We start from the raw sequence: 103859 nt of genomic DNA, 5'->3' as shown, positions 1-103859 counted from the left end.
CTCGAGCGCCACGACCCACAGCCACGTCTCCCGCATGGCTCTCCCGACCGCAAAGCACCTTTCGACATGTGCACTTGTCGTCGCCGCACCAACTCGCAGAGGGTGGGAAGACCGTGACGGTTCGGCGGTCGAGGCGTGGTGAGGAAGACCGGTCGCCAGAGCTGATGCCCGCGACGAGGCGGGCATCAGCGGGGAGCCGGAGGTAGCTCTCAACGGGACCATCGGCCGTGCGCAGGCCTGCCCGCGTTTCGCGGAGATCTGCGGTGGCCTGACTCGCGTTGCTGATGACGTAACGGGCGTGGTCCGACGGCGGAGGGTTCTCGCGGCCTATACGGTTCGGGCATGAGCCAGCCGATTCCCTTCGTCGACGCCAAGTTCAAGCTCGCCGTTGTCCAGGAGCTGATGTACGACCAAGGGCTCTTGCCGCGGTTTGACCTGCGCGAGTACGCGGCCGAGCAGGGCTTCACCTACGACGACAACAGTTTCGAGGCGGTACCGGAGGCACTTGCCTACTTCGCGGCGCTCGAGGTCCCGGTCGAGCTCGCGGAGAAGATCACCGAGATCTACATGGACGGCGGCAACGAGATCTATCTCGAGATCGCGCCGGGCTGGGACGGCGAGGACGGGCTGTTCGACGTGCACGAGTTCGCCGACGTGCGGCACTTTCCCAACCTGAAGTCGATGACTCTCCTCTACACGGGCGATGAGGAGGCGCTGGAGACGCTGCGCGCCCGCGGGATCAAAGCGGACTGGCTCTGACCTGCCGCTGCCGAGCCATTTCGCCGGGACGCACCCGCACAGGACGGGCCGCCCCGCTCGAACTCACATCGGCGAAGGTGGCACCCCGCGGGTCTTCGGGGTGGCTGAGGTTCGGCGAGGGGCGACTTGTGCTCCGAGTTCGGCGCGACGTCCTCGGTTGATCGAGTTGAGGACGAGCAACGTCAGCATCAGCAGCCCGAAACCGATGCTGATGCCGCTCAGGGCCACGATGATCGGCGGCCAGTCGCGGTCCGGTGGTGCGGTGACGGTCGTGACTAGGTCCCTGGTCGGTGGACTGGAGAAACCCGTGGACTCGGCGGGCAGCACGGCGGTCAGGGCGGCCACCGGGTTCACCATGCCGAAGCCGATCCGGTGGTCCCTGCCGGTGGTGTTGCCGGGGTGCAGCGCGGTGGCCTTGAGCCGGTCCATCACCTGGCGCGCCTTGAGGTCTGGGAACCGCTCACGCACCAGCGCGGTGATGCCCGCGACGTACGGGGCGGCGAAACTGGTTCCCTGGATCTTTCCGACGCCGTCGGCCTTCACGTTCACGTTGGTCAGGCCGGTGCCTTTGGGGTCGACGGAGATGATCTCCTCGCCGGGTGCGGCGATGCTGACCCACGGGCCCCAGACGCTGAAGCCCGACACCTCGCCGGAGCGCGCCATCGACGCCACCGACAGCACGTCGTCGGCGAACCACGCGGGCGACGAGACCGAGTTGACGGTCGCCGGGTCCAGGTTGTTGTTCTGCAGTGGACAGCCGGCTTTGCTGTCCAGGTTGCCGGCCGCCGTCACGATCACGGTGTTCTTGACGTCGACCGCGTACCGGATCGCGGCCTGCAGTGCCCGGTCGTCCGCGCTGAAGTCCTTGGGGGTGCCGCAGTTCGTCAGGGAGATGTTGACGACCCCGGCGCCCTGGTCCGCGGCGCGCACGACGGCCTGTGCCAGGGTCGAGACCTTGCCGGCGGACGTCCGCTTGACTCTGGTGGCGTCACCCTGGAACTCGAAGCGGTCGCTGGTCTGGCGGATCGCAAGGATCGTCGCCTCCGGTGCGGCGCCTACGAAGTCGCCCTCGGTCCTGGCCGCGGCGGCGACGCCGGCGACCTCGGTGCCGTGGCCGTCGCAGTCGTCCGCGCCGTTCCTGTTCCCGCTGACGTACTCACCGCTGGGCACGACCCGGTCGCCGAAGCGAGGGTTGCGCGGGTCGACGCCCGTGTCGATGATCGCGATCTTGACGCCCTTGCCCGTCGCGAACCGGTGTGCCTGCTGGAGGTTCAGGTGGACCTGGCCCCACGGCATGTACTCGATCAGTTCGTTCTTGGTGCCGGACTCGACGCAGCCCTTGCCGGTGGGTGTGTACGGCACGTCCGGGCCGCCCGTGTCCCGCGGCGGCTGGGTGCCGGGCGGTAGGGCCGGCGGCACCGAGTTCGGCTGGACCGCGGAGGACGGTGGTGGTGCGGAAGCCGCTGGAACCGATCCCGTCAGCAGCAACGACGCGGTGATCGCCGTCGTCACGGCACGGCGGAACCCCGCGGTAACGATCTTCACCTGTGACCCCCCGGTCCTCACCCACCGACCCCCCGATCGGCGATGACCCAAGTGCACCACGGAAAGGCCTGGAGGCGCAAAAATCGGGGCGCCCCAAGCTGAAACCCGCTTCAGGTAGTCAGTTCTGAGGCTCGCACGTCAGTGCGGATGTGTTACGCAGCAAGGGATGCGCAGTGCGTTGATACGTGAACTCGTTGTCTCACATACGGAGTACTGCCGTGGACAACTGTTCGAGTTCAGGCTCGGTGCTCGGTGGGTTCGAGAAAGGACCAAGGGACCTGACTTGGTTCAAGTTAGTGCGCACCGCGGTCGTGGATGCGGGTGAGGGCATCGCGGAGGTCGTCAGGTAGCGGGTCGACGGCGGTGAGGGTGTGCTCGCTGGCCTGGATGTTCGTCATGCGCCGAGCCGATGTGCTCGATGTCCTGCGACCCGCGACGCGAGGAGTGCACGATCTGCACCGCCCCGACGCCGTCTTCACCGTGCACACATACGCCACGAGAGACAGCCTGGAACCGGCCGCTCAGTGCGCAGATTTTCGCCGTTCACACGACGAACCGCAGCTCAACAGCCAGCAACCCATCCAAGATCAGCGATCTTGAGCCAAAGTCGAGTAAGGTGACGGAATGGTCATGCGGGTGGCGATTCCCGTGCTGCCGTGCCGAGATGTGCAGGCAGCGCGGTCGTACTTCACGGACGTGCTCGGATTCGACACCATATTCACCTGGGAGACCCCACCCAGCTACGCGGCCGTGATCCGCGACACCGCCGAGTTCCACCTGTATGCCGAAAGCAGCGTCGGCCCGGCCAGGGTGACGATTATTGTCGACGACGTCGATTCCTGCCACGACGAGCTGCGCGCCCGCGGCGCCGACATCGTCGAGCCACTGGCTGACCGGCCCTACGGGATGCGCGACTTCAACGTACGGACACCTGATGGGCACTTGTTGATCTTTAGCCAGCCGCTTACCGAGTCCGGGTGACCATCAGCGGACCAGCCGGAAAGAATGACCGGACCTCGTCGACGAACAACGCCGGCTGCTCGAACGCCGCGAAGTGGCCGCCCTTGCCGGGCTCGTTCCAGTACCGGATGTTCGGGAACCGGCGCTCCGCCCACCGCCGAGACGGGCGCTGCAGCTCCTTGGGGAAGACCGGACGGCCGGTGGGTACGTCACCGGCGCGCCGGTCGACCCGGCGATCCATTCGTTGACCTGCCGGAGGCCCTGGGCGCCGAACCGCCGGTAGCCGAGCCGGGCCATCAGCTCGCACCACGCGTCGGATATCCGCTCGATCCGCCAACCCCGGCGCGGCCGGCTTGTCGCTGAAGCCGTAACCGGGAAGCGATGGGCAGCCCCTGGAACCGGCCGCCCAGTGCGCAGATTTTCGCTGTTCACACGACGAAACCGCAGCTCAACAGCCAGCACCCTACCCAAGATCAGCAATCTTGAGCCACGTCAGGTCACATGCGGAGTACCGCCGTGGACGACTGACCGAGCTCAAGCTGGGTGCTCGGTGGGTTCGAGAAGGACCAGGGGTATCTCGCGGTCGTCGGCGGCACGGGCGCGCATGTCCGCGAAGAACGGGTAGAGCTCGTCGGCGTGGGCGAGCCAGCTCTCCCGTTCCGCGCCCTCCGCCACCCTGGCTGTCATGAGGGTGCGGTCCGGGCCGTCCTGCAGTTGGACGGTCGGGTTCGCGATCAGGTTGTGGAACCAGCTCGGGTTGCGCGCCTGCCCGCCGGCGGAGGCGCCGATGGCGTAGACGCCGTCGCGTTCGATGCGCATCAGGGCTACTTTTCGGAGCTTGCCGGAGCGTGCGCCTCGCATGGTCACGATGACCACCGGGCCGCCCATCATCGTCGCGCCTTCGCGGCCGTCGGTGCGTTCGTAGAGTTCGACCTGGTCGCGGGTCGTCCGGTCGGGGCTGGGAACGTACTCGCCGTCCAGCAGATCCCTTGTGGTGACAGGAGGTTCCGGCTGTTCGGGGGTCAGCCGCGGGTAGTTCTGGGCGAGGAACTCCCGGTAGCTCGTGGGCCGGCGGCCGATCAGCCGGTGGAGATCGTCGGTGTTCGCACCGAACGAGCCGCCGGCGATCTCCGTGACCCAGGAGGTCATGAACTCCGCGGCCTCGCGGGGGAGGCCTTGCGCGAGGTGGTCGTTGGTCTTTTCTTCGGCCGTGATGGGCAGGTAGGGAACTTCGGAGCCGTGGATCTCGGTCAGCGCGTCCGCGATGTCGCGGAACGAGGCCGCTTCGCCGCCGCTGAGGGTGTAGGCGGTGTTCTCGTGGCCGTCCTGGGTGAGCACGGCGACGTTCGCGGCGGCGAGGTCGTGCCGGGTCGCGGGTGCCACCGTGCCGTCGCCCTCGGGGACGCGGACGCCGTTCTCGTAGGCGTCGGTGCCGATGTGGGCGCCGAGATGCTCCGCGAACAACGGCTGGCGGAGGATCGTGTAGGTCAGGCCGGACGCCTTCAGGGTGTTCTCGGTGAAGATGTCGCTGTCGGTGACGCCGATCTGACGGGCATCGGAGTCGTCGCGGCGTTGTACGGCTGTGTAGATCACGTGCCGGACGCCGGCCTGCTTCGCTGCCGCGATCACGTTGGCGTGCTGGGTTTCGCGGTCGGTGAAGGCGTGCGTGGACACGAGCAGGAGCCGGTCCACGTCGGCGAACGCCTCGACGAGGGAGTGGTGGTCGAAGTAGTCGCCCTGGCGGATGTCCACGCCCCGGTCGGCCAGATCGGTGGCGCGGGACGGGTCACGGGCGAGTCCGGCCAGGCGGTTCGCCGGTACCCGGTCGAGCAGGCCTTGCAGAGTCAGGCGTCCCAGGTGGCCGGTTGCGCCTGTGACGAGAAGCTTTCCCATGAACAGCGGTCCTCTTCGTTGGTTTCGGTGCGGATCAGCCGAGGGAGATCACGGTCTTGCCGGTCGTCCGGCCGCTTTCGGCGAGGACGTGGGCGGTCTTCATCGTTTCGGCTGTCAGGCCGTGGAGCGTTGTCGTCACGATCGGGCGCAGGCGGCCCGCGGCGGCGTCCCGTGCGGTGCGGGCGAGGATCTGTCCCTGACTGGCGGCGTCGCCGCCGGCGGTGATCTTGCTGAACACCAATTCCGTGTGCAGGGAAAGAGATTTGCCCGCGAGCGGGGCGGGGTCGAGGGGGTGGGCGAGATCGACGGCGGAGAGATGGCCGAACGGCCGGAGCACCTCCGTGATGGCGTTCAGGCGGTCGCGAGTCCCCGCGGTGGACAGCACCATGTCGACGGTTCCGACACCGGCGGCGCGCAGCCGGCCGGGAAGGTCGCCGTGGTGGTCGACGACCAGGTCGGCGCCCATCGTCGTGACCCAGCGCGCTGTCTCGGGCCGGGACGCCGTGCCGATCACGAACGCGGACGTCGTCTTCAGCAGTTGGGTGGCCATCGACCCGACCGCGCCCGCCGCACCGATGACGAGCACGCGGCGCACTCCCGCCAGCAGGGTGTCCTGGTCGCGGAACAGCGCCTCCCACGCGGTGAGGGTGCCGACGGGCAGGGAGGCGGCGTCGGTGAAGGTGAGCTCGTCCGGGATCTTCGCCACGACGCGGTGGTCCACCGCGACCTGTTCCGCCCAGCAGCCGTCGCGGGTGATGTCACCGGTGCCCATGACCCGGTCACCGACGGCGAACCCGCTGGTGGCGGAGCCGATGGCCGTGACCACCCCGGCGAACTCCCAGCCGAGGACGACCCGTCCGCCGGGCGCGGCGCCGCGCATCCTGCGGATGAGCGTCTCGCCAGGGTTGATGCCGATCGCGGCGACCTGGACCAGCAGATCTCTGTCGCGCGGCTGCGGGTCGGCCACGTCGGTCCGCTCGATGGCGAACGCGTCGAGCGGGTGCGCCTTCTGGTAGGTGAGAGCCTTCACGATCAGTCCAGCTTCACGGCGTGCAGTGCGGAGAGCACGCTGCCCACCTGCATGAGCCGGCCGCCGTCACGCAGTGATCCGGCGTCGACCGGGGCGAACCCGATGTCGTCGAAGACCGCGTGGAAGTCGGCCTTGGCCCGGTCGTCGTCGCCGGCGTAGAACAGCAGCTGCCTGCCTTCCGCGTGCCGGGGATCGGCGGCGACGTACTGGGCGTAGAGGGTGTTGAAGGCCTTGACCACCCGAGCGCCCGGCGCCCGTGCCGCGACGAACTCGCTCGACGTCTCCACGCCGAGGTCCTCCACCGCGGGCGGCGCGAACCCGGAGTTGGTGGTGTCGACCAGAACCCGTCCGTCCCAGGAGGACAGACCGGCCAGGGCGTCGCCGACCCGCGGCCACGGCACGGTGAGGAACACCATGTCGGCGGTGGCCGCCTCCTCGGCCGTGGCGGCGCGGGCGAGCGGCCCGAGCCGGGTCACGACGTCGAGAATCGTGTCCGGGCCGCGGCTGTTGCTGAGCGTCACCTCGTGGCCAGCGGTGACGAGGTGGTGAGCGACGGCCTGCGCGATCGTCCCCGCGCCGATGGTTCCGAACCTCACGGCGGACTCCCTTCGCTTATTGATGACGTCCGACATCAATAACAATGATGATGCTCGACATCGTTGGGCTGTCAAGCGGGAGTCGCGCGTGGACAGGCGTTTTGATGATGCGTAACATCGCAAGTGGATGGCGTCGGCCCTGGTCGCACCAGGTGTCACGCGTCTCAGGGAGGTGGTCCACGTGCCCCGCATCACACAGGAGCAGAAGCGGCTCAACCGCGAGAAGATCGTCGGCGCGGCCGGCGAGGGCTTCCGGCTGCGCGGCATCGACGGCATCGGCATCGAGGAGTTGATGAAGTCCGCGGGCATGACGCACGGCGGCTTCTACAACCACTTCGCGTCGAAGGACGACCTCGCGCTCGCCGTTCTGCACGAGGGATTCACCGACTCGCTGGCCGCGCTGGAGGCCATCCGCGCGGCGCACCCGCGTTCGGCTCGCGCCGCCCTGCACGACATGGTCGACGGCTACGTCAACGCCCAGCACCGCGACCACCCGGAGATGGGCTGCGCCTCGGCCGCGCTCGTCTCCGACGTCGGCCGTCACGGCGCCGAGGCGCAGGCCGAGTACAAGCGCGGCCTCGACGGCTACTTCGGTGCCATCACCGAGATGCTGCTCGAACGGGCCCGTCAGTCGGGCGTCGACCTCACGCCCGCCGAAGCCCGGGAACGCGCCGTGACGCTCTTCAGTCAGATGGTCGGCGCGCTGATGGTGTCCCGCGCGGTCGCCGACGCGGACCCGGCCCTGTCCGACGAGGTCCTCGCGGTCAACCGCAAGCGCCTCAAGAAGTCATAGGGGCCTGCGTCGCCGAGGTCGGGGCGATCGCGGGGACGCTGAGGACTCAGGCGAGTATCTCCAGCAGGATGCGGTGCAGCTCGGTGCGATCGTGAGGGCTGATCTTCTTCAGCCTGCGGTCGAACTCCGTTGCCAGCGCGGTGAGTGCGCTGGTGCGAGCGGCCTCGCCGGCCGCGGTCAGGGCCAGGCGGTGGCGGCGCAGGTCGGCATCATCGATCTCGCGTCGCACGAACCCCTTCGCCACGAGATTGCGCACGTAGACCGTCATGGTCGCCTTGGGGATCACCAGCTTCGCGGCGAGCTCGGCCGGGTACGGCGACGCCGGCACCTCGGCGAGCACGAAGAACTCCTTTGGATCGACCCCCAGTGCGCTCAGCTCGGCGCTGCAGGCGTCCAGCACGACGGTCAGCAGGCGGTGGTTCAGCGTCCAGAGCTGGGCGGCGTCGACCGGCATGCGGGACCTCCCCTCAAGTGGTACCGTTCGGTACTAGTTCATAGTTGTACTAGATCGCTATTGTACTTGTTTCGTCCTGAACAACCACAGGGGAAGGTGCGCATCGGTGATCCGGCACATCACGATTCCGCGGGGACCTGTCGAGCTCTCCGCCGACCTTCATCTGCCCGTCGGGTTCGAGGACGCGGGACCGTTGCCCGCGGTGGTGCTCTCCACGCCCGGGAGCAGCGTGAAGGAGCAGATCGGCGCGAACTACGCCTCGCGCCTCGCCGCCAAGGGTCTCGCGGCGCTCGTGTTCGACCCTGCTCATCAGGGGCAGAGCGGTGGTGAACCGCGAGATCTCGAAGATCCGTACCGACGCGGCGAGGACATCTCGTACGCGATCGACGCGCTGAACACGACCGCTGGGATCGATCCTCACCGCATCGGAGTTCTCGGCATCTGCGCGGGAGGCGGGTACGCCGTGCACACCGCCCGGACGGATCACCGCATCAAGGCGGTCGGCACCGTGGTCCCCGGCAACATGGGTAACTCGTTCAGGAGTTTCCAGCCGGACGGCCCGGTGGCCGCGCTCGACGCCATGGCCATCGCGCGCGTGCAGGAGAACCGTGCCGGAGTGATGACGCGTCAGAACTGGCTGCCGGACACCTTGGAGGACGCGGCCGCCGCTGGTTTGACGGATGTCGACACCACCGACGCGATCACCTTCTACCGCACCGAGAGGGGCAGGAACGAGCACTCCACCAACCGGCGCCTCTCCCGCGGCGACTCGCTCCTGCTGGGCTACGACGCGTTCCACCTGGTCGACGAGCTCATGACCCAGCCGCTGCAGGTCGTCCTGGCGGGGCGCATCGGCAACACCGGCAGCTACGAAGCCGGCATGCAGCTCTGGAAACTGGCGCCGAACCCGGTTGATCTGCTGGTCGTCGAAGGTGCGGGTCACTACGAGATGTACGACGTGCCCGAGTACGTGGATGCCGCCGTGGACAGGCTGGCCTCCTTCTACGCCGAGTACCTGTGACCCTCTTGTGGCGTCACCAGGTCACGGCCGTGGTGCTCCGGTGCCGGCCAGTGCCGGGTCCGCCGGCAGCGTCCAGCCGCCGCCCCGGTCCTCCTTCGCGAAGCGGGCGGCCAGCTCGGGGAGGCGCAGGGCGCACGCGAGCGCGCCGGCCGTCTGGAACGCGCTGATCGCGAGCCGCGACACCGGCATGGCCACCCGCAGCAGGCGTGGGTTGACCTCGGCCTGGATCTCGTCCACGAAGGGCCGCAGCGTCCTGTCGTAGCTCGCCAGCGCGGCCGGCAGGTCGCCGGGGTGGCGGTGGATCTCGCCCGCCAGCACGTGCGCGCCGACCAGGCCGCCGGAGACGCCCATGCCGCTGTAGGGCGAGGCGCAGTGCGCGGCGTCGCCCAGCAGCGCCACGCGGCCCGACGACCAGGTGTCCGAACGGATCTGGACGATCTCCTGCGAGTAGAAGAACGGGCTGTCCGCCATTCCGGCGACGAAGCGCTCGGTCTGCCAGCCCGCGTCGCGGAACCGATCGGCCCAGAACGCCTGTTGCTGCTCCACGGGTGCGCGGTGGATCGCGGAGGCCTCCGCGGACTCCTCCCGCAGCACGAAGTACACCTGCGTCTCGGTCGGGTTGTGGCTGCGGCGCATGATCTGGCGGCCGCCCGGCACCATGCAGGTGTCCCGGATGTCGCCGTCGGACGCGATGCGCGGGACGAACCAGTACGCCATGTGGATGCCGAGGCTGTGCAACGGGTCGGTGCCCGCGGGCAGCAGCGCCTGACGGAGGCGCGACCCCTGGCCGTCCGCGCCGATCAGCAGGTCGTACTCACCGGTCGAGCCGTCGGAGAAGCGCGCGTGGACGGAGTGCTCGTCCTGGTCGAACCCGTCCACGCTCCTGCCGAAGACGTACTCGGTGTCGTCCTTCGTGGCGTCGTGGAGGATGCGCACCAGGTCGCCGCGCATGACCTCGTACTCCGACGTCAGGGTCTGCCTGCCCCGGCCGGACGTGTTGGCCATGATCGTCGCCCGCCGCCGGCCGCGGGTGTCGACGAAGGCGACGCCGGGCTCGTCCACCAGCGCGTCGCGGACGACGTCGAGCAGCCCCATCCGGCGGACGGCCTCGATGCCCTGACCGCGCAGATCGACCTGGGCGCCGGTGGCCCGCAGCGCCGGGAAGCGCTCGACGACGGTCACCTGGTGCCCGCCGCGGGTGAGCCAGAAGGCCGCCGCCGGCCCGGCGATGCCACCTCCGGCGACGAGGATCCGCAGGGGACGTGCTCCCGAAGACATGGCGGCTCCAAAATCTATCAGTGAATGGTTCCTTTCCGAGAGTCCTCTATCAGCGATAGGTTGTCAACGTGACCAAGATGAACCGCGAGACCGTCGTCGCCGAGGCGCTGAACCTGCTCGACGAGGTCGGGCTCGACGCCGTCAGCACGCGGCGGCTGGCGAAGCGGCTGGGCGTCGAGCAGCCGTCGCTCTACTGGCACTTCCGCACCAAGAACGACCTCCTGGCGGCGATGGCGGCGGCCGCGATGGAGCCCCACGCGGCGCAGGCGCTGCCGGAGCCGGGCGAGGACTGGCACGAGTGGTTCCTGGAGAACACCCGCAGCTTCCGGCGCACGCTGCTGGCGCGCAGGGACGGCGCCCGGCTGCACGCGGGCACCACCCCCGCCGGTGACCTCGACCGGATCCGCCGCAAGATGGAGTTCCTGGTCGCCGCCGGGGTGCCCGCGCACGACGCGGGGTTCGCGATGCTGGCCGCCGGCCGGTTCACGGTCGGCAGCGTCCTGGAGGAGCAGGCCGACCCCGGCGTCGCCGGGGAGATGCCGGCCGACGTCCCGGAGTTCAGTCACGAGCAGGCGTTCGAGGCGGGTCTCGCCCTCATCCTGGGCGGCCTGGAGCAGCGCGTCGTGGCGGCGGCCGCGAGCACGAACACGACGGCCTCGTAGACCATCGCGGCACCCATTGCCCCCGCGGCGTAGACCATTCCCGCCAGAGCTACGCCGAACGTGCCGCCCAGCTGTTGCGCCGTCGGCAACAAGCCCGACACCGAACTCGTCGCGTGCGCCGGCACCTGACGCAGGACCAGGGAGAACGCGGACGCGGTGAAGAGGCCGAAGGCGAAGCCACCCGCGGCGAGCACGGACCACAGGGCCGGTGCCGGGGCTGCGAGTGCGGGAACGACCAGCAGCGCGATCACGGCGAGGCTCCCGGACGCGGCAGCCAGGGCTCCTGCCCCGAATCGGCGTGCCGCTGCTTCGGCGAGCCCGCTTCCCACCAGGCCTCCGATCGCGTACGGCGCGACGGTCGCCGCCGTGACGAGCGGATCGAGGTGCAGTGCGCCTTGCAGGTGCAGGGACAGCAGCAGGCTGAACGACGGTATTCCCGCGTTGAACAGCAGCACCGCTCCGATTCCCCACCGCGTCGTGGCCGCGGACAGCGCGTCTGGATGCACCAACGGGTCGCGCACCCGTTTCTGCGAGAGGGCGAAGGCAGCGAGCAGCCCCGAAGCGACTGCCAGGCTGCACCACGTCCACGCCGCCCAGCCCGCCTCCTGGCCGAGGGTCAGCGGCAGCACCAGCAAGGCCAGGCCCGCCAACGACAACGCGGACCCGACCGGATCCACCCGGCTTGCTCCTGCTCCACGTTCGTCCGGAAGGAACCGGAACAGCGCCAGCGCGACGATTCCGACCGGTACGGGCAGACCCAGCGCCATGCGCCAGCCGAGCCCGAACGGGTCGAAGTGCAGCAGGACGCCACAGCACAACGGTCCGGCGAGCGACGCGATGGCCATCGTGGCGCCGTAGCGGCCGAGCACCCGCGCTCGGTGGCCGGGAGCTACCGCGGTCTGGATCAGCGACAGGATCTGCGGCGCCACCACCCCGCTGCCGATGCCCTGGACCAGTCTGGCGAGCACGAGCGCCTCGACGCCAGGTGCGAGGGTCGCGGCCAGCGAGCCGAGGGTGAACACGCCGGTGCCGAGGACGAACAGGCGCCGGTAGCCGTATCGGTCGCCGAGCCGGGCGGCGGTGATCAGCGTGCAGGCGTAGGTCAGCGTGTACCCGGCGAGCGCGAGCTGAGCCGCGCCCGGCCCGGCGGCGAGGTCGTGGCGGATCCGCGGGACCGCCAGCTGCATGACGGTGACGCTCATCAGCTGAACGAACGTGCCCGACAGCAGCACGGCCAGTGCAGCCGGTCTCATCGCTGCTTCGCGATCCGGGCGAGCAGCTCGGCGAGCTCGTCGGGCCGGGTCAGGAACGGCGAGTGCCCGCCGGGCAGGGAGTGCACCGTGAACGGGTTGTCCGGGGTCGTGCGGTCGGCTTCGGCGATCATCAGGTCCTGAGTGGACGGAGGGAGCGCGAGGTCGCCGGTCAGCCGGACGTAGCTGCGGGCGACCCGTCCCCACCGGCCGGGGGTGACCGTGAACTCGCCGGTCAGCGACGCCAGAGGCTCGTCGGGGTGCAGGGTGAGCCGCCAGCCGTGGAGGTCGGCGGGCCAGTCGTCGAGGAACGCCCGCCGGATCATCTCGATCTCGGCGGGGTCGGAGGAGAGCGGGTTGATCCGGAACGCGCCGATGGCCTCGGGGTCGCCGGTGCGGGGCACCTGCACGGCGCCGGCGTTGCACGGGTCGGTGACGTAGTCGCCGAAGCGGGGCCGGCCGGCGGGCACGAAAGCGGACAGGTAGACGAGGTGGTCGACCAGTTCCGGACGCTGTTCCACCGCGGCCGATGCGGGACCACCACCCGCGCTGTGCGCGACGAGCAGCACTCGGTCGAACCGGCGGCGGATCTGGGCGAGGTCGGCGACCAGGGCGTCGACGAGCGCGTCGGTGGTGAGCCCGGCGAGCGCCGACGGTTCCGCGGCCAGACCTGGTTGCCCGAGTTCCAGATAGCCGGAGGGCAGCGGTGCCGACGCACCGTGGCCGGGAAGGTCGAGAGCGACGCCGGACAGCCCTCGCGCCGCGAGCGCGCGCAGGGTCGCGGTCCAGTGCAGGGACGAATGCCAAGCGCCGTGCACGAACACGATGACGGTGGGCTCGTTCATGACTACCTCTCGGAGCGACTGCGGGACAGGTCCCAGCTCATCCGCTCACGAGGCCGTCATCCAGTTTCATATCTGAACAGGGGTGCCGCGATATCTTCTACGTATGATGCGCGGAGTGGAAGCCCGTCACCTCCGGTACGCCATCGCCTTGGCCGAACATCAGCACTTCGGCCGTGCGGCCGCGTCCCTGGGCATCGCACAACCGCCTCTGTCCGCGCAGATCGCCGCGGTCGAGCGCGAGGTCGGGCAGCGCCTGTTCGACCGCACGCCACGAGGGGTTTTCCCGACCGCGGCCGGCACGGCCTTCCTGGAGCGGGCCCGGCGGGCACTGGACGAGATCACCGCGGCCTCGGTCGACGCCGGCCGGGCCGGACGCGGCGAAACCGGGCTGCTGCGGATGGGCTTCATCGGCTCGGCCCTGCTCGACCCGCTGCCCGGCGTGCTGGGTCGTTTCCGCAAGAGCCGACCGGAGGTACGGCTCGACCTGCGCGAGATGAGCAGTCCGGAGGCAGCGGCCGCACTCGTCGCCGGGGAGCTGGACGTCGCCGTCGGCCGCGGCAACCCGCGCGGCGCTGGAGCGGAACGTCTCGTCACGGTGCCGATCGGGGTCGATCACCTCGTCGCCGTCGTGGCCGCCTGCCACCCCTTCGCAGGGCGGGACGAAGTCACCTTCGAGCAACTGGCCGCCGAACAGCTGATCATCTCCGCTCCTGACCAGGAGCCGGCGGTGGCCGCTCATCTGCGCGGCATGTTCGCCTCCGACGCCGGGGCGCTGGCATCGGCCACGACGTCACGGGATGTGCACACGATCGTCGGCCTCGCCTCGTGCGACGTCGGAGTCGGCCTCGGACCGGCACGCATGCGGCTGATCACCCGCAAGGACGTCTGGTTCTGCGACGTCACGCCGCGTTTTCGCCTACCGGATCTGCAACTGTCGTTCCGGGCGGACGACACCTCCCCGGTGCTGGCCGCGTTTCTCGACGTCGTCCGCGCGAACTGTCAGGACGTCGGCTCTCGCCTGGACGAGATCCTCGCGCGGCACGCCGGCTGGTGAGGGGGAAGGCGGCAGCCTGCTGGAACGGAACTTCAGCGTGGTGTGCCGGTCTGGGCGAGGTTCCACGGCCCGCGGGGGAGTTGGGCGGGCAGTGGCCGGCCGCGGTCGGTGCGCATGATGGTGTAGAGCGAGCGGATCTCGGCCAGTCGTTGTGCCGCGGTCACCGCCGGTCCGGCCGGGGTCCAGGGAGAACGGGCCTGGCCGAGGACGAGTTCGGCGAGGCTGTGGGCGATGCCCGCGTGTCCGTGCGTGCCGGGGTGGACGCGGTCGATGGACCACATCCGCGGCGCGTGGGTGCGTTCGTCGTGCCACAGGTCGTGCATGAACGCGTCGTGCTCGGCCGCGATCGTGCGCACGTGGTCGTTGACGAGCTGGAACCGTGAGCGGGTCGCCTGGTGCAGGCGTGCGGGTCCGGGCCAGCGGCGGGTGATGTCCGGCAGGGTCGCCATGACGATCCGCGCGCCGGCGCCGGACAGGGCCGCCACCGTCTGCCGCAGCACGCGGCCCACCGCGGCGCCGTCGAAGCCGTGACGGTCGAACGCGTCGTTGGCGCCGACCATGACGCTCGCCAGGTCGGGTTTGAGCCGCAGTGCCTGCTCGAGCTGGTGCTCCAGGACGTGCTGGGCGTGCCATCCGCGGACGGCGAGGTTGTCGTAGCGCAGCCCGGGCCACGCGTGGTCGAGCTCGCCGGCCAGGACGTCGGCCCAGCCGCGCAGCGTGCCGTCGAGCCGGGGGTCGCCGACCCCCTCGGTGAGGCTGTCGCCGAGCGCCACGAACCGCCGCACGGGCTGAGTACCGTTAACCATACTCAGCAAGGTAGCGGAACTCTCCGGAGCGCTGCACGACAGCGGCGCTCGCGGACGCCAGGTGCCGGTGCATGTGACACAGTGCGCGCATGCAGCAGCACCGCGCGCACGACCCGACCGAGGCCGCGGACCCGCCGTGGAACCGCGACGCGTGGCTGCTGGAACCGGACTCCGTGCAACGGGCGCTCGACACGCTCGTGCCGCGCAGCGCGGGGCAGGTCGTGCGTGAGGCGTTCTACGGCATCCGGCGCTTCGACGACTTCCGCCGCCACACGGGCCTGACCCCGGGAGTGCTGTCCGCACGCCTGCGCGACCTGACCGACCAGGGCATCCTGACCAAGGTCGCCTACCACGACACCGGCTCCCGCGGCCGCCACGAGTACCGCCTCACCGACAAGGGACGGGACCTGGCCGCCGCGATCATCAGCCTGCTGAACTGGGCCGATCGCTGGCTTCCCGCTCCCGGCGGACCCACCGTCGTGCTCACCCACCACGGCTGCGGCGCGTCGATCCGAACCGAGATCCGCTGCGCGCACGACCACGCCGTGGACAGCCTCGGCGACATCCAGGCGGCCCCCGGGCCCGGTGCCTGCGCGCGGTGATCCTCGCGGGCGCATCGGCTTGCCGGATCGCGGGGACTGCGCCTAGGGTCGGCCGCGACGTGCGAAAGTCACTGCCCGGTAGGTAGTCCGGGTGACGCGTGAGCGTTCGTGCAAGTACCTGTGACCAGGTCACCAGTGCGTCCTTTGTCGACCATCGATCAAAGGACGTGTCCGACTTGAAGGTTCTCATCATCGGCGCCGGTCTCGGCGGCCTCACCCTCGCCCACGCGCTCCGCGGGCGCGGCATCGACGTCGCCGTCTTCGAACGCGACGCGAGTCCGTGGGACCGGCCCCAGGGCTATCGCCTGCACCTCGACTCCGACGGGCTCGACGCCCTCCGCGCAGTGCTGACGGCCGAGCTCCGCGCCGTGTTCGAGGCGACGGCACAACGCACCGAACCGTTCACCACGATCCTCGGCACCGACCTCTCCGTCGTCAAACGCCTGCCGGAGAGCGGCGAACACCGGAACGTCGACAGGGCGACGCTGCGGCAGATCCTGCTCGCGGGAATGGACGACGTGGTGCGGTTCGGCTGGGGCCTCACGTGCTACGAGAGCGATGAAACCGGTGTGACCGCCCATTTCGCCGACGGGTCGACGGCGCGAGGTGATGTGCTGGTCGGAGCGGACGGCATTCGCTCGGTCGTGCGCGATCAGCACGCACCGCAGTGCGACACCGTGGATGCCGGGATCACCGCGATCTACGGACGCGTGGCGGTCCCGGTCGCGGAGCCGTTGACGCCCGCCGAGACGCTCACGGACATCTTCACCATCGCCTCGGACGAGCGGAAGGTCTTCCTGGGGCTCGGCTCCGTGCGGTTCCCGGTGGCACCCGGCGAGGCCGCTCGTCGGCACGCGCCCGGAATCTCCCTGCGTGATCAGGAGGACTACGTCGTGTGTGTTGTCGGCGGCCGTCACGAACACTTCGACGGCGTGCGCGACCTCGGCGCGCACGCACTCCGCGGGGCGGCGACCGATGTCCTCCGCGCTTGGCCCGGCCGTGCCGCCGAACTCGTCAGCCGCGCGGACCCCGGCTCTTTCTTCTCGGTGCGGATGTGCACCAGTGTGCCGGCCGGGCTGGACGCCCCGGCGAACGTCACTCTGCTCGGCGACGCGATCCACGCCATGACACCGACACTCGGTCGCGGGGCGAACATCGCGATGCGCGACGCCGCCCTGCTCGGCCGCGCCCTTCAGTCCGTTGTGGACGGACGGATCGACCTTTCCCTGGCGCTGGCGGACTACGAGCGGGAGGAGCTGGCCGGCTACGGGTTCTCCGTCGTCAGGGAAGCCGCGCGGATCGGAGAACAGCGGATGGGCCAGAAGCCTCTGCGAGGCTGAACCTGTCGGTCAGGGCCTGCCGGAAGGGTTCGTGTCAGAGCTTTGTCAGCGCCGTGCCCGAGCCTTGTCCACGGGCACGGCGTTCGCGCTGTCCCTGAACCAGGACGAGCTTTTGACCGAAACGGAAAAGACCGCATGAACACGAAGTGGAAGACCCAGAGCGCCGCCACGGCGCTGGCGACCTTCGCCGTCCTCGGCTGCCTGACGTCGAGCGCGACGCAGGCTTCGGCCGCGCCGCTGCCCGTCGTCAACATGGAGGCCGCCGTCCTCGCCGCGCAGATCGATCCCCGGCGCGCGGACGACACGCTGACACCGGGTGCCAAGGAGTCCGTGCTGGCCGTCGAGCGGGCGCTCCAGGCGCGCGACCTGCTGGACGCCCGCTGGGTCGACGGCTACTTCGGCACCACGACCGTCACGGCGTACGCGGCCTACCAGCGTTCGCTCGGCTACACCGGGCTGGCCGCGAACGGGTTGCCCGGCGCGAGTTCGCTGGCCGCGCTGGGGCAGAACCGGTTCACCGTCTCCCACGTGCTCAAACCGGGCCCGAAGGTGCAGCGGGACGGGTACGTCGTCGACACCCGCACCCAGGCGATGCTCGCCGAGGCCGAACGTCTGCTGGGGCGTCGCCTCGTGCTGTCGCAGGGGTCGTACAACCCCGGCGGCGACCCGACCTCAGCCGGTACTCACGACGGCGGCGGCGTCGTGGACATCAAGGTCGACGGCATGTCCGCCGACGTCCGCACCGCTGCCGCCCGTGCGTTGCGCCAGGTCGGTTTCGCCGCCTGGGTTCGCAGCCCGTCCCAGGGCGACTGGCCGTGGCACATCCACGCCGTGGCGATCAACGACACCGACCAGGCCACCCAGGCCCAGAACCAGGTCGGTGACTACTACCTCGGCCTCAACGGTCTCGCCAATCACCGTCCCGACGACGGGCCCCGCGTCCCGATCCGGACGTGGGAGGAGTACCAGCGCGCACGCTGACCAGGATCCCGGGCCCGGTGCCGGTCAGGCGACCGGCCAGTGGCGCAGTGCGGCGTCGGCGAGTTCCTGGAGCTCGTCGCCGCTGACACCACCGGCCGCCTGCACGGCGATGCCGGCCTGCAGGGTGTGGACGTAGCGAGCGAGCAGGCCGGGGTCCGCGTCCGGGGGGAGATCGCCTTCGTCGACGGCGCGCTGGAACCGTTCGCGGATGCGGGTGTGGCCGTTGTTGCGCCAGTCCGCGAGGAGCTCGCGGATCTCCCGGCCCGCGTCGCCGGTGGCCAGGGCCGCCTGCACGCCGAGGCACCCGTGCGGCTGGTCCGGGCAGGTCGTCGTCCGGACGGAACCGGTCAGCAGCGCGGTGGCGACGTCGAGCGCGGTGGGCGCAGCCAGGGCCGCCACGACGTACGCGCTGGGGCCCTCGTCGTAGCGCTGGAGGGCTTGGCGGAACAGCTGTTCCTTGTTGCCGAAGGTCGCGTACATGCTGGCCGTGGAGATCCCCATCGCCTCGGTCAGGTTGGCCAGGCTCGCGCCCTCGTAGCCGCGTTCCCAGAAGACCAGCAGGGCACGGCCGAGCGCCTCGTCCGCGTCGAACGCCCGCGGCCGTCCCGTCGCCCGGCGTCGTGTCTTGTCCACGCGGCCAGGCTACCTCTTTTTGGATCGATCGATGCAGAACGTGCTACGGTCGAGTTCTGCATCGATCGCTCCAAAACTGGGCCGAGTCGCGCACGAGAAGAGGAACCTGATGTCCCACACCGAGTTGCGCGGCTTCTACCTGCGCTACCTCGACGAGCTCAACGCTCACCGGTTCGAGCGGATGGACGAGTTCATCGCCGAGCGCACGACGTTGAACGGCGAGCCGGCGACTCGCGACGACCTGCTCGCGGTGCAGAAGGCGGACGTGGACGCGGTGCCGGACCTGCACTGGGAGCTCCAGGAGCTGCTCTTCGACGGCGACCGGCTGGCCGCACGCCTGGTCAACACGGGCACTCCGGCCAAGGAGTGGCTCGGCGTCGCGCCTTCAGGGTCGTCGTTCGAGATCACCGAGTACGCCGTCTACGAGGTCCAGGACGGACTGTTCGTGCACATGACGGCCCTGCGCGACGCCGTCGAGCTGCGCCGCCAGCTCACCCTCTGACTCGCCACACCCTCAGGGAGAACCATGACCATCACGCTTGTCACCGGGGCCAACAAGGGCATCGGGTTCGAGACCGCAAGGCAGCTCCTCGCGTTGGGCCACACCGTCTACATCGGTGCGCGGGACGCCGAACGAGGCGAGAAGGCCGCGGCCGACCTCGGCGCGCGCTTCGTGCAGCTCGACGTCACCGACGACGCCTCGGTCAGCAGGGCACTGGAGGCGATCGCGGCGGAGGAGGGGCGGCTCGACGTCCTGGTGAACAACGCCGGCGTCCTGGCCAACGAGGCACTCGACGGCCCGGCGGCCTTGCGGGCGTTCGACGTCAACGCGGTCGGGATCGTCCGCGTGACCGAGGCCGCGCTTCCGCTGCTGCGCGAGTCGGCCAACCCCGTCGTGGTCACCGTGTCGAGCAGCATGGGGTCGTTCGGCGTCGTCACCGATCCCGAGCGACCGGAGTACGCGATGCCTCTCGCGCTCTACGCGGCGTCCAAGTCGGCGGCGACCATGCTCACCGTTCAGTACGCCAAGGCTCATCCGGGCATCAGGTTCAACGCGCTCGAACCCGGCACGACGGCCACGGACATGACCGCGGCGTTCGGGATCGGGCGGCCGGTGTCGGACAGCGCCGAGGTCGTCGTGCGCCTCGCGACCATCGGTGCTGACGGCCCGACGGGGACGTTGCAGGACGAGAACGGCGTTCTGCCTTGGTGATGGGGGTGGGATCACGCCGGGTGTTCACGCCACGGGGACCCACTCCGTCTTGACCGTGACCGAGTCGAGCGCGTCCGGCAGCGGCGTCACGCCCAGGCCCGGGCCGGTCGGCACGGTCAGGTGGCCGTCCGCCAGCACGAACGGCTCGGTGACGTCGAGTTGGTAGTAGCGGTCGGACGCCGAGGTGTCGCCGGGCAGGGTGCAGCCGGGCAACGCCGCCAGCGCCACGTTCGCCGCCCGGCCGATGCCCGTCTCGAGCATGCCGCCGCACCACACCGGGATGTTGTGGGCCGCGCAGACGTCGTGGATGCGGCGCGCCTCCAGGTAGCCGCCCACCCGGCCCGGCTTGATGTTGACGATCTGGCACGCGCCGAGCTTGATCGCGTCGGCCGCCGAGGACGCCGAGGTGATCGACTCGTCCAGGCAGATCGGGGTGCGCACCACCTTCGCGAGTTCGGCGTGGGCCAGCAATTCCTCCTCGTCCAGCGGTTGTTCGATGAGGAGCAGGTCGAACGGGTCGAGGCGGGCGAGGTGGCGGGCGTCGCCGAGGGTGTAGGCGGTGTTGGCGTCCACCTGCAGCAGGATGTCGCCGAACCGCTCGCGGACGGCGCGGACCGGCTCCACGTCCCAGCCCGGTTCGATCTTCAGCTTGATCCGCTGGTAGCCCTCGGCGAGGTAGCCGTCGACGGCGTCGAGCAGTTCGGGGATCGAGTTCATGATGCCGACGGACACTCCGCACGGGACTCGGTCGCGGACCGCGCCCAGCTCACGGCCGAACGACACGCCGCGTGCGCGCAGTTCGGCGTCCAGGACGGCCATCTCCAGCGCTGCCTTGGCCATCCGGTGGCCGCGGAACCTGTGCAGCCTGGGGGCCACCGCGATGCCGTCGATCGGGCCGGTGAGTGCCGGGACCAGGAAGCGGCGCAGCACGTCGGCGCTGCCTTCCAGGTACTCCGACGAGTACACCGGGTCGGCCATCGTGACGCACTCGCCCCAGCCCTCGCCCTCGTCCGTGACGGCGCGCAGCAGTAGTAGCTGGCGCACGGTCTGCGTGCCGAACGAGGTGCGGAACGGCGACCTCAGCGGCATCTCGACCCAGCGGATCTCCACCCCGGACAGCTTCACTGCGTGCTCCTCTCCAGTACGTACCAGCCGGCCTTGTCGAACCCGGTGACGCGGGCGCCCTCGGCCAGCAGGCCGCCCAGCACCTCCCGCACGGCGTGCCGCCACTCGCGCGCCGCGGCCGGGTTCGTGGTCCGCAGCGTTTCGATGTCGGGCGGCACGGCGACCAGAACCGTTGTGCCGGAAGCACTTCCTCGCACCGGCAGGCCGTCGCTGATGTCCAGGGCCACCGCACCGCGAGCGGTGACGGCTCGTGGCACCACCGGGTCGGTGATGCGCCAGCTGACCAGCAGGCGGTCGGACTCGACGCCCGCGTTGATGCCGTCGTGCATGTCGCCGTAGAAGTCCGGCAGGTACTCGGTCGCGTCGGCGGCCAGCTTGGCCAGGTTGAAGTGGGCGTTGCGGCGGACCAGCGGGTCGAACGTCCAGGTGATCTCGGTCAGGCCGCGGTCCAGCGCCCACTGGCGTTGGTCGAGTTTCAGGGCCAGGCCCACGGCGCGGCCGCGCGTTTCCGCGGCCACACCGGCGATGTGGCTGTGCAACGAGCGTGCGGCGGGCGGCGAGCAGAAGCCCGCGCACGCGCCGACCAGCACGTCGCCGTCGAACGCGCCCGCCACGTAGTTGCCCGCCTTGGTCATCGCGCGCAGCAGCTCGGCGGTGACCGGGGGAGTGTCGCCCTGCCAGATCGACTCGAAGAGTCGTTGGGTGGCGAGGAGATCCGCGTGTGCGGTGAGCTGCCGGACCACCACGCCCTGCGCCACCAAGGTCATGTCAGCTCCTTCACGAGTGCGGCCAGCAGGTCGGTGCGCGGGCCGATCTCCGACACCAGCACGTGTTCGTTCTCGGCGTGGGCGCCGCCGCCGACCGCGCCCAGGCCGTCGAGCGTCGCGATGCCCAGCCCCGCGGTGAAGTTGCCGTCCGACGCGCCGCCGACCGCCGCCTGGGTGATGCCGGGCAGGAGCCGTTCCGCCCGTGCGAACAAGTCGGTGGACGCGGACGGCTCCATCGGCGGCCGGTTCGGGCCGCCCGTCACCTCGACCTCGGAGCCGTCGAGGACCGGCCGCAACGCCCTCATGTCGTCGTCGACCCGCTGCTGCTCGGCGAGGGTCCGCACGCGCACGTCGATCATGAACCTGCCCTGCGCCGGAACGGTGTTGGTGGTCGTACCGGACGACAGCACGGTGGGCACGACGGTGGTGCCCAGCGCCGGGTCGGCCAGCCGGGCGACGGCGAGGATCTGGTGCGCGGCTTCGACGGTGGCGTTGACGCCGCGTTCGGGTTCCAGGCCGGCGTGCGCGGCGCGGCCGTGCAGCGTGACCTCGTACATCGACGTGCCCTTGCGCTCGGTCTTCAGGGCGCCGTCCGCCGAGCCCTCGGTGACCAGGACGGCCTGGTGCACAACGGCTTCCGTCTCGATCAGCTCGCGCGACGACGGTGAGCCGATCTCCTCGTCGCCGGTGACGAGGATCGTCGTGCCGTCGGGACACCCGGCCGCCGCGACGGCGTGGAAGATCATCGCGAGGCCCGTCTTCATGTCGAAGCAGCCGGGGCCGCGCAGCACGCCGTCCACGACGCCGAACGGGATGCGCGCCAGCGTGCCGATCGGCCACACCGTGTCGTGGTGGCCGAGCAGCAACACCTTGCGCGGCCCCGAACCCAGCCTCCAGCGCAGGTGCGTGCGGCCGTCGAGCACGATCCGTTCGGGCTCGGCACCCAGCAGCGCGGCGCCGACCGCAGCCGTGACCTCCGCGCTGCGGGCTACGGCGGCCAGGTCGTGGGACGGCGACTCGCAGGACACGAGCCGCTCGATGTCGGTCAGCAGGTCCATGTCAGGACACCTTCGGTGTGGAGCGGAAACCCGAGTAGAGGTACGGCTCGCCGCCGGGCAGCGAGTAGAAGACGACGGCGTTCCAGGCCTTGTCCTGCGGCCACCGGTAGAGGAAGACGGTGTCGGAGAACGGGACCAGGTCGACGATCTCCGGCTTCGGGACGACGTCGGCGAACGTGCCGGTGGGCGTCGTGTCCAGCTGGAGCCCGTTGTCTCCCAGCGTGATGTCGAAGCGCAGCGAGGCCCGTTCGTACCGGCCGACGTGCTTCGCCAGGTCGACCGAGGGCGGTTCGGCCGCGGGCTTGCGCGCCTGGGGAACGGCGATGCCGGCCAGGTCGGCGAAGATCTCCCGGAACAGCTCGACGTACAGCTCGCGCGAAGTGTCCACATTGGTCAGCAGGGTGACCGCGAGGTCGTGCTCGGGTGCGATGAGCAGGTACGCGGACTGGCCGACCGTGTTGCCGTCGTGGCCGATCAGCCGGTCGCCGTCCCAGCCGAACCGGATCCAGCCGAGCCCCCACGAGTCCGCGAGCCCACCGCTGTCGGGCAACGTCACCTGCTCCGACGTCATCACTGCCGCCGACTTCTCCGACAGGACCCGCGTGCCGTCGTGGGCCAGGCCGCCGTCGAGGTGCATCCGCGCGAACGTGAGCACGTCACCGGTGGAGGCGAAGATCGTGCCGGCCGGGCCCATGGCCCTGGGCAACGGCATCCAGACCTTCGCCACCTCCTGTTTGCCCTCGTGCGTCACGTGGCTGTTGGCGGCGCGGTGCAGCACCGCCTCCTCGGGCAACGTGCCGGTGTGCGTCACACCGAGAGGAGTGAAGAGCCGCTCCCGGATCGCCTCGTCCCAGGTCTTGCCGGTGAGCTTCTCGATCACCCGGCCCGCCAGCGCGAAACCCGCGTTGCAGTAGGAGAACGTGACGCCCAGCGGGTGGTTCTGGGCCGCGTCGCCGAGCACGTCGGCGTAGCGCTCCAGGCAGTCGTCGCCGCGGCCGGTGTCGGTGAAGTTGTCGCCGTCGATGCCGCTGGTGTGCGTGAGCAGGTGCCGCATGGTCACGGGTTCGGCGAGCCTGAGCTCGGGCAGCACGTCCTTGACCGGCGCGTCGAGGTCCAGCAGACCCTCGTCGACGAGCTGCATCACCACCGTGGCCGCGTACACCTTGGTCATCGACCCGATCTGGAACACCGCGTCGTTCGTGACCTCGACCCCGATCGTGCGGTTCAGCACGCCGTGGCAGGCCTGGGCGATCTCGCCGCCGCGGTCGATGCCGAGCACCGCGCCAGGCACGTCGTGCTTCTTCGCGAGAGCGGAAAGCCTGCGCTGCCAGTGCTTCGCGTCGAGCGGCTTGCGCTTCTCGACGTGCTCGCGCACCCAGTCGACCACGCGCCGGTTGAAGTCCTCGCGGTGCGATGGCTTGCCGCTCAGGACGAACAGGTGCGACTCGCCCGGGTAGAGCGCGAGCTTCGTGGGAACGCCGTTGCGGCGCAAGGCGGTGAACCACTGCTCGGCCTGGCCGACGGGACAGCGGGCGTCGTCCACGCCGTGGTAGATCAGCGTGGGCGTGCGCACGTCGTCCACGCGCGTGAGCGGCGACTGGTCCGCGAACCGTTCCGTGCCGCCGAATTCGACCTCGGTCAGGTAATGACCGCCGTCGGACGTCCCGGCCATGCTGGTCAGGTCGCTGACGACTCCTCCGGCCACGGCCGCGGCGAATCTGGTGTCCCGGCTGGTCAGGTAGCACGTCATGTAGCCGCCGTAGCTGTAGCCGGTGACGGCGAGCTTCGCCGGGTCGGCCAGCCCCTCGGCGACGAGCTGGTCGATCGGTTCGAGGAAGTCCTTCGCGTCGGACTTGCCCCACTCGCCGACCGTCGCCCGGTAGAACGCCTCGCCGTAGCCGTCGCTGGCCCGCGGGTTGACCATCAGCACCGCCCAGCCCTCGCGCACGAGCGCCTGCTGGTAGTGGCGGACCGAGTCGGCCGCGCCGTTCCACGCGTTGTGCGGGCCGCCGTGGATGTCGAGCAGCAACGGCAGCGGGCCGCTGCGGGCGGGGTCGCGGACGATCCAGCTGTGCACGATGGTGCCGTCCGAGATCGTGAACTCGCGTTCCTCGCGGACGAAGAGCTCCGGGCTGTTGTGTCCGGTGTGGACGGTGACCTCGCCGGTGCTCAGGTCGATCGTGGCGACCTCGCCGTACGAGGTGGGCGTGCTCAGCACGGTCGCGGCCGTGTTCCCGGCGACCGACAACCCCGACACGACCCGGTCCCCGCCGCCCAGGACCAGGCGCAGGCCGTCGTCGTCCACGGCGTAGAGCTGGGAGCAGCCGCGGTCGCGGGCGCAGAAGTACGTGGTGCCGCCGACCTGTGCCGGCCGTCCGCCGGGGTAGGCGGGTGCGCCGGGCAGGACGTTGCGGTCCAGCGGCGCCGAGAGGTTCGTGACCTCTCCGTCGAGCGTCAGGCGCAGCAGGTGGAGGTGACCGGCCTCGACGGTCTCGCGTCCGACGACGAGCAGGCCGCCGCCGGTCCACGTCACGGACTCGGCGTACCCCTCGGCCAGCCCGACGAGCCGCGGCTCCGTGCCGTCGGCGTCGACCACGTGGACGGGCCACCGGTAGGAGAGGTCCGCGTTCTCGTCTGCGGGTGCCGTGAACGCGATCTTCGTGCCGTCCGGGGACCAGGTGGGCGTCGCCGCGTTCCAGTCGCCGGAGGTCAGCTGACGGACCTCGCGCGTCTCCACGTCGAGGACGTGCAGGTGGGAGCGCACCCCGCGCAGGTAGCCCGCCCCGTCGGCCTTGAGGTCGAGCCGGGACGTGACGATCGGCGCCCCGGCGTCCGCGAGGTCGACCGGCGCCGCGAAGACGATCTTCGTGCCGTCCGGGCTCCACAGCGGAGCGCCCGCGCCGAGCGGCAGGTCGGTGAGCCGCTCGGGTTCGCCGTCGAGCAGCCACACCTGGGCCGGGCCGTCCTGGGCGCGCAGGAACGCGAGCCTGCCGTCCGCCGACCACGCCGGCGAGGTGTCGGCGGTGCCCCTGGTCAGCTGCTTCGGCTTGCCGTCCTTCAGCCGCCAAAGAGCGCGTTCGTCGCGGTCGTCCTCGCGGTTCGTGGTGCGCAGGACGTAGACGACCTCGGTGCCGTCGGGTGAGATGGCGGGCTGTTCCGGCAGTGCGTGGCCGTACAGGTCCTCGATCTTCGTCATGGTGTCCGTGATCCCCCTACTCCACCAGTCCGGTCCTTCTCACCCTGCCAGGAACGCTAGGTCCGGTGTCGGCCTCTTGGTTCGTCGTGGCCGACGAACCAGGCCTCCAAGATCTGTCCGCGCCGACGAGGTGGAGCAGGCTCTACCTCGGTCCCGGCAGCCTGCGTGATCGTGTCCCGGGTGCCCGCGAAATTAGGTTCTTGGCCAGAAGTCGTTGCGAGCCAAGGAGAACGTGATGAGGGCAGACGCGCTGTCGCTGCAGGCGGTGCGGAAGGTGTACGGCTCGGGCGGCGGAGCCGTCACCGCGCTGGACGGGATCACCGTGAGCGTCCGGAAGGGCACGTTCACCGCCGTGATGGGACCGTCCGGTTCGGGCAAGAGCACCTTCCTGCACTGCGCGTCGGGCATGGACCGGCCGACGTCGGGCCGCGTGCTGCTCGGCGACACCGACCTCGGCGGCCTGAAGGAGACGGCGCTGACGCAGGTGCGCCGCGACCGGATCGGGTTCGTGTTCCAGGCCTACAACCTGCTGCCGTCGCTGACCGTCGAGCAGAACATCACGCTGCCGCTACGGCTGGCGGGACGGTCGGCGGACCGCGGCTGGCTGGGCGAGATCGTCCGCAGGGTCGGCCTCGACGGACGGCTCGACCGGCTGCCCGCCGAGTTGTCGGGCGGTCAGCAGCAACGCGTGGCGATCGCCCGCGCGCTGGTCGCGCGACCCGAGGTGGTGCTGGCCGACGAACCGACCGGCGCGCTCGACTCCCGGACCGCGCAGCAGGTGCTGGGGCTGCTGCGGTCCATCGTGGACGAGATGGGGCAGACCGTGCTGATGGTGACGCACGACCCGGTGGCCGCGTCGGCCGCGCACAGCGTGTTGTTCCTGGCCGACGGACGGCTGGCCGGCGAGCTCGTGGCGCCGACGCCGGAGAAGGTCGCCGAGCGCATGACGCACCTCGGGGAGTGGTGAGCCGTGCTGACTCTCGCCTGGCAGACCGTCAAGGCCCGGACCAGCGGGTTCATCGGTGCCTTCGTCGCCGTGCTGTGCGGGACCGCGCTCGTCGCGGCCTGCGGGATCCTGCTGGAGTCGGGGCTGCGCGGGGGAGTGCCGACCCAGCGCTACGCGGCCGCCGACGTGGTCGTCACCGGCGACCGGACCGTGCGGCCGCCCGGTGGTGACGTCCTCGCGTTCGAGCACGCCGCCGAGCAGCCGTCCATTCCGGCCTCGCTGGTCGCGAAGATCGCCGCCGTGCCGGGCGCGAAGGCGGTGGCGGAACGGACGTTCCCCGCCGTCGTCGTGGGGCCGTCGGGACAACCGGTCGCCTCGAAGCCCGTGTTCGGGCACGGCTGGAACTCCGCCGTGCTGGCGCCGTTCACGCTGAAGGAAGGGACCGCGCCCCAGGGCGGCTCGGTGGTGCTGGACTCGGCGCTCGCGGCCGAGGCCGGGGTGCGGGTGGGCGACGAGGTCCGGGTGATGACCCGGTCGGAGCCCGTGACCTATCGCGTGGCCGGTGTCGCCGAGTCCGCCGGGGTGGCGCGGCAGGCGTCGGTGTTCTTCAGCGCCGAGAAGGCGGTCGAACTCGCCGGCGGCCCTGACCGGGTGAGCGCCATCGGCGTGATCGGGGCGGATGCCGGCCGGATCTCCGAGGTGCTGGCCGGGGACCACGTCACGGTGTCGGCCGGGCCTGACCGCAGTGCGGCCGAGTTCGACGACGTCAGCCGGACCAAGTCGATCCTCGCGATCCTGGCCGGGTCGTTCGGCGGGTACGCGATCCTGGTGGCGATCTTCGTCGTCGCGAGCACGCTGGCCCTGACCGTCGAGCAACGCCGCCGGGAGTTCGCGCTGCTGCGGGCGGTCGGTGCCACGCCACGGCAGGTGCGCAAGTTGATCGGCGTCGAGACCACGGTCGTGTCCGTGGTGGCTGGTGTGCTGGGCAGCCTGCTGGGGATCGGCGTCGGGTACGGGCTGCGGGACGCGTTCGCGCGGATCGGTGTGGTGCCGGCCGACTTCGAGTTGTCGATCAGCCCGATTCCGCTGGTCGCGGCGTTGCTGATCGGGGTGGGCGCGGCGCGGCTCGCGGCCTGGAGCGCGTCCCGGCGGCCGTCGTCGATCAACCCCGTCGAGGCGTTGGGGGAGGCCGCCGTGCAGCGCAAGGACGTCGGCCGCGTGCGGCTCGCGATCGGGTGGGTGCTGGTCGTGCTGGGGCTCGGGGCGAGCGGTGTGCCGTTGTTCCTCGGCGGCCAGATCGGCGCGGCGATGGCGGTCATGGCGGCGTTGGTGCTGATCATCGGGCTGACGCTGACCGGGCCTCGGGTGGTCGGGGCGGCGGTGCGGTGGATCGTGCCGGTGCTCGGCCGGTTCGGGGTGAGCGGGTTCCTGGCGTCGGCGAACGTGTCGCGCAACTCGCGCAGGCTCGCGGCCGCGGTGACGCCGTTGATGCTCGCCGTCGGCTTCCTGGTGGTGAACTTCTACAGCCAGACGACGCTGACAGCGGCCGTCGCGCAGCAGACCGAGCAGTCGATCACCGCGGCGCGGGTGATCACCGGTGTGACGGGGGTGCCGGCCGAGGTCGCGCAGCAGGTCGGCGGCACCTCGCTGGTGCGGACGCAGGTGATCACCTCGTCGCGGACCGGGGACAGCGTCGAGGTGCAGAGCCGTCCCGCCACCGGGCTCGGCGCGGCGACCGGGGTGGACCTCGGGGTCGTGTCCGGCAGCCTCGACGACCTGAAGGCGGGCACGGTGGCGTTGAGCGCCGGGCACGCGTCGTGGGAGGACAAGTCGGTCGGGGACGACGTCGAGTTCTGGTTCGCGGACGGCCAGCAGGCTCGGTTGAAGGTCGTCGCGACGTTCGACCACGACCTGGCGTTCGGCGACTACGTGCTGTCTGCCGCTGACGCCCGTGCGCACACCACGTCCGGATTGGACAGCGCGGTGCTGGTGGGCTCGGCGGACGTCGACGCGGTCGTGAGCCGGTATCCGGGGTTGCAGGTGACCGAACGGGTGGCGGCGCGGGAACGCGGCGAGGAGCGGACCCAGTTCCTGCTGAACCTGGTCGCGGTCGGCGTGATCCTCGGGTACGTGGCGATCTCGGTGTCGAACACGCTGGTGATGTCCACGGCCGCGCGGCGCCGGGAGTTCGCTCTGCTGCGGCTCGTCGGCACCGGACGGCGGCAGATCGTGCGGATGATGCGGACCGAGGCGTTGCTCACCGCCGGGCTCGCGCTGGTGCTCGGATCGCTGGTGGCGGCCGTGCCGCTGGTGCTGCTGTCGCTGGGGCTCACCGGGAGCCCGGTGCCGTCCGGTGCGGCGGGCGTGTGGCTCGGCGCGCTCGGCGGAGCGGTGCTGCTGGGGGTCGTGTCGGTGGCGGTGTCGACGCGGTTGTCGTTGCGCGGCAAGCCGATCGACACCATCGGCACGCGGGAGTGACGAAGAAGGCCACCCGGACCGGGTGGCCTTCTCGGCTTTACAGGACCTGCTGGATCGGACTCGGCTGAGCGCCGAGGTGGATCGGCAGCGAGTGCAGTCCGTACACGATCGAGAGCTTGCGGAACTGGAGCGCGGCCGGGTCGGCCGCGAGCTGCATCTCCGGGAACCGCTTCACCAGCGCCGGGTAGGCGATCCGCAGCTCCATCTTGGCGAGCTCGGCGCCGATGCAGCGGTGCGCGCCGTAGCCGAACGCGAGGTGCTGGCTCGCGGGACGGTCGGCGAGCACGACGTCCGGGGTGGGGTAGACACTCGGGTCGCGGTTCGCCTGGGACAGCGAGCAGGCCACGATGTCGCCCGCCTTGATCTTCGTGCCGGCGACCTCGATGTCGTGCCGGGCGACCCGCAGGAACGCCACCGACACGACGCTGAGGTGCCGCAGCAGCTCGTCCACCAGCCCGTTGACGGCCTTGTCGTCGCCGAGCGCCTTCTCCCGCAGACTCGGGTCGCGCAGCATCGCGAGCGTGCCGAGCGAGATCATGCTGGCCGTCGTCTCGAACCCGCCGGTGAGCAGCCCGTCCGCGAGACCAGCCAGCTCGTCGTCGTCCAGCTCGTCGCCGTGCTTGCGGACCAGCTCGCCGAGCAGCCCGTCGGTGGGCGCCAGCCGTTGCGACCGCACCAGCTCGCGGAAGTACACGATCGACTCGGACACCGCCGACAACGACGTGGTCGCCGCACCACCGAGGTCGAACCGCGAGACGCTGCGCCGCTGGAACTCCTCGCGTTCACTCGCGGGCACGCCCAGCAGCTCGCAGATCGTGAGCGCGGGCACCGTCATCGCGAAGTGCTCGACGAGGTCGACGGGACCGTCCTGCATGGACATCAGGTCGAGCTGGTCCTTGACGATCTCCTCGATCCGCGGCACGAGCCGCGACAGCCGCCGCATGGTGAACTCCGGCGTCAGCACCTTGCGCAGCCGCGTGTGCTCGGGCGGATCGCTGAACCCCAGCCCGCCGGGCGCCTCGTCGGAGAACAGCCCGAGCTCGCGCAGGTGCCCGAAGTCGTTGCTGAACGCCTCCGAGTCCACCAGCACCTGCTTGGACGCCTCGTAACCGGTGACCAGCCACACCGTGACGGGCAGCGGCAACCGCGTCACCGGCCCGTGCGCCTGCATCCGCGCCAGCTCGGGCACGGGGTCGACCCCGTTGCGCCGCAGCGGGGCGAGCACGCGCGAAGGCACGAACCAGGACGACTCGAGGTCGAACCCGGTCTTGCTGAGGTGCGCGAGGAACCGTTTCCCCATCCACTCGGTCACGCGCGACCGGACGTCGGTCGCTGACTGAAGCACTTCCCACATGACGCGGCTGTCCCTTCGGCGGAAAGGGGGTTACGAGCTGATGATGTCCATCGGAACGGACAATAACGACGTGGCCGCGTTCACGTCGTCATACCTGGGCCTAACGCGCCGTCATACTTTGGTCCAGATGTCGATCAAAACCGGGACAGGCGCCTGGTCGGCTGTTCGGGAACTCTCAGTTTGGCGGGATCGACCGGGTGACCTCCGCCGCGGATTTCGACCGCTGGTACGCCGACCGGACCAGTTCTCCCGCCATCGATGACCTGGATCTGGCCGGGCAGCTGCCCGAGGCGGGGTTCGTGGCCGTGACCGACCGGCCTGAGTGGAGGGTGACGGAGCGGCGCAGGTGGGAGAAGGCGCGGCGGGTGCCGGCGGTGTTCGAGCGGAGGCGGCGGGTGCTGGCCACCGCCTCCGCACCGCACTAGTGGCAGTGGCCCTCGCGGCCCAGCGTCGTCACCGGGCCCGCGCCCGGCCGGGTCCACTGCGGCACCGGGCGGCCGTCCTCGCCCCAGCTCGACTCGCCGTCCGCGTTGGTCCGCCAGAACCAGCCCGCGTGCCGCCGCTCCGGCCACCCCTCGGGCGTGTCCTCCCACTGCTCGCCGCGGCCGCGCACCGTCATGTCCAGCAACCCGAACGTCCCGGACACGACCTCGAAGCCGCGGCCCGTCGTGGAGTAGGTGAGGAACGTGCGGTCGCCGTCGCGGACGTAGCTCGTGAAGTAGCCCATGTCGCCGCCGGCCGGGCCGTCGACGCCGCGCACCGAGTACCACGGCTGGGTGTAGCCCATGAACTCCCGGAACGGCGCCACCTCGTCCCACGCGCCCGTGGTCACGATGGCGAAGGAGACGCCGCGGGCGTTGAGGTAGCTGGCGTCGCGGAAGTGCCACGGCACGAAGGTGCAGCCCTCGCACTGGCCCTGGTGCGGGGCGCCGTCCCACCACATGTGCTTGTAGACGAGGAGTTCGTCGCGGCCGTCGAACAGCGTGCGGAACGGCACAGGGCCATCGGCGCCCACGACGGTCACGTCGCCGTCGAACTCGACCATCGGCAGGCGGCGGCGTTCGGCGGCGATGGCGTCGCCCTCGCGGGTGTGGGCCTTCTCGCGGACCAGGAGCTCGTCGCGGGCCTTCTGCCAGGTGGCCAGGTCGGTGACGGGCGGTAGTCCGGTCATGATCGGTCCTCCAAGAGGTCGTGCGGACGTGCTTGCACAACCACGTCGAAGCTGTCGCCGCGGTTTCGACATGCCCGTGCTGACCACCGGAAGTGATCTGCGCCCCTAACGGGTGACGGCATCCCCCTAACGGGTGACCCTCGGTCCCTAGGGAGTTCGGCCACCCGAAATCTAGGGATCGCACCCGATGCCGGGGGGATGTTGATCTCAATACGGTTCCTGCCTACATCCCCCGCCCGGTCCCCAAGGGAGCTCCACTTCCATGATGCAGCAGGACATCCAGCAGGCCACCCCGCAGCAGCCCGCCCCGCAGGCCGCGCCTGAGGTCACCGCCCCGGTGGCCGTGCCGCAGGAGGCCCAGCCGGCCACGCTGCACGAGTTCGCCCTGAACCTGCTGAACGACCCGAGCGCCCTGTCGGCGTTCGACCTCGACCCCGAGGGCGTGCTCAGCGCCTGCGGCCTCAGCGACATCACCCCCGGTGACGTCCAGGAGATCCTCCCGCTCGTGCTCGACGCCGTCTCGGTCGCGGACGTCAACGGCCTCTCCTCGTTCGGTGCCGTCACCGGCCTCGCGAACGTCGGCGCCGCCACCGGCCTCGTCGGCGACGTGGCCGGCCACTGCGACGTGTCGGACACCCTCGACGGCGTCACCGGCCTCGGCAACGTGACCAACGTCGTCAACCTGGGCAACGTCACCGACCTGGGCGGCGTGACCGACCTCGGCAACGTCACCGACCTCGGCGGCGTGGCCGACCTGGGCAACGTCACGGGCCTCGTCGGCTCCGGCGACCTGCTCGGCACCGCGACCGGCCTCACCGGCGTGGCGGACGTCCACGGCGTCCTCGGCACCGTCACCGGCGCGACCGAGATCGTCTCCGTCGACGGCGTGCCCGGCGTCCTCGGCGCGGCCACCACCGACGTCACGCACGTCACCGAGATCGTCCACGACGTCGTCCCGGACGTCGCGCCCGTCAACGGCGTGCACGACACCGTCCACAGCGTCGTCGACGGCACCGTCGGCAACGTGCTCGGCGGCAACGTCCTGGGCGGCGACCTGCTCGGCAACGCCGGTGACCTCGACGTGCTCGACGGCGTCGGCGGCCTCACCGAAGGCCTCGGCCTGGGTCTCTGACCCCGGCTCGCACGAAGCAGCCCCCGGACCGCGGCAGGTCCGGGGGCTGCTGTCGTGTCCGCTCAGGAACCGAGCAGCTCGTCGAGACGGTCGGCGCCGGAGCTCCACGGCCGTGCGGACAGCACCGGAACGCCGTGCAGCCCGGCCTGCTCCACGAGCCATCGTCCGTGGTGGACGCTCACCGCGGCGCGGTGAGCCTGCGGACCCGGCTCGGGCTCCCGCGCCAGGTAGTTGGCCAGCACCTGAGCCTCGTCCGGTTCGTGGACGACGACACCGCGCACCTCGCCGGTCCCGGCCCACCGCGCGCAGAACGACGGCAGCACGTAGTCGCCTTCGATGACCACGCGGTCGCCCTCGTCCAGGTGGTTCCGGACGACGGCGTCGAGCGCGGGCACCAGTGCCTCGGCGAGCGCGATCTGCCGTTCGACGACGAACTCGGGTGACTGCCCGGAGTGGTACGGGTGTGTGAGCCAGTGGTGCAGGTCGGGGTGCTGCTCCGGCGTGGTCATGCTCTGCAACGCCACCACCAGGTCGTCCACCTCGACGAGCACGGCGCCGTGCCGGTGCGCCAGCGGATGGCTTAGGCGGCTCTTGCCCACCCCGGAAGGACCGCCGACGAGGGCGATCCGCCAGTTCTTCCCCGTGTCCACGAGGTGATCTTGTCAGCCGCGCCGGAGGATCCCGAGGTCCGTGGCGGTGGCGACGGCGGCCGTGCGCGAGTCGACTCCGAGCTTCGGGTAGCACCGGGCCAGGTGCGACTTCACCGTACCCTCGGTGAGGTGCAGCCGCGCCGCGATCGCCCGGTTCGACAGACCGTCGGCGACCAGGGCCAACACCTCGATCTCTCGCCTGGTCAGCGCCGCGTCGGGCATGCGCATCCGGGTCATCAGCCGGTCGGCGACGGTCGGTGCGAGGGCGGTGCGGCCGGCCGCGGCGGTGCGCACGGCGGCCGCCAGGTCCTCGGGCGGCGCGTCCTTGAGCAGGTACCCGGTGGCGCCCGCCTCGATCGCGGGCAACGTGTCCGCGTCCGTGTCGTAGGTGGTGACGATCAGCACGCGGGGTGCGCCAGGTCGTGCGGTGATCGCCGCCGTGGCCTCGGCCCCGGTCATGCCGGCACCGAACCGCAGGTCCATCAGCACGACGTCGACGTCACCCTGACCGGCCCGCACCACGGCGTCCTCGGCGGTGGCGGCCTCGGCGACCACGACGAGTCCGGGTTCGGTCTCCAGCACGGCCCGCAGGCCCGCCCGCACCACCGGGTGGTCGTCGGCCAGGAGCAGCCGGATCGGATCGCCGGTCACAGGCGGTCCAGGGGCAGCCGGGCGGTCAGGGTGGTGCCCTCGCCGGGGGCTGACCGGACGGTGAGAGTGCCGCCCAACGCACGGGCGCGGGTGCGCATGGCCCCTAGACCGAATCCGCCCTTGCCAGCAGCAGGGACCGTGAGCGCTTCGGGGTCGAAGCCGCAGCCGTCGTCGGAGATCTCGAGCGTGACCTCGGCGCCGGCCTGGTCGAGCGTGACGTCGGCGGTGGTGGCGCAGGAGTGGCGGACCGTGTTGGCGAGCGCCGCCTGGGCGATGCGCAACAGAGCGACCTCGTGGGCGATCGGCAGCGGAAGCGCGTCGCCGACGAGGTGGAACCGAGTGATGACCTGAGTGGCCGAGCAGAGTCGTTCCAGCGCGCCCGCCAGCGTCGTGCCGTCCAGCGCGGGTGGCGCGTGCGCGGCGACGAACCGGCGGGCCTCGGCGAGGTTGTCCACGGCGGCCTGACGAGCCTGCTCCACGTACCTGGCCGCCTTGCCGTCGGTGTCGGGGAGGGAACGCCCGGCGGCGCGCAGCAACAACTGGATGCTGGACAGCCCCTGCGCGAGGGTGTCGTGGATCTCGCGGGCCAGCCGTTCGCGTTCGGCCAGCACCCCGGCGTCGTGCTGGGCGGCGGCGAGGTCGGCGCGGGTCGCGGTGAGCTCCTCGATCAGCCGCCTGCGCTGCTCGTTCTCCCGGTACAGCGCCTGATAACCCCACACCACGGCGACGGCGACGGCCGCACCGAGCGCCGGACCGATCGCGGCGGCCGGGCTGAACGTCCCCTGGTGCGCGGCGAACGCGGCGATCGCGGTCAGCGCCGTGATCGACACGGCGACCAGGCCCGCCTTGCGCGGCAGCAGGTGGAGCTGGAGGAAGTACAGCGGGAACGCGACCCACACGCCGTCAGGCGTCAGGATCACCAGCACGAGCCACGCGACGGTGACGGCACCGAGCCACCGCGCGGCGACCACCCGGGACGAGCGAACCCGGGGTGACAGAGGCCCGAGCACGTACACCGCCGCGCAGAGCACGGCGACCACGATGACAGCCCCCGCCTGAGGCTGCCCGGCCGTCACGGCCCGGGTCGCCGCCAGCGCGAGCAGCGCGATGAGTAGCAGGTGCAGACATCGTGTCAGCACCTGGTTGATCGGGGCGACGGGAGCGGCGTTCACAGTGCGTCCAGGCTACGACGCACAGCCGGTGACCACCTCTGTCGAAAGGTACAACCGGCGCGCCGCCTTCCGGCCGGGCAAGTGCCATCCCCGGCCAGATCCGCGACCAGGTCGCCGCCGGAGATCGTGGAGCACGTCCCCGCTCCACCACCGGAAAGGACCAGGCCGTTGTTCGTCGCCTGGAGAGACCTGAAGTTCGCCAAGGGCCGCTTCGCCCTGATGGGCTCGGTCATCGTGCTGATCACCCTGCTGGTAGGCCTGCTGTCCGGGCTGACCGCCGGGCTCGGCCGGCAGAACGTCTCCGCCATCACCGGCCTGCCCGCAGACCACATCGCCTTCGCCCAGGGCGTGTCGTACGCCGACTCGGCCGTCACCGAGGAGCAATGGCGGCGGTGGGCCGCCACCCCAGGCGTCACCGGCGCCGAACCGCTGGGCATCACCACGACGAAGGCGACGGCAGGCGACCGGAGCGCGGGCGTCTCGGTGTTCGGCGTCCGGCCCGGTTCTTCGTTGGCCCCGCACGAACTCGCCGAGAACGCCGTCGTGCTGTCCACAGTGGCCACTGACGACCTCGGCGTCCGTCCCGGTGACAGCATCGTCGTGGCCGGGCGCCGGTTGTCCGTGGCCGCGGTGTCCGGCGACGCTTCCTTCAGCCACACCCCAGTCGTCTGGACGACGCTCGACGACTGGCGCCCCACCGGTTCCGACGCGTTTGCGACCGTGCTCGCCCTTCGCGCGTCCAACGCCGACACCGGCGCCACCGACCAGGCCACCGGCACCAGGACCGTCACGGTGGACGAGTCGTTGTCCGCGATCGGCTCCTACTCCTCCGAGAACGGCTCCCTGCAACTGATGCGCGGCTTGCTGTTCGTCATCTCCGCCCTGGTCATCGGCGCGTTTTTCACCGTCTGGACCGTGCAGCGCAGTGCCGACATCGCGGTCCTCAAAGCGTTGGGCACCACCACGGCCGGGCTTCTGCGAGACGCGTTGGGTCAGGCCGTCGTCCTGCTCACCGGCGGCACGCTGATCGGCACCGGACTCGCCGCAGCACTCGGCGCCGCGCTCTCCGGCACGGCGATCCCGTTCGACCTCACGCCCGCGACCGTGCTCGTCCCGGCCGCCGTGACGATCGTGCTCGGCCTCCTGGGCGCCGCACTCGCCGTCCGCCGCATCACGTCCGTCGACCCGCTGACCGCCCTGGGAAGTGCCCGATGAGCCTCACCCTGACCGACGTCACCCTCACCTACCCCGACGGCGACTCCCGCCTCACCGCACTCGACCAGGTCACCCTCGACGTGCCCAGGGGAAGCCTGACCGCCGTGGTCGGCCCCTCCGGCTCCGGCAAGTCCAGCCTGCTCGCCGTCGCCGCCACCCTGATCACGCCCGACACCGGCACCGTCACCATTGACGGCACCGAGACGTCGTCCCTGACCCGCGGCGAGCTCACCGACCTGCGCCGCCACAAGATCGGCATCGTGTTCCAGCAGCCCAACCTGCTGCCCGCCCTCACCGCCGCCGAACAACTCCAGGTGATGAGCCACGCCCCGGCCAAGGCCCATGCTCGCGCGCTCGACCTGCTCGACGCGGTCGGCCTGGCGGCGCAGGCGCACCGTCGCCCGCACCAGCTGTCCGGCGGGCAACGCCAGCGCGTCAACATCGCCCGCGCCCTGATGAACGACCCCGTGGTGCTGCTGGTCGACGAACCCACCAGCGCGTTGGACCACGAACGCGGAGCCGCCGTCCTCGACCTGATCACCCGCCTCACCCACCAGCAGGCCACCGCCACGGTCCTGGTCACGCACGACCGCACGCACCTCACGGCGGTCGACCGGGTCACCGAGGTCCACGACGGCCGACTGATCGACTCGCCTACGCGCGCCGTCTCGACAGCGTGCGCCTGATCGCCGAGTGATCAGGCGCGATGTCGCGCGGGCGCGGTGGCAGCGGGGCATCGCGCAGGACTTCCGACCACTGGCCACCCGTCCGCGGCAGGACCGGACGCACGTCACGGGCGAGCAGGCGCCACAGTTCGGCGGACACCGCCACGGCACCACCGGGCCACGCCTCGCCGGTCTGCGGATGCCGTGGCACGAGCAGCAGATCCGCCTCTTCCGCCACACCCGGCCCCGCCAGCGCGAGTGACCGAGACCTGCCGGTGGACGGCTGCCACTCGTCGAAGGTCCGCCGGAACACGGTGGCGAGCGGTCCGTCCGGAACTGTCACGCGTGCGCCGTTCGCCGCGACCAGCACCCGTGCGGCGGCCACGCCTGCGGCGATCGACACGCGGCGGTGCCACCACAGGTCGCCGTCAATCGACGACGCGCCGTCCCAGGCGAAGTCCTCCCACGGCCGTACGGGATCCGGCGAGCCCACGGGACGCACGGCGCCTGGTGCGAAGTGGACCACCTGCCAGCGCGAGCAGTCGTCCACGCGCACCGCGACCGGCCGCCCGCAGGCGCACGCCAGGTTCGGGCCAGCCGATCCGTCGACACCACAGCAGTTGCCCTCGTAGTTGTCCCCGAACCAGGACAACCCGCGCACGTCGCCGGGAGCGACGAGGAAGTCGCCCTGCGCCGCGTAGGTGCCGTCGGCCAGCAGCGGCGGCGTGAAGTCGGTGCTGTTGGCCCAGTCGAAACCCTCGTGGTCGGGGCGGTCCACCTGGGACAGCGGCACCGTCAGCGCGGCGCCGCACCCCACGCACTCGAACACGACCATCGGTCCATCATGCGGAGCCCGTCCAGCGATTTAGGCCGATCTCCCTGCCACGCCACCGCCTGCGCAACCACCGGTCATGGCTAGCGACCACGATCGCGCCCGGACCTCGTTGTCCCAGCGCGTCCTCCAGCTCGTCGCACAGCGTCGGCGAGAGGTGGTTCGTCGGTTCGTCGAGCAGCAGCAGGTGCGGTGGGTCGGCCACCAGCAACGCGAGCGCGAGCCGGCGTTGCTGGCCCACCGACAACGCGCCGACGGGCTTGCCGAGGTCCCACCTGTGCAGCAGTCCCAACGACTCCAGCGGCACGGCAGCCACCCGTTCGGCACCGAGCGCGCGGCCGTAGGTGGCGCGGGCGGTGAGGCGCGGGTTGGCGAACGACGTGTCCTGGTCCAGCGAACCCACGCGCACAGCGGGGTTCCGTCGCACGCCTTCCGCCGGCAGGCGCCCGGACAGCACGTGCAGCAGCGTCGACTTGCCCGCGCCGTTCGCGCCCGTGACGAGCAGGCGGTCGCCGTCGCGAACGTCCAGGGCGTCGAGCGCCAGTCGTCCTGGAAGCCGGATGTCGTGCAGTGACACCAGTTCCTCGGCCTCGACGGCCAGCAGGTCCGGGGCGAAGCGCAGTGGGCGTGGGGGAGCGGGGACGGCGGCGCGTTCCAGTTCCTCCAGCCGGCGGGTGGCGTTGCGCATGCGCCGGGAGATCTGGCTCTGCACGCGGTTCGCGCGGACGCCGTAGCCCATCTTGTCGCCGTCGCGCATCGGCCGGTCCGGCGCGACCCGGCCCGCGATCAGGTCGAGCGACGCGCGGACCTCGGCGATCTCCTCCTGTTCCTCGGCGAAGCGGCGTTCCCAGCGGTCGCGGTCGGCCCGTTTCTGGTGCAGGTACGCGGAGTACGTGCCGCCGAAGCGGACCGGGCCGTCCGGTGTGGGGTCCAGGTCGAGCAGGTCGGTGCAGACCGCGTCCAGGAACGCCCGGTCGTGGCTCGCGAGCACGACCGTGCCCGGCAGCACGCGGAGTTGGTCCTCCAGGAACGACGCCGCGTCGTCGTCGAGGTGGTTCGTCGGCTCGTCCAGCAGCAGGGCGGTGGGGCGGCGGATCACCAGTGCCGCCAGGTCCAAGCGGCGTCGCTGCCCGCCCGACAACGAGCCGAGCACGCGGTCGCGGCCGACGTCACCCAAGCCCAGTCCACTGAGGACGATGTCGGCGCGCCGGTCGGCGTCCCAGGCCTCGTGCAGTTGGGCGAGCTCGAGTCGTTCCGCGTACTCGGCGAGCGCGGACGGGTCGTCCAGCAGCGCGCCCAGCCGGTCGAGCTCGGCCAGGTCCGTGCGGGCCTGGGCGAGGGCGTCGTCCAGGACCTCGGCCACGGTGGCGGAGTCCGGGAACGGCATCTCCTGGTGCAGGAAGCCCAGGTCGGCGGGCCGCCGCACGGTGCCGCCCTCCGGCTGGTCCACGCCCGCCAGCAGCCGCAGCAACGTCGACTTGCCCGCGCCGTTCTCGCCGATCAGGCCGATGCGGCGGCCGGGTGCCGCGGTCAGCGACACGCCGTCCAGCACCCGCCTGCCGGCGAAGCCGCGCACGAGTTCGGTGGCCACCAGGGCTGCCTCAGCCACGTGCGGCCTCCAGCAGCTTGCCGTCGGAGAGGCGCAGCCAGCGGTCGATCTTCACCTCGTTCAGGAACCGTTCGTCGTGGCTCACGACCACGAACGCGCCCCGGTAGGCGTTCAGCGCGCTCTCCAGCTGGCCCGCGCTGACCAGGTCGAGGTTGTTCGTGGGCTCGTCCAGCAGCAGGAGTTGCGGTGCCGGCTCGGCGAACAGGACGCACGCGAGGGTGGCGCGGAGTCGTTCGCCGCCGGACAGGACGCCGACCGGCAGGTGCGCGCGGGTGCCGCGGAACAGGAAGCGCGCCAACAGGTTCATGCGCTCGGCCGGGGGCATGGCCGGGGCGGCCGCCGCCAGGTTCTCCGCCACCGTGAGGCCGTCGTCGAGCAGGTCGAGCCGTTGGGACAGGTACGCGACCCGGCCGTCGGCTCGTTTCACCTCACCGCTGTCCGGGGTCAGCGAACCGTGCAGCACGCGCAGCAGCGTCGACTTGCCGGCGCCGTTCGGGGCGGCCAGCGCGATGCGTTCGGGGCCGCGGATCGCGAAGTCCAGGCCGTTGAACAACTCCCGCACTCTGATGTCCCTGCCGTCGAACAGGGTCCTCCCGGCGGGGACGACCGTCTGCGGCAGCTCCAGGCTGATCTTCTGCTCGTCCTTCACGGCCCGTTCGGCCTGGTCGAGCTTCGAGCGGGCGGCGCCGAGGCGGGCGGCGTGCGTGCCGTCGGCCTTGGCCGCCGACACCTCCGCGTTGCGCTTCATGTTGCCCGCGAAGATCCTCGGCAGACCCGCGTTCGAGAGGTTCTTCTGGGCGTTGGACGCACGCCGCGCGGCCCGTTCGCGGGCCTGCTGCATCTCCCGCTTCTCGCGCTTGACCTCCTGCTCGGCGCTGCGGACGTTCTTCTCCGCCACCTCGCGCTCGGCCGCCACGGACTCCTCGTAGGCGCTGAAGTTCCCGCCGTAGAAGCGGATCTCGCCGCCGTCGAGCTCGGCGATCCGGTCCATCCGGTCGAGCAACGCCCGGTCGTGGCTCACCACGAGCAGGCAGCCGCGCCAGTCGTCCAGCACGTCGTACAGCCGGTGCCGGGCGTCGAGGTCGAGGTTGTTGGTGGGTTCGTCGAGCAGCAGGACGTCCGGCTGCTTCAGCAACTGCGCGGCGAGGCCGAGCGAGATGACCTGGCCGCCGCTCAGCGTGTCGAGGCCGCGGTCGAGCGCCAGGTCGCCCAGCCCGAGGCGGTCGAGCTGGGCGCGGGTGCGTTCCTCCAGGTCCCAGTCGGTGCCGATGGTGGTGAAGTGCGCCTCGTCGACGTCACCGGACTCGACGGCGCGGATCGCGTCGAGGACGGCGGCGACGCCCAGCACCTCGGCCACCGTCAGCCCGGCCGTGAGCGGCAGGTCCTGCGGCAGGTAGCCGAGCACGCCCTCGACGGACACGCTCCCGCCGGACGGCTCCAGCGCGCCCGCGACGAGCTTGAGCAACGTCGACTTGCCGGCGCCGTTGGGGGCGACGAGACCGGTGCGCCCGCCGGGCACCGAGACGGACAGGCCGTCGAACACGGGGGTGTCGTCCGGCCAGGAGAAGGACAGGGACGACACGACGATGAATGCGTCGGACATGGGTGTGAGACCTCAGGATGTGCCGCGCGCGGACCGACCCGCGCGTGAGAGGAAAATGGGGACGACGAAACGGCCATCGGCAAGAGATGGCCTGTCACATCCAGGGCTCACCCTGAGATGTCGTCTTCACCCACCAGCACGTCGAGCTCCTCAGTAGAGCGGTTGATCTCTCCTCCACCGTAGCAGCGTCGCGGGGCCTCCGCCGACGGGGTTTCCGGCGCGGGTGGCACTGTGGAGGCGTGACAGTTCTCCAGTTGCTGCGCGAACGCAGGCTGCAGCGAAGCGTGCCGGGTGAGCGGAGCGACGGCGCGCGCCTGGCGTTGCTGATCGAGGGCGGGAGCTCGCGGGGCGTCTACTCCAGCGGCATGACCGTGGCCATCGAACGCCTCGGCCTGCTACCGCTCTTCGACGCCGTCTACGGCAGTTCGGCGGGGTCGCTGAACGCAGCGTGGTTGTTGTGCGGCCGCGCCGACCGCAGCAAGCACGCCTGGTGGGACCCGGCCGTCATGCGCACGACGATCGACCCGCGCCGGCTGTTCGGCAAACGGCCCGTCGTCGACACCCGGCACCTGGTCCACACGATCTACACGCAGGTCCATCCGATGGGGTTCCAGGAGATCCTGGACAACCCGGTCGAGTTCCACCCGATGGCGACGGACGGGCTGACCGGCGAGGCCGCCGACCTGCACCCGCACATCCGCGACCAGCTCGGCATCCAGACGGCGCTGAGGGCCTCGGCCGCGATGCCCGTGCTCGCCGGTCCTCCGGTGGAGATCGACGGGCGTCCGTACGTCGACGCCGGGCTGAGCGAGACGATCCCGGTCAGGACGGCGCTGGCCCAGGGCGCGACGCACGTGGTGGCGCTGCGGACGCGGCGCGCCGACGAGGCGGGGTCGCCGCCGTCGCGGGCGGAGCGGATCGTGCTGGGACGGTGGTTCGCCCGGCACGCGCCCGGAGTGGCGGAACCGTTCCTGCGGCGGGAGGAGATCCGGGCCGAGGACGAGAACCTGCTCGCCACGCACCCGGAGTGCCTGCAGATCCGGCCACCGCTGGGGAGTGCGGCGATCGGGCGGACCGAGCGGCGGCCTCGGGTGATGCAGGACGCGCTGGACGTGGGGATCGCGGCGGCGCTGCACGACTTGGGGGAGAGCGTGCTGGAGAGCCGCTGACCGGTGCACGGCCTCGGGGGCGCGGCGGTGCCCGCTGCTGACCCTTGTGGACTCCCGCCAGCCGCTCTACGGTATCGCAACAACCTGTTGCGAATTGGAGGGTTGCCGGTGGCGGGTCGTCCGCGGGATCCCGAGCTCGAACAGCGGTTGCTGGCGACGGCGTGGTCGCTGCTCACCGCGCACGGCTACGACGCGCTGACGCTGACGCAGGTCGCGGCCCAGGCGGGCGCGCACCGGACCGACGTCTACCGGCGGTGGCGCAGCAAGGTGCGGCTGGTGGCGGACGTGCTCGACGCGTACCTGCCGCCGGTGCCCGACCCCGACACCGGCACGTTGCGCGGTGACCTCAGGGCGTTCGCGGAGGACCTGGCCGGGGCCTGGAACGAGCCGTGGAACGACGGGCTCGTCGGGTTCCTCGCGGACCTGCGCGGGGACGGCGAGGCGGAGCGGACGTTCCGGGCGCTGGTCGGGCGGCGGTCGCAGCCGCTGGTGGACGCCATCGCACGGGCGGTGCGGCGCGGGGAGATCGCCGAGGTGCCGGAGCTGCCGTTCGTCGGCAACCTGCTCGAAGGGCCGCTGATGCACCGGCGGATGTTCGGGGGCGAGCCGCTGACCGCGCACGAGCTCGACGTGGTGACGGAGTCGGTGCACCGGCTGCTCACCGGGACGTCGGTGACGCCGTGAGCCTGCACGACCTCACGGCGGTGCGGCAGCTGGAAGGCTTGCGCGCCAAGGAGTTCAGCTCGCGCGAACTGACCGAGCACTACCTGGGCCGCATCGGGCGGCACGCGGATCTCGGTGCGTTCGTGACGATCAACGACAAGGCGCTCGCCGAGGCGGAGGAAGCGGACGCGCGGCTGGCGAACGGCGAGCGGGCGGCGTTGCTCGGGCTGCCGATCGGCATCAAGGACCTGGCGGCGACGGCAGGGCTGCGCACGACGTTCGGCTCGGCGGCGCTCCAGGACTTCGTGCCACCGCAGGACTCCTGGACGGCCGGGTTGATCCGGCAGGCCGGGGCCGTGCTCGTGGGCAAGACGAACACGTCGGAGTTCGGCGCCACCTGCTACACCGAGAACGACCTCACGACTCCGGCCGTCACCCCGTACGCACCGACGAGGTACTCCAGCGGGTCGAGCGGCGGCGCGGCCACCGCGGTCGCGGCCGGACTCCTGCCGGTGGCGCACGCCAGCGACAGCGCCGGGTCGATCCGCACACCCGCCGCGACGTGCCACCTGGTCGGGATGAAGCCGAGCCGGGGACTGGTGAGCCCGGCGCCCGCCGTGTCGTTCCTGAGCGCGGGCACCGAGGGACCGATCGCGCGCACGGTCGAGGACGCCGCACTGCTGCTCGACGTCATGGCGTCGCCCGCGCCCGGCGACCTGTACGGGTGGCGCAACGAGGGCAGTTTCGTCCAGGCGCTCAAACTCCGCCGGCCGCTCAGGATCGCGATGTGGACGAACACCGGCACCGAGGAGACGCCCGACCGCGAAGCCGTGAAAGCAGTGGAGCGCACCGCGGAGGTGCTGATCGGACTCGGGCACGACGTCCGGGAGATCCCGCTGCCCGCCCGCTGGGACGAACCGGTGAGCCGCGCGATCCTGACCTGGTTCGCCTACCAGGTGGGCGCCGTGACGCAACTGATGGTGCGACGCACGGAACTGCTGCGGCCGTACACGAAGCACCTGCTCGCCATCAACGAGACGTTGTCCGCCAACGACATCGTCACCGCGCAGACGCTGCTCGCCCGGTACGCCAGCGCGTTCCTGGCCGCGACCGACGACTACGACGTCGTCCTCACGCCCACGACGAACGGCGCGCCGGTCCCGCTCGGTTACTACACCGGCGACGAGGCCGACCTGATGCTGAAGTGGTCGTGCCCCACGCCGTGGGTCAACCTCGCCGGGGTGCCGGCGATCTCGCTGCCGTCGCACGTGGACGACGAAGGACTGCCACACGGCGTGCACCTCGTCGGCCGCGCCCGCCGGGACGCCGCACTGCTCGCCCTCGCCGCCCAGCTGGAGAGCGCGGGGCTGTGGGAAGACCGCCACCCGCCCGCCTGGCACGAGTGAAAGGCGCCCGTCGATGCCCGACCCTGGACTCGGCCTGACCGAGCAGTTCGTCACCCTGCCCGACGGACGGACGATCCGCGCCGTCACAGCGGGACGAGAGGGCCCGTTGGTCGTCTTCGAGGCGGGGATGAGCGCACCGGCCTCGTCCTGGATCCACACGCAACGCGAGGTGAGCGCGCGCTACCGCACGTTGTCCTACGACCGCGCGGGGTACGTCGGCAGCGACCTCGACCCGCACGACCGCACGCTCGACCGGATCGTCGACGACCTCAAGGCCGTCCTCGACGCGCTCGCCGAAACCGGACCCGTGGTGCTCGTCGGCCACAGTTGGGGCGGCCCGATCATCCGCGTCTTCGCCGACAGGTACCCGGACCGCGTCGCCGGCATGGTGTTCGTGGACGCGAGCCTCGCCGAGACCATGTCCACCCGCAACGCCAAGGTGGCGGCGCGGTTCTTCGCGGTGATGGGCCTGATCGCCCGGTTCGGCGGCAAGGGGCTGATCAGGAGGCAGACGTTCCGCAACGGCGTCGCGCCCGAGATCTCCGCCGCCGACGTGGAGATCATGACCCGCGACTACGCGAACGAAAAGGCGATGAAAGCGGGCAGCAGGGAGGCCGCGCAGATCGCGTCAGCGTTGCCGGTGCTGCGCCGGGTGCAGGCGAAGGGCACACCGGACGTCCCGGTCGTCAGCCTCCAGGCCGGACTCGTCGAGCGGGGGATGACGAAGTGGCGCCCGCTCTTCAACCAGTACGCGCAAGACCTGATGGACGCGGCGCCGCGCGGCAAGATGGTCGTCGTCGAAGGCGCCGGACATCTCATCCCGCAGGAATCGCCGGAGATCGTCCGGGAAACCATTTTCGGGGTGGCCGAACAGCTACCTTGAGCGCGTGGACTTCGACGAGTACCGCAAGTACGACGCCACCGGGCTCGCCCGGCTCGTCGCCGAGAAGCAGGTGTCCGCGGCGGAACTCCTCGCCGTGGCACGGGAGCGCGCCGCCGCGGTGAACCCGCGTCTCAACGCGATCGTCCGGGACGTGCCCGCCGACCCGCGCGACGACCTCACCGGTCCGTTCGCGGGCGTGCCGTTCCTGATCAAGGACCTGGGCCAGGACTACGCGGGCCTGCCGACCTCCAACGGGTCGCGCTCGCTCAAGTCCCACAACGTCGCCGCGCACTCCACAGTGGTCCAGCGCTGGATCGACGCCGGCCTGGTGATCTTCGGCAAGACCAACCTGCCGGAGTTCGGCGCGAAGGCCATCAGCGAGTCGACCACGTGGGGTCCCGCGCGCAACCCGTGGGACCTGGAACGCACGCCCGGCGGCTCGTCGGGCGGGTCCGCGGCCGCGGTCGCCGCCGGGATCGTGCCGTGCGCCGGGGCCAACGACGGCGGTGGCTCGACCCGGATTCCCGCCGCCTGCTGCGGACTCGTGGGGTTGAAGCCCGGCCGCGGCCTGACGCCGTTCGGCCCGGAGACCGCCGAGATGATGCACGGCGCGGCCGTGCAGGGCGTCGTCTCGCGCACGGTCCGCGACACCGCGGCGATGCTCGACGTCATCTGCGGCGGCGAACCGGCCGGGCCGTACTCGCCCGCGCTGCCACCGGAGTCGTTCGCCTCCTACGTAGGCCAGGAGCCCGGCAAGCTGCGGATCGGCATGCGCGTGCCGTCGGCGATCAACCCCGACCCGCACCCCGAGGCGGTCGCGGCCGTCGCGTCGGCCGTGAAGACGCTCACCGACCTCGGCCACCACGTCGAGGAACTGCCGGAGGCGCCGTTCGACGACGCGGCCCTGGCTAAGGACTTCCTGCTGACGTGGTTCGTGAACCTCGCCTGGAAGGTGGCCGACGCCAAGCGGCTGACCGGGGCGCCGGACCTCGCGTTCGAACGCGACACGCTGCTCATGGCCGCGCTGGGACGGGCCACGAGCAGCGTCGACTACGTGGACGCGGTGCAGCGGCGGCACGAGCACACGCGCCGGTTGAGCACGTACTTCGAGTCGTTCGACCTGCTGCTGACGCCGACGCTCGCGACCCCGCCGCCGAAGGTCGGCCAGTTCGATCTGCCGATGTCTTTGCAACGGGCGACGGACGTGCTGCTCAAGACCGGCACCGCCCGGTTCCTCAAGCACACCCCGATCGTCGAGGACATGATCAAGGACAACCTCGGCTGGGTGCCTTACACGCAGCTCGCGAACATCACCGGTCGTCCCGCGCTGTCGTTGCCGCTGCACTGGACGGCGGACGGGCTGCCGCTCGGCGTCCAGTTCGTGGCGCCGCTGGCGGGGGAGGCGACGCTGATCAAGCTCGCGGCGCAGCTGGAGGAAGCCGCGCCGTGGGCTGATCGGCTGCCGGTCATGGACTGAGGAACTTCAGCAGTTCGGTGGTCACGAACTGCGGGTTCTCCTCGACGAGCCAATGTCCCGCCTTCGGGACGTCGAGTGCGCCGACGATGTTCGGGACGCGCGGTGCGATCGTGCCCTTGATCGCCTCGGCCTGGCCTTCGGCGGCCATCACCAGGGTCGGGTCCTGCACCGGCCGGGCCGCCTCGGTGTCCCGGACGTCCTGGTCCAGGGCGCGGTACAGCTCGAAGCCGTTCGAGAGCGACTTGTCGTAGGTGCGGGCGTACTCGTCGATCTCGTTGTCCGCGAACGGGGACTTGGTCGACGTGCCGCCGAAAGCGCTGCCCTGGTACGACACCTGCGGGTAGAAGAGCTTCAGGTAGTCGCGGACGTCGTTCTGCACGACCGCCTCGGGGACCTGCGGCTGCGAGTGGAACGCGATGTGCCAGCTCAGGCTCCGGTACGTGCGCGCGTCGATCGCCGGGCCGGGCAACGGCAGGTCGAGGTAGCCCAGGCGGGCGGTGTCCTCGGGGAACTGGCTCGCGTACTGGAACGCGACGGCGGCGCCGAGGTCGTGGCCGACGATCGAGGCGTCCTTCAGGCCGAGCTTGCTGGTCAGGCCGTGGACGTACTTCGCGAGCGTGGCCTTGTCGTAGCCCTGGGGCTTGCCGGTGCTGTCACCGAGTCCCGGCAGGTCGAGGGCGTAGACGGTGTGGCGTTCGGCGAGCGCGGGCATGATCGGCCACCAGCCGTACCAGGTCTGCGGCCAGCCGTGGATCAGCACGACCGGACTGCCGCTGCCGCCCTTGACGTAGTGCATCTGCACGCCGTCGACGTCGGCGAACTCGTGCCGGAACGTCTGCTGGAAGGCGGAGTCGTTCTGGGTGATCTGGGCGTACGCCGGGGTTTCGGCGGCGGGGGTCGCACAGGCGGTGATCGTGAGCAACAGGGCTAGTAGGACGCGTTTCATGCGTCGAGCTTGGCGCGAGGTTGCTGGATCTGGCAAGAAAACTTGCCGTCATGGCAAGATGCTGGTCATGAACAGCGAAACCGAAGATGTCCTGGACGGCGTCGGCGCGCGGCTGCGGACGTTGCGGCGGCACCGCGGCATCACCCTCGCGGACCTCGCGACGACCACCGGGATCTCGGAGAGCACGCTGTCGCGGCTGGAGAGCGGGCAGCGGCGGGCGACCTTGGAGCTGCTGCTGCCGTTGTCGCGGGTGTACGACGTGCCGCTGGACGACCTCGTGGGCGCCCCTCGGACCGGCGACCCGCGCATCCACCTCAAGCCGATCCACAAGTACGGCATGACGTTCGTACCGTTGTCGCGCCGGCCGGGCGGGGTGCAGTCGTTCAAGATGCTCATCCCGGCCGTGCCCGAGCCGCTGGAACCGGCGTTGAAGACGCACGACGGGTTCGAGTGGCTCTACGTCCTGAACGGACGGCTGCGGCTGGTGCTCGACGACCTCGACCTGACGTTGCCGCCGGGCGAGGCCGCCGAGTTCGACACCGGGAAGCCGCACTGGCTCGGCAGCGCGGACGGCGGCGCGGTCGAACTGCTGATCCTGTTCGATCCGCAGGGGGTGCGCACGCACGTCCACGCGGACAAGATCACTTCCGGCTGAACCGCGAGGCGCCCAGGCCCGCCAGCGTGATCACGGCGAGGACCACGCCGTAGCCGACGGCCGTCGTCGTCGGACCGACCACGCCGACGAACAGGCCGGCGATGATCGCCGCGCTGCCCATCGTGAGGTAGCCGGCGAAGAAGATCGCCGTGAACAGCCCGGCCCGTTCGTGCGGCGCGACCTCGGGCACGAGCCCACGCGTGGTGCCGGCGAACCCCGCGCCGATCCCGGCGCCGCCGATGATCGCCGCCGCCCACAACAACGGCAGCGAGGTGGCGCCGATGCTGCCGACGAACAACACCGCGCCCACGACCATCGCGCCGTTGCCGACCGTGCGCAACGCCGGCGGCCGGTAGCGGCTGGTGAACGCGGAGGCCACAGTGGACGCTCCGAGCGCGACGAAGGCCAGCAGTGACCCGACGATCGGGCTCTTCACCGCGAACACCGCGACCAGCAGCGCGGGCACGAGTCCCATGAACGCCGTCATCGTCATGAAGCCGCCGACGATGCCCGGCACCGTCGTCCAGTAGAGCCTGCGCACCTGGGTGGGCAGCGTGAGCCGCGGGTTCAGCGACGCGATCGCGCCCGGCTTGCGCGTGGCGGTCTCCGGCGTGAAGACCGCGAACAGCGTCCCGGCGGCCATGACCACGGCGAGCACGAGCCACACGTCGAACGCGGCGTCGGACGAGAACTCGGCCAGCACACCCGCGAACAGCGCACCGATCGCGAGCCCGCCGAGCGGCGCCATGCTCGTCATCTGCGCGCCGAGCTTCTTGAACTTCTCCGGCGCGAGCTCGACCACGGCGGCGCTGAGCGCGCTGGACGCGGCACCGGTCGCCACACCCTGGACGACCCTGGCGGCGATGACCCAGCCGATCGACGGCGCGAACAGGAACATCAGCATCGCCACTAGGTCGATCCCGAGCGCCGCGATCATCAGCGGCCGCCGTCCCACGTGGTCGGACAGCGACCCGATCACCAGGATCGAGACGAGCAGCGAGAACGCGTAGATGCCGAACGCGAGCGTCAGCACCCAGGGCGCGAAGCCCCATTCGTGCTGGTAGACGGGCAGCAACGGGGTCGGTGCCCCAGCGGCGACGAGGATCGCGACCATCGCCGCCGAGATGCCCGCGAAGCCGGCGCCGCGGGACAGGAGGGGCCGGCGCGCGGTCGTGGCGGGGCGATCGAGCAGTGCGGTCATCGCACTTCCTTCTCTGGGAGCGGGCAATGCGACGACGGTAGGCCTGTTCACTTCGTTTTTGCAAGTGTGCTCTACATCGCGCAGCTGGATACGTCGACGCAAGCTTGCTATGGTTTGGGCGTGAAGCGACGCGACTTCGGTCAGTACTGCGGCCTCGCCCGCGCCCTGGAACTGGTGGGCGAGCGGTGGGCCATGCTGATCGTGCGCAACCTGCTCGTGCGCCCGCACCGCTACACCGAACTCCAGACGGGCCTGGCGGGCATCCCGACGAACGTGCTGGCCACGCGGTTGAAGGAGCTGGAACAGCAGGGCATCGTCGAACGCCAGGTGGCCCCCGCGCCCGCGCGGGGAGTCGTCTACGCGCTCACCGACGTCGGCCGATCCCTGGAGCCCGCACTCCTGTCGCTGGCCCGCTGGGGCGCGACGCAACTGGGCGACCCGCAGCCGGGCGACCGCGTGACCCCGGAAGGCATGGCGCTGAACATGCGCGCCGCGTTCCGCCCGGAACAGGCGGCCGGCCTGACCGCGGCCTGGGAACTCCACGTCCGCGACTCCGTCGTGCACGCCGTGATCACCGACGGGGTGTTGAGCACCGGCCTCGGACCCTCACCGGTCGAGGCGGACCTCGTGATCACGCCTCAGTTGGAGGACGACGAGCTGCCGTCGTTCCGCGCGGTCGTGCACGCGGCCCGCGACGGCGCGGTCGAGCTGACCGGCCGCCGCAAGCTGCTGGACACGTTCCTGCGCGTCTTCACCGCTCCGCGCGCGGCCTGAGGGCGACCGACCCGGCCAGGATCAGGCCGGCGGCGACCAGCAGGGCGTGCGGGAGGAGCAGGCCGGCCGCGACGAGCGCGAGTGCGATCGCGTGGAACGGCCAGGTGCGGGACTTCGTGGCGGTGTTCATCGGGCGCCTCCGAGGGGCTTGAGGGCGTCACGTCCACGGTGCATCCGATATGTCCGGTTTGGCGATCGGTCGCGGCACCCAACCTGGGGCGGGGGAGCTGCTCAGAAGGCGCGGGGACGTGGGTGCCGGCACCCGCACCGACCTCCTGCGGCCGTGAGTGTCGCCACCCTCGCCCCTCCCGCGGCCCGCCGACCGGCGCGCATGCCGTCACCCCGCGAACATGGGTGTTGCCACGGATGGACAGGTGGCGCCCCCGCCCGTCAGCCTCGCAGGCGTGGCGGGAAGTGATCACGGAGAGGCGGCTCGTGTGTCGTTGTTCGGGCGGATCTTCCTGCTCAACGCCCTGGTTCTGGCCGTAGCGGCCGCCCTGCTGGTGTTCGGGCCGGCCACGGTGTCCACGCCGGCGTTGTCGCGCGAGATGCTGGTGCTGGCGGCGGGGCTGGTGGTGATGCTGATCGCCAACGCCGCGCTGATCAGGGTCGGACTCGCGCCCCTCGGCAGGCTGACGCGGGCCATGACGACGATCGACCTGCTCAAGCCCGGGCCGCGGTTGCAGGCGACGGGGCACGGGGAGATCGCCGAGCTGATCACCACGTTCAACAGCATGATCGACCGGCTGGAGGCCGAGCGCGGGTACAGCTCGGCCATCGCGTTGTCCGCGCAGGAGTCGGAGCGGCGGCGGGTGGCGCAGGAGCTGCACGACGAGGTGGGGCAGTCGCTCACGGCGGTGTTGCTGAGTCTGAAGCGGGTGGCCGACCAGTCGCCGCCGGAGATGCGGGAAGAGCTCCACCAGGTGCAGGAGACGACGCGCAGCACGTTGGACGAGATCCGCCGGATCGCCCGGCGGCTGCGGCCCGGCGTGCTGGAGGAGCTGGGGCTGGTGAGCGCGCTGAAGGCCCTCACCAACGAGATCTCCGAACCGACCGGGCTCGCGATCAAGCGGTCGTTCGACAAGAACCTGCCCGCGCTCGACGCCGAGACCGAGCTGGTGGTCTACCGGGTCGCGCAGGAGGGGCTCACGAACACCGTGCGGCACACGGACGCGGACGCGGTGGAGCTGAGCCTGAAAGCAGGACCGTCCCGGGTGGAGCTGAGGTTGCGCGACAACGGCCAGGGGATCGGCACGAGTCCGGAAGGCGCGGGCATCAGGGGGATGCGCGAACGCGCGTTGCTGATCAGCGCCGACCTGTCCGTGGGAGGCGCGCCGAACGGCGGGACCGAGGTCAGGCTCGTCGTCAAGGCGAAGGGGGAGAGCGAATGACCGTGCGGATCTTGCTCGCGGACGACCACGCGCTCGTCCGGCGCGGCGTGCGGATGATCCTCGACAACGAACCCGACCTCGAGGTGATCGGGGAGGCGGGGGACGGGGCCGAGGCGATCACCAAGGCGCGCAAGGACCTGCCGGACCTGGCGATCCTCGACATCGCGATGCCGCGCCTCACCGGGCTGCAGGCCGCGCGCGAGCTGTCGAGGCTGTTGCCGGACCTGCGGATCCTCATCCTCACCATGTACGACAACGAGCAGTACTTCTTCGAGGCGCTCAAGGCGGGCGCGTCGGGGTACGTGCTCAAGTCGGTCGCGGACCGGGACCTGGTGGAGGCGTGCCGGTCGGCCATGCGCGGCGAGCCGTTCCTCTACCCCGGCGCGGTGAACTCGCTGATCCGCAACTACCTGGACCGCGCCAAGGAGGGCAACGGGTTCCCGGCCAAGGCGATCACCGATCGCGAGGAGGAGATCCTCAAGCTGGTCGCGGAGGGCTACTCCTCCAAGGAGATCGCGGACATGCTCGTGATCAGCGTCAAGACCGTCGAGCGGCACCGGGCCAACCTGCTGCAGAAACTCGGGCTCAAGGACCGCCTCGAGCTCACCCGGTACGCGATCCGCGCCGGGCTCATCGAACCCTAGGAACCACGAGTGAACGTCGAAGTGACGCCCCTGCCCGGCATAGGGGTCAGGCAGGACTTCTCCATCCGTTCCGGCCGCCGGATCGGCGTGATCTCCTACCGCGACGGCAAGTTCGAGCTGATCCTGTCCAAACAGGACGACCCGGACGCCACCGCCGCGTCGATCCCGCTCGCGCCGGAGGAGGCGGGCACGCTCGCCGGTCTGCTCGGGGCGCCGCAGCTCGTGTCGCAGCTCGACCGGCAGCACCGCGACATCGCCGGGATCACGACGAGGCAGCTGCCGGTCACGGCGTTCGCACTCCGCACGCTCGGCGACACCGCGCTGCGCACCCGCACCGGCGCGTCGATCGTCGCGGTCGTGCGGGCAGGCAACGCGCACCCCTCGCCGGGCCCTGACTTCCAGTTCGAGAACGGCGATCTCGCGGTCGTCGTCGGCACCGCGGAAGGTCTCGACACCGCCGCGGACATCCTGACGGGCGGCTGACCACAGTGCACGACACAACGATCGCGCTCATCCAACTGGGTGCGGTCTTCTTCGGACTGGGCCTGCTCGGCCGCGTGGCGTGGAGATTCGGCATCTCGCCGATCCCGCTCTACCTCGTCGGCGGCCTGGCGTTCGGCTCCGGCGGGCTGATCCCGTTGCACGGCATCGAGGAGTTCACCCACCTCGCCAGCGAGATCGGCGTGGTGCTGCTGCTGTTGTTGCTGGGCCTCGAGTACTCGGCTTCGGAACTGACGACCGGCCTGAAGAAGTCGTGGATGGCCGGTCTGCTCGACATCGTGCTCAACGCGGCACCCGGCGCCATCGTCGCGTTGATGCTCGGCTGGGGACCCGTCGGCGCACTGGCGATGGCGGGCGTCACGTACATCTCGTCGTCCGGCATCATCGCGAAGGTCCTCGGCGACCTGGGCAGGCTCGGCAACCGCGAGACACCGGTGATCCTCTCGGTGCTGGTGTTCGAGGACCTGGCGATGGCCGTCTACCTGCCGGTGCTCACCGCCGTGCTGGCGGGCGTCAGCTTCTGGGGCGGGCTCACCAGCGTCGGCATCTCGTTGCTCGCGATCACCATCGTGCTCGTGGTGGCGCTGAAGTACGGCCGGGTCATCTCGGCCATCGTGGACAGTCCCGACCACGAGGTGTTCCTGCTCAAGCTCCTCGGCTCCGCACTGCTCGTCGCCGGCATCGCGTCGGAGCTCCAGGTGTCCGCCGCGGTCGGCGCGTTCCTCCTCGGCATCGCGATCTCCGGTTCCACCGCCGAGAACGCGACCCGCCTGCTGGAACCGCTGCGCGACCTGTTCGCCGCGATGTTCTTCGTGGTGTTCGGCCTGAACACCGACCCGCGCACGATCCCGCCGGTGCTGCTCATGGCGGTCGTGCTCGCGATCATCACCACGCTGACGAAGGTCGGCACGGGCTGGTGGGCCGCGCGCAGACAGGGCATCGGGCCGATGGGCCGGGCCAGAACGGGCGCCGCGCTGGTGGCGCGCGGGGAGTTCTCGATCGTCATCGCCGGGCTCGCGGTCGCGTCCGGACACGTCAGCGAACAGCTGGCCGCGCTGGCGACCGCGTACGTGCTGCTGATGGCGATCATCGGCCCGATCGCGGCGCGGTACGTGGAACCCGTCGGCGAGTTCTTCCTCCGGCGCAGGCGGGCAGCGACTGGATGAGGTGGCCGGCACTCCTGCTGGCCCTGGTGCTGGCGTTCGTCGGAACGAGCGCCCGCGACACGGCGGCCGACCAACCGGGATCGGGGCTCAACGCCCCGGTCTCGGCGGTGCACGTGCACGCGACAGGTTCCCCGGACGCGTGTTGGGCACTGGTCGGCGTCACGACGGGCCCGCGCCCGCCCGTCGCACGGACCACCGCCGAGGTGGCGTGCGCGGACAGCGCGGAAGGCACTTCCGCAGGTCACAGGTCGAGCCGGGCACCGCCGTTCGCGGCGGCTCCCGACTCCACGTTCCCCTGACCTGAGGACTGTCCATGTCGTATGTCGTTTTGCTGCTGCTCGTCGCGTCCGTGCTCGTCGGCGTCGGCTCTCTGGTCGCGATGGTGCAGAAGAAAGAGCCGTTCTACGGCGTCGTCGGGCTCGTCACGATCTGCGTCCCGAGTTCGCTTCTGGCGTTCCTCTACATCGCTGTGGCCTGATCGACGGACTGGTCGGGCTGGGCGATCCCCTGCGCCACGCCCAGCTCGACCAGGTCCTGCGGCCGCAGCCGCAGTTGGTCGGCCGTCCGGCGGGCCTGCGCCGGATCCCGTTTCAGGATCGCGGTCGCGAGCTCGGGGGAGATCACCGCGAAGTAGCTGTCCGGGGTGACCCACATCCGATCCGGCGCGGCGAACGCCAGCGCCCCACCGGATCCGCCCTCGCCGATCACCAGCGTCGTGACCGGCACGGTCGCCGCCGCGATCGCGGTGAACAGGTCGGCGATCGCCGCTCCCACCCCCGTCTTCTCGGCCGCCGCGTCGTTGGCCGCACCCGGCGTGTCCACGAGCGTGAGGACGGGGACGCCCAGGCGGTCCGCCAGCCGGACGAGCCGCGCGGCCGTGCGGAACCCGGCCGGTCGGGTGGCCGTGCCGCACTGCGCGGCGTAGGCGAACGTCTTGCCTTTGCGGTGCCCGAACCCGCACAGCACCCCGGGATCGACGCCACCGGCCCGGTCACCGTTGATCGGCTCGTGCCAGTCGAAGTAGGAGGCGAGGTACTGCTTCGCGCGCGGACGACCGAGCGTGCGAGCGTTGAGCACCGCGTCCCAGCCCGTGCGCGGCAGCGCGTTCTGCCCCAGCGCTCGCGGTACCGGTGCCTCGGCGCCCGGCGTGGTGAGCAGGCGGAGCCAGCGGTGGAGCCTGCCGGGCAGCTCGTCGGACGGCAGCAGCTGGTCGACCAGCCCGGCCGCGAACTGCTGCGTCACCGAGTACCCCGGTGGCCGCACCCGCGACCCCGCGAACCCGACCTGGGCGCCGCGCAGTCCCAGCACGACGTCGGCACCGGCGCCGAGCGTCGCCCACCCGCCGCCGGTGGTGGGATCGCGCAGCACGGCGATGTGCGGCAGGCCGGCTTCGCGGGTCAGGGTGAGCTGGCGGGCGATGCGGGGGAGTTGGAGGAGGGCGAGCGTGCCCTCCTGCATGCGGCTGCCGCCGGTCGCTACCAGGGACACGATCGGGAGGCGGTGGGCGCGGGCGTGGGTGAAGGCCTGTTCGATGCGGGCGCCGGTGCGGGTGCCGAGCGATCCGCCGAGGAACCCGAACTCGAAGGCTATGACCACGGCGCTGGTGCCTCCGAGGTCGGCGACCCCGCACACGACGGACTCGTGTTCGCCGGTGAGGGAGGTGGCTTTGGCGAGTTGGTCGCCGTAGCCCGGCCAGGCCAGCGGACCGTTCACGCCGGGATCGGTGGCGTTGGGCGACCCGAGCGGGCCGTTCGCGCCGCCGCACTCGCCGTCCGGCAGCTCGGCGAACGCCGACGCCACCCTCCCGATCAGCTCGCGCGCCGACTCACGTTCCGAGGGCACGCTTCATCACCTTGCCCATGTCGTTGCGCGGCAACGACTCCACGAACCGCACCAGCCGCGGCCGCTTGTGCGGGGTGAGCAGCCGGGCCACGTGGTCGGCGAGGTCGTCGGGCGACGGCTCGGCGCCGGCGGGCACCACCCAGGCGACGATCCGCTCGCCCAGGTCGTCGTCGGGCTCGCCGGTCACCGCCACCTCCTTGACGGCCGGGTGTTCCAGCAGGGCGTTCTCGATCTCGCCCGCGCCGATCTTGTAGCCGCCGCTCTTGATGATGTCCGTGGCCTTGCGGCCGACGATCCGGTAGTAGCCGTCGTCGTCGCGCGTGCCCACGTCGCTGGTGCGGAACCAGCCGTCCGCGAACGCCTCGGCGGTCGCGTCGGGCCGGTTCAGGTACTCGGTGAAGAGGTTCGGGCCGCGCACCTGGATCTCGCCGATCGCGCCGACGTCGGACAAAGCTCCGCCCGCGTCGTCAACGAGCCGCACCTCGACGCCCGGCAGCGGTACGCCGACCGTGCCTGGCCTGCGGTCGCCGTCGAAGCGGACGCTGGTGTTCATCAGCGTCTCGGTCATGCCGTACCGCTCGACCACGCGCTGGCCGGTCGCGGCGGCGATCCGTTCATGGTCGCGGACGGGCAGCGCGGCCGAGCCCGACACCAGCAGCCGCGCCCGGCCGAGAGCCTGCCCCAAGCCGGGACTGCCTCCGACCTCCTCGGCGATCCGGTGGTACATCGTCGGAACGCCGAACATCATCGTGCCGTCGCCGTTCAGCGCCTCCACGACCGCGGCGGTGGAGAACTTGCCCAGGTGGTGCAGCGTCCCGCCCTGCCGCAACGGGCCGAGCACGCCGAGGATCAGCCCGTGCACGTGGAACAACGGCAAGGCGTGCACCAGCACGTCCGCCGAGGTCCACTGCCACGCCTGCGCCACCGCGTCCAAAGTGGACTCCAGAGCCCGCCGCGGCAGCACCACTCCCTTGGGCGCACCGGTCGTCCCCGAGGTGTAGACGATCAGGGCCGGAGCCTCGTCGCCGGGATCCGCGAACGGCTCGGAGTCCGAACCGTCGAGCGTGACGTCCAAGCGCCGCACCGAAGCCAAGCCCGCGGGAAGAACGGTCCCGGGGGCCGCGAGCACCAACGAGGGTGCGCTGTCGGACACGATGTGCGCGAGTTCGCGTTCGCCCACCTTGGGGTTGAGCGGCACGGCGGGCACCCCAGCGAGCAACGCGGCCACGACGGCCACGCAGGTCTCGATCGTCGGGGTGGCCCAGACGGCGACCCGCGCGTGCCCGTCGAGCTGACGGGCCAGCGCACCGGCGCACGAACGGAGTTCGGCGTGGGTCAGGCTTCGGTCGCCGAAGCGGAGGGCGACGCGGTCGGACTGCAAGGCGAACATCGACTCACCAGATTCCCGGGACGACGAGGGCGAGCCAGACCAGCGGCGGCGCTGCCGCGACCATGATCCCGCCGTAGACCATCAACTGCTTGAAGAACTTGTCGCGATCCACGTCCTGCGCACCCGCCAGCACGAGCGCGCCGTTGGTGGAGAACGGACTCACGTCGACCACCGTCGCCGACACCGCCAGCGCCGCGATCAGGCCGACCGCGCTCACCTCGCCCTGCAACAGGAACGGCACCGCCAGCGGGATCAACGCGCCCATGATGCCGACCGACGAGGCGAACGCCGACACGATCGCGCCGATGTAGCAGATCAGCAGCGCCGCGAGGAGCGGAGCGCCGACGCCGGCCACCGAGTCGCCCGCCCACTTGATCGTGCCCATGGTCTGCAGGACGGCGACGTAGGTGAGGATGCCGCAGATCAGCAGCACGGTCGGCCAGGTGATCTGGGTGATGGCCGTCTTGGAGGTCTCCGGCCACACGACGCTGAGCAGCACGGCGACCGTGATGGCGGCGAGGCCGACGTCGAGGTCGAACACGAGAGCCGCGACGACGAGGGCGGCCAGGCCGAGCAGGGTGGCCAGGCGCGGCGCGGTCAGGGACACCCGCTCGTCGGCAGGGGAAACGTCCTCGCCGGGGGTGTCACCGCTACCGCTCCCGCCGGCACTCACCAGCGCAGGCGTCGACAGCGGCTGGCGAGCCAGCTTCATCCCGCCCAGCACCACGAACACCACGGCCGCGATCAGCAGGTTGACCACGAGGCTGGCCAGGAACAGCACGATCTCGTTGCCCGGCAGGCCTTCCTTCGCCACGATGCCGTTGACGATCGTCCCGTAGATGCTGATCGGCGAGAACCCGCCGGCCTGCGCGCCGTGCACCACCATCACACCCATCAGCAACGGGTTGATCCGGTACTTGGCCGCGAAGCCCATCGCGATCGGGGCGACGATGGCGACGGCCGCCGGGCTCACCGCGCCGATCGCCGTCAGCACGCCGGTGATCGCGAACATCACCCACGGCATCAGCGCGATCCGCCCGCCCACGGCCCGGATCGCCATGTGCACCAGCCAGTCCGTGGTGCCGTTGGCGCGGGCGATGGCGAACAGGAACGTGACCCCGACCAGCACCACGAACAGCGAGCCGGGGAAGCCTTTGAAGATGTCGTCGGTCTTCATGTCCGCGACCAGCGTGCCCACCCCGAAGGCGGCGGCGAAGGCGAGCGCACCCATGTTGATCGACCTGGTCGTGGCGATGACGAACACCACGACCAGCACGAGTATCGAGATCAGTTCGGCGGACATGCAGGGCTCCCGTCGTTGGGGCTGTCCGGTGGCGGCCAGAGCAACAGTGGCCGAGTGGCTCAGCCACTTTCCGCCCACTGTCGAGCAGCTGTCAAGAGGTGGCCTAGTGGCTGAGCCACTTGACCGGTTATTCTGGCCGGTATGTCCGAGGCGCTGAGGCCGATGGTGAAGTCCCGCCTGTACGAGCAGGTGCTCGAACGGCTGCGCGCCTACGTCACCGAGGAAAAGCTCAAAGCGGGGGACAAGCTGCCCGCCGAACGCGACCTGGCCGCGAGCCTCGGCGTCAGCCGCGCGTCGGTCAAGCAGGCGATCGTGGTCCTGGAGGTCCAGGGCCTGGTCGAGGCACGCCACGGCGGCGGCACCTACCTGGTGCGCGACACCCTCGACGTCGAACCGGTCGAGCAGCTCGTCGAACGCCGCAAGCGCCTCCCGGAGGTGCTGGAGGCCCGCGAGGCGCTGGAGACGAAACTCGCCGAGCTCGCCGCCGAACGTCGCACCGAAGACGAGCTCGAAACGATCCGCCAAGCCCTCGACTACATGCGCGACGAGATCGCTAACGGCGACAACGGCGTGGAAGGGGATCGCCGCTTCCACGCCGCCGTCACCGCCGCGGCGCACAGCTCACTGCTGGCCGACTTCATGAAGACCATCGCCCAGCAGATCACCGAGAGCCGCACCGAGTCGCTGCGCCAGCCGGGGCGTCCCTCCCGGTCACTGGCGCAGCACACGGCGATCTACGAGGCCATCGCGGCGGGCGACGCGAAGAAGGCCGCCGCCGCGATGCGCAAGCACGTCCGGACCGTGGCCAAGGTCCGGCTGCTCACCTGGGTGCCCGAAGACTGATCACACCGCCCGACCCCCGCACCGTCCGGGTCGAGCCACCGTCGTGCACCACGACCGTCCAGTCCCGTTTGGACGCCGAGAGCACCAGCAGGTGGTCGCGCGACTGGATGATCCGGGTGCGCTTCCCGTTGCCCTCGTGCAACGTGAACTCGCCGGACGCGCCCGCCGTCACGTGCACGGTCAACCGCCCGCCCGCCACGTCGTGCGCGACGTCGGCCGAACGCTCGACCAGCACGCCACCCGCCCGCAGGAACACCGGCATGGTGTCGAGCCCGGCGCTGACCGTCGCCCACGTGTTGCCCTGGTACACCTGGCCGGTGAAGTAGTCTGTCCACTGGCCGGGCGGGAACCACACGCGCGTCGAACCGACGTCACCGGGCGTGGTGATCGGCGCGACCAGCACGTCCGGCCCCAGCAGGAACTGGCTGTCCACAGTGGAGTAGGCCTCCGGTGAACCCGGATACTCCACATAGGCCGGACGCACCATCGGCACACCGGTCCGCCCGGCCTGCTCCGCCACCGAGTACAGGTACGGCACGAGCCGTTCGCGCAGGTTCAGGAACTTCGTCGCGGACGCCTGCGCGGCCGGCCCGTACTGCCACGGCAGGCGGTCGCCGTGGTTGCTGTGCAGGCGGGTGATCGGCTGGAACGCGCCGAGCTGCACCCACCGCGCGTACAGGTCGTCCGGCAGCTTGGTGGTCCAGCGGAGCTGCCCGTTGTCGAGGTACTGCTCCGACCCGCGCAGCCCGGTCGTGTCGTTGTGCCCGCCGATGTCGTGGCTGATGTTCGACATGCCCGTCGCCACGCCCTCGGCCGAGGTGTAGCCGATGGTCGCCTTCAGCGTGCCCCACGTCGACGAGGTGTCGCCGGTGAAGTGCAGCGTCGTGCGCTTCTCCGCCCACGGCCCGGTCGGCAACGGCCCCGAGCCGCTGTAGCCGCCCGCCTGCAACGACCCGAACCCGCGCGAGAACGCGAACGAGCCCATCTTCGAGTACTGCTCGTTGATCCACGTGTCCGGCGTGACGCCGCGCAGCGACGAACCCGAGCCGTCACAACACCAGTCGAGCCACCAGAAGTCCGTCGGCATCTTCCGGTGCAGCTCCACGTACGCCCGCAGCTGGTCCGGGTCGGCCCAGTCGAACACGTAGCAGTTCGTGCAGGAACCGCGCGCCAGCTTGCCCTTCGCGGTGGCCTGGGCCTGCGCGAAGTCGGGGTCGTCGCCCTGGATGCTCGGGTGGATGTTCAACGTGCTGTGCAGGCCTTCGCCGTGCGCCCAGTCCAGGAACCCCTGCGGGTCGGGGAACTTCGCCTGGTCCATCCGCCAGCCGTTCCACAGGTTGTGCGCCTTGAAGTCGGTGTCGACGACGAGGACGTCCAACGGGACGCCGTGCTGCCGGAACGCGGGCAGGATCCGGTCGCGGTAGTCGGCGGCCGTGCGGTCGATGTACTCGGAGTACCAGACGCCGTAAGCCCACTGCGGCAACACCTTCGGACCGCCGGTCAGCGCTGCCAGATCACCCAGCGCCGCCTTGTAGTTCGTGCCGTAGCCGAACACGTACCCGTCCTGGTACGGCTGCGCGCCCCGGTCCCCGCGCGGGGTTCCGTTGCGCAGTGCCGAAGGCGTGTCGTCCAGCAGGTACCAGCCGTCGCGGTACAGCAGGCCGGGCGTGAGCTGCGGGTCGCCGTTGTTGCCGGTGTAGCCGTCGAGCGAACGCCGGTAGCCGCCGAGCGCCAGGTGCTGCACCGAGTTGCTGATGCCGATCGTGTCGAGGTTGACGTGGCACCCGGCGTCCGGACAGGTGACGGTCAGATCGGAAGTGCCCGCCGGCAACGGAATCTGCGCCGTCGCGGTGGCCCACGTCTTCCAGTCGGCCGTGACCGGCAGCGTGACGGCCTGGCCGTTGACCAGCACGGTCCGCGGCTCGTGCCTGCCGTCGCCGCCGACCCCGTTGGCGTACCGGAACGTCACGGGGTGCGTGCCCGCCGGAACGCTCGACACCCGCTGGGTCAGCCGCGTGCCGCCGACGAGCTCGGCGACGAACCCGGTGCCCGCGAACCCCGCGTGCTCGTCCGCGATCTTCGCCGCGCCGCTCACCACGCCGTTCTCGGCCTCGCAGGTCGTGCCGAACCGGCAGTCGTCGATCGTCCGGACCGTCGGATAACCCTGGTCCCCGCTCAGCAACGCCAAGCTGTCGACGTTGACGTTGCCCGAGTCGGCGGCACCGCGGGTCAAGGCGACGCGGTGCTCACCGGCCGTCAGGTCGACGTCCGCGGACACTTGCTTCCAGTCGTTCCAGTTCGCCGTGGGAGGCAGGGTGATCTGCCGGGGCGCCTGACCGTCGACGGAGAGGCTCAGCGTGCGGTTCTCGTGCTTGCCGTCGCCGCCCTGTCCGTTCGCGTACTTCACGACCACGCGGTGCCGGCCGGCGGCCGATGCCCGCACGGTCGCCGTGATCCCGTTGTTCCGGTAGGTGAACCCGGCGACGAAACCCGATCCCGTGGCGCCGGGATGGTCGGCCGCCACCAGCAGGCCCTCGCGGGCGGTGTCCTCGGCCTCGCACAGCTGCCCGGTCGCACAGACCACCCGCCGCCACGGGGACGCGGTCGTGCCACCGGTCTTCAGTTCGAGGTTGTCCGCGCGGAACGCCCCGGAGCCCACCCGGTACCGCAGGGTCAGCGCCGAGGTGGTGATCGTCAGCCATCCGTCGGAGACCCGAGAGGTGTAGGCGGTTCTGGGAAAAGTGCGGTTTACAACGTTGTAAGTCGCCTGGTCCTCGAAGCGGCGATCACCGGCGAATTCCGACCGGACGAGAGTGGGGGAGAGGACCTGGAACCGGGCCTGACCGGAGATCACCGTGCCGTTGGGCTGGGCGGTGACCGGGGCCGGGAGACCCAGGGTGAGTAGTGCCAGCAGGGGGACTAGCGCGCGTTTCCGCATCCGTGCTCCTCGTCTGACGCCGTTGGCTGCCGAGGTGTTCAAGGACGTGAACACCTCTCACCTTGGCCTGAGGATGTGGAGCGATCAAGAGGCCAGTCAGCGCACCACCCGGTACGTCACATGCGTGAACGCGTCCCCGGCGCGCGACGACGTCTGCTCGAGCCGCAGCCCGGGAACGCCGTCGAACAACCGCGTCCCGGCGCCGAGCGTGACCGGCACGATCCGCAGCCGCAGCTCGTCGATCAGCCCCAGGCCGAGGTACTGGTTGATGGTCGACGCGCCGCCGTGGATCGAGATGTTCCCGTCGCCGGCCGCCTCCCGGGCCAGGTCGAAGGCGGCGGCAGGTCCGTCGGTGACGAAGTGGAACGTCGTGCCGCCCTCCATCGGCTGCGGCTCCCGCGCGTGATGGGTGAGCACGAAGACCGGCGCGTGGTACGGCGGGTTCGGCCCCCACCACCCGTTCCACTCGCGGTCCCAGGAACCGCGCACCGGGCCGAACATGTTGCGCCCCATGATGAACGCCTTCGTCTCGGCGAGGCGGTCCATCTGCCACTTCATCTCGTCGGCGTCCTCGACCCACGCGTGCAGCACGCTGCCCCAGCCGTCGCCGCCGTCGTCCCCGAACGGCCGGTCCTCGGCCTGGCCGAGCCCCGCCGAGTAGCCGTCGAGCGAGATCGAGAGATCGCACGTCACCTTGGTCATGCACCCCAGCCTGGCCCGCCGGATTCATGACGTCCAATGCCAAAACCGAGGCAGAGACATTGATAGCCTCGATGAATGCTCAGCCTCGTGCACCTCAAGGTGCTGGCGGCGGTGGCCCGGTACGGCTCGGTGACCGAGGCCGCGCACCGGCTGCACTACTCCCAGCCGTCGGTGAGCCACCACCTGGCGAGACTCGAAGCGGCCACGGGCGTGCAGCTCGTGCAGCGGGTCGGCCGCGGCATCCGCCTCACGCCGGAAGGACAGCTGCTCGCGAACCGCGCGGCCGAGATCCTCGGCAGGGTCGACGCCGCCACCGCGGAACTCGCCGCCCACGCCGGACTCCAGGCGGGCCGGGTGAGGGTCGCGGCCAACGCCTCGACGGCCGCGACGATCGTCCCGCGCGCGGCGGCGAAGCTGGCCGAACGCCATCCGGGGCTCGAACTCGGCCTGATCGAACGGCACCCCGTCGAGGCGCTGGAGATGCTGCGCCTCGGCGAGATCGAGATCGCCGTCGTCTTCCGGCACCCCGGGGAACCGAGGGAGGCCGGCTTCCGGTTCGTCCACCTCGGCGACGACCCGATCTACCTGATCAGCAGGCAGAAGGACGACAACCTCGCGAACCACCACGACTCACCGTGGATCGGCGGCTGCGACGCGTGCCAGGCCGAGCTGGAGACGGTGTGCCGCAGCGAGGACTTCGCGCCGCGGATCGCCTCCCACAGCGACGACATGGTCGTGGTGCAGGCGCTGGTCGCCGCCGGAGCGGGCGTCGCGATCCTGGCCGGACTGGGACTGCAGGCGCACCGCCGCCCCGACGTCGAGGCCAGCGAGCTCGCCGGCTTCCACCGCGAGATCCACGCCGTGACGTACGGCGACCCGCCCGATCCTCCGGGCGTGGCCGCCGCACTCACGGCGCTGAGCGAGTCGTTCAGCGCTTGAGGGTGAAGGTGAAGTCGCCGGTGACCTTGCCGGTCAACCGGATCGCCGACACCGCCCTGCCCTCGGCGACGAGCCGTTCGACCTCACCGCGCGTCAGTCCGCACGCGTCGGCGATCAGCCGCACCGGCCGGACCGGGATGCGCGCCTCGAACCGCACCGCCACGTCGATCACCTCCAGGTCCAGGTGATCCGAGCCGCCGGTGTCGAGCCGCCACGCGCCCTCCCAGTCGAGGGAGACGTGGTTGCGCTTCAGCAGCACCGGGTCCTTCAACAGTTCGGGTACCAGCGTGAGGTCGTTGACGTGCAACCGTTCCAGCAACGCCGGACGGACCGTGCGGACGTGCGCGCGTTCGAAGATCGTGAGCTTGGCCGTGTCCCCGCACCCCTCGCAGAGCACGAGGAGCCAGGCGTCGAGGACCTTGTGGTTGGCGTTGACCCGGAACTTGCCGCTCGGCCGGAACCGGTCGGACGCGCACACGTGACAACGTCGGCGGACAGCAGGAAGACAGGTGGGCACGACGGCCCAGGTGAAGAGCACAGGAGTACACCGTTCGGTGAGAAATCCGCAGCAAAGGGAGCACGACGCTCAATGAGCGACGCGCAACGAAGACCAGCGCTTGGGAAGACTCAAGAGATGTACAACGGTGCGTCCTTGCCTCGACGACTCAGTCGGGCAGGACCGTAACGGCCTGGGGCGGCACCATTCCACTCAATTTCGGGAGGGTCGTGGCGCCCAGCGCGGTCTCCAGCTGCTCCCACCGCGTCACGAGGTCGGAGAGCATCAGCATCATCACGTCCGGGAACGCGTACAGGAAGCTCTGATAGCGGTAGTGGTCGAGGTAGAACACCACCACGTCGTCTGTCAGCGCCGTCACGGACGTGGTGCGGGCGTTGAAGAACATGTCGTAGTGGCCCAGCAGCGCGCCCCGGCCGAGCACCGCCCGGTCGTAGATCCCGCCGAAGTCGATCTCGATCCGCCCGGACGCCACCAGGAACACGCCGTGCGCCTCGTCGTCCTCGTGGAACAACGTGTCGCCTGTCGTGTAAGGGATCTCGTCGAACATCGACGCGAGCGTCTCCAGTTCGGAGTCCGCCAGCGCGGAGAACAACCGCACGCCGTGGGGGTCGGCACTCTCCCTCAGGCACGCCACCCGTTCGACGAGCTCGGGCTCGGTGATGTGGTTCATCCGCATCCGCACGAACCGCAGCATCCGGTCGGTGTTGCGCGACTGAGCCCGCGACTTGCCCGCGCTCGGCGGCGTGTAGAGCTCCGAGTTCCCGCTGATCCGCGCTGCCTCGCGCAACCCCGTCTCGTACGCGCTGTGCACGCAGCCCCAGTGGTACGGATTCGTGCCCTCGCCGGCGAAGTGCAGCGAGCCGACCGGTTCCGCGAGTGTCGCGATGTCCTTCGACGACGACCCGACGCCGATGCAGGTGTAGGAACCCAGCGCGTACGGGTCTGACGACCAAGCCGTGCGCGAGACGCTAACCGGTGCCGGTGCGTCCTCCCCGAAGAGGTCCTGGACCACCGAGGTGGCGTACGCGGAAACGTCCTCTGTGGACCAGGTCTCCACCTCCCGGCCGAGTGAGGCGCCGAGCAGCATCACCAGGATCGGCTTGCCGTGCGACTTCCACATGCTGATCACGACGGTGGGGTGGCGGTCGGTGTCGCGGCACAGGTACCCGAACACGTACTGCTCGCGCGGCCAGAACGGCTCGTCGTAGTGCAGCGCGATCTTGTTGAGCGTGCCGAACCCGAGCCGTTCGATCGCCGACCGCTTGGCCTCCGGCAGCGGCGGCACGAACTCGACCGCACCCGCCTTCAGGACGCCCAACGGCAACGTGACCAGCACCTTGTTCGCCTCGAACACGCCCTGGTCCGTGGTCACGCGCCCTTCCTCGACGCGCGTGACCACGTGCCCGAGCCGGACGTCGAGCCCGTCGGCCAGAGCGTCCACAACGGACTGGTAGCCCTGGTGCAACGTGCTGTCGCCGTACCCGTAGACGAGATAGCCCTCTTCCCAGTGCTTCAGGGAGAGCTTGTCCGGATCCTCCGCCGCGTCCTCGCGCAGGATCACGTTCAGGTGGTACCGCACGGCCTGTTCGTCCTCGGGGGACAACCGGCGTTCGGCCAGCACGGCCGTCATCGCCTCACCCAGCGAGCTGTCCGGGTGGTCGGCCTTGCGGGCCAGCGCGGCGCGGTGTTCCAGTTCGTGCAGCACCTCGTCGGCCAGTTCCAGCGTCCGGCTCTTGTAGCGGTGACTGACGGCCCTGCGGTCCGCTCCGAACAGGTCGAGGCTGTCGAACCCGCCGGTGTAGGCGCTGTCCCCGCCCACGTAGCTGTACGGGATGCCGAGGTCCTCGACCAGTTCCGTGATCGGGTTGCCGTCCGTGCCGTGGATCCAGTGCGCGCCCAGGTCGACCCCGTGCCCGTCGGTCCAGATCCGGCCGCCGACGCGGTCCCGCGCCTCCAGGACGACCACGGGATGACCCAGGTCGCGCAGCTCGCGCGCCGCCGTCAGGCCGGCCACACCCGCACCCACCACCAGGACGCTCGGTCTCGCGTCCTCACCACCAGATACCGAAGGCATCGCTCGATTGTCGGGCAACCATCCGTGCCCGAACATTCCCGGATCGTGTGCTCGCGCTGGGCCGTCCGGGTTGTCCGCGAGCGTCCCGAAATTCGACGTCAGAGCCGTCACCAGCACTGCGCTCCCCGAGGGAACCGGGACTACCAGGTAGTGACTTGATCTACAACCGCCGGTATAACTTGTTCTCATGCGCCCACAGTGAGGAAGATCACATGACCCACACAATGACGTGTGACAACGGTTTTGAAGGTCCTTCACGACGTTCGTTCATAGCTGGAACAGGTTCTATTCTTGGGGCAGTCGCCCTCGGGGGTGTCGCTCCGGTGGCACGGGCGGCGGCCTCGATCTCCGACGCGGCAGTCGTTCCCGCCCTGGTGATCGGCACCGGCTACGGCGGCAGCGTGACGGCCCTGCGGCTCGCCCAGGCCGGTGTCGACGTCCACATGGTCGAGATGGGCATGGCGTGGGACACCCCGGGCTCGGACGGGAAGATCTTCGCGAACACCACGACCCCGGATCAGCGGTCCTTCTGGTTGCGGACCAAGACGAAGCAGCCGCTGAGCCACTTCCTGGGCATCCCGATCGACAAGAACATCCCGAAGTACACGGGCATCCTCGACGCCGAGGAGTTCCCCGGCATCACCGTCTACCAGGGACGTGGCGTCGGCGGCGGCTCGCTCGTCAACGGCGGCATGGCCGTCACGCCCAAGCGCGAGAACTTCGCCGACGTGCTGCCGACGGTGAACGCCGACGAGATGTACAACACCTACTACCCGAGGGCGAACGTGGAGCTCGGCGTCGGCCTGATCAGGGCGGCCTGGTTCGACTCGACCCCGGCCTACCAGTACGCGCGGGTCGGCCGGAAGCACGCCCAGCGGTCGAACTTCCCGTACGTCTTCGTGCCCACCGTGTACGACTGGAACTACATGGAGCAGGAGGCCGCCGGGACGGTGCCGAAGTCGGCGCTGGCGGGGGAGATCCTGTTCGGCAACAACTACGGCAAGAAGTCGCTGCAGAAGACCTACCTCAGCAAGGTCAGGGCGACCGGTCGCGTCACGATCTCACCGCTGCACCGGGTCATCGACGTCCGGCCGGCGACCGGTGGGTACAAGGTCACCATCGAGCAGCTCAACACCACCGGTGACGTGGTGACGACCAAGGAGGTCACCGCGGCGAAGGTGTTCTTCGCGGCGGGCAGCGTCGGCACCAGCAAGCTCCTGGTCAAGTTCAAGGCCACTGGAGCTCTGCCGAACCTGAACGGCGAGGTCGGCAAGGGCTGGGGCGACAACGGCAACGTCATGTGCGGCCGCGCGAACCACATGTGGGACGCGACCGGATCGCTGCAGTCGTCCATCCCGACCCTGGGCATCGACAACTGGGCCGCGGGCGGCGCCTTCGCCGAGGTGGCGCCACTTCCGACCGGCATCGAGACCTACGCGTCGTTCTATCTGTCGATCACGAAGACGCCGAACCGCGCCCAGTTCACCTGGAACGCCTCCACGGGCAAGGCCGAGCTGAACTGGCAGACGTCGTGGAAGGAGGTCTCGATCAACGCGGCGAAGTCCATCTTCGACAAGATCAACTCGAAGGAGGGGACGATCTACCGGACCGACCTCTTCGGCGTGTACAAGATCTGGGGCGACCACCTGACGTACCACCCGCTGGGCGGCGCGATCCTCGGCAGGGCGACCGACAACTACGGCCGCCTGCAGGGGTATCCGGGCCTGTACGTCATGGACGGGTCGCTGATTCCCGGCAGCACCGTGGTGAACCCGTTCGTCACGATCACGGCGCTCGCCGAGAGGAACATCGAGAAGATCATCGCCACCGACTTCTGAGCAGTCCACTCAGGACCGGTCAGAACTTCGGCAGCACGCACATCGCGTCGAGGCCGAACACCCGGTTCAACCGGCCGAACACGAGCCAGGCCCCGACGCTCATCGTGAGTTCCACGATCTCCACCTGCGTGTAGTGCTGGGTCATCCGCGCCCAGAACTCGTCGTCGAGACCGTGGTGATCCAGTGCGTACCGCTCGGCGTACTCCGCGGCCAGCTTCGCCCGGTCGTCGAGTGCGCCGGTGGTGCGCCACTGGGTCACCGCCTCGAGGAACTCCTCCTCGACCTTCACGCCGTCGCGTTCGGTGCGGAAGTCCAGGCAGAACATGCAGCCGTTGATCTGCGCGATCCGCAGCCGGGCCGCCTCGAACTCGCGCAGTCCCAGCGTGGTGTGCTGGTAGACGGCGAGCGAGAGGGTGGCCGCGGCCATGCCGATGCCCGGCACGAGTTCGCCCCACACGTACCCGATGGGGTCCTTGCCCTCGGGGATGTCGATGTTCACGGCCTGCCCCTTCCGAGTTTGCCGGCGACCGGCCGCAACGGGACGTCGAGCGCGTCGTACAGGCCGGGTTCCTGCTCGGCCAGCCAGTCGAGGGCGTTGACGATGCGGCCGACCGCCGTGGCGTTGCCGCCCGCGGACCGGTTCTCGCCCTCGTCCACGGCCTCGACGGACACCTCGATGCGCGGCTGTCCCTCGATGATCACCTTGTGCGCGCCGTCGCCGGACGGCGGCATCGGCCAGTCCGTGGCGCACGAGGCGTGGATGCGCGTGACGTGCTCGATCACGATCAACGGCTCGCCGCCGACGATGCCCTGCACCTCGAACCGGATCGCGCCCTGCGTGCCCTGCTCGAACTCGCCCATGGTCCGCGTCGTCACCGTCTCGTCCAGCGCACGCCGGTCGACGGTCTCGCGGATCTCCTCGATCTCGACGCCCAAAGCCCGCGCCATCAGCCGGATCTGGCCGCCCCAGATCATCGTCGGGACGGTCGGCATGATCATGGGTGCCTGGTAGTCGAGCGGCTGCCCGAACCCGATCAGCCACCGCACCGCGTCGGGCTGGTCGTAGGTCGAGTAGTCGAAGATCTCCTGACACCGCACCGCGTCGATGGTGTGGCCGAGGCCGCTCACGATCAACGGCAGCACGTCGTTGCCCCAGCCCGGGTCCACGCCGGACACGAACAGCGACCCGCCGCCTTCCTTGATCGCGGCTAGAACTGGTTCTCGAAGCTCCGGCGGCGCGCTGCGGTGGTCGTAGAGCGCGTAGAGCGACGGCGTGACGACGACCGCGCCCGCCCTGATCGCCTTCGTGATGTCGGCGAGGGCGTCGTCCGGCCGGATGTCGCCGGAGGCGGCGTACACGACCGCGCGCGGACTCGCGGCCAGCACCGCGTCGATGTCGGTGGTGGCCGCGACTCCGAGCTCGTAGCCGAGTCCGGCGAGCTCACCCGCGTCCCGGCCGGCCTTCTCGGGGTTGTGCACGATCACGGCCGTCAGCTTCAACCCCGGATGAGCCTCGACGGCGCGAATCGCGCTGCGGCCCACGTTCCCTGTGCCCCACACCACTGTGGCGATCATGCGGGTAGCGTAACTAGAACACGTTTCAGTTTTCAAGGGTCCATCAGGTGTAGAGCTTCAGCCCCGCGAGTTGCCCGGCCGGCCAGCCGGTGTTGCCGGTGAACGTGAGCCGCACGTACCTGACCTGCGTGCCCGGCAGCGTGGCCGTCGCGGAGTTGCCCGTCGCGGGGTCGAAGACGTACCCGGTCTGGGTTGCCAGAGGGCTGAACTGCTGACCGTTCGTGCTGCCCTCGATCGTCACGGTCTGGGTGCGCCTGCCCCACGCGGGGTTCGGTGGGAGCGTGAGCACGGCCCGTTCGAGCGCGGCGGCGGAGCCGAGGTCGACCTGGAGCCACTGCGGGAACGCGTTGTTCGCGCTCTCCCAGTACGAGTGCGGGTCGCTGTCGACGGCGAACCCGCTGCCGTAGTGCTGGGTCTGCGAGCTTTGCGTCGTCGGGCGCCCGGCGGCCAGGTCGACGTCCGGGGTGGGCGGGCCGCCGAGCCACGGCTGGGTGGGCCTGATCGCCGTGAGTGCGATCTGCCCCTTGAGCATCCGGCCGCCGTCGCCGGTGAGGCGCATGTAGTAGTCGGCCGAGCAGCGGGTGCCGTCCTCGTCCAGCGCCAGGTACCCGGACCCGGCGGGCACGTCGGCCTGCGTCTCCGCGGTCTTGCAGATCTGGTTGCCCTCGTTGAACTCGTCGAACATCGAGATGTAGATGCCCTGCGCGCCCAGGCGGACCATGTTGTAGAACTGCCGCCACATGAAGTCGCCGTGCAACCGTTGGCGCGACCCGACATCGCCCGGCAGCACGCACGGCTGGTAGTCGATCCCGCGCGCGTTGCACTCGGCCTGGTCGGGCTGGTTCACGTTGGTGTAGAAGCGATCCGTGTCCGCGGGCGTGCCGATCCGGCCGACCATCCACGGCGAGATCATGTCGAAGCTGCGGTAGACGTTCGCGAAGCCCTGCCGCGAGTCCTCGATCTCCAGTCGCCAGTGCGTGGGCACGCCACCGATCACGTAGCAGCCGCGCGCCTTGAACCAGTTGATCACGTCCTGGCACGGCTCCGGTGCGAACGGCCGGCCCGGGTCGTTGAAGCCGAAGCCCCAGATGCAGACGACGGGCTTGCCGTTCTGCCGCGCATAGGCGGGGGAGGAGGTGTACGCGGACATCTTGTTCAGCCAGTCGGTCTTGATCTCAGACTGCATGTTCGTCCAGTTCGTGACGTCGTACATGATGTAGAACTTGCGGCCGGTCGCCTCGGCCGCCGGCCGGACGTGCGCGGTGACGGCGTCGCGGATCGGGCCCTCGCCGCCGGTCGGGTTGAAGCGCTGCAACGCCGCCGTGTCGATGTTGTGGTCGCGCATCCACTGGAAGTGCACGTCGACGGTCTGGCGGTCGTAGTTGGAGAACAGCGTCGCGGGGCGTCCGTCGTTCAGGTTGGCGAACGCGGTCTGGTACGTGCGCGTGTAGTCGCGGACGTCCGGCCAGGCGACGATCGAGCTGGTCGGGGGCGCGGGCGGCCGGCTCCAGTCGTTGTTCCAGTGCCACCAGCCGTCGAGGGGGGAGTTGTCTCCCCGGCAGGCGAACCAGCCCTGGTACCCGACGGTGATCTTGCCGACGACGTCGCCGGGTGGGCCGGCCGCCCGCGCCGGGGCCGGCAGGACCCCCAGCGCGGGAACGGCGAGCGCGGTGCTGAGCAGTGTTCGGCGTGACAGGGACATCGCGAACTCCTTTGTCGGCGATTCGACTCCAGAGTGCAAGATGTGAACAGGATCACGCAAGAATTTGACGAACCGGGATTCCTAGGTCCCCGGACAGAGGTGGATGGGCAGGACCGTGCCGCCGGAGACCGCCACCTGGACCTTGCCGATCACGAACCCCGGGCCGGTGGAGAGCCGGAAGTCGGAGGCGGCGTTCTGCCGGTTGCCGAACCCGGCGTCGGGCAGTGTGAATGTCGCCTGCTTCCACGTGCCGGTGCCGGTGTTGGTCACCGACTGGCTGCCCCGGTAGGCCTCGGTCGTCGAGTCGTACTGCACGTTCCAGGTGGTCGTGCCCTGGTCGAGGTAGTCGACGGTGATCGTCGCGGTGTGGGCCGAGCCGGGTGGGACGAGGTCGTCGGTGACGGCGAAGTACAGGTACGGGTTGAGGGTTCTGCGGCCGCCGTCGACCGGTTCGCTGCGGCCGTCGTCGTTGTCCCGGCGCTGGAGGCCGCACTCGGTGTCGGTGGCGGAGAGGGTCACGCACGTCGTGGCCCTGCCGTCCGCCGCGGCGACAGTGACGGTGATCGTGCCGCCGGGCAGGGCGCCGTCGTCGAAGGTGATCGGCACCGGGTGGTAGCCGGACGGGGTGTCGGCCGCGACGGCGATCGTCACCTGCTGCGGCTGGCCGTTCAGCACGCCGGACGACGGGGTGACGGTGATGCCCGGTGGTGGCTTGGCGGTCCAGCGCACGGTGTCCGCGCGGCCGTCGGCGTCGACCGTGCCGATGGTGGCGGGGAATGACGTGCCCTGCGTCGCGACGACCTGGCCGGTCGGGCTGGTGTAGCCGATCGCGCCCTTCTGACCCTCCGAATAGGACGGTGGCGGCGAGGTCGTCGCCCAGGTGCGGTTCGGTTGCGCGGACAGCGCGAAGTCGAGCGTGCCGCCGTCGCGCAGGATCGAGGCCGGCAGCGCGGTGTTGTTCCAGGTCCGGCCGTTGAGGGTGAGCTTCTGGACGTACGGCTTGTCCGCCGCGGCCGAGGGGGCGTTGATCGTGATCTTCCGGCCGTTGGCCAGGTGGATCACGGCCTTCTGGAACAACGGACTGGCGAGCGCCAGGTCGGTCGTGCCGGGCGTGACGGGGTACGCGCCGAGCGCGGCCCACACGTACCAGGACGACTGCGCGCCGAGGTCGTCGTTGCCCGGTTCGCCGTTCGGGGTGGCCGAGAAGAGCTGCGTCTGGATGCGGCGCACGACCTCCTGGGTCTTCCAGGGCTGCCCGGTGTAGTCGTAGAGCCACGGCGTCGCGAAGTCGACCTCGTTGCCCGACCACTGGTACGGCACGTTCGGGCCTGCGTTGAGCTGCTTGAAGAACACGTCGGCGCGCTGGTTGACGGCGTCACGGCCGCCCATCGCGGTGATCAGGCTCGCCATGTTCTGCGGGACGAGGTAGTTGTACTGCGCGGCGTTGCCCTCGTCGAAGCCGTCCTGCCCGAACTGGCCGGGCTTCGGCGGCACGAAGCCGGGACCCGCCGGGAACGCGCCGGTGCTGTCCTTGGGCCGCAGGTAGCCGGTGCCGCCGTCGAAGACGTTCTGCCAGTTCTGGCCGCGCGCCGCATAGGTGCGAGCCACCTCGGGTTTGCCGGTGGCGGCAGCGAACCGGGAGAGCGCGAAGTCGTCGACCGCGTACTCCAGCGTCTGCGACCCGCCGAGTCGCACGTGGCCCTGCTCCGAGCGGTCGTTGGGCACGTACCCGAACTTCTGGTAGTCCACCACGCCCTGCCGTTGCTGGTAGGCGAAGCCCGGCGGGGCGTGGGTGGTCGCGCCCTTCAGCATGTACTGCAACGCCTTCGCGGTGTCGAAGTTCCGCGCGCCGAACGCGTGCAGCGACGCCAGGAACGGGGTGGCGTTGTCGCCGCTCATCACGCCGGACTCGGAGTTCATCACCGGCCACTTGGGCAGCCAGCCGAACTGCTCGGCGTCGTTGACCAGCGACTGCGCCAGGTCGCTCGCGATGTCCGGGCGCAGCAACGCCTGCAGCGCGGCGAGGCAGCGGTAGGTGTCCCAGAGCGAGAAGTTGGCGTACTGGACCTTCTGCGGTGCGCGGACCGCGTGGATCTGGTTGTCGAAGCCGATGTACCGGCCGTCCACGTCGCTGAACGTCGTCGGGTACAGCAGCGAGTGGTAGAGCGCGGTGTAGAACGTCCGCAGGTGCTCGGGGGTGCCGCCGCCGACCTGGATGCGCGACAGGTTGTCGTGCCAGAGCTTCTTGGCCGCCGTCTTGATCGGAGCGAGGTCCCAGCCGGGGATCTCGGAGCGCATGTTGTTCTGCGCGCCCTCGGTGCCGACGAACGAGATGGCGACCTTGGCCTTCACGGTCTGGTCAGTGCGCGTGTCGAACGTCAGGTAGCCGCCGGAGCGCGGGCCGGAGACGTCGAGGGTGCCGGGCTTGACCGTGGTGCCGTCCCAGCTGCCGACCGTCGTGAAAGGACGGTCGAACTCCAGCGCGAAGTGGACGGTGTAGCTGTGCTGCTTGCCGCAGAAGTCACCCGTGGTCGCGGATCCGACCACGGTCCGGTCGCCGGTGGTGCGCAGGGACGCGGCCTTGTTGCCGTTGAGACTCGCGCCCGCCTTGATCAGGACGCGGGCCTGGTCGGTCGCCGGGAACGTGTAGGACGACAGCCCGGTGCGGGTCGCGGACGTCATGTCGACGCGGACGTTCGAGTCGGCCAGCGTCACCGCGTACTCGCCGGCCTTCGCCGTTTCGGTGCTGTGCGAGAACGTCTCCGTGCGGTTCCACGGCGTTGTCCCGATGTCGCCGACGATCGGCAGGATCGGGACGTCGCCGTACTGGGTGCAGCCGACCGAGGCGTGCGTCAGGCTGAAGCCTCTGATCTTGTCGCTGTCGTAGTGATAACCGGCGTACGCACCAGGTGTGTCCGGGCTCCACTGCAGCATGCCGAACGGCACGGCGGGGCCGGGGAAGTTGTTGATCTGGCCGACCGACTCGCCGCCGCTGCCCGTGCCGATCATCGGGTCGACGTGCGAAACAGGGTCTGTGACCAGGGAAACGGCCGTTGCGGGTGGTGTGGTGACACCGAGGACCAGCAGGGCTGCCACCACGCTCCGTGATAACACAGTTGCACAGCGCATGGGCTTTGACTATCGGTTTTTGATCAAACCTTGTCAATACTCAGCAGGTTGGGGGCTTCGGCCAGCACGAGCGCCGCCGCACCCCTGGCGCTCGCGCCGTCGCCGAGCGCGCTGCCGACGACCTGGAGCTCGCCGTGCAGGTCGCCCAGCGAGTTGCGGCGCAACGCCCGGCGGATCGGGTCGAACAGCACCGCACCCGCCGCCGCCAGCTCACCGCCGACGACCACCAGCTGCGGGTTGAGCGTCATGACCGTCATGGCGAGCGTCCGGCCGACGGCCTCGCCCGCGTCCTCGACCGCGCGGACGGCTCCGCGATCGCCGTTGTCCAGCAACGTCATCAGCTCGGCGTTGGTGACCGTCCGGCCCCAGCTGCGGGACAGCAGCCGGGCGATGGCTGCCGGGCTCGCGATCGTCTCCAGGCAGCCGCGGTTGCCGCACCGGCAGACCTCGCCGCGCGGGTCGACGGAGATGTGCCCGAGCTCGCCGACCAGGCCGTCGTGGCCGAGCAGCATTCGCCCGTCGCACACCACCCCGGCGCCGATGCCCGCCGAGAGTCGCAGGTAGACGACGTCGTCGCAGTGCCGGGCCACGCCGTAGCGGCGTTCGGCGACCACGCACGCGTTGGCGTCGTTGACGACCAGGGTGCGCAGGCCGGTCCGGCCGGTGAGCATCTCCGCCGGTTTCGCGCCGGCCCACGCGGGCATGATCCCCTCGGCGCGCAGCATCCCCGTGCGGCGGTCGACCGGGCAGGCGATGCCGACACCCAGCCCCAGCACGGATCTTCGCTCGACCCCGGCGTCCTCCAGCGCCGTCTCGACCAGTCCGGCGGCGGTGGCGACGGCGTGCTCGGCCGAGCTGTCGACGTCGAGCTCCACGGTGTCGTCCCAGACCGGGGTGCCGGCCAGGTCGGCGAGGACCAGCCGGGCGTGGTCGTGACCGAGGTCGAGCCCGAACGCGTACCCGGCCTCCGGCACGAGCGAGACGACCTGCGGCGGACGGCCGAGGCGGATCGCCACCGAGCTCTGCTCCCGCACGAGTCCCTCGCGCGCCAGGTCGGCGACGAGCGAACTGATGGTCGCCCGGGACAAGCCGGTGTGCCGCACCAGATCGCCCCGCGAGACCTCGCCGATCTCGCTCAACGCCTGGAGAACGCGCAGGCGGCCGAGCCGCCGCAGGTTGGCCGGAGTCGCTGACACAGATCAACTCTATCCGCTGACTTCTTCCGACTTTGAGCGAAAGTTTGTACCGGAACTGGCGCAAATTCTTGACTTGTGTCCGCGATCGGCGGAACCGTGAACTCTTCGTTACGAAGGCTCACTCCGGTCCTGGCGGAGGCCCCCATGTCGCGTCGCATGCTGCCCATTTTCGTTGCTGCGCTTGCCTTTTCCGGCGGTGTCGTGGCGTCGGTCCCGGCCGTCGCGGCCGCGGAGACACCGATCTACCGCGACACCCGGTACACGTTCGCGGAGAGAGCGGCGGACCTGGTGGCGCGCATGACGTTGCCGGAGAAGGTGCGGCAGCTGCACACCAACAACGCCCCGGCGATCCCCCGGCTCGGCGTGCAGCAGTACACGTACTGGAGCGAGGGCCAGCACGGCATCAACCGGCTCGGCGGCGACGCGGGCGGTGGCGGGCAGGGGTCCGTGGACAACGTGAAGGCCACGAGCTTCCCGGTGAACTTCGCCGCCGCGATGTCGTGGGACCCCGCCCTGATCCACGCGGAGACGACCGCGATCTCGGACGAGGCCAGGGGATTCCTGGACAAGTCGTTGTTCGGCGCCGCCCAGAACAACATCGGGCCGGACGTGAACGAGTACGGCGACCTGACGTACTGGGCGCCGACCGTGAACATGGACCGCGACCCGCGCTGGGGCCGCACCGACGAGGGCTTCGGCGAGGATCCGCACCTGGTCAGCAAGATGGCCGGGGCGTTCGTCAACGGCTACCAGGGCAACACGATCGACGGCGTCGCGACCACCCCGTACCTCAAGGTCTCCGCGACCCTGAAGCACTACGCGCTCAACAACGTCGAGGACGACCGGCTCTCCGGCAACTCCGCGACCACCGAGGCCGACCTGCGGCAGTACTACCTCAAGCAGTTCCAGAACCTGATCGAGCACGACCACGCCAGCGGCCTGATGACGTCCTACAACTCGATCAACGGCACGCCCGGCGCGGTCCACGGTTACCTCGTGAACCAGCTGGCGCAACGCACCTACGGCTTCGACGGCTACTCGGTGTCGGACTGCGACGCGATCGCGACGGTCTGGCAGCCGCCGCCCACCGGTCACCTCTGGGCGGCGCCGGGCTGGCGGTCCGCGATCGAGGGAGCGCAGGTGGTGTGGACCCAGACGTCCACGGGTCGCAAGATCCCGGCTGCCGCGGGTGCGCTGGCGTGGGGGCTCCGGGCCGGGACGCAGCTCAACTGCGAGGGCGCCAACGCGACGCTCGCCAATGTCCAAGCCGCGATTGACGCAGGCATCCTGTCCGAAGGCGTGCTGGACGCGTCGCTGGTGCGGGTGTTCACGATGCGGATGGCGACCGGGGAGTTCGACCCGGCCGACCGCGTGGCGTACACGAAGATCACCAAGTCCGTGCTGGAGAGCCCGGCGAACCAGGCGCTCGCCACGAAGGTCGCCGACAACTCGTTGGTGTTGCTGAAGAACCAGGGCAACGTGCTTCCCGCCGACCCCGCGCGGACGTCACGAGTGGTGGTGCTCGGCGACCTGGCGGGCAAGGTCACGCTCGGCGGGTACAGCGGCAAACCGACCCACACGGTCAACGCCGTGCAGGGCATCCAAGCCGCGTTGCCGGGTGCGTCGGTGCTCTTCGACGCGGCCTCGACCTCCACGTCGGCGACCGGTCCGGCGGTGCTGTCCGAGGCCACGAAGTCGGCGGTTCGGGCCGCTGACCTGGTCGTGGTGTTCGCGGGCACGGACATGGAGGTCGCGCGGGAGGGCAAGGACCGGCCCACCATCGCGATGCCGGGCAACTACACGTCGTTGATCGACCAGGTGTCGGCGCTGGGGAACCCGCGCACGGTGCTGGCGATCCAGGCGATGGGGCCGGTGACGTTCGACCAGGCGAAGGTGCCCGCGGTCGTGTTCAGCGGCTACAACGGCCAGAGCCAGGGCACGGCCTTGGCGAACGTGCTGTTCGGGAGGCAGAACCCGGACGGGCACCTCAACTTCACCTGGTACCGCGACGACTTGCAGCTCCCGTCGATGCAGAACTACCGGTTGAACGCGGCGGGCACCGGTGGGCTCGGCCGCACCTACCAGTACTTCACCGGCACGCCGGCCTACCCGTTCGGTCACGGCCTGAGCTACAGCACGTTCCGCTTCGCGAACCCGACGGTCGACCGCACCTCGGCCGCGCCCGGCGACACGGTCACCGTCAGCCTCGACGTCACGAACACCGGCTCGCGTGCGGGCACCACCGTGGCCCAGGTCTACGCCGCCACACCCGGCGCCGGTACCGGTGACGTGCCGCGGCAGCGGCTCGCCGCGTTCCAGAAGACCCGTCTGTTGCAGCCCAACGAGACGCAACGCGTCGTGCTGCCGGTGAAGATCCGCGACCTCGCCCAGTGGGACACGGCGGCCAAGCGCGAGGCGGTGCCGGCGGGCACCTACCAGTTCCGGGTGGGTACGGACGCCGCCACCATCACCTCGCGCCACGACGTGCGGGTGAGCGGAACGCTGACGCCCCAGGTGAAGCACGTGACGGTGCAGCCGGAGGCCGTCGTGCACAAGCCGGGTCAGACGTTCGACCTGAAGGCCCGGAACCGCTGGCTGGCCACGGACACGAACGTCACCGCGGACCACGTGGTCGAGGCGGTCAACGACGACCAGACCTTTGTGGACCTGAGCCGCGCGCAGATCTCCTACCGCAGCAGCAATCCCGCCGTGGCCTCGGTCGACGCGCAGGGGATCGTGCGGGCGATCAAGGACGGCGCCGCGACCATCACCGCGACCGTGAACGGCGTCTCCGGCTCTGCGCCGATCGTCGTCAGCGGCACGCTGACCAGCACCGTTCCGTCGATCCTGGCGCCCGGCGCGACCGGCGTCGCCTCCACGACGTTCACCAACGGCAGCGCGGCGGACGTGCGCGGCCTGACCGTCGGGATCACCGTGCCGTCCGGCTGGACCGCGACGGCTACCACCCCGACGACGTTCGACCGGGTCGCCGCCGGAGCTTCGGTCACGGTGCGGTGGAACGTCACCGAGACCGCGACACCGGGCTCCTACTCGCTGGGCTTCACCGCCACCTCGGCGTTCGGCACGTTCAGCTCTGAAGGCACGGTCAAGGTTCCGTACGCCTCGGTCTCGGCTGCTTTCACCAACACCGGCATCTCCAACGACAACCAGCCCGTCCAGGGAGCGTTCGACGGCAGCGGGCTGAACTACTCGGCGCAGGCGCTGGCCTCCGCCGGGCTGGCGGCCGGACCGGTGACCGTCGGCGGCATCGGCTTCACCTGGCCCGCGGCGAACGTGCCGAACAACGTCGTGGCAGGCGGCCAGGTCGTGCCGGTGAACGGCTCCGGCAGGCTGCTCGGCTTCCTCGGCTCCAGCGCGTTCGGCAGCACCTCGGCACCCGGCACGATCGTCTACACCGACGGCAGCACGCAGAGCTACTCGCTGTCGTTCGCCGACTGGTGGTCGGGCAACGCCCTGCCCGGCACGTCGATCGCCGCCGCCACCCCGTACATCAACGTCGGCCCGAACAGCACCCGCCAGGACCAGCGCGTGCACGTCTACCTCGCCTGGGCACCGCTCGACCCGGCCAAGACCGTGAAGTACGTGGTCCTGCCGGACATCGCGCCGTCCCAGGTGCCGAACACCCCGGCGATGCACCTGTTCGCCGTCGGCGTCGGCACCTCGACGGACGCGATCGTCGGCGCGGACCTCGGCACCACCGACGTCCCGCACGGCGCGTGGATCAAGGACGGCGACGACGGCCGGACCGTCCCGGTCACCGTGGGCGGCAGAACCGGCCGCACCACCACGGGTTCCGCGTCACCGTTCATGTACTTCGACATCGACGACAGCATCGTGCCCGGCGGCAGCTACCAGGCCGCCGCGCACGTGACGTACTTCGACCGCGGCACCGCGACCTGGAACATCCAGTACGACTCCTACGGCAACGTCGGCAACAACGCCTACCGCGACTCGGCGTTCGTCACGAACACCGCCAGCGAGACGTGGAAGACGGCGGTGATCCCGTTGCCGGAGGCGGCTTTCCTCAGCCGGCAGAACAACCACTCCGACCTGAGGTTGCAGATCGGCACGAACGGGCAGGCGATCGGCCAGGTGAAGTTCGTGGTGGGCGGCGGCAACGTCGTGCCCATCCACCTGATGTGACGTCAGCGGCTCGACGGTGGGAAGCGCCCGTCCAGACTGCCGAGCGCGACCAGGTCGGTGTACTGGTCCTGCCACGACCTCTCGGTGGCGAGCAGGTCGGAGAGCCGCTGCACCCACGTGTCGTCCACGGTGTCCGGGGAGCCCGCCGAGAGGTGACCGGCGGTCTCCTCCCGGGCCCTGAGCCATTCGGACAACGTCGGTTCGAGCGCGGGACCACCTGCGTCTTCTGGCATGGGCCGACCGTACGCCGTGCGCGTGACCTGTGCCGGTGCGCTACTGTGGCGGAAGTCGGGGTACCAGGTGTCGGCAACCAGCCGCCGCGGTTCCCGATCCCCGTCCGGTCCGGCGTTCTCCGGCCGGAGACAGGAGCGCCGGCTTGCAGCCGGATCGCCAGAACTCCTTTTCTTCTCCTCGATCTCAGCACCCGGCGAGTGGCTTCGCCCAGGCTCGTCAGGCGGCCGAACAGGCCGAATCCCATCAGCAGCACCAGGCGGCCCGGCGCGTCGCGGAACATTCCCGCGACGCGAGCGACTGCCGTGACCTGCTGTCCATGCTCGGCCTGGCGAACCTGCCGGCGTCCACCGGCTCAGAAGGAGCACGCGCGTGACTCGAGGAACTGTCAAGTGGTTCAACGGAACCAAGGGTTTCGGCTTCATCGCTCCCGAAAGCGGCGGCCCTGACCTGTTCATGCACTACTCCGAGGTGCGGGACTACGACTCCGGTGGCATCCCGGACAACCAGCTGGTGGAGTTCGAGGTCACCCAGGGACCGAAGGGACCGCAGGCGGTCTCCGTGCGCATGCTCTGAGGTCAGTCGGGCAGCAACGGCACGGAGATCCCCGGATCACGGCCGAGCAGCGCCGCCCGCGTCACCGACCTGGACCCGAACCGGTCGCGCACGACGTCCAGAGCGGCGTCGAGCGCGGCCGGTTTCCGTTCCTCGAACGGCAGCACCAACTGCATCGGGGTGTCGTTCTGCAGGTTGGTGAGCGACAGGCCGAGCAACGTGATGCCGCGGTTCTCGATCATCGGCATCGCCCCGGCCAGCAGTTCCCGCGCCGCTGCCAGCAGGACCTCGGTCTCGGTCGTGGGATGCGGGATCGTGTGCGACCGGGTCGCGCGCGAGAAGTCGGCGAACCGGAGACGGAGGATCACTGTCCGGCACGCGCGTTCGGCCGTGCGCAACCGGCGCGAGATGCCGTCGATCAACGACGCCAGGATCGCGTCCAGGTCGTCGCGGGTGCGTTCGCGCCGGCCCAGCGCGCGTTGGGACCCGATCGACCGGCGTCTTCGTCCAGTTTGGACCGGACGCGGGTCGTGGTTGTGCGCCAACGCGAACAGGTGCCGGCCCGCCGCCTTGCCGAGCATCGACACGAGCGCGACCTCGCCGAGCCGGGCGACCTCGCCGACCGTCCGCAGGCCCAGGCCGTGCAGCTTGGCGGCCGTCACGTCGCCGACGCCCCACAGCCGTTCGACGGGCAACGGGTGCAGGAACGCCAACTCGCCGTCGGCCGGCACGACCAGCAGCCCGTCCGGCTTGGCCACCCCGCTCGCGACCTTGGCGAGGAACTTCGTGCGCGCCACCCCGACCGTGATCGGCAGGCCGACCTGGTCCAGCACGGTTGCCCGCAGGCGTGCGGCGACCACCTCGGGCGGCCCCGCGATCCGGTGCAGGCCACCGACGTCGAGGAACGCCTCGTCGATCGACAGGCCCTCGACCAGCGGCGTCGTGTCGCGGAAGACCTCGAACACGGCCTTGCTCGCGGCCGTGTAGGCCGAGAACCGGGGCGGCACGACGATCGCGTGTGGACAGAGCCTGCGCGCCTTCGCCCCGCCCATCGCGGTGCGCACGCCGAACGCCTTGGCCTCGTAGCTCGCCGCCAGCACCACCCCGCCGCCCACGATCACCGGGCGTCCGCGCAGCTCAGGCGCGTCCCGCTGCTCGACCGACGCGTAGAAGGCGTCGAGGTCGGCGTGCAGGATCGGGGTGCTCACGAACACATGTTCGCATCCGTCACCCGTTCAGAACAGTGTCCGCTCACGTGAGCGCGCGGGCGATCGGCCAGGCGCCGGGGGAGGTGTTGGACAGGACGGTGATCGTCTTGCCGGTGTGCGGGTCGTGCGTGGACTTGAACGACGCACCCGCGTCGTACCCGGCGAGGATGATGGTGTCGTTCGTTTCGTGCAGCCAGAAGCCGAGCCCGTACCGCAGTTGTTCTTCGGGCACGTCGTGGCGCGGCTTCGTGACGGTCTGCGCGTGCTCGCCCGCGAACAGGGCGTGCCAGAACTTCGTCATGTCGCCCGCGGTGGTGTAGATGCCGCCGTCGCCGTTCGGCACGACCGGCAGGTGGAAGACGTTCGTGCGGTCCGACCCCTCCAGGTAGCCGACGGCCGCGTCGCCGGGGAGCTCGTCGGAGCGCAGGAAGTCCGTGCGGCTCATGCCGGCCTGCGTGAGCACCCGGTCGCGGACGAGGTCGTGGTAGCCGCGGCCACTGGCCCGTTCGGCCAGCAGTGCGAGCACGACGAAGCCGCCGTTGCAGTAGCCGAACCGTTCGCCCGCCTTGAACTTCGTCGGAATCCCGTCGAGCAACGGCAGGAACGACTCGGTGGTCGTCAGCTCGTGCACCGCCCCGATGACGTAGTCGTTCGCCTCCCAGTCGCCTTCCTCGTCGAGGTAGTCGCCGATGCCCGAGGTGTGCGTGAGGAGGTGTTCGACCGTCACGTCGGCGGCGATCAACGGCAGGTCGTCGCCGAGGAGTTCGCGGGCCGTGGTGTCGAGCGCGAGCTTCCCCTCGTCGACGAGCGAGAGGATCGCCAGCGCGGTGAAACCCTTGCCGCCACTGGCGATGCCGAACCGCGTGCCGATGGTGTTGGGCACGCCGTACGCGCGGTTGGCGAGCCCGTAGGCCTGCTCGAACTCGACCTCCCCGGCACGGTCGATCCGCACCACGCCGGAGAAGCCGGTCTCAGCTGCGATGTCGTCGATCTGCGCCATTCCGGCAGGCTAGACCTGGGGTACGGCCTCGGCGGAACTCATTTTCCGGTGCAGGACCAACGGCACCAGCACGACGGCCGCCGCCAGCAGGAACCCGAGCCGGAACGAGCCGCCCGCCACGAGCAGCGCCGCCGCGATCTGCACGCCCAGCGCCGCCCCGATCGCCCGCGCGATCCCGCACGTCGCCGCCGCCACGCCGGTGTCCTGCGGGCCCACCGACGTGATCACGGAGGTGTAGGTGGCGGTCGACGCGGTGCCGACGCCGAGCCCGAGCGTCACCAGCAGCCCCACCACGATCTGCCACGGCGCCTCGTGCCACCCGGCCACGAACAACGTTCCCAACGCGGTGAGCGCGAGGCCCGCCACCAGCACGGCCCGTGTTCCCGCCCGGCGCACGAACACCCCGGACAGCGGCCCGACCACGACCGCGACCAGCACGGTGGGGAACAGGTACAGGCTGATTTCGCTGGCCGTCGCACCGAGCCCGGTGAGCAGCTGCGGCACCAGGAAGTACGTCGCCGAGTAGCTCGCCCCGAGCGCCGCGGCCGTGAGACTCGCGGTCCACACCCCGCGCGCCCGCAGAATCCCCAGGTCCACCAGTGGATGCGCGGACCGGCGTTCGACGACGACCCACCCGGCGCCGAGCCCCGAAGCGAGCACGAGCAACACGGCCGCCGCGGCCGGAGCTTGCGGCGCGACGTAGAGCGCGAGTATGAGCGTGGCCAACGCGAACGCCAGCAACACTCCGCCCAGCCAGTCCAGTCGCACCCGGCGGACCTCCTGCGGACCGGGCAGCACGGCCGGCGCCACCAGAGCCACCACGGCCACGGCGATCGCGGGCAGCAGGAACATCCACTGCCGCGACCACGCGTCGGCGAGCGGTCCGGCGGCGAGCACGCCCAGGCCGGTGCCGACGGTGAACAGGCCGGTCAGCACGCCGACCGCCACCGGGGTCGAGTCGCGGAAGAGCTGTCGCGCCAGCACGAACGACACGGGCAGCACGCCGCCGCCCAGCCCCTGCAGGAACTGGCCCAGCAGGATCACCGGGAACGTCGTCGCGAACGCCGACAGCACCGCGCCGGCCACGATGCACCAGGTCAGCACGAGCAGGGTCCGGCGGCCGCCGCGGTCGTCGGCGATCTTCGCGACGACCGGCATCGTGATGGCCGACGTGATGATCAACGTGGTCGACAGCAGGCCCGCCTGGGCGGCGTCGAGGCCGAGCTCGCGTTGCAGCAGCGGCAGAGCGGGGAACGGGATGCTCTCCAGCGCGCCGATCGTCACGGCCAACGCGGCGAGCACCGCCATCGCGGGGCGGGTGTTCACAGAGGTCACGGCTGGTCTCCCTCGTCCGGGGACCGGTAAAGCTACAAGGTGTAGCGGAAATGCGGTAGAGGCTTGGGCAGCAACCTGTAGCGAAATCCGCAAGCAACCGAACGCGCGGGCGCCCCGTTTCGGGAAGTACCGGGTCCCGTTCACCCACCGGAAAGGACCGAGCGGAGTTGGCGCTCGCCACGATCAGCCGCCCCACCGAGGTGCCCCTGCCGTCCGTGCGGGTCGACGCACCTCGGCGCTGGCCGTTCGTGCTGGTCGCGGCCGTGCTGCTGGGCCAGATGGCCATCGCGATGATCACCACCGCGGTCCAGCAGACCCCGACCATCGACGAACCGGTGTACATCGGCGCCGCCGTCGTCCAGGCCGAGCAGCACAGCCTGCGCTACAACCCCGAGCACCCGCCTCTCGGCAAACTGATCATGGCGACCGGGCTGGCGTTCACGGACGTCACCCTCGACCCCGGCTTCCAGGGCGACCAGACCGAACTGGGACGGCACCTGCTCTACGAGTCCGGCCACGACCCCGGCACGCTGTTGCTCGCCGCCCGGCTCCCGATGATCGTGCTGACCCTGTTGTTCGGCGTGGTCGTGCTGCTCTTCGCGACCGACATCTCGCACAGCCGGGCCGGCGGCGTCCTGGCCCTCGCCCTGTACGCGTTCTCCCCGGACGTGATCGCGCACGGCTCACTGGCCACTTTGGACGTTCCGGCGGCCGGGTTCGTGCTCACCACGGCCTGGCTGCTGTGGCGGGCGCGCACCGCCCCCGCGCTGAACCTGCCGCTCGCCGGGCTCGCCCTCGGCGCGGCCCTGGCGACGAAGATGAACACCCTCGCCGCCGTACCGGTGTTCCTGGTGCTGGTGCTGATCCAGGCGCGCTGGCGGGCCGCGGTGGGGGTGCTGCTGGCGGCGATCACCGTCGTCTGGCTCTCGTACGTCGCCGTCGATCCGGCCGCCTCGTTCCCGCAGGCCTACGTCGACGGATTCCGCGCCCAGATGGAGTTCGAGCACCGGGTCTGGGGCGGCTACCTCTTCGGCACGCACTACGAGGGGTCGCACTGGTACTACCTGCCCGCGGCGTTGGTCATCAAGACCCCGCTCGGCGCGTTGCTGCTCTGGGCGGCCGGGACCGCGGCCCTGATCAGACGCCCGGCGGCGCAGTACGTGCTGGCGCCCGCCGCCGTGCTGCTCGCCGTCGCCATGACCGGCAGCCGCGACCTCGGCGTCCGCTACGCGATCTTCGTGCCGATGTTCCTCGCCGTCGCCGCCGCGGTCGTCGCGCACCGCCGGTACGCCAAGATCGCCGTCGTCATGGTCGCGGCGAGTTCACTGTGGACGTTCCCGTACTACCTGCCGTACTCCAACGAACTCTTCGGCGGCCCGTCGAAGACCCACCTGCACCTGCACGACTCCAACGTCGACTGGGGCCAGGACCTCGGCCGGCTCGCCGAACGGCTGCAGCGCTACCCGGACGAGCACAAGTGGCTCGTCTACAAGGGCGCGGGCGTGCCCGAGCACTACGGGATCCGCGCCGCCGACCCGCGCGGAGTCGCCGCCGACCAGGTGCACGGGCTGCTCGTCGTGTCCAACACGGCCATCGCCAAGGCCGACGCGTTCCTCAGCGAACTGATCGACACGAGCGTCCCGATCGACGTCGTCGGCCACTCCATCACGATCTTCCGCCGTCCGTAGGTAGTGAAAGTTCCGTACCCCTACGGATGCCGTCCCTGATTGTTCCGCACGTGCCCGGCTCCGACAGTGATCGCAGCGAACGACCGCCGTCCCTGCCCTGAGGTGGGCGTTCCTGAGATTCCGGAGAGGAACCATCGTGACGAGAACACGGTCATGGGGCCTGGTGGCCCTGGTCGCGGCCTCGGTGCTGACGCCCGTCGGCACCGCGAGCGCGGCACCGAACGCCCCTGCGGCGAACTACCTGGGGGACACCGTCCCCGCGAACCTCGGTGACGCCTCGCCCTTCTTCGCGGGCGGGCAGAACTCCACCGTGAGCGAGTTCCCCGGCATCATCGCGGGCATCCGCGCCGGGGGCACGCGCCCACAGGGACAGACCTGCACCGGCACGGTCGTGGCACCGCGCAAGATCCTCATCGCGGCGCACTGCGCGGACGCCCAGGGGGAGAAGAAGTTCGTCTACGGGCTCGACGACCTCAAGGATTACAACAACGGCAACGGCACCGGGTTCGCCGTCAACGTCGTCAGCTACAAGAAGCACCCGAAGTACGTCAACTTCGACCAGGGCTTCGACGTCGCCGTCGTGACCGTGGACCGCGACATCGCGCTCAAGGGCGGTGCCGCGTACCCGAAGTTCGCCACGTCCGCGGACTCCGGCGGCGCCGCGCCGGGCAAGACCGGTGTCGGCTTCGGCTACGGCAAGAAGGACTTCAACGACACCTCGGCCGACGTCACCCTCGACAAGGCGAGCCTGCCGGTCGTCAACGGCGACAGCGTCTGCCAGGGCGTCGGCGCGGGCTTCAAGTCGGCGACCATGATCTGCGCCGGCTACAACGACGGCCGCATCACGATCCTGCCCGGCGACAGCGGCGGCCCGCTGGTCTTCGACGGCAAGATCTACGGCGTCGCGTCGTGGAGCCGGTCGGACTTCAAGTGGTACTCGATCTACGGCCGCCTGGACAACGAGATGGGCGACTGGGTCAAGACCGAGGTCGGCGAGCAGCCGCCCGTCGGTGACTTCGGCCTGAGCGTCGCGCCGGGCAGCGGTTCGGTGGCAGCGGGCAAGACGCTCTCCGCCGGAATCACCACCACGGCCGGTTCCGGTGGCGCGGAGAACGCCACGCTGTCCGCGTCCGGCCTGCCGAGCGGCGTGAAGGCGGTCTTCCAGCCGACCTCGGTCACCACCGGCAACTCGGCCAAGGTCACGTTCGACGCGAGCGCTTCGGCACCGAACGGCACCTACGAGATCACGGTCACGGGGTCGACGTCGAGCGGCAAGACGGCGTCCGCCAAGTACTCGCTGACCGTCACCGGCGGCGGCGACCCGCAGCCGGGCGACTTCACGCTCGGAGCGTCGCCGAGCAGTGTCAAGGCGGCCAAGGGCAAGTACGTCTCCACGACGATCTCGTCCGACGGCGACGGCCAGACGATCAACCTCTCCGCGTCCGGTGTGCCGAGCGGCGTGAAGGCCACGTTCCAGCCGACCTCCATCGGCGCGGGCAACTCGGCCAAGGTCACGTTCGACGTGTCCACAACGGCGGCGGCCGGCACCTCCAACATCACGGTCACCGGCACCGACGCCAACGGCAAGACGGCCACCACCTCGGTGTCGCTGACGGTCGAGGGCACCGACCCGCCGACCGGTGAGGTCAAGGTGACCGCGACGCCGTCGTCGGCCACCGTGAAGCAGGGCCTGCTCGGCCAGACCGTCGTGAAGGCGTCCGGTGGCACCGGGAACCTCACGCTCACCGCGTCCGGTGTGCCGACGGGTGCCCAGCTCTCGTTCAACCCGGCCACGATCGGCCAGAACGGCAGCAGCAACGTCTGGATCTTCACCAACTTCTCCACCCCGCCCGGCACCTACCAGATCACCATCACGGCGAAGTCCGCCGACGGGAAGACCGGAACGACGACGTTCTCGCTGACCGTCACCCGATAGCTCCCCTGGCAGGGGGAACAGGGAAGAGCCCCGGAGCCGATGCGGCTCCGGGGCTCTTCTTCTTTCGTGGTGGGATCAGACCGTCAGGGTCCAGGTGTCGATGTTGCCGGTGTCGTAGGTGTAGACGTCCTTCACCTGAAGCTTCCAGGTGCCGTTGCGCGCCTCGGAAGACAAGTCGACGGTGTAGGTCTCGTGGACCCCCGCCGAGGACGAGGCGCCGCCCGCCTTCTTCAGCACGTAGGACTTGCCGGACGGGCTGACCAGGTCGATGGCCAGATCGCCGGTGTAGGTGTGGTTGACGTCGACCTTCACGGTGGCCGACGCGGTGGAGTTGCCCGTGCAGCCCGAGATCGTCACCGACGACGAGACGGCCGTTCCGTTGTCCGGAATGGACACGTCGTCACCGTTGGTGCCGGGACCGCACTGCGGCGGGTTGGGGTCGCCGCCGCCGATGAACCCGCTGTACAGCAGCTTGTTCGGCGAACCGGACCCCGGGTTGGTGACCTTGCCGGAGGTGGCGTTGTTCACCAGGGCGTCGCGCAGGGCCTGCGGGCTCGCGGACGGGTTGGCCGACAGGTACAGCGCCGCGACGCCCGCGACGTGCGGGGTGGCCATCGACGTGCCGGACATGTTGGTGCTGCCGCCGTTCAGCCCGAGCGAGGTGATGTTGTCACCCGGCGCGAAGATGTCCGTGCACGTGCCGTAGTTCGAGAACGAGGCACGCGCGTCGTTGGACGAGGTGGCGTTCACCGTGATCAGCGACGAGATCTTCGCCGGTCCGGTCGAGCACGCGTCGGTCGAGCTGTTGCCCGACGCGACCGCCATCTGCACGCCGGAGGCGACCATGCCGGCGATGGCGTCGTTGCCGATGTCCGGGGTGTCGAATGTCCAGGAAGCGTTGACCACGGCGGGTTTCTGGGCGTTCGCCGTGATCCACTCGATGGCCTTGACGCCCGCCGAGTCCGGACCGTTGCCCGTGCAGTTCGTGCCGAGCATGCGGACCGAGACCAGCTTGGCCTTCTTCGCGACGCCGTACGTCTTCGAACCGACCGTGCCGGCCACGTGCGTGCCGTGCCCGGAGCAGTCCTGCCCGTTCTGGCCGTCCTCGATGAAGTCGGCGCCCACGGACGCGCGGCCCTCGAAGTCGGCGATGTTCGTCTTCACGCCCGTGTCGGTGATGTAGACCGTCACGTTCGACGCGCCACCGCTGGGGTAGGTGAACTTCTTGTCCAGCGGCAGCGACGCCTGGTCGACGCGGTCGAGGCCCCACGTCGGGTTGTTCTGCACGTCCAGCGCCTTCGCGGTGCCGTCCTGGTACACGGCCCTGACGGCCGGGTCGGCCGCCAGCCTGCGCGCCGCGGCCTCGCTCAGGTTCGTGACCTGGAAGCCGCGCATGGCACGGGAGAACACGGCGTCGAGGGTGCCGCCGTACTTCTTGTTGAGGGTTTCGGACGACGCCTGGATGGCGGCGCCGGCCTTGAGCGACACGATGAAGCTGCCACCGGCCGCCGGGTTCTCGGCCTTGACGAAGTCGGCCTCAGCCGCCTGCGCCGGGGTGACCAGCGCAGCCGAGGCCAGGGCCAGAACGGCGAGCCCGCAGGTTTTGCGGTGCATGGGAAGTCCTTCCGGAACTCGTCAGAACGTCAGGGTCCAGGAGTCGATGTTCCCGGCGTCGTACGTCCAGACGTCGGTGACCTGCAGCTTCCACGTGCCGTTGCGGTTCTCGGCGGAGGCGTCGACCGTGTAGGTCTCGTGCACGCCACCGGTCGAGGTCGCGCCCTTGGCCTTCTTGAGGCTGTAGGTGGCGCCGGACGGACCGACCAGGTCGATGGCCAGGTCAGCGGTGTACGGGTGGTTGATGTCCACCTTCACCTTGGTGGCGCCGGACGCCTTGCCCGTGCAGCCGGTGACGTTCACCGACGAGGACACCGCGGTGTTGTTGTCCGGAATGGACACGTCGTCACCGTTGGTGGCCGCGGCACAGGGCTCGGGGTCCGGGCCACCGCCGCCGATGAAGCTGATGTTGAGCAGCTTGTTCGGCGAGCCTTGCAGGTCGGTGATCTTGCCGGTCGTGGCGTTGTTCACCAGCGCGTCGCGAACCTGGGCAGGGGTGGCGTTCGGGTTCGCGGACACGTACAGAGCGGCGGCACCGACGACGTGCGGGGTGGCCATCGAGGTGCCGCCCATCGTCGTCGTGCCGCCGCCGTTCTTGGTCGACAGGATGTTCGAGCCGGGCCCGAAGATGTCGACGCAGGAGCCCCAGTTCGAGGCCTGCCCGCCGGTGTAGATCGACCGCTTGTCGGCCGAGTCGCTCGCCGCGACCGTGATGGCCTCCGGCGTGCGGGCGGGGGAGGTCTGGCAGGCGTCGCCGTTGTTGTTGCCCGCCGCCAGGCCGAACGTCACACCCGCCGCGATCGCGCGCTTCACCGCGTTGTCCACAGTGGAGTCCGCGCCGCCGCCGAGGCTCATGTTCGCCACGGCGGGCTTCTTCGCGTTCTGCGCGACCCAGTCGATGCCCTTGATGATCTGGGAGTACTGGCCGTTGCCCGAGCAGTCGAGCACGCGCACGGCGACCAGGTTGACCTGCTTCGCCACGCCGTACGTCTTCGACCCGACGGTGCCGGCGACGTGCGTGCCGTGGCCCTGGCAGTCCGACGCGTCCGCGTCGTTGTCGATGAAGTCGTAGCCGTCCTTGGCCCGGCCCTCGAACTCGCTGTGCTGCTTGTAGATCCCGGTGTCCAGGATGTACGCGGTCACGTTCGAGGCGGTGTTCGGGTACGTGTACTTCTGGTCGACGGGGAGGTTCGCCTGGTCGATCCGGTCGAGGCCCCACGTCGGGTTCGCCTGGGTGTCGGACATCCGCGCCCAGCCGTCCTGCTGCACGTAGGCGACGGCAGGGTCGGCCGCGAGCCGCTTGGCCGCCGCCTCGTCCAGCTTCACCGCGAAGCCGCGCACCGACGCCACGTAGGTGTTGCTGACCTTGCCGCCGTGCTTGCGGGCGAGGTCGAGCGCCTTTGCGTTCGTCGTCGGGGCGTCGCTGTTGCCGTCCTTGAACACGACGATGTAGCTGCCCGCGACGGGCTGCGCCGTCTTCTGGATGGAGCCGGTCTGGGCCATGACAGGGCTGCTCACCGCCGCCACGACGGCGAGGCCGAGGCCCGTGGCCGCGAGCACGCGTGTTGTGCGATCGAGTCGCATCTCGGGTTCTCCGTTCTGGCCGCCACGGCAGGGATGGGCGGCACGTGCCGATCACCATCGGTCGGCCCGGAACGACGAACAATCCGGATATCTCTACGTAGGGATACCCGTCTTTCACCTATAACTCCGTTCGGGAGGACCCTGGTCGTTCACAGCCAGGAGGAGCTGGTCTCGGCGTGCGCGGCTCGCGGCACTTCGTGACGGGGACCAGGCTGACGGGAAGGGTGGAGATGATTCTGCGTTCCCGGCGTCCGTGGGAGTCGTGGCCCGTTGCAGGCGTCGGCGCCGGCCGACACCCTGCACGCCTGCAACACGGCAGCTTCCTGGCTGTCTGAGCGGATGTGCGCCGACCAGGTGTTCCGGAAGTTCGACGTGCAGAAGCACCTCTACGTCGACCTGCGAGAACGGTTCGGGCTGGCCGCCCAACCGGCGATCCGGGTCATCGGAAAGACCGTGGACGCTTACACGACCCTGCGGGCCGGCCTCAAGGCCGGCAACTACGGGCCGCCCGGGTCGAAGCGGCGCCGAAAGGTCGAGGACACCCCGATCAGGTTCCGTCCGCGAGCGGCACAGCCGTTCGACGCCCGCTGCCTGTCCTGGCAGCTCGGTGGTGCGGGCCGGGACGGAACGGTGTCGATCTGGACGGTCGCCGGACGGCTCCGCGGCGTGCGGATCGTCGGAAGTCCCCGCCATCTCGGTCTGCTGCGTTCACAGCAGGCGATCGGGGAAACCGATCTGCTGTACCGGGAAGGGGTGTGGCTGCTCCATGCTGTGGTCGACAGTCCCGAGGCTGTCCGGCAGGAACCGGCGAACGGGTTCCTCAGTGTCGACCAGGGCATCGTCAACATCGCGACCACCTCTGATGGCGACCGGTTCTGCGGGTCGGGCCTGAACCGCTACCGCGCACGCCAGGAGCGAATCCGGAAACGGTTGCAGGCCAAGAAGACAGCGTCCGCGAGACGGTTGCTGAAGAAGCGCCGCCGCAAGGAGGCGCGGTTCGCGGCCGACGTGAACCACCGGGTCAGCAAGAACATCGTGGCCGAGGCTGAACGCACCGGACGCGGGATCGCCGTCGAGGAACTGACGGGGATCCGCGCACGGGTACGGCTTCGCAAGCCCCAACGGGCCACGCTGCACTCCTGGGCATTCGCTCAGCTCGGTCGATTCCTGACCTACAAGGCCCAGCGGGCTGGTACCGCCGTGGTGCAGGTCGATCCGGCCTACACCTCGCAGACCTGCCACGTGTGCGGGCACGTCGACAAACGCAACCGCCGCAGTCAGGCGGTGTTCCAGTGCGGCCGGTGTGACTTCGTTGGGCACGCCGATCACAACGCGGCGCACAACATCGCGGCTCGCGGTGTCGTGCGCTGGGGCGAAGTCATGCGTCCACACGCAGCGCCCATCCTGGCAGCCGGCTAGGACGGCAGCAGCAAGCCTGCACACCGCCGCTCGCGGCGGCTGGCAAGCTCGATCCTTCAGGGACGAGTTCATGACCTAACATCGATGCGGATGAGCCGGACACCGAAGTCCAGGGCGCGGCGCTGCGACCCCACCGGACTGATGCGCACCAGCTCGCCGGTGCTGGTGGGGCGAGGTGACCAGCTCGGCGCGCTGCGGGCCGCCGTGCCCAGCCAGCCCGCCGTGATCATGATCGAGGGCGAGGCGGGCGTCGGGAAGTCCCGCCTGGTGCGCGAGCTGCTCGACGCCGACCTCGGGCCGATCGCCGTCCTCATGGGCCACTGCCAGCCGGTGGGAGAGCCGTTCCCGTACGGCGCGGTGCTCGAGGCGTTGCGCGACTGCACGGAACGCCTGGCGCGCAACCACTCGCGGCTGAGCCCGGTGGCGGGCGTGCTGGCCGGACCGTTGCCGGAACTGGCTTCGTACCTGCCTGAGGCCCCTCCGCCGACCGGTGATCCCCGTGCTGAGCGCCATCGGTTCTTCCGCGCGTTGCGGGAACTGCTCGGCGTGCTCGGGCCCGTGCTACTGGTCGTGGAGGACCTGCACTGGGCCGACGACGGGTCGCGGCAGCTGTTGCGGTTCCTGATGGGGGATCCGCCCGCGAATCTGTCCATCGTGGTCACGTACCGGCGCGAGGACGTGCCCGGCGGGGTGCCGCTGGGGTCGGCGTACCGGCCGCCGACCGGGATCACCAGCGCGTTGCTCGAACTGGAGTCGCTGGACGTGGCCGAGGTGCGGGCGCTGACGTCCGCGATCCTCGACGGCGAGCCGGTGTCGGCCGAGTTCGCGGCCAAGCTGCACGAACGCACGGCCGGGATTCCGTTCGTGGTCGAGGAGACGTTGCGGGCGTTGCGGAATCCGGCGGGCGCGGTGCACGCGGACGGTGCCACGGCCCGGCGGCTGCTCGACAACGTGGACGTTCCGGTGCTGCTGCGCGACGCGATCGCCGAACGCCTGGCCGCGTTGCCGTCCGATGCGGTCCGGCTGGTGCAGGCGGCGGCGGTGCTGGGGGCTCCGGCCGGGGTGGAGCTGCTGGGATCTGTCGCGCGTCTGGGCGAGAGCAGCGCGGCGTTGACGCACGCCCTGACGGGGCACGTGCTGCACGAGGTCGGCCCACGGCGGTACGGCTTCCGGCACGCGCTGGCGCAGCAGGCCGTCTACGACACGTTGAGCGGACCCGACCGGACCGAGCTGCACCAGCGGGCCGTCGAGGTGCTGGACCAGGTCGAACCCAAGCCGTTGGTCCAGCTCGCCGAGCACTCCGAACGGGCCGGGAGCACGGCGGCGTGGCTGCGCTACGGCGAGGCCGCCGCCGACCGGGCCGTGGAGATCGGTGACGCGGGCACGGCGACGGCGTTGCTGCAGAAGCTGCTGGTGGACTCGGCCGTGCCCGCCGCCGACGTCGACCGGCTGGCGATCAAGCTCGGCCAGATCGCCCACCAGGGCCTGGACCAGCTCGATCCGACCGAGACGCTGGAACGGCTGCTCTCCGACCGCCGTCTGTCGACCGCCGCGCGGGGGCAGGTCCGGCACTACCGGGGCGTGCTGCTGATCCGCCAGGCCGGCGGCATCGAGGAGGCCCGCTCCGAGCTCGAACGGGCCGTCGCCGACCTGACCGAGTGCCCTGACCTGGCCGCACGCGGCGAGGCCGTGCTGGGGCTGTCCTACCTGGGCATGGCGCCGATGAGCGAGGTGCTGCCGTGGCTCGAGCGGATCAGCGTCACGCGGGCGTCGGCGACCGATCCCGAGCACCGGATGGCTCTCTACGCCAACGAGGTCGGCTCCAAGATGCACCTCGGCGACCCGTCGGTGCTGCCCTCGTGGGGGTTCTCGCCCGCCACCACGCCCGGCGAGCTGCGCCAGCTCGCCCGCGCCCACTGCAACCTGGCCGACGCCCTGACCACCACCGGTCATTTCGGGCTGTGCGCCGACCTGCTGCGCGACGGCCTGCGGTTCGCGGCCGAGTGCGGTGCCCCGTTCACCGCCAGCACCGCCCACGCCACGCGGGCCCGGCTGGACTGGCTGACCGGCGACTGGGACGGCCTGGCCGAGCGCGCCGAGACGTTGCTCGACGAGTACCGCGACCTGTTCCCGCTGGCCAGCGAGCTGTGCCTGATCCTCGGCTCGCTCGCCACGGCACGCGGGGAGTGGGCGGAGGCCACCAGCTACCTGACCGAGACCGGTGCGTTCGCCCCGGAGGAGTCGATCACCCCGGTCGCGATCGCCGGCTGTGCCGCTCTGGCGCGGACCATGCTCGCCCAGGACGAGGTCACCCGCGCCTGCGTGGACGTCGACCGGGGGCTCGCGATCGTGCGGGCGAAGGGCGTCTGGGTGTGGGCGACCGAGCTCGGGCCCGTCGCCGTGGCGACCTTCCTCGCGGCCGGGCGTGAGACGGACGCCGAGACGTTGATCGAGGAGATCTCTGCGGGTATCGAGGGCCGGGACGCGCCGATGGCGTTCGCCGCGCTGGCCTGGTGCCGCGGGTTGCTGGCCGAGGCCCGCGGCCAGGAGGAGGCTCTGGAGCTGTACCGGGAGGCCGCCGACCGGTACTCGGCGTTGCCCGCGCCGTACCTGACCGCGCTGGTGGCCGAACGGGAGGCCGCCTGCCTGTTGCCCGGTGACCAGGAGAAGGCGGCCGAGATCCTGTCGGCGCTGGTGGACACGTTCGACGGGCTCGGGGCCACGCGCGACGCCGCCCGGTGCCGGCACCAGCTGCGCAGCATCGGCGGCGGCAAGCCGTCCCGGCGGGGGAGGCGCGGGTACGGCGACGCGTTGTCGCCGCGGGAGCAGGAGGTCGCGCGGCTGCTGGTGGCCGGGCACACGAACCGCAAGATCGCGGACGTGCTGTTCCTGTCGCCGCGGACCGTGGAGCAGCACGCGGCACGGGTGCTGCGCAAGCTCGGGGTGTCGTCGCGGGCGGAACTCCAGGCCGAGGACCTCGCCTAGTTGTTCTCTCCCGGCACCACGATGCCCATCTCGTAGGCGGCCACGATCGCCTGCGCGCGGTCCCGCACCCCGAGCTTCGCGAACACCCTGCTGACGTGCGTCTTCGCCGTCTGCTCCACGATCACCAGCGCGGCCGCGATCTCGGTGTTCGACAGCCCCCGAGCGACCAGCCGCAGCACCTTCAGCTCCTGCGCGGTGAGGCGGCCCGCGCGTTCGGGGGCCACCGGATCGGGACGGGCGGCGAACTCCGCGATCAACCGGCGCGTCACGGCCGGGGCGAACAGCGCGTTGCCCGCCGCGACCACCCGCACGGCGTTGACCAGGTCGTCCAGCGGCGCGTCCTTCAGCAGGAACCCGCTCGCGCCCGCCCGCAGCGCCCCGTAGACGTACTCGTCGATGTCGAACGTCGTGAGCATCAGGACGCGGGTGTCGAGGTCGGGGTCGCCGAGGATCTCGCGGGCCGCCTCCAGGCCGTCCATGACCGGCATGCGGACGTCCATCAGCACCACGTCGGGGCGGTCGCGGATGGCGGCGTGCACGGCGTCGGCGCCGTTGCCCGCCTCGCCCACGACCGTGATGTCCGGCTGTGCGTTGAGCACGGCGTGGAAGCTCTGCCGGACCATCGTCTGGTCGTCGACGATCAGGACCTTGATGCTCAAGCTCGTCCCCCGTTCAGTGGCAGCGTCACTGCCACGACGAATCCCCCGTTCTCCTGCCCCGCACGGAACTCGCCGCCGAGCGTCGCGACCCGTTCCCGCATGCCGAGCAGGCCGTGCCTGGCCTTGCCGTCACTCGGTGGCTCGACCGGCAGGTCGTTCGTGACCAGCAGCCGCAGTTGCCCGGCGGCAACGGAGAGCTCGACGTCCACAGTGGACCCCGGTGCGTGTCGCACGGCGTTGCTCAGCGCCTCCTGGACGATCCGGTACGCGGACAGCGCCACACCGTCCGGCACGTCCGTCAGGTCCGCGTCGACCCGCAGCGAGATCACGACCCCGGCGCCGCGCAACCGGTCGACCAGCTCGGCGATCTCCTCGACGCGCGGCTGGGGTGCGGTCTCCAGCACGCCGTCGGAGTTGCGCAGCACACCCAGCAGCCGCCGCATCTCGGTGAGGCCCTCGCGTGCGGTGGACTGCATCTCGTCGAACTCGGTGAGCAGGTCCGGTGGCACGTCGGCGAACCGGTAGCGCGCGCTGCCGGCCCGTAGCGCGAGCACGGACATGTGGTGTGCCACGACGTCGTGCAGCTCGCGGGCGATGACCGCGCGTTCCTCCAACGTGGTGGCACGCGTCTGCTGTTCGGCGCCGCGGGCCTCGGCGACGCGCCGCAACCGCAGGGCGTTGCCGAGGACGAGCGGCGCGCCGATGATCGCGCAGATCACCAGCATGTACAGCGTGTCGCCCGAGAACAGCAGGCACACGAGTCCGGCGGTGACGACGAAGACCCAGGTCAGGACCATCTGCCGGTAGTTCTGGCCGACGACCAGCAGCACCGTGACGGCAGCCAGGATCAGGCCGGGCGACCAGGGCCAGAACCAGTCGTCGCTCCAGAGCCAGTTGATCTGCGGCGTCACCGTCAGCAGCAGCACCGACACCCGCCACGCCGCGAGCGGACGGATCGGGGTGAGCAGCACGGACGCCGCCGCTGCCGCGGTGAACCACCAGCCGTTGACGGGGTAGTACCAGCCCCACCTTCCGGGCGGGTTCATCAGGTCCAGGACGAGGACCACCACGGCGGCGACGACCGTGAACGAGACGCGGACGCGGTGCCAGGGTGCCGGGGACGGCGTGCGGTCGAGCCTGCCGACGCCGGACACCGTGGCGAGCCCGATGACGAAGAACTGCCTGACCTCAGCGAACACTCGCCCCACCGCCCCCACGGAAGTCGAACCTACATCAGGTGCCGATCGAGCTCTGATCATGCGAGAACGGTCGCAAGATCGCGCGCGGAAGTCGTCGTACGCGGGCGCACTCTTCGCGTGCTACCGGGGTAGCACGGTCTTCATCGGGAACTGCGAGTTCGTGCGCGCCACACCGGGCAGGCTCGTGAGCGCCGACATGTACAGCTGCTCGTAGGCCTGGATGTCCGCGACGGCGATCCACAGGTGGTAGTCGGGCTGCCCGAACATCCGCACGCACTGCTCGACGGCGTCGATCTCCGCGATCTTCGACTCGAACGCCTCGATGGTCGCCGTGTCCTGGACGGCGAGGTCGATGTGCAGGAGCACCCGGAAGCCGCGACCGAGCGCGGCGGGGCTGATCGCGGCGTGGTAGCCGGTGATCACCCCGGCCTCCTCCAGCGCCCGCACCCGCCGCAGGCACGGCGACGGCGTGAGCCCCACCTTGTCCGCGAGTTCGGTGTTGGTGAGACGACCGTCCTCCTGGAGGTGGCGGATGATTGCGCGATCGATCCGGTCCATTGGCAGATCATGCCACGATCGGCGATCTGCGGGGCTGAAGTAGCAATCGTGTGCCGCGCCCTGAAGCCTAATCTGCTTGGCGTGAACGAACTTCTGCTGACCGACGACGAACGCGAGCGGGCAGGGGCACGGCTGCTCGCCCTGCTGGACGGCTACGAGCGCGGCCTGGCCAAGGCCGACATCCTCCCGGAACCGGACCGGGAGGCGCTGGCGGCACTGCTCGCCACCCCGATGCCGGAGCACGGCGTCGGCGTGGACGGGATGTTCGACCGCTGGGAGGACACGATCCTGCCCAGCTCGACGACGGTCGCGCACCCGCGGTTCCTCGCCTACGTGCTCGGTCCGCCGAACGCGATCGCGCCGTACGCCGAGGCGATGGCGGCCGCGCTGAACCAGAACTGCAACTTCTGGCAGCTGTCCCCGGCGGCCAGCGTGGTCGAACGGTCCGTGCTGGAGTGGCTGGCCTCGGTCGTCGGATTTCCCAGTGGCGCCAAGGGAATCCTGACCGGTGGTGGTTCGCTGGCGACGTTGCAGGCGCTCGCGACGGCACTGCACGACCGCGTGCCCGACTTCCACGCGACCGGTCTGCAGCGCTCGGCCGCGCCGCTCGTCGTCTACACCTCGGTGGAGGCGCACCGCAGTGTCGACAAGGCCGCCGCGATCCTCGGCATCGGTCTCGACAACGTCCGCCACATCGCCACGGACGTGCGTCACCGCATGGACGTCGCCGCGTTGCGCTCGGCGATCGCGCAGGACCGGGCGGACGGTCTGCGGCCGTGGTGCGTCGTCGCCACCTGCGGGACGGTCTCGACCGGGTCGGTCGACCCGATCGACGAGATCGCCGACCTGTGCGCGGCGGAGGACCTGTGGCTGCACGTCGACGGGGCGTACGGCGCGCTTTTCCTGCTGTCCGACCAGATGCGCGACCTGATGGGCGGCTGCGCGCGTGCGGACTCGATCACGTTGGACCCGCACAAGCTGCTGTACGCGTCGCTGGAGGCGGGCTGTCTGCTCGTCCGCGACGGTGCCAAGCTGCGCGACGCGTACGCGTTCGACTCGTCGTACCTGACGGTCGCCGACGACCCGCTGATGACCGACTACATGGACTACGGGCCGCAGCTCTCCCGCAACTTCAAGGCTTTCAAGGTGTGGAGCGCTCTGCAGGCGTTCGGGGTCAAGGCCTTCCGCGACGCCAACGAGCGGACGTTGGAACTTGCGCAACGCCTTGGCCGGGGCATCGAGGAGACGCCGGGCCTGACGTTGCTGGCTCCCGTGACGCTGACCGCCGTGTGCTTCCAGGTCGACGGCTACACGCCCGAGCAGCACACGGCGTTGCTCGAGAAGCTGGCCGCCGAGAACGTCGCGTTGCTCGGACCCGTTGTGGTGGCGGGGAAACGCGGCATCCGGGCGTGCGTCACCAACCACCGCACGTCCGAGGCGGACATCGACCTGATCCTCGACCGGCTCCGCTAGCGCCAGACGTCGGCGAGGTTGCGGTCGAACATCGTCGCGATCGACACCAGCGCCGCGTCGAGGTCGACGTTCTCCGGATCGACCAGGGCCTGGAGGTGAATGCCCAGGAGCGCGCCGTTCAACGCCACGGCGGCGGTGCGCTCCTGGTCGGCGGCCCGTTCGGGATCGGCGGTGGCGGGGCGTTTGAGGCGCAGCAGTTCCTCGATGCCCGCCCGCCTGCGGGTGAAGAACTCGCGGTACTGGTCGTGCACGACGCCCCGTTCGCCCAGCGCCTCGACCAGGATCATGAAGACCAGGGCGGAGTTGCCGGTCCTGAGCAGTTCGGCCGTCTCCCCGAACACCTCGGCGAGCGACGGCACCGCGTCGTACCGCTCGGCGGGCCAGATCCGGGCGACCGCCCGCTCGACCACGGCCATCACGAGGCCGTCCTTGTTCTTGAAGTGCCACGGGATCGAGCCGCGGCTGATGCCCGACCGCCTGGCGATGTCCACAAAGGACGTCCGGTCGAACCCGCGTTCCGCGAAGAGCTCCTCGGCGGCGTCCAGGATGCGGCGGCGGCTCTCGTCGCCGATCTCGTCGATCCGGCGCGTCCCAGGGGAGTTCACGGCGATCATCGTACGACCTCTCCCGGCACGTGCCGCGCGGTCCGGACGAGCACCAGGCCGGCGATCACGGAGGCCGCGGGGGCGACGAGGGCGACCGCGGCCTGTGCGCCGACGATCTTCTCCGCCACGCCGGTGAGGGCTGCGCCGCCGAGACCGCCGACCACCGCCGTGAACGCCCCGACCAGCCCGAACGCGGTCGCCCGGAACTCCTCCGGCGTCACCGAGGCGACGACCAGGCTCAGCGGGACGATGCCCGCGAACGTCATCGCCTGGGTGAGCACGCCGATCGCGACGTAGGTCGTGACGTCCGGCGCGTGGGCCTGCACGGCGAACCCGATGCCCAGCACGGACAACGCGCCGGCCGCGAGGTGCAGGCACGCTCCCGGCGAGCGGCGGAACACCCGGTCGCTCACCAACCCGCCGAGTGCGGCGCCGAGCAGTCCGCCGGCCGCGCACACGGACGTGATCACGCCGCGGGCCGCCGCGCCCTGGTGCAGCTGCTCTTCGAGGATGACGGCCAGGTAGATCGGCACGGTCGTGACGGACACGCCGAACGCCCCGAGCGCGACCATCACGCCGGTGAACGTGCGGATCTTCTTGAGTTGGCTGAAGGTGCCGCTTCTCGTGGTGCGTCGAGGTGGCTCGGGCAGCCGGTAGGCCGCGATGCCCAGGAGCAGGGCCGGCACGGCGAGGAACGCGAACGCCCAGCGCCACGGGTCGTGCTCGGCAGGGATCGCCGCTGCGAACGCGGCGGCGATCAGCGGACCGACGACGATGCCGAGGGGCTGGCCGGCCCGGTGCAGGCCGAGCACCCGCCCGCGTCCGTGTGCCGGGTAGGCGTCGGTGAGCAGCGACGACTGGATCGGCCCCTCGTTCGCCTTGCCCGCGCCCGCCACGATCCGGACGGCGACGGCCTGCCACAGGCTGTGGACGAGGCCGAGCAGCGCGGCCGCCGCGGCCCAGACGACCGTGGCGATGCCGGCGATCCTCGTGCGGCTGTGCCGATCCCCGAGCAGCCCGAGTGGCAGCGCGGCGGCCGCGACCATCACCCCGGCCAGCGCGCCGAGGATCCCGACCGCGCCCGTGCTGATGCCGAGCGACGTGCGGATCTCGGGCGCGAAGACCACGAACAGCACGCCGTCGACGCTGTCGAGCACCTGGAGCCCGGCCAGCACCGCGATGGTGGCGCGCCCGCCGGTCGCGAAGACGTCCCGGAGCGTCGGCTCTGACTTCATAGGCATGCTGAGCAGGCTACTGTGTCAGTCAACATAGTGTCGTCAGGCTGGCATAGAGGAGGCTCGATGAGGGACTGGGCGGGGTCGACGGCGTTCATCACCGGTGGTGCGCGGGGGATCGGCCTGGGCATCGCGCGGGCGTTGGCGCGGCGTGGGGTGCGCCTGGCTTTGGCCGACGTCTCGGAGGTCTCGCTGCTGGAGGCCGGCGCGGAGTTGGGCGCCTCGACTCACCTGCTGGACGTGCGCGACCGTCCGGCGTTCGCCGCGGTTGCTGCGGAGGTGGGGCCGGTGGACCTGCTGTTCAACAACGCCGGCATCGTGCCGCACTCGGCGGTCGACTCGCTGACGTACGAGAAGTGGGATCTCGCGATGGCCGTGAACCTGACCGGCGTGATCAACGGCGTGCAGACGTTCCTGCCTTCGATGCTCGCGCGCGGTTCCGGCTACGTCGTGAACACGGCGTCCGCGGCCGGGCTCGTGTCCGACCCGAACCTCCTGTACGCGACGTCGAAGTTCGCGGTGGTCGGCCTGTCGGAGTCGTTGCGGCTCAACGTGATGGAGCGCGGCGTCGACGTGAGCGTGCTGTGCCCGGGACCCGTCGACACGGGCATCGTCGAGAACACGCGGGCGGCGCACGCCTCGGTGGGCCTGCGCTCCGACCTGGTGCCGGCCGTCTCGGCGTTTCTTGCCGGCGGCCCGAGCGTGGACGAGGTGGGCGAGATGGTGGTGGCGGGCATGGAGAAGCGCTCGCCGTGGATCTTCACCGGCTACGACGTCGGGCCGCACCTCGAACGGCGAGCGGCGGCCCTGTCGGAGTGCCTGTGAGCTGTGGTGCGGGTCAGGCGACGGCTTCGCGGCTGCCGGTGTCGACGTAGATCATGCCGTCCTGCACGACGACGGGGTACGTGCGCACCGCCCGCTTGGCCGGCAGGCAGGTGGGGACGCCGGTGCGCAGGTCGAAACTCGCGGCGTGCAACGGACACTCGACGAAGCAGCCCTCCAGCCAGCCCTCGGAGAGCGACGCGTCCTGGTGCGTGCACGTGTCGTCGATCGCGTAGAACTCGCCGTCGGCGTTGAAGACCGCGATGGCGGGATCGCCCTCGACGCGCACGGACTCGCCGGGCGGCAGGTCTTCGACGGTGCAGGCGGTGATCATGAGACCCTCCGTTGCGTATTACGGAACTAGGCGTGCGATACGCAACAGCGAGGATGACTGAGGATCATGAAGCCCGTCAAGGGATTCCCTGCTGGGTGTTCGTTGCAGGGTTGTAAACGGACACTGTTGCGCCAATCGGATACCGTTGCGTGATGGGCAACAACGGGGAAGGGCGCGACCCTGCGCTCGTGCAATCGGTCGATCGGGCGGTGACCGTCCTGGAACTGCTGGCCCGCAACGGCGAGGCGGGCATCACCGAGATCGCCGCCGAACTCGGCGTGCACAAGTCCTCGGCGTCCAGACTCGTGTACACCCTGCAGGCCCGTGAGTTGGTCGAGCAGGACGGTGAACGCGGCCCGTTCCGGATCGGCCTCGGCATGCGCCGGTTCGCCGGGGCGGTGTCCGGTCCGATCGACTACGTGCGGGTCGGTGGGCCGGTTTGTGTTGACCTCGCCGATCGGCTGGGGGAGACGGTCAACATCGCCGTTCTGGACGGGGATGTGGCTTTGAACGTTTCTCAGGCTCGGGGTGGGTCTGCGGTGGCCGCGCAGAACTGGGTTGGGCAGCGGACTCCGTTGCATGCGACGTCTAGCGGCAAGGTTTTGCTGGCTGCTGCTTCGGATTCTGAGCAGGATCGGTTGCTGGCTGGGGAGCTTGTTGCTTGTGCGCCTCGGACGATTACCGATCCTGGGCGGTTGCGGCGGGTTTTGCGGCGGACTGCTGAGGATGGGTTCGCTACTTGCATGGAGGAGTTGGAGGCTGGGCTGCACGCCGTTGCTGTGCCGGTGTTTGGGGCTGGTGGGGATGTGGTGGCGGCTATCAGTGCGGCTGGGCCGGCTTATCGGTTGTCGCAGACTCGGATGCCGGAGATCGTGGAGGAGTTGAGGGTGGCTTCTCGGGATCTGTCGATTCGGATGGGGCATGCGGTTGCGTGAAAACCTTGACGAGCTTTGGTTACGTCATCGCCGCTGCGCGTCGATAGAGATTGGGGCTTGACTTCGGGGCCCTTGCGAGGCGCTCATCGGCCGGAAAAGGCCGGGCTGAAAAGCGCC

General features: G+C 70.4%; 93 protein-coding genes. 43 read left to right on the top strand and 50 right to left on the bottom strand.

Annotated elements, in window-relative coordinates; all coding sequences use genetic code 11:
* The first annotated feature begins 342 nt into the window (after positions 1-342).
* Positions 343-759: a DUF6892 domain-containing protein gene (locus ACFWNN_RS36860; RefSeq protein ID WP_382444583.1), complete on the top strand. Its 417-nt coding sequence runs from the start codon at positions 343-345 to the stop codon at positions 757-759.
* Positions 760-822: 63 nt separating this feature from the next.
* Here the strand turns inward: ACFWNN_RS36860 and mycP are convergent, their stop codons facing one another.
* Positions 823-2304, bottom strand: a complete 1482-nt coding sequence (gene mycP / locus ACFWNN_RS36855) for a type VII secretion-associated serine protease mycosin (protein WP_382444582.1) — start codon at positions 2302-2304, stop codon at positions 823-825.
* Positions 2305-2928: 624 nt separating this feature from the next.
* On the opposite strand from mycP, the gene ACFWNN_RS36850 reads away from it, so the two are divergent.
* Positions 2929-3285, top strand: a complete 357-nt coding sequence (locus tag ACFWNN_RS36850) for a bleomycin resistance protein (RefSeq protein WP_382444581.1) — start codon at positions 2929-2931, stop codon at positions 3283-3285.
* On the opposite strand, the gene ACFWNN_RS36845 is transcribed toward ACFWNN_RS36850, so the two are convergent.
* The 4 genes from ACFWNN_RS36845 to ACFWNN_RS36830 all read right to left on the bottom strand — a co-directional run bounded on the left by ACFWNN_RS36845 (position 3269) and on the right by ACFWNN_RS36830 (position 6783).
* Positions 3269-3505 carry a hypothetical protein gene (locus ACFWNN_RS36845; protein WP_382444580.1) on the bottom strand — a complete coding sequence of 79 codons (237 nt, stop codon included), beginning with the start codon at positions 3503-3505 and terminating at the stop codon, positions 3269-3271. The genes ACFWNN_RS36850 and ACFWNN_RS36845 overlap by 17 nt on opposite strands.
* Positions 3506-3798: 293 nt before the next feature.
* Complete coding sequence (locus ACFWNN_RS36840) at positions 3799-5157, bottom strand: nitroreductase/quinone reductase family protein (RefSeq protein ID WP_382444579.1); 1359 nt, start codon at positions 5155-5157, stop codon at positions 3799-3801.
* A gap of 34 nt (positions 5158-5191) precedes the next feature.
* Entirely contained in the window at positions 5192-6187 is a 996-nt protein-coding gene (locus ACFWNN_RS36835; RefSeq protein WP_382444578.1) for an alcohol dehydrogenase catalytic domain-containing protein, read from the bottom strand.
* A 2-nt stretch (positions 6188-6189) separates the two neighbouring features.
* Positions 6190-6783, bottom strand: a complete 594-nt coding sequence (locus tag ACFWNN_RS36830) for an NADPH-dependent F420 reductase (RefSeq protein WP_382444577.1) — start codon at positions 6781-6783, stop codon at positions 6190-6192.
* A 181-nt stretch (positions 6784-6964) separates the two neighbouring features.
* Between ACFWNN_RS36830 and ACFWNN_RS36825 the strand changes: the two genes are divergently transcribed.
* Complete coding sequence (locus tag ACFWNN_RS36825; protein ID WP_382444576.1) at positions 6965-7576, top strand: TetR/AcrR family transcriptional regulator; 612 nt, start codon at positions 6965-6967, stop codon at positions 7574-7576.
* Between the two features lie 46 nt (positions 7577-7622).
* Here the strand turns inward: ACFWNN_RS36825 and ACFWNN_RS36820 are convergent, their stop codons facing one another.
* Positions 7623-8030, bottom strand: coding sequence for a MarR family winged helix-turn-helix transcriptional regulator (locus ACFWNN_RS36820; protein ID WP_382444575.1), 408 nt, complete (start codon positions 8028-8030; stop codon positions 7623-7625).
* Between the two features lie 106 nt (positions 8031-8136).
* Between ACFWNN_RS36820 and ACFWNN_RS36815 the strand changes: the two genes are divergently transcribed.
* Complete coding sequence (locus ACFWNN_RS36815; RefSeq protein ID WP_382444574.1) at positions 8137-9051, top strand: alpha/beta hydrolase; 915 nt, start codon at positions 8137-8139, stop codon at positions 9049-9051.
* Positions 9052-9072: 21 nt separating this feature from the next.
* Here ACFWNN_RS36815 and ACFWNN_RS36810 read toward each other — a convergent pair whose 3' ends face one another.
* Positions 9073-10329, bottom strand: a complete 1257-nt coding sequence (locus ACFWNN_RS36810) for an FAD-dependent monooxygenase (RefSeq protein WP_382444573.1) — start codon at positions 10327-10329, stop codon at positions 9073-9075.
* Between the two features lie 77 nt (positions 10330-10406).
* On the opposite strand from ACFWNN_RS36810, the gene ACFWNN_RS36805 reads away from it, so the two are divergent.
* Positions 10407-10991 carry a TetR/AcrR family transcriptional regulator C-terminal domain-containing protein gene (locus ACFWNN_RS36805; protein WP_382444586.1) on the top strand — a complete coding sequence of 195 codons (585 nt, stop codon included), beginning with the start codon at positions 10407-10409 and terminating at the stop codon, positions 10989-10991.
* On the opposite strand, the gene ACFWNN_RS36800 is transcribed toward ACFWNN_RS36805, so the two are convergent.
* Both ACFWNN_RS36800 and ACFWNN_RS36795 read right to left on the bottom strand, forming a co-directional pair.
* Positions 10892-12244, bottom strand: coding sequence for an MFS transporter (locus tag ACFWNN_RS36800; RefSeq protein ID WP_382444572.1), 1353 nt, complete (start codon positions 12242-12244; stop codon positions 10892-10894). The genes ACFWNN_RS36805 and ACFWNN_RS36800 overlap by 100 nt on opposite strands.
* Positions 12241-13086, bottom strand: coding sequence for an alpha/beta fold hydrolase (locus ACFWNN_RS36795; protein WP_382444571.1), 846 nt, complete (start codon positions 13084-13086; stop codon positions 12241-12243). The genes ACFWNN_RS36800 and ACFWNN_RS36795 overlap by 4 nt, the downstream gene beginning before the upstream one ends.
* 106 nt (positions 13087-13192) lie before the next feature.
* On the opposite strand from ACFWNN_RS36795, the gene ACFWNN_RS36790 reads away from it, so the two are divergent.
* The gene (locus tag ACFWNN_RS36790; RefSeq protein ID WP_382444585.1) at positions 13193-14140 is read left to right on the top strand and encodes a LysR family transcriptional regulator; all 948 of its coding nucleotides are present in this window, start codon (positions 13193-13195) and stop codon (positions 14138-14140) included.
* Positions 14141-14172: 32 nt separating this feature from the next.
* Here ACFWNN_RS36790 and ACFWNN_RS36785 read toward each other — a convergent pair whose 3' ends face one another.
* Entirely contained in the window at positions 14173-14946 is a 774-nt protein-coding gene (locus ACFWNN_RS36785; RefSeq protein WP_382444570.1) for an SGNH/GDSL hydrolase family protein, read from the bottom strand.
* Between the two features lie 89 nt (positions 14947-15035).
* Between ACFWNN_RS36785 and ACFWNN_RS36780 the strand changes: the two genes are divergently transcribed.
* The 3 genes from ACFWNN_RS36780 (at position 15036) to ACFWNN_RS36770 (ending at position 17869) form a co-directional block, all read left to right on the top strand.
* Positions 15036-15548: a winged helix-turn-helix transcriptional regulator gene (locus ACFWNN_RS36780; RefSeq protein WP_382444569.1), complete on the top strand. Its 513-nt coding sequence runs from the start codon at positions 15036-15038 to the stop codon at positions 15546-15548.
* Between the two features lie 167 nt (positions 15549-15715).
* Positions 15716-16888, top strand: a complete 1173-nt coding sequence (locus ACFWNN_RS36775) for an FAD-dependent oxidoreductase (RefSeq protein WP_382444568.1) — start codon at positions 15716-15718, stop codon at positions 16886-16888.
* A 135-nt stretch (positions 16889-17023) separates the two neighbouring features.
* The gene (locus tag ACFWNN_RS36770) at positions 17024-17869 is read left to right on the top strand and encodes a peptidoglycan-binding protein (RefSeq protein ID WP_382444567.1); all 846 of its coding nucleotides are present in this window, start codon (positions 17024-17026) and stop codon (positions 17867-17869) included.
* Between the two features lie 24 nt (positions 17870-17893).
* Here the strand turns inward: ACFWNN_RS36770 and ACFWNN_RS36765 are convergent, their stop codons facing one another.
* A complete protein-coding gene (locus ACFWNN_RS36765; protein ID WP_382444566.1) occupies positions 17894-18502 on the bottom strand; it encodes a TetR/AcrR family transcriptional regulator in 609 nt (202 codons plus the stop codon).
* Positions 18503-18611: 109 nt separating this feature from the next.
* Here ACFWNN_RS36765 and ACFWNN_RS36760 point away from each other — a divergent pair, with 109 nt between their 5' ends.
* A complete protein-coding gene (locus ACFWNN_RS36760; RefSeq protein WP_382444565.1) occupies positions 18612-19004 on the top strand; it encodes an ester cyclase in 393 nt (130 codons plus the stop codon).
* Between the two features lie 24 nt (positions 19005-19028).
* Positions 19029-19715, top strand: a complete 687-nt coding sequence (locus ACFWNN_RS36755) for an SDR family NAD(P)-dependent oxidoreductase (protein WP_382444564.1) — start codon at positions 19029-19031, stop codon at positions 19713-19715.
* 24 nt (positions 19716-19739) lie between these two features.
* Here the strand turns inward: ACFWNN_RS36755 and menC are convergent, their stop codons facing one another.
* From menC to ACFWNN_RS36735, 4 genes are read right to left on the bottom strand one after another with little or no spacing between them, the layout of a single operon-like run.
* Positions 19740-20840 (bottom strand): o-succinylbenzoate synthase, encoded by a 1101-nt coding sequence (gene menC, locus ACFWNN_RS36750; protein ID WP_382444563.1) that lies wholly within the window; start codon positions 20838-20840, stop codon positions 19740-19742.
* Complete coding sequence (locus ACFWNN_RS36745) at positions 20837-21607, bottom strand: GNAT family N-acetyltransferase (protein WP_382444562.1); 771 nt, start codon at positions 21605-21607, stop codon at positions 20837-20839. Before ACFWNN_RS36745 ends, menC begins: the two co-directional genes overlap by 4 nt.
* Complete coding sequence (locus ACFWNN_RS36740) at positions 21604-22665, bottom strand: M20 family metallopeptidase (RefSeq protein WP_382444561.1); 1062 nt, start codon at positions 22663-22665, stop codon at positions 21604-21606. Before ACFWNN_RS36740 ends, ACFWNN_RS36745 begins: the two co-directional genes overlap by 4 nt.
* A 1-nt stretch (position 22666) precedes the next feature.
* The gene (locus ACFWNN_RS36735) at positions 22667-25861 is read right to left on the bottom strand and encodes an LpqB family beta-propeller domain-containing protein (protein ID WP_382444560.1); all 3195 of its coding nucleotides are present in this window, start codon (positions 25859-25861) and stop codon (positions 22667-22669) included.
* A gap of 235 nt (positions 25862-26096) precedes the next feature.
* On the opposite strand from ACFWNN_RS36735, the gene ACFWNN_RS36730 reads away from it, so the two are divergent.
* The gene (locus tag ACFWNN_RS36730; protein WP_382444559.1) at positions 26097-26828 is read left to right on the top strand and encodes an ABC transporter ATP-binding protein; all 732 of its coding nucleotides are present in this window, start codon (positions 26097-26099) and stop codon (positions 26826-26828) included.
* A gap of 3 nt (positions 26829-26831) precedes the next feature.
* On the top strand, positions 26832-29285 hold the full coding sequence (locus ACFWNN_RS36725; RefSeq protein ID WP_382444558.1) for an ABC transporter permease: 2454 nt from the start codon (positions 26832-26834) through the stop codon (positions 29283-29285).
* Between the two features lie 37 nt (positions 29286-29322).
* Here the strand turns inward: ACFWNN_RS36725 and ACFWNN_RS36720 are convergent, their stop codons facing one another.
* Positions 29323-30639 (bottom strand): cytochrome P450, encoded by a 1317-nt coding sequence (locus ACFWNN_RS36720; RefSeq protein ID WP_382444557.1) that lies wholly within the window; start codon positions 30637-30639, stop codon positions 29323-29325.
* A gap of 197 nt (positions 30640-30836) precedes the next feature.
* On the opposite strand from ACFWNN_RS36720, the gene ACFWNN_RS36715 reads away from it, so the two are divergent.
* Positions 30837-31064: a hypothetical protein gene (locus ACFWNN_RS36715; protein ID WP_382444556.1), complete on the top strand. Its 228-nt coding sequence runs from the start codon at positions 30837-30839 to the stop codon at positions 31062-31064.
* Here ACFWNN_RS36715 and ACFWNN_RS36710 read toward each other — a convergent pair.
* Positions 31061-31810: a DUF899 family protein gene (locus ACFWNN_RS36710; protein WP_382444555.1), complete on the bottom strand. Its 750-nt coding sequence runs from the start codon at positions 31808-31810 to the stop codon at positions 31061-31063. The two genes, ACFWNN_RS36715 and ACFWNN_RS36710, sit on opposite strands and share 4 nt — an antisense overlap.
* 262 nt (positions 31811-32072) lie before the next feature.
* Here ACFWNN_RS36710 and ACFWNN_RS36705 point away from each other — a divergent pair, with 262 nt between their 5' ends.
* A complete protein-coding gene (locus ACFWNN_RS36705; protein WP_382444554.1) occupies positions 32073-32942 on the top strand; it encodes an IniB N-terminal domain-containing protein in 870 nt (289 codons plus the stop codon).
* A gap of 62 nt (positions 32943-33004) precedes the next feature.
* On the opposite strand, the gene ACFWNN_RS36700 is transcribed toward ACFWNN_RS36705, so the two are convergent.
* The 3 genes from ACFWNN_RS36700 to ACFWNN_RS36690 are packed head-to-tail and all read right to left on the bottom strand — an operon-like array spanning position 33005 to position 35415.
* Positions 33005-33592: an AAA family ATPase gene (locus ACFWNN_RS36700; RefSeq protein WP_382444553.1), complete on the bottom strand. Its 588-nt coding sequence runs from the start codon at positions 33590-33592 to the stop codon at positions 33005-33007.
* A 12-nt stretch (positions 33593-33604) separates the two neighbouring features.
* Entirely contained in the window at positions 33605-34243 is a 639-nt protein-coding gene (locus ACFWNN_RS36695) for a response regulator (protein ID WP_382444552.1), read from the bottom strand.
* Entirely contained in the window at positions 34240-35415 is a 1176-nt protein-coding gene (locus tag ACFWNN_RS36690) for a sensor histidine kinase (protein ID WP_382444551.1), read from the bottom strand. The genes ACFWNN_RS36695 and ACFWNN_RS36690 overlap by 4 nt, the downstream gene beginning before the upstream one ends.
* Before the next feature lie 168 nt (positions 35416-35583).
* Between ACFWNN_RS36690 and ACFWNN_RS36685 the strand changes: the two genes are divergently transcribed.
* Both ACFWNN_RS36685 and ACFWNN_RS36680 read left to right on the top strand, forming a co-directional pair.
* A complete protein-coding gene (locus ACFWNN_RS36685; RefSeq protein ID WP_382444550.1) occupies positions 35584-36630 on the top strand; it encodes an ABC transporter permease in 1047 nt (348 codons plus the stop codon).
* Positions 36627-37316, top strand: coding sequence for an ABC transporter ATP-binding protein (locus ACFWNN_RS36680; protein ID WP_382444549.1), 690 nt, complete (start codon positions 36627-36629; stop codon positions 37314-37316). The genes ACFWNN_RS36685 and ACFWNN_RS36680 overlap by 4 nt, the downstream gene beginning before the upstream one ends.
* On the opposite strand, the gene ACFWNN_RS36675 is transcribed toward ACFWNN_RS36680, so the two are convergent.
* The 3 genes from ACFWNN_RS36675 to ACFWNN_RS36665 are packed head-to-tail and all read right to left on the bottom strand — an operon-like array spanning position 37285 to position 41339.
* Positions 37285-38130 (bottom strand): hypothetical protein, encoded by an 846-nt coding sequence (locus tag ACFWNN_RS36675; RefSeq protein WP_382444548.1) that lies wholly within the window; start codon positions 38128-38130, stop codon positions 37285-37287. The two genes, ACFWNN_RS36680 and ACFWNN_RS36675, sit on opposite strands and share 32 nt — an antisense overlap.
* A gap of 7 nt (positions 38131-38137) precedes the next feature.
* A complete protein-coding gene (locus ACFWNN_RS36670) occupies positions 38138-39736 on the bottom strand; it encodes an ABC-F family ATP-binding cassette domain-containing protein (protein ID WP_382444547.1) in 1599 nt (532 codons plus the stop codon).
* A complete protein-coding gene (locus tag ACFWNN_RS36665) occupies positions 39729-41339 on the bottom strand; it encodes an ABC-F family ATP-binding cassette domain-containing protein (RefSeq protein ID WP_382444546.1) in 1611 nt (536 codons plus the stop codon). The genes ACFWNN_RS36670 and ACFWNN_RS36665 overlap by 8 nt, the downstream gene beginning before the upstream one ends.
* 239 nt (positions 41340-41578) lie before the next feature.
* Here ACFWNN_RS36665 and ACFWNN_RS36660 point away from each other — a divergent pair, with 239 nt between their 5' ends.
* The 5 genes from ACFWNN_RS36660 (at position 41579) to ACFWNN_RS36640 (ending at position 46937) form a co-directional block, all read left to right on the top strand.
* Positions 41579-42508 carry a patatin family protein gene (locus ACFWNN_RS36660; protein WP_382444545.1) on the top strand — a complete coding sequence of 310 codons (930 nt, stop codon included), beginning with the start codon at positions 41579-41581 and terminating at the stop codon, positions 42506-42508.
* Between the two features lie 108 nt (positions 42509-42616).
* The gene (locus tag ACFWNN_RS36655; protein ID WP_382444544.1) at positions 42617-43192 is read left to right on the top strand and encodes a TetR/AcrR family transcriptional regulator; all 576 of its coding nucleotides are present in this window, start codon (positions 42617-42619) and stop codon (positions 43190-43192) included.
* Entirely contained in the window at positions 43189-44577 is a 1389-nt protein-coding gene (locus tag ACFWNN_RS36650) for an amidase (RefSeq protein WP_382444543.1), read from the top strand. The genes ACFWNN_RS36655 and ACFWNN_RS36650 overlap by 4 nt, the downstream gene beginning before the upstream one ends.
* Before the next feature lie 13 nt (positions 44578-44590).
* The gene (locus ACFWNN_RS36645; protein WP_382444542.1) at positions 44591-45460 is read left to right on the top strand and encodes an alpha/beta fold hydrolase; all 870 of its coding nucleotides are present in this window, start codon (positions 44591-44593) and stop codon (positions 45458-45460) included.
* A 4-nt stretch (positions 45461-45464) separates the two neighbouring features.
* Positions 45465-46937: an amidase gene (locus tag ACFWNN_RS36640; protein WP_382444541.1), complete on the top strand. Its 1473-nt coding sequence runs from the start codon at positions 45465-45467 to the stop codon at positions 46935-46937.
* Here ACFWNN_RS36640 and ACFWNN_RS36635 read toward each other — a convergent pair.
* Positions 46927-47883, bottom strand: coding sequence for an alpha/beta fold hydrolase (locus ACFWNN_RS36635; RefSeq protein WP_382444540.1), 957 nt, complete (start codon positions 47881-47883; stop codon positions 46927-46929). The two genes, ACFWNN_RS36640 and ACFWNN_RS36635, sit on opposite strands and share 11 nt — an antisense overlap.
* Before the next feature lie 67 nt (positions 47884-47950).
* Here ACFWNN_RS36635 and ACFWNN_RS36630 point away from each other — a divergent pair, with 67 nt between their 5' ends.
* Complete coding sequence (locus tag ACFWNN_RS36630; RefSeq protein ID WP_382444539.1) at positions 47951-48538, top strand: helix-turn-helix domain-containing protein; 588 nt, start codon at positions 47951-47953, stop codon at positions 48536-48538.
* Here ACFWNN_RS36630 and ACFWNN_RS36625 read toward each other — a convergent pair.
* Complete coding sequence (locus tag ACFWNN_RS36625; protein ID WP_382444538.1) at positions 48525-49739, bottom strand: MFS transporter; 1215 nt, start codon at positions 49737-49739, stop codon at positions 48525-48527. The two genes, ACFWNN_RS36630 and ACFWNN_RS36625, sit on opposite strands and share 14 nt — an antisense overlap.
* 120 nt (positions 49740-49859) lie before the next feature.
* Between ACFWNN_RS36625 and ACFWNN_RS36620 the strand changes: the two genes are divergently transcribed.
* A complete protein-coding gene (locus ACFWNN_RS36620) occupies positions 49860-50513 on the top strand; it encodes a winged helix-turn-helix transcriptional regulator (protein WP_382444537.1) in 654 nt (217 codons plus the stop codon).
* On the opposite strand, the gene ACFWNN_RS36615 is transcribed toward ACFWNN_RS36620, so the two are convergent.
* Entirely contained in the window at positions 50491-50643 is a 153-nt protein-coding gene (locus tag ACFWNN_RS36615) for a hypothetical protein (protein WP_382444536.1), read from the bottom strand. The genes ACFWNN_RS36620 and ACFWNN_RS36615 overlap by 23 nt on opposite strands.
* A 274-nt stretch (positions 50644-50917) precedes the next feature.
* On the opposite strand from ACFWNN_RS36615, the gene ACFWNN_RS36610 reads away from it, so the two are divergent.
* From ACFWNN_RS36610 to ACFWNN_RS36585, 6 genes are read left to right on the top strand one after another with little or no spacing between them, the layout of a single operon-like run.
* Positions 50918-51904, top strand: a complete 987-nt coding sequence (locus ACFWNN_RS36610) for a HAMP domain-containing sensor histidine kinase (protein WP_382444535.1) — start codon at positions 50918-50920, stop codon at positions 51902-51904.
* The gene (locus ACFWNN_RS36605; RefSeq protein ID WP_382444534.1) at positions 51901-52548 is read left to right on the top strand and encodes a response regulator; all 648 of its coding nucleotides are present in this window, start codon (positions 51901-51903) and stop codon (positions 52546-52548) included. Before ACFWNN_RS36610 ends, ACFWNN_RS36605 begins: the two co-directional genes overlap by 4 nt.
* Before the next feature lie 9 nt (positions 52549-52557).
* Positions 52558-53031: a cation:proton antiporter regulatory subunit gene (locus tag ACFWNN_RS36600; protein WP_382444533.1), complete on the top strand. Its 474-nt coding sequence runs from the start codon at positions 52558-52560 to the stop codon at positions 53029-53031.
* Between the two features lie 5 nt (positions 53032-53036).
* Positions 53037-54215: a cation:proton antiporter gene (locus ACFWNN_RS36595; protein WP_382444532.1), complete on the top strand. Its 1179-nt coding sequence runs from the start codon at positions 53037-53039 to the stop codon at positions 54213-54215.
* Entirely contained in the window at positions 54212-54514 is a 303-nt protein-coding gene (locus ACFWNN_RS36590) for a hypothetical protein (RefSeq protein ID WP_382444531.1), read from the top strand. Before ACFWNN_RS36595 ends, ACFWNN_RS36590 begins: the two co-directional genes overlap by 4 nt.
* Positions 54515-54528: 14 nt before the next feature.
* On the top strand, positions 54529-54693 hold the full coding sequence (locus ACFWNN_RS36585; protein WP_382444530.1) for a hypothetical protein: 165 nt from the start codon (positions 54529-54531) through the stop codon (positions 54691-54693).
* Here ACFWNN_RS36585 and ACFWNN_RS36580 read toward each other — a convergent pair.
* The 3 genes from ACFWNN_RS36580 to ACFWNN_RS36570 are packed head-to-tail and all read right to left on the bottom strand — an operon-like array spanning position 54675 to position 58750.
* On the bottom strand, positions 54675-56057 hold the full coding sequence (locus ACFWNN_RS36580) for a carboxyl transferase domain-containing protein (protein ID WP_382444529.1): 1383 nt from the start codon (positions 56055-56057) through the stop codon (positions 54675-54677). The two genes, ACFWNN_RS36585 and ACFWNN_RS36580, sit on opposite strands and share 19 nt — an antisense overlap.
* The gene (locus ACFWNN_RS36575) at positions 56041-57447 is read right to left on the bottom strand and encodes an acyl-CoA synthetase (RefSeq protein WP_382444528.1); all 1407 of its coding nucleotides are present in this window, start codon (positions 57445-57447) and stop codon (positions 56041-56043) included. The genes ACFWNN_RS36580 and ACFWNN_RS36575 overlap by 17 nt, the downstream gene beginning before the upstream one ends.
* 4 nt (positions 57448-57451) lie before the next feature.
* Positions 57452-58750, bottom strand: coding sequence for an SLC13 family permease (locus tag ACFWNN_RS36570; RefSeq protein WP_382444527.1), 1299 nt, complete (start codon positions 58748-58750; stop codon positions 57452-57454).
* A gap of 141 nt (positions 58751-58891) precedes the next feature.
* On the opposite strand from ACFWNN_RS36570, the gene ACFWNN_RS36565 reads away from it, so the two are divergent.
* Positions 58892-59593 carry a FadR/GntR family transcriptional regulator gene (locus ACFWNN_RS36565; protein WP_382444526.1) on the top strand — a complete coding sequence of 234 codons (702 nt, stop codon included), beginning with the start codon at positions 58892-58894 and terminating at the stop codon, positions 59591-59593.
* Here the strand turns inward: ACFWNN_RS36565 and ACFWNN_RS36560 are convergent.
* Positions 59571-62531: a TIM-barrel domain-containing protein gene (locus ACFWNN_RS36560; RefSeq protein WP_382444525.1), complete on the bottom strand. Its 2961-nt coding sequence runs from the start codon at positions 62529-62531 to the stop codon at positions 59571-59573. The genes ACFWNN_RS36565 and ACFWNN_RS36560 overlap by 23 nt on opposite strands.
* Positions 62532-62627: 96 nt before the next feature.
* Positions 62628-63233 (bottom strand): dihydrofolate reductase family protein, encoded by a 606-nt coding sequence (locus tag ACFWNN_RS36555; RefSeq protein WP_382444524.1) that lies wholly within the window; start codon positions 63231-63233, stop codon positions 62628-62630.
* A 75-nt stretch (positions 63234-63308) separates the two neighbouring features.
* On the opposite strand from ACFWNN_RS36555, the gene ACFWNN_RS36550 reads away from it, so the two are divergent.
* The gene (locus tag ACFWNN_RS36550) at positions 63309-64172 is read left to right on the top strand and encodes a LysR family transcriptional regulator (protein WP_382444523.1); all 864 of its coding nucleotides are present in this window, start codon (positions 63309-63311) and stop codon (positions 64170-64172) included.
* Here ACFWNN_RS36550 and ACFWNN_RS36545 read toward each other — a convergent pair.
* Both ACFWNN_RS36545 and ACFWNN_RS36540 read right to left on the bottom strand, forming a co-directional pair.
* Positions 64162-64650, bottom strand: a complete 489-nt coding sequence (locus ACFWNN_RS36545; protein ID WP_382444522.1) for a DUF1062 domain-containing protein — start codon at positions 64648-64650, stop codon at positions 64162-64164. The genes ACFWNN_RS36550 and ACFWNN_RS36545 overlap by 11 nt on opposite strands.
* A gap of 187 nt (positions 64651-64837) precedes the next feature.
* Positions 64838-66763 (bottom strand): FAD-dependent oxidoreductase, encoded by a 1926-nt coding sequence (locus ACFWNN_RS36540; RefSeq protein WP_382444521.1) that lies wholly within the window; start codon positions 66761-66763, stop codon positions 64838-64840.
* A gap of 224 nt (positions 66764-66987) precedes the next feature.
* Between ACFWNN_RS36540 and ACFWNN_RS36535 the strand changes: the two genes are divergently transcribed.
* Complete coding sequence (locus tag ACFWNN_RS36535; RefSeq protein ID WP_382444584.1) at positions 66988-68601, top strand: GMC oxidoreductase; 1614 nt, start codon at positions 66988-66990, stop codon at positions 68599-68601.
* Between the two features lie 19 nt (positions 68602-68620).
* Here the strand turns inward: ACFWNN_RS36535 and ACFWNN_RS36530 are convergent, their stop codons facing one another.
* The 5 genes from ACFWNN_RS36530 to ACFWNN_RS36510 form a co-directional block, all read right to left on the bottom strand.
* Entirely contained in the window at positions 68621-69100 is a 480-nt protein-coding gene (locus tag ACFWNN_RS36530) for a carboxymuconolactone decarboxylase family protein (RefSeq protein ID WP_382444520.1), read from the bottom strand.
* Complete coding sequence (locus ACFWNN_RS36525; RefSeq protein ID WP_382444519.1) at positions 69097-70176, bottom strand: dihydrodipicolinate reductase; 1080 nt, start codon at positions 70174-70176, stop codon at positions 69097-69099. The genes ACFWNN_RS36530 and ACFWNN_RS36525 overlap by 4 nt, the downstream gene beginning before the upstream one ends.
* 43 nt (positions 70177-70219) lie before the next feature.
* The gene (locus ACFWNN_RS36520; protein WP_382444518.1) at positions 70220-71878 is read right to left on the bottom strand and encodes a discoidin domain-containing protein; all 1659 of its coding nucleotides are present in this window, start codon (positions 71876-71878) and stop codon (positions 70220-70222) included.
* An 81-nt stretch (positions 71879-71959) separates the two neighbouring features.
* Positions 71960-74974 (bottom strand): GH92 family glycosyl hydrolase, encoded by a 3015-nt coding sequence (locus ACFWNN_RS36515; RefSeq protein WP_382444517.1) that lies wholly within the window; start codon positions 74972-74974, stop codon positions 71960-71962.
* A 56-nt stretch (positions 74975-75030) separates the two neighbouring features.
* Positions 75031-76203, bottom strand: a complete 1173-nt coding sequence (locus tag ACFWNN_RS36510) for an ROK family protein (RefSeq protein WP_382444516.1) — start codon at positions 76201-76203, stop codon at positions 75031-75033.
* A gap of 144 nt (positions 76204-76347) precedes the next feature.
* On the opposite strand from ACFWNN_RS36510, the gene ACFWNN_RS36505 reads away from it, so the two are divergent.
* Positions 76348-80367 (top strand): glycoside hydrolase family 3 C-terminal domain-containing protein, encoded by a 4020-nt coding sequence (locus ACFWNN_RS36505; protein WP_382444515.1) that lies wholly within the window; start codon positions 76348-76350, stop codon positions 80365-80367.
* 2 nt (positions 80368-80369) lie between these two features.
* Here ACFWNN_RS36505 and ACFWNN_RS36500 read toward each other — a convergent pair whose 3' ends face one another.
* Positions 80370-80600, bottom strand: coding sequence for a hypothetical protein (locus ACFWNN_RS36500; RefSeq protein WP_382444514.1), 231 nt, complete (start codon positions 80598-80600; stop codon positions 80370-80372).
* A gap of 143 nt (positions 80601-80743) precedes the next feature.
* Here ACFWNN_RS36500 and ACFWNN_RS36495 point away from each other — a divergent pair, with 143 nt between their 5' ends.
* Both ACFWNN_RS36495 and ACFWNN_RS36490 read left to right on the top strand, forming a co-directional pair.
* Positions 80744-80974, top strand: coding sequence for a hypothetical protein (locus tag ACFWNN_RS36495; RefSeq protein ID WP_382444513.1), 231 nt, complete (start codon positions 80744-80746; stop codon positions 80972-80974).
* The gene (locus ACFWNN_RS36490; protein WP_382444512.1) at positions 80971-81174 is read left to right on the top strand and encodes a cold-shock protein; all 204 of its coding nucleotides are present in this window, start codon (positions 80971-80973) and stop codon (positions 81172-81174) included. Before ACFWNN_RS36495 ends, ACFWNN_RS36490 begins: the two co-directional genes overlap by 4 nt.
* A gap of 2 nt (positions 81175-81176) precedes the next feature.
* Here the strand turns inward: ACFWNN_RS36490 and dinB are convergent, their stop codons facing one another.
* Genes dinB through ACFWNN_RS36475 form a run of 3 tightly spaced genes read right to left on the bottom strand, consistent with a single transcriptional unit; the run spans position 81177 to position 84696 of the window.
* Positions 81177-82367, bottom strand: coding sequence for a DNA polymerase IV (gene dinB, locus ACFWNN_RS36485; RefSeq protein WP_382444511.1), 1191 nt, complete (start codon positions 82365-82367; stop codon positions 81177-81179).
* Positions 82368-82404: 37 nt separating this feature from the next.
* Positions 82405-83361 carry a serine hydrolase domain-containing protein gene (locus tag ACFWNN_RS36480; RefSeq protein ID WP_382444510.1) on the bottom strand — a complete coding sequence of 319 codons (957 nt, stop codon included), beginning with the start codon at positions 83359-83361 and terminating at the stop codon, positions 82405-82407.
* Positions 83362-83370: 9 nt separating this feature from the next.
* Positions 83371-84696: an MFS transporter gene (locus tag ACFWNN_RS36475; RefSeq protein WP_382444509.1), complete on the bottom strand. Its 1326-nt coding sequence runs from the start codon at positions 84694-84696 to the stop codon at positions 83371-83373.
* Positions 84697-84863: 167 nt separating this feature from the next.
* On the opposite strand from ACFWNN_RS36475, the gene ACFWNN_RS36470 reads away from it, so the two are divergent.
* Entirely contained in the window at positions 84864-86384 is a 1521-nt protein-coding gene (locus ACFWNN_RS36470) for a phospholipid carrier-dependent glycosyltransferase (protein ID WP_382444508.1), read from the top strand.
* Positions 86385-86520: 136 nt separating this feature from the next.
* Positions 86521-88320 (top strand): trypsin-like serine protease, encoded by a 1800-nt coding sequence (locus ACFWNN_RS36465; RefSeq protein ID WP_382444507.1) that lies wholly within the window; start codon positions 86521-86523, stop codon positions 88318-88320.
* 75 nt (positions 88321-88395) lie between these two features.
* Here ACFWNN_RS36465 and ACFWNN_RS36460 read toward each other — a convergent pair whose 3' ends face one another.
* Both ACFWNN_RS36460 and ACFWNN_RS36455 read right to left on the bottom strand, forming a co-directional pair.
* Positions 88396-89934: a S8 family serine peptidase gene (locus tag ACFWNN_RS36460; RefSeq protein WP_382444506.1), complete on the bottom strand. Its 1539-nt coding sequence runs from the start codon at positions 89932-89934 to the stop codon at positions 88396-88398.
* Positions 89935-89955: 21 nt separating this feature from the next.
* The gene (locus tag ACFWNN_RS36455; RefSeq protein ID WP_382444505.1) at positions 89956-91518 is read right to left on the bottom strand and encodes a S8 family serine peptidase; all 1563 of its coding nucleotides are present in this window, start codon (positions 91516-91518) and stop codon (positions 89956-89958) included.
* Positions 91519-91788: 270 nt separating this feature from the next.
* Between ACFWNN_RS36455 and ACFWNN_RS36450 the strand changes: the two genes are divergently transcribed.
* Both ACFWNN_RS36450 and ACFWNN_RS36445 read left to right on the top strand, forming a co-directional pair.
* Complete coding sequence (locus tag ACFWNN_RS36450; protein ID WP_382444504.1) at positions 91789-92937, top strand: RNA-guided endonuclease InsQ/TnpB family protein; 1149 nt, start codon at positions 91789-91791, stop codon at positions 92935-92937.
* Between the two features lie 90 nt (positions 92938-93027).
* Positions 93028-95922 carry an ATP-binding protein gene (locus tag ACFWNN_RS36445; RefSeq protein WP_382444503.1) on the top strand — a complete coding sequence of 965 codons (2895 nt, stop codon included), beginning with the start codon at positions 93028-93030 and terminating at the stop codon, positions 95920-95922.
* On the opposite strand, the gene ACFWNN_RS36440 is transcribed toward ACFWNN_RS36445, so the two are convergent.
* The 3 genes from ACFWNN_RS36440 to ACFWNN_RS36430 form a co-directional block, all read right to left on the bottom strand.
* Positions 95919-96581 carry a response regulator gene (locus tag ACFWNN_RS36440; protein ID WP_382444502.1) on the bottom strand — a complete coding sequence of 221 codons (663 nt, stop codon included), beginning with the start codon at positions 96579-96581 and terminating at the stop codon, positions 95919-95921. The genes ACFWNN_RS36445 and ACFWNN_RS36440 overlap by 4 nt on opposite strands.
* Entirely contained in the window at positions 96578-97789 is a 1212-nt protein-coding gene (locus ACFWNN_RS36435; protein ID WP_382444501.1) for a sensor histidine kinase, read from the bottom strand. Before ACFWNN_RS36435 ends, ACFWNN_RS36440 begins: the two co-directional genes overlap by 4 nt.
* 111 nt (positions 97790-97900) lie before the next feature.
* On the bottom strand, positions 97901-98338 hold the full coding sequence (locus ACFWNN_RS36430) for an Lrp/AsnC family transcriptional regulator (protein WP_382444500.1): 438 nt from the start codon (positions 98336-98338) through the stop codon (positions 97901-97903).
* 81 nt (positions 98339-98419) lie between these two features.
* Between ACFWNN_RS36430 and ACFWNN_RS36425 the strand changes: the two genes are divergently transcribed.
* On the top strand, positions 98420-99811 hold the full coding sequence (locus ACFWNN_RS36425) for a pyridoxal phosphate-dependent decarboxylase family protein (protein WP_382444499.1): 1392 nt from the start codon (positions 98420-98422) through the stop codon (positions 99809-99811).
* Here ACFWNN_RS36425 and ACFWNN_RS36420 read toward each other — a convergent pair.
* Together ACFWNN_RS36420 and ACFWNN_RS36415 are read right to left on the bottom strand one after the other, a co-directional pair.
* Positions 99808-100416, bottom strand: a complete 609-nt coding sequence (locus tag ACFWNN_RS36420; RefSeq protein WP_382444498.1) for a TetR/AcrR family transcriptional regulator — start codon at positions 100414-100416, stop codon at positions 99808-99810. The two genes, ACFWNN_RS36425 and ACFWNN_RS36420, sit on opposite strands and share 4 nt — an antisense overlap.
* Before the next feature lie 5 nt (positions 100417-100421).
* Positions 100422-101657, bottom strand: coding sequence for an MFS transporter (locus ACFWNN_RS36415; RefSeq protein ID WP_382444497.1), 1236 nt, complete (start codon positions 101655-101657; stop codon positions 100422-100424).
* Positions 101658-101717: 60 nt separating this feature from the next.
* On the opposite strand from ACFWNN_RS36415, the gene ACFWNN_RS36410 reads away from it, so the two are divergent.
* Positions 101718-102476, top strand: coding sequence for an SDR family oxidoreductase (locus ACFWNN_RS36410; RefSeq protein WP_382444496.1), 759 nt, complete (start codon positions 101718-101720; stop codon positions 102474-102476).
* Positions 102477-102489: 13 nt separating this feature from the next.
* On the opposite strand, the gene ACFWNN_RS36405 is transcribed toward ACFWNN_RS36410, so the two are convergent.
* Positions 102490-102807, bottom strand: a complete 318-nt coding sequence (locus ACFWNN_RS36405; RefSeq protein WP_382444495.1) for a bifunctional 3-phenylpropionate/cinnamic acid dioxygenase ferredoxin subunit — start codon at positions 102805-102807, stop codon at positions 102490-102492.
* A gap of 152 nt (positions 102808-102959) precedes the next feature.
* On the opposite strand from ACFWNN_RS36405, the gene ACFWNN_RS36400 reads away from it, so the two are divergent.
* Positions 102960-103742: an IclR family transcriptional regulator gene (locus tag ACFWNN_RS36400; RefSeq protein WP_382444494.1), complete on the top strand. Its 783-nt coding sequence runs from the start codon at positions 102960-102962 to the stop codon at positions 103740-103742.
* Positions 103743-103859 lie beyond the last annotated feature (117 nt).

It is taken from the genome of Lentzea sp. NPDC058450, from assembly GCF_042721395.1.
Classification (GTDB): Bacteria; Actinomycetota; Actinomycetes; order Mycobacteriales; family Pseudonocardiaceae; genus Lentzea.
Note: the sequence above shows the minus strand (reverse complement) of the source record. Positions and strands in the feature narration are given on the sequence as shown.

Coding starts and splice junctions, on each gene's coding strand:
- ACFWNN_RS36645 (WP_382444542.1), top strand. CDS start 44,591: ATGCCCGACCCTGGACTCGGCCTGACCGAGCAGTTCGTCACCCTGCCC.
- ACFWNN_RS36720 (WP_382444557.1), bottom strand. CDS start 30,639: ATGTGGGAAGTGCTTCAGTCAGCGACCGACGTCCGGTCGCGCGTGACC.
- ACFWNN_RS36740 (WP_382444561.1), bottom strand. CDS start 22,665: ATGGACCTGCTGACCGACATCGAGCGGCTCGTGTCCTGCGAGTCGCCG.
- ACFWNN_RS36755 (WP_382444564.1), top strand. CDS start 19,029: ATGACCATCACGCTTGTCACCGGGGCCAACAAGGGCATCGGGTTCGAG.
- ACFWNN_RS36410 (WP_382444496.1), top strand. CDS start 101,718: ATGAGGGACTGGGCGGGGTCGACGGCGTTCATCACCGGTGGTGCGCGG.
- ACFWNN_RS36730 (WP_382444559.1), top strand. CDS start 26,097: ATGAGGGCAGACGCGCTGTCGCTGCAGGCGGTGCGGAAGGTGTACGGC.
- ACFWNN_RS36505 (WP_382444515.1), top strand. CDS start 76,348: ATGTCGCGTCGCATGCTGCCCATTTTCGTTGCTGCGCTTGCCTTTTCC.
- ACFWNN_RS36820 (WP_382444575.1), bottom strand. CDS start 8,030: ATGCCGGTCGACGCCGCCCAGCTCTGGACGCTGAACCACCGCCTGCTG.
- ACFWNN_RS36840 (WP_382444579.1), bottom strand. CDS start 5,157: ATGGGAAAGCTTCTCGTCACAGGCGCAACCGGCCACCTGGGACGCCTG.
- ACFWNN_RS36770 (WP_382444567.1), top strand. CDS start 17,024: ATGAACACGAAGTGGAAGACCCAGAGCGCCGCCACGGCGCTGGCGACC.
- ACFWNN_RS36630 (WP_382444539.1), top strand. CDS start 47,951: ATGAACAGCGAAACCGAAGATGTCCTGGACGGCGTCGGCGCGCGGCTG.
- ACFWNN_RS36735 (WP_382444560.1), bottom strand. CDS start 25,861: ATGACGAAGATCGAGGACCTGTACGGCCACGCACTGCCGGAACAGCCC.
- ACFWNN_RS36400 (WP_382444494.1), top strand. CDS start 102,960: ATGGGCAACAACGGGGAAGGGCGCGACCCTGCGCTCGTGCAATCGGTC.
- ACFWNN_RS36500 (WP_382444514.1), bottom strand. CDS start 80,600: ATGCCAGAAGACGCAGGTGGTCCCGCGCTCGAACCGACGTTGTCCGAA.
- ACFWNN_RS36625 (WP_382444538.1), bottom strand. CDS start 49,739: ATGACCGCACTGCTCGATCGCCCCGCCACGACCGCGCGCCGGCCCCTC.
- ACFWNN_RS36790 (WP_382444585.1), top strand. CDS start 13,193: ATGCGCGGAGTGGAAGCCCGTCACCTCCGGTACGCCATCGCCTTGGCC.
- ACFWNN_RS36680 (WP_382444549.1), top strand. CDS start 36,627: ATGAGCCTCACCCTGACCGACGTCACCCTCACCTACCCCGACGGCGAC.
- ACFWNN_RS36570 (WP_382444527.1), bottom strand. CDS start 58,750: ATGTCCGCCGAACTGATCTCGATACTCGTGCTGGTCGTGGTGTTCGTC.
- ACFWNN_RS36540 (WP_382444521.1), bottom strand. CDS start 66,763: ATGCCTTCGGTATCTGGTGGTGAGGACGCGAGACCGAGCGTCCTGGTG.
- ACFWNN_RS36575 (WP_382444528.1), bottom strand. CDS start 57,447: ATGTTCGCCTTGCAGTCCGACCGCGTCGCCCTCCGCTTCGGCGACCGA.
- ACFWNN_RS36780 (WP_382444569.1), top strand. CDS start 15,036: ATGCAGCAGCACCGCGCGCACGACCCGACCGAGGCCGCGGACCCGCCG.
- ACFWNN_RS36745 (WP_382444562.1), bottom strand. CDS start 21,607: ATGACCTTGGTGGCGCAGGGCGTGGTGGTCCGGCAGCTCACCGCACAC.
- ACFWNN_RS36850 (WP_382444581.1), top strand. CDS start 2,929: ATGGTCATGCGGGTGGCGATTCCCGTGCTGCCGTGCCGAGATGTGCAG.
- ACFWNN_RS36525 (WP_382444519.1), bottom strand. CDS start 70,176: ATGATCGCCACAGTGGTGTGGGGCACAGGGAACGTGGGCCGCAGCGCG.
- ACFWNN_RS36455 (WP_382444505.1), bottom strand. CDS start 91,518: ATGCGACTCGATCGCACAACACGCGTGCTCGCGGCCACGGGCCTCGGC.
- ACFWNN_RS36845 (WP_382444580.1), bottom strand. CDS start 3,505: ATGGATCGCCGGGTCGACCGGCGCGCCGGTGACGTACCCACCGGCCGT.
- ACFWNN_RS36480 (WP_382444510.1), bottom strand. CDS start 83,361: ATGGCGCAGATCGACGACATCGCAGCTGAGACCGGCTTCTCCGGCGTG.
- ACFWNN_RS36565 (WP_382444526.1), top strand. CDS start 58,892: ATGTCCGAGGCGCTGAGGCCGATGGTGAAGTCCCGCCTGTACGAGCAG.
- ACFWNN_RS36520 (WP_382444518.1), bottom strand. CDS start 71,878: ATGTCCCTGTCACGCCGAACACTGCTCAGCACCGCGCTCGCCGTTCCC.
- ACFWNN_RS36810 (WP_382444573.1), bottom strand. CDS start 10,329: ATGTCTTCGGGAGCACGTCCCCTGCGGATCCTCGTCGCCGGAGGTGGC.
- ACFWNN_RS36785 (WP_382444570.1), bottom strand. CDS start 14,946: ATGGTTAACGGTACTCAGCCCGTGCGGCGGTTCGTGGCGCTCGGCGAC.
- ACFWNN_RS36860 (WP_382444583.1), top strand. CDS start 343: ATGAGCCAGCCGATTCCCTTCGTCGACGCCAAGTTCAAGCTCGCCGTT.
- ACFWNN_RS36675 (WP_382444548.1), bottom strand. CDS start 38,130: ATGGTCGTGTTCGAGTGCGTGGGGTGCGGCGCCGCGCTGACGGTGCCG.
- ACFWNN_RS36605 (WP_382444534.1), top strand. CDS start 51,901: ATGACCGTGCGGATCTTGCTCGCGGACGACCACGCGCTCGTCCGGCGC.
- ACFWNN_RS36415 (WP_382444497.1), bottom strand. CDS start 101,657: ATGCCTATGAAGTCAGAGCCGACGCTCCGGGACGTCTTCGCGACCGGC.
- ACFWNN_RS36550 (WP_382444523.1), top strand. CDS start 63,309: ATGCTCAGCCTCGTGCACCTCAAGGTGCTGGCGGCGGTGGCCCGGTAC.
- ACFWNN_RS36560 (WP_382444525.1), bottom strand. CDS start 62,531: ATGCGGAAACGCGCGCTAGTCCCCCTGCTGGCACTACTCACCCTGGGT.
- ACFWNN_RS36800 (WP_382444572.1), bottom strand. CDS start 12,244: ATGAGACCGGCTGCACTGGCCGTGCTGCTGTCGGGCACGTTCGTTCAG.
- ACFWNN_RS36445 (WP_382444503.1), top strand. CDS start 93,028: ATGAGCCGGACACCGAAGTCCAGGGCGCGGCGCTGCGACCCCACCGGA.
- ACFWNN_RS36405 (WP_382444495.1), bottom strand. CDS start 102,807: ATGATCACCGCCTGCACCGTCGAAGACCTGCCGCCCGGCGAGTCCGTG.
- ACFWNN_RS36635 (WP_382444540.1), bottom strand. CDS start 47,883: ATGAAACGCGTCCTACTAGCCCTGTTGCTCACGATCACCGCCTGTGCG.
- ACFWNN_RS36430 (WP_382444500.1), bottom strand. CDS start 98,338: ATGGACCGGATCGATCGCGCAATCATCCGCCACCTCCAGGAGGACGGT.
- ACFWNN_RS36535 (WP_382444584.1), top strand. CDS start 66,988: ATGACGTGTGACAACGGTTTTGAAGGTCCTTCACGACGTTCGTTCATA.
- ACFWNN_RS36710 (WP_382444555.1), bottom strand. CDS start 31,810: ATGACCGGACTACCGCCCGTCACCGACCTGGCCACCTGGCAGAAGGCC.
- ACFWNN_RS36555 (WP_382444524.1), bottom strand. CDS start 63,233: ATGACCAAGGTGACGTGCGATCTCTCGATCTCGCTCGACGGCTACTCG.
- ACFWNN_RS36805 (WP_382444586.1), top strand. CDS start 10,407: ATGAACCGCGAGACCGTCGTCGCCGAGGCGCTGAACCTGCTCGACGAG.
- ACFWNN_RS36590 (WP_382444531.1), top strand. CDS start 54,212: ATGAGGTGGCCGGCACTCCTGCTGGCCCTGGTGCTGGCGTTCGTCGGA.
- ACFWNN_RS36585 (WP_382444530.1), top strand. CDS start 54,529: ATGTCGTATGTCGTTTTGCTGCTGCTCGTCGCGTCCGTGCTCGTCGGC.
- ACFWNN_RS36615 (WP_382444536.1), bottom strand. CDS start 50,643: ATGAACACCGCCACGAAGTCCCGCACCTGGCCGTTCCACGCGATCGCA.
- ACFWNN_RS36760 (WP_382444565.1), top strand. CDS start 18,612: ATGTCCCACACCGAGTTGCGCGGCTTCTACCTGCGCTACCTCGACGAG.
- ACFWNN_RS36665 (WP_382444546.1), bottom strand. CDS start 41,339: ATGTCCGACGCATTCATCGTCGTGTCGTCCCTGTCCTTCTCCTGGCCG.
- ACFWNN_RS36460 (WP_382444506.1), bottom strand. CDS start 89,934: ATGCACCGCAAAACCTGCGGGCTCGCCGTTCTGGCCCTGGCCTCGGCT.
- ACFWNN_RS36795 (WP_382444571.1), bottom strand. CDS start 13,086: ATGAACGAGCCCACCGTCATCGTGTTCGTGCACGGCGCTTGGCATTCG.
- ACFWNN_RS36705 (WP_382444554.1), top strand. CDS start 32,073: ATGATGCAGCAGGACATCCAGCAGGCCACCCCGCAGCAGCCCGCCCCG.